Consider the following 115,343-nt stretch of genomic DNA (forward strand, 5'->3'; position numbering starts at 1 on the left):
AGAAAAATCACCCTGCCGCATAGCAACGATTACGTGCGCGATATACACGTCGTAGGGCAAAACGAAATTTGGGTCGCCACAGAATCCTGTCTTGAAATTCTCGATGGGAACATGCAGGAGTCGGCATCATTCCAAGCCGATTATAACATTCCCTATGCTTTGCAAAGCAATGCGCTCTACTGCCTGTGCAAAGACAATGAGGGCGGTATGTGGGTTGGGACCTATTTTACCGGGGTAGCCTACTCACGAGCCGGCAATTCCACCTCCGTACGGCGGTATTATGCGAGCTCCGACGAACGCGGGTTAGGCCGTTACATCCGTGAGATCGTTGCGGACGAAGACGGGGATCTGTGGATAGGGACCGAATCGAGAGGACTTTTCCGCTTCCATCCATCGAACGGAGAGATCGAGTCGATTCCCGGCAGGGAACTCTACGAGCATGGCCTTTACAGCAACGTGCATGGCCTGTGTTGCGACGGAGAGTACATCTGGGCGGGAACGTATGAACAGAGCCGGAGCCTGGTACGGATCCATCGCGGGACCCTTGCTTCGAAAAGTTATCCCAGCGCCGGCAAAGAGATCTACACGATTTGCAAAACCGCAGACGGGAATTTGTGGCTCGGCACGACTTCCGGACTGAAACGTTATGACCTTGCAACGGATCGTTTTATTGCCGATACGGCTGTTCGGAGTCATATCCATCATCTCAAAGAGGATTCGGCCGGGAACCTTTGGGCCGCGACCTATTCCGACGGGCTCTACAAATACGATGCACTGAAAGACAGTTGGCAACATTTCGTTTACAATGAACAGGATACGACCTCTTTGGCCGCTAATAAGGTCTTAAGTGTTTTCGAAGACAGCCGCATGCAACTTTGGATTACGACCGAAGGCGGAGGTCTTTGCCGCTATGTTCCCGACCGCAATGTATTCGTCCGTTACAAAAGGTTCCTGCCGTTCGATACCTGTTACCGCATCGAAGAGGATGCGCAGGGAATGTTTTGGATCACATCGAACAAGGGTTTGATACGTTTCGATGCTGCGAACCGCAGTTATTTTGTTTTCACCACCGACGACGGACTGTTAAACAATCAATTCAATTATTCGTCGCTCTGTAAGAGCTCAGAGGGCCGTATCTATGCCGGCAGCAACGACGGATTCATATCTTTCGCTCCTGCGGAACTGCAACCTCACGACGAGGCTTCTCCCATTGTGTTGACGGACTTTATGCTTTACAATCAGAGCGTCAGTGTAGACAGCGACTCCTCGCCGCTGAAAAGGAGTATTACGCAACTCGACCGTCTTCTTCTTGCTTCGGATGAGAACTCTTTTTCGCTGCGCGTAACAGCCATCAATTATCAGTCGCCTCACGAAGTACGCATGCGTTATCGGCTCGAAGGATTCGACACGGAATGGAATCGGGTACTCAACAATACGATCACCTATTCCAATCTGCCTTATCGTACCTACCGACTTGTCGTTGAAGGGCTTAGTGGCAACGGTGAACCCAACGGTGCGGTGCGCACGCTCGAAATCCGCATACGGCCGCCGTTTTATCTGTCGCGCTTTGCACAAATATGCTATGTCCTGTTCGTACTCGCCGTGATCGTGCTCCTGTACAAGATTGCAGCACGCCGCGCTTTGCGCGAACGCGAACGGGCGATCGAAAAAATCGAACGTCAGAAAGAGCATGAACTTTATGTCTCGAAGTTCGATTTTTTCACGAATGTGGCCCATGAAATACGCACGCCGCTGTCATTGATACGGGGTCCTTTGGAAGATCTTGCAGAACGGACGAAAGACAAACTCGACCCCGAGGCCAAGGAGGATATAGACACGATGGTCCGCAATACCGACCGCCTGGCGACACTCATCAATCAGCTGCTCGACTTCCGCAAGGCCGAGCGGCAGGGATTCAAGCTTCATCCCGTCGAATGCGACGTCCGGGAGGTAATCGAGAATATTTGCATACGGTTTGTAATCATGGCCCGGCAAAAACATATCGCCCTGACTTTCGACCTCCCGGCAGAAAGGCAGCATGCCGCAGTAGACAGAGAGGCGCTTACGAAAATCGTCAGCAATCTGCTTTCCAATGCCTTGAAATACGCGCAGACATATGCACGGCTGGAGATGGTCATAGCCGGGGATCAGGAAAATTTCCGAATCACGGTAACCAACGACGGGACAGTCGTGCCGGAGCAGATGCGGGAGCAGATATTTTTGCCGTTCATGCAGTACCGGGACGGCAAGCATCTGATAGCGGGGACCGGGATCGGCCTGACACTCGCACGTACGCTGGCGACACAGCACGGCGGGACGTTACGTATGGATGACGACTTGTCCGTAAACCGTTTTGTCCTTACGATCCCCATCGAACACATCACGCCCGATATGCAGTCCGAGATTCCCGAGTCCCCGGCCACTGCAGACAGCGCAGAAGAGGGGGAGTTGCAGCAGAATGGTGCTGCAGCAAAGCCTTCGGTCCTGATTGTCGAGGACGACCCGGAAATGCGGACTTTCATTGCACGGCATTTATCCGCCACTTACGAGACTGTTGCCGCAGATAACGGCTGTCAGGCATTGGAAAAACTCGCAAAAAAATCGTTCGACCTGATTCTGAGCGATGTGATGATGCCCGAAATGGACGGATTCGAATTATGCCGCCGTATCAAATCCGACTTGCAGTTCAGCCATATTCCCGTGCTGCTGTTGACCGCCAAAACGGACATGGCGTCGAAAGTCGAAGGACTGGGTACCGGAGCGGACGCCTACATCGAAAAGCCCTTCTCGCTGGAGTATCTGCGAGCCAGTATCTCTACGCTGCTTTCCAACCGGGAGCTGGTACGCCGCCACTTCCTCGAATCGCCGCTGGTCAAATCCGAAACGTTGACTTATTCGAAAACCGACGAGGATTTCATGCGCAAGTTGGATGAATACATCATGCACCGTATGGAACAGGCGGATCTGTCGGTCGATGACATAGCTGACGAAATGTGCATGAGCAGTTCGAACCTGTTTCGGAAACTCAAGGGCATCATCGGGAAGAATCCCAATGAATACCTGCGTATCAAACGGCTGAAAAGGGCTGCGGAGCTGCTTCAGCAGGACAAGTACAGCATTACGGATATCAGCCTGCTGGTGGGTTTCCGCTCTCCGACCTATTTTTCCTCGTGCTTCAAGAAACAATTCGGAATCACCCCTACGGAATTTCTTGAGGGAGGGGGTGGCGCTACAATCCGATGAAGGGTGATCCTTGCGGCATTGCAAGTGTCGATTTGCAAGATTTTTTTAGCTTCTTGCAGGATTTCTTGAAGTCCGCAAAAGTGAAATGGGGTAACTTTGGGCAGAAATTCAAATTCAGTCAAAATGCCGAAACTACTTTTCTCCTTGCTGGGCATCGGATTCCTGTCGATGGCCTCAGCCCAGACCTTTACCGAATGGCAGGATGCCGGCATCAATGCCGTAAACCGCCTGCCGATGCGGGCAACCAAGTTCGCCTATGAATCCGCCGCAACGGCTGCTGCCGGAGATAAAAGCGCTTCCGGGCGCTTCCTCACGCTCGACGGCACATGGAAATTCTGCTGGACACGTCATGCCGACCAGCGTCCTGCGGACTTTTTTTGTATGGACTACGACGACGGACCCTGGAGCACGATGCCCGTACCGGGTCTGTGGGAGTTGAACGGCTACGGCGATCCGCTGTATGTCAATATCGGCTACCCGTGGCGTGAGCAGTTCGTGAACAATCCGCCCGAAGTGCCTGTCGCCGAGAATCACGTGGGTTCCTACCGCCGATGGATCGACATCCCGGCCGAGTGGTCGGGACAGCAAATCGTCGCTCACTTCGGATCGGCCACGTCGAATTTATACCTGTGGGTCAACGGACGGTTCGTCGGATACAGCGAAGATTCGAAACTGGAGTGCGAGTTCGATATTACGAGATTCGTGAAGCCCGGGAAAAACCTCTTTGCCATGCAGGTTTTCCGCTGGTCGGACGGCACCTACCTTGAAGATCAGGATTTCTTCCGGCTCTCGGGCCTGTCCCGCGAATCGTATCTTTACGCACGTGACAAACGGCATGTCGAGGATATAAGATTAACCCCCGCCCTTTCGGAAAACTACACCCGTGGCACACTCGACGTGGATCTGACTTTTTCTACGGCCGCCAAGGGGTGTACGGCCGAGGTAAGGCTGACGGCTCCGGACGGAGTGCCTGCACTTAACGCCGTGCAGAGGACGAAGGTCACGGGCCCGACGGCACGCTTGTCATTTGACGTCGGGCAAGTAGCGCTTTGGTCTGCCGAAACGCCGGAACTTTATGCTGTAACCGTGACCCTGCAGGATTCTGCCGGAGATACTATCGAGGTCATCCCGTTGCATACGGGTTTCCGCGAGGTGAAGATTGAGGAGGGGCAGTTGCTCGTCAACGGAAAACCCATCCTGCTCAAAGGAGTCAATCGTCACGAAATGGACCCCGACGGCGGATATGTTGTATCGTTGGAGCGCATGATCGAGGACATTCGCATTCTGAAAGAGAACAATTTCAACGCCGTGCGCACATGCCATTACCCGGACGATCCGCGCTGGTACGACCTCTGCGACCGCTACGGCATTTACCTCGTGGCCGAAGCGAACATCGAATCGCACGGCATGGGTTTCGACGAAAAGACGCTGGCCAAAGATCCGGCTTACGCCAAGGCACATCTGGAGCGCAACGAGCGCAATGTCAAACGCAATATCAATCATCCCTCCGTCATCGTGTGGTCTTTGGGCAATGAGGCGGGCGATGGCGCGAATTTCGACGCATGCTATGATTGGGTAAAGGCTTACGATCCCACGCGCCCTGTACAGTATGAACGTGCAGAGGGCGGCCGCAATACCGATATAGTCTGCCCGATGTACTGGACTTATGACCAATGTAACACTTATCTCGAAGATCATGTTTACAAAGGCTGGAAGTCCGGCGATACCTCGTTTGGGGAACGACTGACCAAGCCGTTGATACAATGCGAATACGCGCATGCAATGGGAAATTCGATGGGCGGTTTCGGCGTCTATTGGCAGATGATTCGTAAACACCCTCATTATCAAGGCGGATTCATCTGGGATTTCGTGGATCAGTCCCTGCGTAAAACGGGTAGAAACGGGGCTATGATCTACGGCTACGGCGGTGATTGGAATCCCTACGATGCTTCGGATTTGAATTTCTGCGACAATGGTCTGATCTCCCCCGACCGCGTACCCAATCCCCATATGTACGAGGTGCGCTACTGGCAGCAGCCGCTGTGGACGGAACTTGCTGGAGACAACCGCACGCTCTCGGTGTTCAATGAAAATTTCTTTCGCACCGCAGACAACTGCTACCTACGCTGGACAGTGTTGTGCGACGGGGAAGCGGTGCGCAGTGGCATCGTCGCAGACCTGCACGTCGCCCCGCAGCAGAGCACGACCGTCGTACTGCCGTTCGACATTGCGACACTGCCCGCCGACGGGGAACTGCTGCTCAATGTGGAATATCGCCTTAAGGATTCCGAACCGCTCCTCGAACCCGATCACCGCATCGCCTACGAACAATTTGTGCTGCGCGAAAGCGCCCCGGCAGACCTCTCCGTGCAGGAACGCATGGTCGACCGCTGCAACTCGTTCGGCACGCTTACGGTTCGTGACAATGACCGCAACTATCTCATCGTCGAGAGTCCCGTAATGCGTGTCGACTTTCGCAAGGCGGACGGGCTGATGTCCCGTTACGAAGTCAATGGCCGGGCTTTACTGGACAAAGGGGCCGTGTTGGAACCCAATTTCTGGCGCGCTCCGACCGACAATGACTTCGGGGCGAAGCTCAATGAGGAGAACCGCGTATGGGAACATCCGGGACTGCGACTCTTGAAGCTGGAACACGGACTCGAAAAAGGCGTAGCCATTGTCACGGCGCAATACGACATGGAGAAGACCGGAGCTGTACTGACACTCGAATACCGTCTGAACAACGCCGGAGAAATTACCGTCCGTGAGCGGCTGACCGCCGGTGAGCAAACGGATGTCCCCGACATGATGCGTTTCGGCATGCGTATGCGCATGCCTGCCGCATACGACCGTATCGACTATTATGGACGCGGGCCGTGGGAGAATTATGCCGACCGCAAGGACGCAGCCTTGCTGGGCCGTTACCGCCAGACCGTTGGCGAACAGTTTTATCCCTACATCCGTCCGCAGGAGACTGGCACGAAGAGCGACGTGCGCCGCTGGCGGCAGTCGGACATTACGGGGCGGGGTATCGAGATCATCGCTTCGGAGCCGTTTTCCGCTTCGGCGCTCAACTATTCGCGGGAAGCGTTGGACGAAGGTCTGACAAAAAAACAAGGGCACTCGCAGGAGATAGAACCTGACCGTGCGGTATGGCTCACGATAGACAAAAAACAGTATGGATTGGGCTGCATCGACTCTTGGGGACAACTCACGCAGCCCGAGCACCGGCTTCCGTACAAAGATTATACTTTCGAATTCAAAATCACTCCGTGCATACGATGAAACGATACTCTCTTTTAACACTCTTTCTTGTAGTCATCCAGTATAGTCAAGGTCAATCCTCCGGGAAAAGTTATACCAATCCGATATGTGCTGAAGATGGAAAGGCTTTGCACGTCGCCGATCCGTTCATCTATGAACATGAAGGCACATATTACCTCACGGGAACCGCCGACAGCAACGTGGGGTTCGATTACTACACCTCACGCGATCTGGTGACGTGGAAATTCGGAGGGGCGCTATTTCACCGGACGCCCAATTATCCCGGCACGAGTTGCTTCTGGGCTCCGGAAGTCCGGGAGTACAAAGGCCGGTTTTATCTCACATACAGTTGCTGGTTCGATGAATTCAACCGTCTGATGCCGTGTCTGGCCGTGAGCGATCGTCCTGAGGGACCATTCACCCCACTATACAGTCCATGGTTCGATATAGACGGTCAGGCCATAGACAGCCATATTTTCGTAGACGATGATCCCCGACAGACTCCCTATCTGTTTTACAGCCGCAATGGCAGCCGCGACGGATACGCTTACGGCGAGATATGGGTCGTACGGCTTCAGGACGATCTTTCCGGCTTCGACGGTGAACCACGCCTTATCGGACAGGCGGATCAGCCGTGGGAACTCGTCTGCCGCGACAAGAATCGTTGTAATGAAGGTCCTTTTGTCATCAAATATGAAGGAACCTATTACATGACCTATTCAGGCAACGATACGGGACAGTCTCATTACGGGGTAGGCATAGCGACTGCTCCGCATCCGCTCGGACCATGGGCCAAATACGATGACAATCCGCAGATGATCACTGATTTCAGCAGGGGAATCTCCTCTCCCGGACATAATTCGATCATCACCTCTCCCGATGGAAGCGAACTATTCATCGTCTACCACCGTCATGCAGACCCGTGGCAACCGCGTCCGGCTTTCGACCGCATAGTATGTATCGATCGTATACATTTCGATAAGGCCGGGCGAATGCATATCAGCCAGCCCAGTACGACACCGCAACCCATGCCGCGTTAACCGAGATACACAAAACAACCCGATAGAACGGATACTGATACCGAGAGTTCAGAACAGATTATAAAAACTACGGACATAAACACATGTACATGAAGAAATCATTTTTAATACTGGTAATTTGCCTGGTGCAGACTCTGCAAGCACAAAATCTGCAGAAAAATATCGCCTACGAGGATGAACACGTACGGTTTACTGTCATTGCCGATGGGGCTGTGCGGCTGGAATACGCCCCTGACGGAGAGTTCGTCGACGCCAAGTCGTTCGTGGCCGTGGAACGGGAGTATCCTGCTGCGGAGTATAAGGTGAAAAAGGGCGCGTGGATCGAGATCTCAACTCCGAAGATGATCCTGCGCTACAAAAAGAACTCGGGCCCGTTCACGGCCGCGAACCTCTCGATTCGCTCGCCCAAAGGTGCCGCCGTGCCCTTCGTCTGGAAGCCGGGCACGACGCAGAAGGGCAACCTCAAAGGTACCTACCGCACGCTGGACGGTTACGACGGCGACACCTATATTTACGATGAAAACCACCCGAAGATACCTCTCGAAGACGGATTGCTGGCCACTGACGGTTGGACGCTCATCGATGATTCCGTAAATTTCCTTTTCGATGGCAACAGGGAGTGGGAATGGGTGAAAAAACGCCCCGAGAACGACAGCCAGGATTGGTATTTCCTTGCCTATGGACATGACTACAAGTCCGCATTGAGGGACTTCACACTCTTTGCCGGCAAGATTCCTTTGCCGCCGCGCTACGCTTTCGGATACTGGTGGAGCCGTTACTGGACCTACTCGGATAAGGAACTGCGCTCCCTGGTGAACAAATTCCGGGCCTATGACATTCCGTTGGATGTGCTGGTGATCGACATCGACTGGCACTATCTCGAAGGCGACCGCGGCGGCTGGACAGGCTGGACGTGGAACCGCAATCTCTTCCCCGACCCGCAGAAGTTCCTCGCATGGCTCGACGAAGAAGGTCTCCGCTCGACGTTCAATCTCCATCCGGCCGACGGCGTGAGGTGCGGTGAGGACAACTATGCCGCCATAGCGCGGGATATGGGTATCGATCCAGCCTCGAAGCAGACCGTACCGTGGGTTTCGTCCGACAAGAGATTCATCAGCAGTATGTTCCGCAACATCCTCTCGCCCATGGAAAAAGACGGTGTGGATTTCTGGTGGCTCGACTGGCAGCAGTCTCTCTACGACGCAAAACTCGAAGGATTGAGCAATACCTGGTGGCTCAACTATGTATTCTTCAGCAATATGGAACAGAATCGCGCAGTACGTCCGATGCTCTATCACCGCTGGGGCGGACTGGGCAACCACCGCTATCAGATCGGCTTCTCGGGCGACACATCGATCTCGTGGGCTTCGCTCGACTTCCAGCCTTACTTCAACTCCACGGCTTCGAACGTGCTCTACGGCTATTGGAGTCACGACATCGGCGGACACCACATGGCCGACCGGATCGACCCCGAGCTCTACATCCGCTGGATGCAGTTCGGAGCTTTGAGCCCTATTCTGCGTACACACTCCACGAAGAGCGGAGTATTGAAAAAAGAGGTGTGGAACTTCGCTCCCGAATATGCCGACATTCTGCGTCACGTCATTCGGCAACGTTATATGCTTGCACCCTATATCTACACCATGGCCCGCAACGCCTACGAAACGGGACTTTCGCTCTGCAGACCGATGTATTACGACTGGCCCGAAGTCGAAGAGGCTTATGCGTTCCGCAACCAGTACATGTTCGGCGAGGATATTCTCGTCGCGCCGATCACCGCTCCGGGCAAAGACGGTTATGCGGCCTTGAAAGTATGGCTGCCCGAAGGCGAATGGTATGAGTGGCAGACCGGGACATTACTCACGGGAGGCCGCGTCGTAGAGCGTTCGTTCGCACTGGATGAATATCCGGTTTATGTCAGGGCCGGGGCTGTCCTGCCCATGTATAATGATACGGTGAAGAATCTGAATGCGAATGACGAAGAGGTCGTGCTGACGGTTTTCCCCGGCGGCAACGGCGAATTCTCGATGTACGAAGATAATGGCGACGACAAGAATTACGCCACGGAATTTGCCGTTACGCCGCTCCGTTCCATGCGTGAAGGCAACACACTGACGGTCTCCGTCGGGAAACGTACCGGAACGTACAAGGATATGCCTGCAGCGCGGAAATTCTCGGTAAAAGTGCTCGCATCGACGGCTCCGGTTGCGGTAACGGTGAACGGAGCGAAAGCAGACTGGGCGTATGACGGCGATGATTTCTCGCTCATAGTCGACATTCCCGAAACGGATTGTGCCGCAGAAAAGGTCGTATGCATCAAATATGACGATACGGAAGTCGATTTCAACGGTCTGTCTGCAGCAGCCCGCCGTCTGGCGCGTGCGATGGAAGAGTTCAAGTACGCCGTGACGGACAAGCCGTGGGACATTTCGTGGCATTACTCGTACACGGATGAATTCGGTCCGATGGGCGTGTTAGGCGAAGCCGTGCAGTACGCTCCCGAGCGTATTCCGGAGTTGGTCGGAGCTTTCCGCAAGGCTTGGGACGACCTGCCGGGCGTCCTCGAACGTCAGGGCCTCTCCCAGGAAGAGGCAGCGTGGTTTCTTACAAAGATCGGCCAACATAAACAATGAAATACAATTCCCATATGAGCCATAAATATATTCTATGTGCATTCGCACTTCTGCTTGCCGCCTGCGGCAACTCCCGGAAGAGCGGCGGACAGACAGCGACCTATACGAATCCCGTCATCGCAACCGATGCCCCCGATCCTTCGGTCATCCGCGCCGATGACGGCAGCTACTACCTCTATGCTACCGGCCACGGCTACTCGATCTTCCATTCCGAAGACCTTGTCGCCTGGGAACGCGTCGGAGCGGCTTTCACCGACCAGACATGGCCCGCGGCAATCCGTAACGGTCGCCGGGGTGATTTGTGGGCTCCCGAGATTTGTCGCATAAATGACAAATACGTGCTTTTCTATTCGCTCTGGTTCGGAGATGTAAAATACAGCGTCATCGGCTATGCCACAGCCGACAGACCCGAAGGTCCCTTTACGGATCGGGGCGTGCTCATCGACAGCCAGCAGATCGGCGTCGAACAGTCCATCGACCAATATTACTACGAGGAGAACGGCAAGTCCTATCTTTTCTGGGGCAGTTTCCGCAACATCTACGTCCTGGAACTCGACGTAACGGACGATGCGCGCATCGCTCCGAAACCCGAAACCAAACGTCTCTTTGCCGGAACGGCTTTCGAGGGTACGAATATCTACAAGCGGGATGGATGGTACTACTTCTTCGCTTCGACGGGCGATTTCGCCGGCGGCGCTGAAAGTACCTACCAAACCGTAGTGGCACGCTCGCGCAACCTGCTGGGGCCCTATGTGGACAGGCAAGGGCGTACGACACTCGACAACGGCTGCGAAGTGATCCTGCGACGCAATGACAAATTCGCGGGGCCGGGTCACAATGCCGGCCTCATAGAGGATGCAGAGGGCCGGACATGGATGTTTTACCATGCTTACGATTGTTCCTGTCCGGAACAGGGGCGTTTGGGAATGCTCGATGAAGTATGCTGGGACGATGAAGGATGGCCCTGCATCGGGAACGGAAGCCCGTCGTTGCATGCAACGGCTCCGTCCGTCGAACAATAGGCGACAGTTCGGTGAAAGCAGAAAAAATCATTTAAATCCGAATATCAGGCAATGACAAGAACCACCATTTTTTCTCTTTTATCTTTGGGCATGCTGGCATGTTCTGCGCCTCAGACCGAGACCGACCGCCGTGTCGAACAGCTGCTCGACGAGATGACCTTGACCGAAAAGATCGGACAAATGGCCCAACTGACCATCGAACCCTTCGTCATAGCTGACGGAACGGGCGGCTTCACGCTCGACACGGCCCTGCTGCGCGAGGCAATCGTGGAGTACGGCGTCGGGTCGCTGCTCAACGTTCCGCTGAGCGAATCCCAGCCTGCCGAGGTGTGGGGTCCTTTCATCGGGGAGCTCCAGCGGATCGCCACGGACGAAACCCGTCTGGGCATTCCCATCATTTACGGCGTGGATCAGGTCCACGGGGGAACCTACACGCTCGGCTCGACGCTCTTCCCGCAGCAGATAGCCCTCGCGGCGACATGGAATCCCGCGCATGCCCGACGCATGGGCGAGATCACGGCCTACGAGATGCGGGCCTGCAACATCCCGTGGAACTTCGCCCCGATCCTCGACCTCGGGGCCGACCCGCGCTTCCCGCGCCAGTACGAAGGTTTCGGCGAAGATCCCTATCTGGGCTCGGTGCTGGGCTGCGAGTTAGTGAAGGGACAGGAGGGTGAAGCGAACGACGTGGACCATCCGGAGCACGTCGCCACATGCCTGAAACATTTTCTCGGCTATTCGGTACCGGCCAGCGGCAAGGACCGCACACCGGCCAACATTCCGTGGAACGCCCTTATGGAGTATCACCTGCCGGCGTTCCGGAAAGCCCTCGACGCCGGAGCGCACTCCGTGATGGTTAACTCCGGAATCATCGACAACGAGCCGGTGCACGCCAGTCGCAGGATTCTGACCGGACTGCTGCGCGAAGAACTGGGCTTCGAGGGAGTAATCGTCACCGACTACGAGGATCTCGAAAAACTGCATGTTCGCGATCACCTGGCCGCAACCTCCAAGGAGGCCATCCGGCTGGGCATCGATGCCGGAATCGACATGGCGATGATTCCGATCGACTTCCGGGGCTTCTGCCGCGACCTGTGCGAACTCGTGGAGGAAGGGGCCATCTCCGAGACACGCATTGACGAATCGGTCCGGCGCATCCTGAAGCTCAAATTCGAACTCGGACTTTTCGAACGTCCGAACACCCTGCCCACAGACTATCCCCGTTATGGTTGCGAAGAGCACCGACAGGCGTCCTACGCGGCCGCTGCCGAGGCGATCACGCTCCTGAAAAACGACGGCGGCCTGCTGCCGCTCAATCCCACCGAGGGCCGAAAGATACTGGTCTGCGGACCCAATGCGCAGAGCCGCAGGGCGTTGTGCGGCGGATGGACCGTCACGTGGCAGGGACACGGCATCGAACGTCACCCCGAGTTGTGCAAGACCCTCGCCGAAGCCCTCGGCGAGCGGTTCGGACGCCGCAACATCGAGGTCATTCCCGGCGTGAGCTATGATGCGCACGAGAGCCGTTACGACACCGAACACCGCGACCGTTTCGATGAAGCTGTGGAGGCAGCCCGGCGGGCCGATGTCGTCGTGCTATGCCTCGGCGAGAACTCCTACTGCGAGAAACCGGGCGACCTGAACGATCTGGCACTCGATCCCCTGCAAACCGAACTGGCCGAGCGCATCGCTGCAGCCGGGAAACCCGTCGTGCTGGTGCTCTCGGAGGGGCGTCCGCGACTGATCTCGAAATTCTCGGCCAAAATCCCCGCTATCGTGCAGAGCTACCTCCCCGGACCGCAGGGGGCCGACGCCGTGGCCGACGTGATTACGGGAAAGGTCAATCCGAGCGGGAAATTGCCCTATACCTACCCGGCGTTCCCCAACTCGCTGGCTGTCTATTACCACAAGTACGCCGACGAACAAAGCAACACCGACGCTACCTACAAGTATGAGGGCGATTACAACCCTGAATTCGTCTTCGGCCACGGACTGAGCTATACTACGTTCGCATACTCCAGGGCGGAACTGACGTACGAGGGCGATGAGATTGTCATTAAGGCCGACATTACAAACACGGGTGACCGTGCCGGTCAAGAAGTCGTGCAACTCTACTCGCGTGACCTCTACGCCTCGCTCATACCCGACGTCAAACGCCTGCGCAGATTCGAAAAAATCGCATTGCAGCCCGGCCAGACCCGTACCGTGGAGTTCCGGCTCACGAAGGAAGACCTCGCATTCTACAACCTTGAAAACGAACGCATCTTCGAACCCGGCGAGTTCCTCTTCGAAATCGGCGCTTCGTCCGCAGATATTCGGGCAACGCTTTCCTTCTCGATAAAATAGAAGGAATAATGAAAAGACACCTGTTTCTATGAACAATTAGGCAAAAAGGGGCTCCGGACCCGGATGTAATCCCTTCCCTCTCCAGGCGCAGTGGGAGACGAATGCTCGCCGCCAATCTCCTGGAATTACAGCACTTCTGCCACGACGTAGGTGCTTCCTCCGATGAAGATCATGTCTTCGGCAGAGGCGAGTTCCCGGGCGCGAACCAGGGCGTCGGCGACCTGCTCGACGGCTTCACCGTGCAATCCGTAAATGGCGGCCTTGGCAGTGAGATCGGCGGCCGGGAGAGCCCGCTCGGAACGGGCCTGCGTGAAGATGTAGTGTGCGTCGTGGGGCAGCAGCGGGAGGATGTGCGCCAGGTCCTTGTCGCGGACGAATCCGATGATGCAGTAGAGTTCCCGGTGTGGCGTCTCCTTGAGTTGTCGGGCGACCCAGGCGATTCCGTGGGCATTGTGTCCGGTGTCGCAGATGGTGAGGGGAGTGTCGGCCAGCTTCTGCCAGCGGCCCATCAGCGCGGTGTTTGCGGCGGCATTTTTCAAGCCTTCGAGATAGGCGCGGCGGGAGATCGTCAGCGGGGTCTCTTCGTGGAGGAAATCCACGGCGGCGGATGCCGTCACGATATTGCGGCGCTGGTAGTCTCCCTGCAGGTCGAGTTCGACCTCGAAGTCCTGATCGTCGCGGGTCCTGCGGAGGCGGAAGTGCTGGTGTTCCCCTTCGGAATGCTGTTCTTCGCAGAGAAAGGCCTTTTCGGCATAGATTACGCGGGACTTGTTGGCGGCAGCGACCTGTTCGAAGACTTCGTTGTAGCGGTTGTCGGCCTCTCCGACGATCACCGGGATGCTCTTCTTGATGATTCCGGCCTTTTCGGCTGCGATTTTCTGGAGCGTATCGCCCAGCAGGGCGGTGTGTTCGAGCCCGATGTTGGTGACGATGCTGAGGATCGGGACGATGATGTTCGTGGCGTCGAGCCGACCTCCGAGTCCGGTTTCGATAACGGCGACCTCGACATCGCTCTGTGCGAAGTAGTCGAAGGCCATGGCTGCGGTCATTTCGAAGAACGAGAGTTCGAGTTCGACCATCTTGTCGTGGTGCTTGTCGACGAAGTTGACGACCTTCTGTTTGGGGATCATCTCGCCGTCGACGCGGATCCGTTCGCGGAAATCGACGAGGTGGGGCGAGGTGAAGAGTCCGGTTCGATACCCGGCCTGCTGGAGCACCGAGGCGATGATGTGTGCGACGGAGCCTTTTCCGTTTGTTCCGGCGACATGGATCGTGAAGAAGTTTCGCTGGGGGTTTCCGATGTGTCGGCAGAATGCGGAGATGCGCTCCAATCCCGGTTTGTATCCCGTTGCGCCCTGGGTTTCGAAGGCGGGCAGCGACTGGAAGAGGAATTCGAGAGTCTGGTTATAGTTCATGACAGCAAGATGGATTTATTTCACGAGATGGTTCCTTCGTTTGACGCGGTAGGCGATGAAGTAGAGCAGCGAGAGCAGCAGGACATACTCGGCGATTCGGGCCAGATAGTCGCCGTATCGGGTGTAGAAGGTTGTTTCGGAGTTGAGCGGCACGGCGGCGGAGAGGACGCCCCGCTTTTCCCATCCGAGGGTTTCGCCGACCTCGCCGCGTGGGGCTATGAATCCGGATTTTCCGGTATTTGCCGAGCGGGCGATGGCGCGGCGGTGTTCGATGGCGCGCAGGCGTGAGATGGAGAAGAGGTGTTTGTATCCGGGTGTGTCGCCCCACCATCCGTCGTTGGAGATGATGGCCATGAACTGCGCTCCTCGCCGCACGAAATCGCCGTAGAAATCGCCGTAGAGGCCTTCGTAACAGATGGCGGGTCCGACCGTGACACCGTTGTGTTCGAATGCCGTGCCGTGGAGACCTTTTCCGATCTGTCCGACGACGCCTCCGAGGTCGATGACCAGGAAGCGCAGCACGTCGAATACCCACGTGGGGGTATTCTCGACGCCGATAACCAGACGTCCCTTGTGGTGGAGCTGCATTCTCCCTGCGGAGTCGAGCCCGACAGCCGTATTGAAGACGTCGTAATACCCGGTTCCGAAGCGGTCGGGCCGTGCCGTTTCGGTCTGGGCCCCGGCGGGATAGCTTCGGATGGTGTTGGTTCCGGCGATGAGCAGGGCGTTCGGATGACGGCTGCGGAGCGAGTCGGTGAGTTGTTCCCAGAATGTCCCCGGGAGTCCGTCGCTCCACGGGGAGTCGCTCAGGGCCGGTTCGCGGTAGTATCCCGGGACGGCGGTTTCGGGCAGCAGGATGAACTGCGCATCCTGCGGCACCTGTGCGAGCAGGTCGAGGATGTTCTGCTTCTGGCGCTCCGCATCGCCGTGGAACTTGTCGTAACAGTCCACGTTGGGCTGGATGATGCTGACGCGGACCGTTCCCTCGTCGGGTTGGGACCAGCTGCTGCGGATGATAAGCGACGCGATGATCGGCAGCCCGACGGCCAGGGCCGGGGCGATCCATTTCCGGAGGTTGCGGCGCTCTTTCCAGGCCTCGAAGATCAGGATGTTGGCCACCAGCACCCAAAGCGAACCTCCGAACACCCCGGTGTATTCATACCATTGTACGGCCCAGACTTCGTGCGAGAACCCGTTTCCGAGGATGAGCCAGGGCCAGGAGAAGTCGCCGACGGTATACCAGTATTCGGTTGCGATCCATGCCGAGACGAGGGTCACGTAGGCGAGGGCCTTGTGCGCCTTTCTGGAGACGGTATGGAAGAGCATGAAGGCGAAGAGGTTCACGGTCGTGGAGGCGAGGGTCGCGGCCACGGGTCCGACGGGCGTTGCGAACCAGATCCACCATACGGTCAGGATGTTCCAGAGGACGAAGGCGAGCGCCGCCCACCCGAACATGCCCCACCATTCGCGTCGGGAGTCTCCGTATGAGTCGCTGATCCACAGCAGGGGTACGAGCCCGGCGAAGAGCGTCATTCCCGAGATCCCGAGCCACCCGGGCGCGAGGAGAATGGCCGATAGGATTACCGCTGCAAATCTGCGCAACATGGAAGGAGATTTTTATGAGCGCAAAAGTAGTCAAATGCGTCCATATTTCAAAATATTTCCCGTTTTCGGAGGGTCCGGGCCGTGAGGGGATTAACGATCCAGCACCTCACGGAAGCGCCGGGGCAGCGCGATGTTCTCCACGGTTTTGGCCGCTTCGAACAACGGGGCGATCTCTTCGGGGGTAAATCCGGCGATTCCGCAGCCGATCTCCGTGACGAGGAAATTCAGTTGGGGATTCAGCCTTGCGAACTCGATGAATTCATCGACATAGGGTTTGATGGTTTCGATGCCGCCCTGCATGGTGGGTATGGCGTAGCTTTGGCCCTGGAGGCCGACGCCCTGTCCCCAGACGGCTCCGAATTGCATGAGGGCCAGGTGTGCGGCTCCTCCGGCGTGCATTCCGGCGAGGTTGCTTCCGAAAACGAAGATTTCGTCGGGTTGGAGGGCGACGATGTGGTCGGGCGATATTTTCATGGGCGTTTTGTTTTTCCAAAGATAGGGAAAAAGGCGATTCGGGGCAATAGTCCGGATGGAATCACTTTGTTTATTTGGATGGGCGCCCGTCGGTTTTATTTTCCGGGCTACGGCTTGTAATGGAAAAACCGCCAGCAAATGGTTTTGCGGCGGTTTTCTTTTGCGTCCCGGGTGCCTTGCGTCCTTGGATTTTCGAGCCGAATCCGAGATTTGAACTCGGGACCCCTTCATTACGAGTGAAGTGCTCTACCGCTGAGCTAATTCGGCTTTCAACTGAAAATTAGCTTGTTACGGCATGGGAAAAAGAAAATTCGGGCGTAATGTGTAACATTATGTGTAACACGGCGACCTGTGTTGTTTGCGGTTAAACAATAGTGAAATGGTTGACTGCTTGATAGATAAATAGATAAAAAGAAACAGGTCTCGCAAGAGGACTTTATTAGTCTCTTTGCAAAGTCTGTCCTCGGAAAAAATTGATAGCTTTTGTCTCTGTAAACAAAAATCCTCGACTGTATGGCCGAGGATATATCTGTTATAATAGATCATATGTGTCCGGTAAAAATCCGGACTAGTTATTATAAAGTATAACAATTAAAATAAAGTAGGTTCGGTAGAACCATCCGGTTCATTGACAATATTGCAGTTAGGTTTACAGAACAGGGTCTTGAGTTCGACAGTGTCTGTAAGTGAGACACTTACAAGCTGAAGCATCTCGTAGATTGACCGTTGGACATCCATCTTCTTCTGGACAATCGCCATCATGCAGTAGGCGGTTACAGCAGTGTAGATTTGGATCCTTACGGCATTCTCGGTCTGCCCCCAGAATTTTTTAACCTTAAGGTGCTGCTTCAGCCATTTGAAGAACAGCTCTATCTGCCACCTGTTGTGGTACAGTTCGGCCACCTTCAACGGGTTTATATTCAGGGCGTTTGTGAAGAAGATGAAAGTCCTGCCGGACTCCGGATCCAGGTACAGTATCCGTCTGATCTTCTCGGGATATTTGCTCATCGTCAGCTGGCCGTCCATATATCCGACGGCATCGGACATGACACCTGCAGGCAGCCTGCGCTTCCATCTCATGGGCTTGAAGTCGTTGTTCTTCTTGCCCCTGACCACGAAGTATGCACCCACGCCGTCAATGGTGAATAGCCTGCCGAAGTCGTTGTATGCACGGTCGAAGATGTAGAACGAGTTCTCCTCATACGGTATTGCATCCATCGCCCTTGTGTCATGGTTTCTGGCCGGTGTTATATGGAAGAATGTCGGGATCTGCGTCTCAATGTCATACAGGGTATGGAGCTTGATCCCTCCTTTCTTCTTTCTGAACAGGGCCCAGCTAAAGACGCTGAGGCACAGGTCGATCGTGCTTGAGTCGAAGGCATATACCTTGCCTCCGAGCTTGAATATCTCGGTCGCCCTGCACTGCCTTGCCTCTACCATCACTCTGTAGGCGAACTCCTCAAAGATACGGTAATCCCGGTTGGCATTGGCATTGGCATCGGCAAGAGTACTCTTTGAGGCGTGTTTCCCGAAGCCCAGATGAAAGGCCTTGTTCGCGTGCGCATGTGTCGCCAGCACAAGATCCCTGAGGCTTTCCCGGTTGGACAGTTGTCCGAACATCATGACAGCCAGTTGGTTCCAGCAGGAAAAGGTCTTGACATACTTGTCTCCGCCATATTTCTTTGATATTCTGAGAAATACAAACGGATCCAAGAAAGATAAAAGTTGAGAGAACACGTATTTTCCTTTATTCATGTGCCATTCTACGATAGTCTGGCAAAGATAAATTCAAATCGTTGCGCTCGTTTTATCTCTGTAAATTCCTAACCTTCAATATTTTCAAAGAACTTTCATGATTTTTTACCGGACACTAGTGATAATAGATATGAATTATTTGAGGTCTTTGGCTTTTATCCGTACAACCTTACCATCACGTACAATCACCAATTCCCCGCCCTCTTTCTTTGTTTTTTCAATCAGGCGTTTACGGGCAAGTAAAATCCCTGCATTAATCTTTTCCTGCATTTGTTTGATTTCAATCTCGCTCATGGTCTGTAATGATTTTATAAGATAACGTATCTTCAATTTGAATAGTTGCATTTTTCTCTCCCGATGCAATGATTTTAATTTCCGCGTCTGCCGAACTATTGTCGTATATCGACCAAAAATCGCAAACGGGTGTATAAAGCATTGTCAAGTTGCGTAGTCCGTTTGCATAACGACGGCGAATTACATCCGATGGTATATTGTGACCACCCTCGCTTACCCGTGTCGCAACGCGCTCGATAGCTTGTTCGGGTGTTGGCAGCCAAAAGTAAAGCAGGGTTACGAAATAACCTTTTGCGTGTGCCCGTTCGATAAACTTTACATAGGAACGGGTTGCCAATGTCGTTTCAAAAGCAAAATCCGCACCCTCTGAAAGTAAATCATCCATGCGTTGCAGCATCAACCGACCTGCCTCGATCGCCACGCTTTCGGGATTGAACGGTGATAGCCCCTTTGCAATCTCGTCTGCATTGACAAACTCTTTGCAACCGAGCATTTCGGGCAACACGGTGTAGGATGCAGTCGTTTTCCCTGCACCGTTGCAACCAGCTATGATATATAGTTTTGGCATATCGTATGAACAAAGATAGGTAATTTATATGAATTGTTCCAAATATTTCTCATTGAAGCCAGCCAGTGAAAAGCGGAACTCTTTTTTGGTTCCATTTTGTGCCGTATAGTTGAACACAATAGTATCGCTGTGGATATGCGCTTCAAAAAGATTGAGCGTATATCCTATTGGTGGAATGGTAATGACATTCGGAAATTTTACGATGTAGGGTCTTTGATTGGACTCTTGAGGTGGTAGTGTAAAATTGAACCCTATTTGTAGAAGACCTCTTTTTAGGAAGGAGATTGTAACGGCTTGAGTAGGGTCTATATCGAGTTCAAGGAAGTAGTAGAACTCTACGGGCGTGGGATTGTCTTTTCTACGTCCTACAAACAGGCATATTCCATCAAGATCATAGGATATGGATTTGGCAACATAGGAGATTTCAATATCATTCAATATCTCTGTGCCCGTTTGTCAATCTGTTATCGGTGTTTTTCTTTTCATTTTAGCTAAAATTTGTATTGTGATTAAATCTTTGATTATGATGTAAATATACGAAAAATTAATGAAATATGCAAGTACATTAGCGTCCCGTTAAAATGGGACGAGTTAAACAATTAATCAAAAAGCCCCGGAATCAGGGGATCATTTAGATCTTTGACATCATTGAAATTAGTCTTGTCGAACAGGTCACGCAAGTGGGTTTTGTCAGTCAATGATATGCTGAAAATTTGTAAAACTTCATAGGTTGAACGTTTCAACTTCATATCATGTTGGACAATAGCCACAAGACAGTACGTGATAATAGCCACACTGATTTGTATGCGAACAGCGTTCTCTGCTGTGCCCCAGAATTTCTTTATCTTGAGATGCTGCTTGAGCCATTTGAAGAACAGCTCGATTAACCATCTTTTCTTATAAAGATCGGCGACATCCAGTGCAGAAAGTTGTTTTGCATTCGTCAAAAAAGTGAACTCACGGTCATCCTCTTCGTCGTAATATCGGACGAGTCTGAATGACTCAGGATATTTTTTCTCGGAGAGATATCCGGTCAGTTTCACTTCCGCATCTGTCATTATGTTCTTTGGCATTCTTCGCTTCCATCTGACTGTCTTATACTTTAAGTTCGTCTTGGCTCTGACAACAAAGAAAGAGTCTGTAAGATGTATCCTATAGAGTTCTTTAAAGGAGTCATAAGCCCTGTCGAATATATAATAAGCATTTGGTTCATAATGGATTGAAGACATTGCTGTGGAATCATGCTTTGATGCAGTGGTTACAGTATAGAAGGCAGGAACTTGTGCTTCAATGTCGTATAAGACATGAGCTTTCACCCCTCCTTTCTTGCTTCGGAACTTTGCCCATGGGAATGTTGCAAGACACAACGGAATCGTTGTTGAATCAAACGCATATTTCTTTCCGGAAATGTCAAGGATGTTGGTCGTCCGCTTCTCGCAGGCTTCCTTCATCATATAGAATGCAAAGCCTTCGAAGATTCTGTAATCACGGTTCTGGTTCGCTGTCGCAAGAGTTGTCTTGGCTATCGGTTCACGTCCTAAACCAAGATGATATTGCTTGGCCCTATGCGCCTCGAAAGCAACGATTAAGTCTCGCAGACTCTCACGGTTACTCTGTTGTCCAAACATCATCGCGAGCATCTGATTCCAGCAAGTGAAATGTTTCACATATCTGTTGCCATCATACTTGCGAACATAGTTGTTGAACTGAGTCCTGTTCAGAAAAGCGGTTAATTGAGAGAATACGTATTTGTCTTGGAACATAGCAGCCATTTGTATTAGACTGCAAAGTTGCAAAATCAAGTCCGTTTCATTTCAAAAAACCGTGTAATTGACTATATTTCAATAATTTCAAAGAACTATTTATCCACTTTTACGGGACAGTAGTGATCTTCCATATTTTTTAATCCTGTAATAGTACTTATATAGGAAATATCCATTTCGCACTCAAAAAATGTGGAAAGGCAGCGCAAAAGAAAGAGCAGATAATGTCTGCTCTCCATGAATGAACTCAATTTGTATCGAATGGAATGTAGTACCTCGGAATTGCCTTGCAAAGATACAAAAAGTTCAACCAAAAGTCAAGTAATTGACTGATATTTTGAGATAATTTTCAAGAATAAATTCCGACGCAGAATACCATCGAATCGACCGACAAGAACACATAGGCAGACCTCGTTCAAAGCCTCATATAATTGGAATCGCACCTACATTTTGTTCTAAATATCCTATAAAATATGTTTTTTTGATCTAATAGACTTGTAGGATATTGTTTCAGAGGTCAAACAGAACAATTTTACATGCTGTTTTGTTCTGTTATTCCTCTGTTTGCTACTCTTGCAGACTTTCATTATCTTTGAGTAACCGAAAACTTTACGATTATGGGCTATACGATTCCTCAAAATTGGAACGATGAAGCTATGGAATATGTTAATAGACTGACTGACAAAATCAATGTCGGTTGGGATGGCGAGAACTATTACCTCAGCGAATGGAATACTCAATTTCTGGGTCGATTGAAAGACAAGATGATTGCCCCATCATTCAAGTATGAAGCATTCCTCGATAACGAAGATATTATTGCTACAATAGAGGGTTATGAATTGGATGTTGAAAAATTCTGGTTTGCTCTGCTATACATCTACGACATTACGATGGATTTTGGAATAAATGCAGCAGACGCCAGCAAGACGGATTACGATATATTGGTTGAAATTGAAGATTATCTGGAGAATCATCCACAAGCTGTTCTTTACCTGTCGGACGATAAGGAGATTCGCAAAAGCTACCGTTATGAAACCAATAGCCCTGTGATATTGCAAAATCTACGTCGTTTCGTAAGGCAAGAACTGGACAAATACCAAGAACCTCCCCAGTTAAAGGTGTGGACAGAGGATATTTTGCAAAGAAATTACACGGAATCGTTAGGTGCGGCCCAACAGCAGGTGTTGATGTACAAACTATTCAAGGTGTTGTTCGACCTACTCGGCCTGCCCGATTTAAGAGCCAAGAAAGGCGAGACCGTATCGTACAGTAAAATGCTTCTTATCTCCCGCATCATCTATTTCTGTCGATTGACGACCAATGAATCCTTTACGGTGGACAGTTCCTCGCTGAAAGGTATTCTTAAACAGTATGGAAATTTCAATTTCAACCAACGGCATCCCAAGACTTATGCAGGTGGTTTAATTCTCCCCAAAGAGGAGGGTGAGTAAATCGGCCTGTGTTTTACTCTCTAAAATCTGAAAATTTTGCCTGCATCTTTGCAGTGTCAAGCCGAACGGATGACCTGCAACCCCTCGGGCAAGGCAAGCAGCATAACTAACGCCCCTCCGTAACAGGAGTACTTAAAAGATATGGCAAATGCTATCATTCCCGCAGCCGAGGTCGCTGCAAACGTCGAGAACAAGAACAACGCCGTTAAAAACACACTCAAGATGGAACGCCGCCGCGAGTACAACACCAACAAACGGCACGAGATTCCCGCCCTGTGGAAAGTGCTGGGAAAGGCTCGGCCCGTGTTCACGGTGCAGATCAGCAAGACCAACGAGGTAAAGGCCAGCTGTATTCAGCGGTTCATGCCTGCCCTCTATGCCGATGAGAATCTGTTTTGGGTCGAGTTCATGGAGCAGGTAAACATCCTTTTGGATAGCCGACGGTTCTGCCGCGAGTGTAAGGCACTGGGTTACCAACCCGAGAACGTAGCCGAACACGTGGTATTCCTCGGTAGTGCACCCATGAGAAAGGTACTGCGTGAGGGTGTGCAGAACACGCTGGGCGCGTCGATTCAGTTCTACAAGGAACGCTTCTCGCCTGTCGAAGCTGACAATTACCGTGAGGATCCAGATGGGCAAATTGTAGGTCGACCTGTAAAAGACGAGGCAGCGGCATAACATCTGCCTGCCATAGTGAAAGAAATAGGGGCTACGGAACAATCCGTAACCCCTATTTTATTCATAACAAATGTTGCATGGCCTCATCGATTTGCGAGTTCTCGAATGAATCGAGGTAGATTTGCGTGGTCGAGAGGTCGGAGTGTCCCAACGATTCGGAAATCAGAGCCACGCTTACTCCTGACCGTTTCAGGACGGTTGCGTATGTATGGCGCGCGCAATGTGAAAAACACGTCCAGACGGCATTTTGCAGATGGAGGCAATGGAGACGTAACTGGTTTGGAATGAGATGATTTTCCGTTTTCGGGGAAGCAGTCAACCGCACATTGTATCGATCCAACCGTTACCATACCGTTACCCGTATCGTTACCTCGGCGTCCACAGGTAACCGGCAGCAATTGACAGACTTCCGCACGGCGTTTTATTCTCTGAATCACCGGTTTTTGCATAACGATGAACGCCTTTAGTCACGGTATCTTTGCCCAGAGCAGGGAACCCTAAAAACCAGTCGTTATGAAAGAAGTCAGTTGCAAGGTTTTGCTCTACCTGAAAAGGAGCTCCCAGACCGCTTCGGGTCAGGCCCCGATCATGTGCCGCGTGACGGTCGGCCGATCGATGGTGCAGTTCAGCAGCAAGCTCACCTGTACACCCGCGTTGTGGAATGTCCGCGAGCGGCGCCTCAGCGGCAAGAGCCGCGAAGCCGTGGAGACCAACGCTCGGATCGAGAAGCTGCTGCTCGGAATCCATGAGGCCGTCAAGAGCCTCTCGACCCGCCCGGGAGGGTTCGATGCCGAGGCGGTCAAAAACCAGTACCAGGGCAGTCTGGAGACCCGCATGACCCTTCTCCGCCTGCTGGACCGCTACATCGAAGGACTCCGCAGCCGGGTGGGTATCGACTGCGCCCGAACCACGCTGAGCACCTACGTCTACACGCGACGCTCGCTGGAGGCATTTATCCGCCGAAGGTTCGGACTCCCGGACCTTGCCTTCGGACAACTGAACGAACAGTTCATCCGCGAGTATCAGGATTTCACGCAGACGGAGCAGGGTTACGCCCTGCAGACGGTGCGCCACTACCTGGCCGTGGTGAAGAAGATCTGCCGCCTGGCCTTCAAGGAGGGACACTCCGAGAAACTGCATTTCGCCTACTACAAGCTGCCCCGACAGGTGGAGACGACACCCAAAGCGTTGAGCCGCGCCAGCTTCGAAAAGATCCGCGATCTGGACATTCCCGCACAGCGACGGTCGCTCTCGCTGAGCCGCGATCTCTTCCTCTTCGCCTGCTATACGGGCACCTCCTATGCGGACGTTTCGCGCCTGACCGGAGAGAACCTCTACACGGATGAATCGGGCGCCTTGTGGCTCAAATACCGGCGGAAGAAGACCGACTACCAGGCCCGTGTAAAACTGCTTCCCGAGGCGCTGGTCCTGCTCGACAAATACCGCGATGCGGAGCGGGAGACACTCTTCCCGCACCAGTCGGCCGACGTAGTGAAGGCCAACATGAAGGGACTTCGGGGCCTGACCGGTATCCCGGAGGCGCTGACCTACCACGCCGGGCGGCACAGCTTCGCCAGTCTGATCACCCTCGATGAAGGGGTTCCGATCGAGACCATCAGCCGGATGCTGGGCCACAGCAACATCCAGACCACGCAGATCTATGCACGCGTCACGCCCCGGAAACTCTTCGAGGATATGGACCGGCTGATCGCCGCCACAAGCGACCTGAAACTCATCCTGTAAACCCGTTTATTCATCGTTCAAATCCTTTCTACCATGCGAAGTACCTTTCGAGTCTTCTGTTATATCGATCGCCAGAAGGTCCGGGCGGACGGCACGACAGCCGTCTGGTGCCGGTTGAGTATCGACGGCAAGCGTGCCGTACTGACAACGGGCCTCTATTGCCGGCCCGAGATGTGGGATCCCCGCCGCGGGGAGATCCTTTCACCCCGGGAGAACAACCATCTGGAAGCCTTCCGCCAGCGGGTTGTCCGCACCTACGAACAGATGCTGGAGGAGCAGGGCGTGGTGAGCGCCGCAATGCTGAAGGAGCGGCTTGTCGGGCGCCATCCGGTTCCGACGACCTTGCTGGCGACGGGTGAGGCGGAACTCGAGCGGCTGGCGCGCCGTGCCGAACGGATCGGCTCGTCCTCCACGTGGAGGGAGTCGCGCCTCATGCAGGGCAACCTGCGGCGCTTCCTGCAAAGCCGCGGCGAGGAGGATCTCCCGCTGCGGGATCTGACCGAGGCATTCGGGCAGGCCTTCAAACTCTACCTGAAGAGCTCGCAGCAACGCAGCCCCTCCTACGTCAATCGCAGCCTGACCTGGCTCAACCGACTGGCCTATATCGCCGTCGACCGGGAGATCCTGCGATGCAACCCGCTGGAGGATCTCCCGTACGAGAAGAAAATCCCGCCGCGCCATCGGGCCATCAGCCGCGAGGATCTGCAGCGCCTGCTGACACACCCGCAGGCGGATCCGCGGCTGGAGCTGATCCGCCGGATGTTTCTCTTCTCCTGCCTGACGGGACTTGCCTATGCGGACATGCAGTCGCTCTACCCGCACCACATCGGACAGACCGCCGAGGGTCGGAGCTACATCCGCAAGCAGCGGGTCAAGACCCGCATCGAGGCCTTCATCCCGCTGCATCCCATCGCCGAGCAGATCCTCGCGCGCTACAATCGGACGGACGACACGCAGCCGGTCTTCCCGTTGGGACCACGCGACGGAATCTGGCACGACATCCACCAGCTGGGCATCATCGTCGGCATCCGGGAGAATCTTTCATACCACCAGAGCCGCCACAGCTTCGGCACGCTGGCCATCTCCGCCGGGCTTTCCATCGAGAGTATCGCCAAGATGATGGGACATGCGAACATCTCCACCACCCAGGGCTACGCACAGATCACCGAGCAGAAGATCTCCGAGGATATGGACCGCCTAATCCGCCGCCGCGCACGACGGCAGGGCGAATCCCCGGCGAAGATGTAGCGATTTCCCGACGACGACTGACTCCCGGAGATCCCGAGGCCGGCCGTCGTGTTTGTTTCGGCTTCTTTTCATCCGGCAGCAAGGTAATGGACCGGAGCGAAATGCCAACCTCATGCCCGAGGGGTTTTCCCGAGTAGAAGCCTCCGCAGATGGAGATGCACCCCGGGGAAAAAGGTTGTCGTATTCGCTCCGGCCCGTTTTTGGAGATGCTACCGATGAAAAGGAGAAAAACAACGAACAGCTACATTGTGGGAGCTCAGTTGTTCATCTTCCCTTTCCCTTCCCGCCTTCTGTCTGTTCCGTCTTGTTGCCTCCGTCCTGCCTCTCGTCTATCGGAACTCGTTGCGATACCCCTCCTCCAGCATCCGCTCGACATCCGAGGAGCGGTAGAGGATCTTGCCGCCCAGCTTGATGTAGGGAATCCGTCCTTGATTGCGGTAATCCTGTAAACTCCGGCGGCTGATCTTCAGCCGCTGCGAAAGCTCCTCGTCCGTATAAAAACTTTCTCCGTCCAACGAAGACTTGCGCTTCGAAAACAACGCCTCCAACGCCTTGGAAAGACGCTCCAGCGCCTGGAAGTACGAGCGGATCCGCTCGTCATGCTCCGTAATCAATTCATTGCCCATTTTCCGTCTGTTTTAAAAGAGATCCGGCCCGACACCACCACGAGGTCATGATCCGGCTCCCGCTGTTTATACCCTGTTTCTGCGCTTCTGGTCGTGCATGCGCCGTGCTTCCAGCACCGCAAGGAACGACCGCACATCTTCTGCCCGGTAGTAGATCTTGTGGTTGATCTGCGTGTAGGAGAGCGACCCGTTGCCGCGAAGGGTCTGCAACGTCCGTTTGGAGATATTCAGCAGCTGGCAGACCTGCTGGTTGTCCAGCCACGGCTCCGGCTCGCCGATGCGGTGCGCATGGCAGAGTGCGTCCATCCGTCGGGCGAACTCCTCGAACCGCGCGAGCATCCGCTCAAAGGTTCGGGATTCTACATTGACTATTCCCATGTCAGTGTCGTTTTAAGATCCCGGGAAAGCGACTGGATCCGATTGCGGCACCAGACCGTAATCTCCTCGTCAAAGCTTGCGAAGTGATGTTCCAGCACGCGGTCCAGATAGCTGTACATCGAGATCTTGTCGTCGTCGAGGAGTCGCACGATTCGCAGGATCCGTTGGTGAAACTCCGGACGGACATAAATGGCCTTGCCGTGGAGAGCCGCGGTCTTAACCGGCAGTAGGAAGAGGCGTTCGTAGTTGGAGACTTTTCTCGATAAAGTCCCGGAGTCGAGGGATGCCGTTCGGCTGTCGCCCCGAAGTTCATTCTTCTGTTCTTGCATAATGATTGGCTTTTAAGGTTTCGGAAGCGAATATAGGGGCTTCAAAGACGTTTCCTCCACTATCAGCGCTCTATGGCAGTGGTTGGCGTCGCTGTGGCACAGGTTGGCGTCGGGGAGAGTCCAAAATAGCGTATTGGGAGACATTCCTTTGGCGTGCCAAACAGAAAATCTGGCATTCTGCTTTTGGGCGGACTGAAGAAGGAGATTGCCAGTCCGACAAGGGAGGTATTGGCAGCCCTAATACCTCTGTATCCTCAACATAAAGTCCCCTACAGACATCGATAGATCAAAGGAACAAGAGATCCGCAACCCAAGGTATCATGAACTCAGGGAAGCAAGACATCAAGGGCTCTTGAGGCCAAGAGAACATGACGCCAGGAGACCATGAAGCCATGAGTCCAAGACCTCAACAGGGTCTGAGTTCCAGATCTCAGGACTTCATGAGGCCCAGATATCAAGAACTCCAGAGGTCATGAGTTCTTGACCTCTGTAGCTCACGAGTCCAAGAGCTCATGATTTCGGGACATCAGGGGTTCTTGACGTCTGGAGATCAAGACGCCAAGACTTCGAGCTCTGTTGATTTCTTGGGATCACTATTTCATGATGGATTGAGTTCAAGATTTATTCATTCCGTTTTGGTGCAATTTTGTTCCCGATATCGGCTTCGGGAACGGGCGGTTCGCCTCTTCAGACTGGCCGGCGAACAAGCGGGAACGGGACGTGATATTCGACCCGTTTTTGAGTCCCCGGAACATTATATGTTTCGGGACTCGGCAAGCTGTGTTTTCAGTTACGCGAAATATTTTCCGTAACGCAAAACAACTTGCCCGCAAGGGGGTGGAAAACTCCTCCGAAGTCGTCGCTTTTTATAGGGCACCTCGTGTGCCGGGACCGATTCTCAAGGATCAATGGGTCTTCGCCATTTTCACTCGAAATTGGATTCGCAGAGCCTCGTTCTTGAACATTACTGCACGCAAAACCGGGACAAATCTTGCAAGATTTGTCCCGATAAATGATGTCTTTGATTCAAATTATCCCGAATAAAACGCTTAATGGATGGTGCATTTTGACAATTAAGCACCTTTATTAAAAATGTGTCTACACATGATTCTTGGGTTCAACAGGTCCCCTAAAAGAGTTGCTAATCCATACATTCAATTCTGCAAAATAGGTCTCGTATATAATCCGGTATCCGGTCTCTCCTCGCAATCCGCACCTCTACATCAGCCCCATGCGCTTGCGGGCAAAGGGGATGACCCTCGCCGGGGACTGCTGCTTCGACAGCAGGTCGCGCATGTAATCCATGTAGGGTTCCACGTGACGGAAATAGGCCTTCAGACCCTCGCAGAGCGAATTCTTGCGGCAGCCGTCCGAACCCGTCTCGAAGCGGTGTTTCGGACATTCGCCCCGGCACGCGAAGTAGTATTTGCAGCGCAGGCATTCGGCCGGCAGGGCGTTGCGCTTCGCCAGGCCGAAGTCGCGGCGTTTTTTCGAGCGGTAGATCTCCGCCAGGGTCGTCTCGCGGATATTGCCCAGCAGGTATTCCGGGTAGACGAAGTGGTCGCACGAATAGACGTCGCCGTTGTGCTCGACAACCAGCGCGTCGCCGCACGTCTCACCCATCGAGCAGACGCCTGGCTGCACGCCGCACCACTGGGCCAGCGAGGCGTCGAACATCTGCACGAAGGTGCGGCCCACGTCGCTGACGACCCATTCGTCGAAGATGTCGCACAGGAAACGGCCGTAGCCCCCGGCCGTGACGGACCATTCGGCCAGGCGAGCCCCTTCGCGGTCGGGCGAGACGATCAGCGGACGGTGGAAGCCCTCGACATCGACCACGTGCTCCACAGCCGGCAGGAACTGCATGTATTTGCTGTGCACCTCGTCGCGGAAGAAGCGGTAGATCTCCCCACCGCGCCCCTCGCAGAGGCGGTTCACGACACTCAGCGTGTTGTACTCCACGCCGCCGTGCTGGAACATCGAAACCGTCTGCATCACCCGCTCGAAGGTCGGCTTGCCGCCCTTCGTCACGCGGAACGAGTCGTGAATGTCCTGCGGGCCGTCTAGCGAGATGCCCACCAGAAAATTATTGCCCGCAAAAAGGTCGCACCACGCCTCGTCGACCAGCGTGCCGTTGGTCTGCAGCGTGTTCTCGATCCGCTTGCCGTCGGCGTATTTTTGCTGCAGCTCCATCGCCTTGCGGTAGAAGTCGATTCCCAGCAGCAGGGGCTCGCCGCCGTGCCAGCAGAACTGCACGACATCCACCTCGTTGGCTTCGATATACTGGCGGATGTAAAGTTCGAGCAGTTCGTCGCTCATCACCGCCTGCCGGCCGCCGTACTGCACGGCCTTATCCAGATAGTAGCAGTAGTGGTAGTCGAGGTTGCAGGTCGAGCCCGCGGGTTTGAGCATCGTCGAAAAGGCCACCGGACCTACCTGCTTCTCGGCGTCCCGGAAGGTGAAAATGTCCTTGTTTTTCGTTGGAATAATATTGATGTTCAATGTTCAATGTGTCTAAAACCATAGGCTATTTCAATGATAGCTTTTTTATTGTCATTTGGGTAGACTGTTTGGTATGCCTAATTCCTTTTCTCTTTTGACTTTCAATCCGAGATAAATCAGATCCCGGGAACAAGACTGTGTTAGGAATGCTTATCCTTGACCATTATACCTATATCAATTGTAGTCCCGGATTTCCGTTGAACATGATTCCTTATATGCGGTCTTATTAAATATCACCCTGTTCAAAACATTCTCCGAGAGTTTATCAAAACTCCACAATACATCACAACATTTGTCATCACACACAGCAGCACTTCATAATTAAAAGAGGGGCGGTTTACGTACTTCGTATATGCGGATTTTCATGTAACTGCAATCGATAAAGATAATATGGTATTTTCTTTGTCTTGCAAATAGGTTTTAAAGTCCATTGATTTGTTTGATGAAACATTCGGGAGACAAGGGGGTAATGCCGAACACAAATGTGGCTCCTTCTTCGAATGGCTCGATAATCTCGAAATTTTCATAGGAGACTCCCCCTGGAATGGGAAGTTTACATCCCCAATAACAGCAACGTCCATTGACCAATCCCTTTAAATCGGGAGAGGGTTCTTCCCGATACCAGTATTGGGTGGCTCGGATCCCAGTATATCGCCAATGAATAGGGGTCCGTGGAACATATGCTGCATCAACTGGATATTTCTCGTCAGGGGCAGCAATAAAATATGCTGTACCTTTGTCGTTGTGAATCATCTCTTCCAAAGGTGTGAAATCGTGGAGTGTAAAATCCTTGCCTTTATAATCGGGCCATAAAGATCCAGATCGTTTGATTGTATTTTTGAGATGTAATTCCCGCAGCCGAGCATGATTCCCCATGGTCGCCGTTACAATGCAATGTGCTAATGGGATAGAGCCTTCATAAGAGAATGTAGACAGTTCGACCTGATAGGGATGATCTTCTCGAATCCGGAGTCGTACATATACTTTTGCACCATTATCGAAGGCTTCAGAGAAAATAAAGAATGTCATGACCTGATGCCCTTTTTCTCCGGAAATAACTCCCCGTGCCGGGAAACGAATATCTCCGGGATGCATTGCAAGCGAATCATCGGTGCTCCAGAATCGTTTGCCATTTGCCTGATCCAGACGACTCGGTTCCAGTTCGGAATATCCTCGGGTCAAACTTCCGGCCGGAATAGGCTCAATAGCGATAAAATTCATCACGTCAGTAGCGCTGCGCCCCAGGTAGGGTGTATAGATACGGATTAAACCTCGAGGACCTTTTAGAGGAAACAGTCCTACCCGTATCCCGTCTACAAGACCCCACATGGGAATTGCAGGACGTCCTTGGACCGGTCGTATCCATGTGCCATCGCATTCCGGAGCAGCCAGTCCTGCTAACAGGTTTGGTCCCGCAATCCCCGGAATGGACAAAAAGAGGGACAGGACCCAGAATAAAAAACGTCTCATAATATATATATTCTCGAAGAATGTAACTCCGACGGCTTTGTATAGCCGCCGGAGTTGTCGGGAAATTATTTTTTATAGATCTTGGCGGGGCGGATATTAGCACGCAGATCTTTTTCGAAGTCCATCAGCATTTTTTCCAAGCTATCAGCCTTCTCAGGGAATTCAGCAATGCGATTTCGTGTCTCTCCAATATCTTCACGCAGATTGTATAGAGCACGTTCTGCTGTACGTAGCTCTTGTTGACCACGTTTCCCATCCATTCCTGGCTCCGTGACAAAATTATATGGATGCTCAAGAACGAATTTCCAGTCTCCTACGCGGATCGCTTCCGGCGTTTCAAGGTAGTAATAATAGAAAGCTTCGTGCGGTGACTTGGCATTTGGTTGGCCAGAAATGAGAGGAAAAATATCCTCACCGTCGATTTTATGATTAGGCAGTGGAATCCCCAGATATTTGGCCGCTGTAGGCAACAGATCGAAATTGGCCACGATTTCATCGCATTGGCTGCCAGCAGGAATTACCTCAGGCCATGTCATCAAACAGAAGACACGTTGTCCGCCATCGAATGACGTGGTTTTGCCTTCACGCAGGTTTCCATGACTACCACCGTGATTGCCAAAGAGAAGCCATGGTCCATTATCGGACATGTAAATTACCCAGGTATTCTTATCGATGCCATTTTCTTCGAGGGTTTTGTAAATTTCCCCGATCGACCAGTCAATTTCCATGATTACATCACCATAAAGTCCACGGCCAGATTTACCCTTGAATTTATCGGAAACCGCCAGTGGAACGTGTGGCATAGAGTGGGCTAAATAGAGGAAAAACGGTTTGTCTTTATTCTCTTTGATGAAAGAGGTCGCGTATTCGGTATATCGAGTGGTAAGTTGACTTTGGTCTGGGTTATATTCGATTATACTATTGTTGTTGTACAAGGGCAAATCGGGATCCGTGGGTGGTCTCATATCGTTGGAATAGGGTAGGCCAAAAAATTGGTCGAAGCCTTGTTGCAGAGGCAAAGCTCCAGGTTGATGTCCGAGATGCCATTTCCCTACGGCAGCCGTTGAGTAGCCAGCTTGATGGAACATTTCAGCTAGAGTTAGTTCTTCGGGGCTGATCCCACGCAAATGTTTGGGAAATAGAACGAACGGAATACCTACTCGTTGTGGATAACAACCTGTCATGATGGATGCCCGAGAAGGAGAAGAAACGGAAGACCCGGCATAGAAATCATTGAATTTCATTCCATTTACAGCCATGCGGTCAATGTTTGGCGTATGAATGTCCCGAGCTCCAAAACAACCAATATCGGCATAACCTTGATCGTCGGTCAAAATAACGATGACATTGGGCTTGGAGTTGTGGTCGGGGGACACTTTCTTCTCTTTTGCGGCGCAGGCACTCGTACAAGCGAGTGAACCTGCCAATAAAACTAGATTTCTGTTCATAATGGTGATTTAAAATGTTTTTAGATTGGGACTACCACCCTGGATTTTGATCGATGGTCGGGTCGATAGCTTTGTTGTAATAATATTCGTCGGTGGGAATGGGGAATAGGGTAAATTGTTTTTTATTGGTTGCGGCAAAAACAGTTTCCAATGCAGGGCCGTAGATACTTCCTGCCTCCGGAGTCCATGCATTGTTCTCTTTGTTGTAGGTGGGAAGTTTGAGCCGGTTATTCGGTGTGGTAGGCAGATTCTGCAGGATATCATACATCACGTATTCGTAACGAGTCTTTCCCGCAATTCCGTCGGGACTCTGCATGCGTACTAGATCGAACCAACGCTGCCCTTCTCCTACGAACTCGAGGCCTCGTTCGTTGAAAATCAAATTGAGGAATGTTTGTTTGTCGGGCGTAGTTTCCAGCAATTTGGGGTAAGAACGGGATATTCCATCTGCTTTTCGGGCCCGATCCCGGATCTCGTTGAATGCGTCTACTGCGTCTTGGGTGACACCTTTTGATTCGCAGAGTGCTTCTGCCTTGATCAGATAGATTTCAGCGAGTCGTAATAGGAACAAATCATTTTCATTCGTCCGTTGGTCTTTACCCATTGGATCGCGATATTTGTTGACAAAAGGTGTGGTAGCGACATTTCCTTTCTGATTGTCGTCATTGACGAATAACGGCCAACCGTTGAAGGTATAGGGCCAGGCAATGAGGTATTTGTTCGTTTTCGTGTTGTGCCAGTAATTGAGAATGGATTTCTCCAGGCGGTAATCGATGGCCGGAATTCCATTTTCGACTTTGACATTTTTTTGATATACGGCACAATAGTCGGTCTCAGTATCAGCCGCAGTACTGTTGTCATTGTAGTAAATACCATAGAAATAGGGATGCATGCGGACATGTTCGCCCCCGTTTCCGTCTGGAGAATTCCCGGTGACGCCGTAGAGTGTGAGAGGCAACATGCGCCATGCCCATTCGGAGCCAGCAGAGGCCACCCCCGAATTATTCATGTCGCGGGTGAACCCAATGCCAAAGATTACCTCTGAAGCATAGGCGTCTGTCTCTTTGTTGACATCCCAAAGATCCATGAAATCCTCAGCCAGGCTATATTCGCCGGAATTGAGTACGGAATCCGCAAAGATAACGGCCTGGTCAAAGATGGCGACAGCCTCGCTCGAACGATCTTGTAGATTCAAGTAGTTCGCATAGGTAAGATAGGCTTTCGACATGAACCCTTGTGCGGCTCCTTTGGTCGCACGCCCCCGTTCGCCGGCGGTTAGCGCCGATCGGAGCGGCAGGTTGTTCGATGCCGTTTGGAAGTCGGTAAAAATCCGTTCATAGACTTCATCGATGCTGGCACGGGGCATATCGAACTTTGATAAACTGGTTGTCGGTTCCAGCCGAAGCGGCACACCTCCGTAAAGGCGAACCAGATAAAAGTAGCTGAATGCGCGCAGAAAAGAGGCTTCTCCGATAATCCGTTTCCGATAATCCGGCGAGACATAGCTTTTGTCGGAATAGGTTAGCAGCTCATTGCTGATGTTGATTACTTTGTAAAGTGTATTCCAAAAAGGTCCTACCAGCGACTGGTTGTAATTTTTTTTGCCGAACGTGGTATATTCGTTGTTGACCCCTTGCCCATTGAGTCCGTTTTCGGCGTAGAGGTCATCGGCTGCCATCATTAACATCAAGGCACCCTGAAGTTTGAATCCGGCTCCGTCATTCATGAGGGCATACGCGCCGGTGATGAGCAATTCGATATCGGCTTCCGATTTGATGGTGCTTTTAGTGTAGGTGTCACGCAACTCTTCGTTGAGGCTGCAGCTGCTTATCAGAATGCTAGCGAGCCAAAGCGGCAGTGCCAGGAAAATGGCCGTATGATTGATCTTTTTCATAATTCTTCAGAAGTCAGAAGGTTAGATTAACACCGAAAGAGTATGTGGCCGGGAGCGGATAACTGCCGAAGTCTACGCCCGGTTCCATGGGACGGTCTCCGAAGGGATTGACGGCAGGGTCGTATCCCGAATATCCTGTAATGGTGAATAGATTGCTCCCGGTTATAAATATTTTGATAGAGGAAATGCCCAGTTTCTTGGGAAGTTTCCGGAATTGATAAGAGAGTGTGACAGTCTGCAGACGCAGATAGGAGGCATCTTCGACATACCAGTCTTTGCATCGCATATCAGTAGCCCGATTTGTCGGTGCCGTGTATTTATTGCTTGTCCCCTCGCCATGCCAACGATTTACCCAGGCATCGTGAGCGATATTGGTCCCGGTAGCAGTCCTCAGCGAGCTCATGAAGGCGTGATTGAGGTTCAACATTTGGTTGCCGTAGCTGCCCATGAATTGGAAGTTGAGCCCGAAACCTTTGTAAGTGAGGTCGGACCCGAATCCGTAGGTCAGTTTGGGATAAGCATTGCCAATGTTCGTACGGTCTTCGTCCGAGATTTTTCCGTCGTGATTTGTGTCTACATATTTTGTATCACCCGGACGTGCCGTGGGTTGTATCATGACGGTCTCTCCCGTATTGGGATCTGTATATGTATAATTATTTATCTCGTCCTGATTCTGAAATACTCCATCAGTTTTATATCCCCAGAAAACTCCGACCGGAAGCCCTGGAGTGGAAACATGAACAGAATTGCGAATACCGTAGGACTGATTATAAAGGTATTGACTTCCGTAAATTGTACCTGCATCGCCCACAGAGATTACCTTATTTCGGTTGATTGAAAGATTACCAGTCAATCTCCAACTGAAATTCTGTTTGACGAAAACATCTCCTTGCAATTCAATGTCTACGCCTTTATTCTGAATCTCGCCTATGTTCATAACATTGGCACCATAACCCGAAGAGGTTGGTAGTTTAAAGTTCAACAATAAATCGGTTGTCTTCTTGAAATAAAATTCTGCAGTTAAAGAGAATCGGTTGAACAATCCAAGATCGAAGCCGGCATTGGCCTGCATGGTCCGTTCCCATTTGAGCAGAGGACTTTCAAGAGTCGACGGAACGAATCCGGTAACAATGCTTCCGCCAATAACGGCAGAGTTCATTCCCAATTGCGCTTGTGTCGCACCTATGGCAATGTTGTCATTGCCCGAATATCCGAAACTGCCTCGAATACGCAAGTTCGAAATCGTAGAAAGGTGCGCGGACATAAACGGCTCATTATATATGTTCCATGCTCCACCTATTGATGGAAAAAAGCTCCATTTATGTCCCGATGCAAGACGACTTGAACCATCATAACGACCTGTAAGAACTAAAACGTATCGATCTTTGTATGAGTAATTTGCTCGTCCGATAAATGATGATAGTGCGCGTTGTTTGTAAGTAGTATAGAGTTTTTGTGGATATGTGGCATTGCCCATATTTGTACCGCCGAGTTGATCGTTGGGAAAATCGGTGCTAACCTGACTCGAGGCTCGTATAGTCCATTGTTGCCAAGAGTAGCCCAAAACTACATTTACATTATGTACCTGTCGGAATTTACGATTGAAAGTCAGTAAATTATCGATAGTATAAGAGAAGTTCTTGTTGTCAGCTCTTGTTGCGGAACCGTTGTTGGTATTTCCCTGAAAGGTTCCGCGAGGCCAGTAAGCCTCCCGTAGTGTATAAACGTTGTTTACCCCCCCCCTAATTTGATAAGTGAGACCTGGCAGAATATCATAATTTAGGTCAAGGTTGGCAACAAGGGTATTCATCGATGTCTCGTCTTTAACCCGATCTACCAACAAAACAGGATTATTGGCATAGTCATTACTTGTTACATCGAACTCACTCATTTCACTATCATAGAGCTTTTCAATTGGACGAAAAGCTAATGCAGAAAGAATGACCGAAGTACTAAGGTTCCCATGCGTATTAGATTGAGGAAGTTGATTCTTTTTACTCATCGACATATAGGACCGCACAGACATCTTTAATTTCGGGGTGATTTTTTGATCGAGATTAACACGAAATCCGCCTCGCGTGAAATAAGAATTACGAATAATACTGTTTTGATCTGTATAATTTCCAGAAACTAAATATTTGGTTGCTTTGGTTCCTCCCGAAACGGATAATTGGTGATCCTGAGTGTAGCCTGTGCGGAAAATCATATCTTGCCAAAAACGATTGGGGGATACGGTAATGGTGTCGGCAAGTGCTTGATCATTTGGGAAACGACGTTGTTCCTCTGGTATACCATCATTGATATCGGCTTCATTTAGATAATGAAAATATTCAGAAGTTGAAGCCATCTTAATCTTCTTGGGAACGATATTAAAGTCAGAACGATGGGTATAAGAAATCTTTACTTTCCCTGTTTCTCCAGATTTGGTGGTAATAAGTACCACACCATTTGCCCCTCGGGAACCATAGATGGCAATTGCAGAAGCATCTTTCAAAATCTGAATGGAAGCAATATCGGCTGCATTGAGATTGGACAATGCGTCGGATGCCGGTCGTTGATTCATCCAGTCTTGGTTAATACCGGCTTGCGTAGATCCGAAACTACTTTCAATAGGTACGCCATCGATGACAACCAGAGGCTGGCTGCTTCCAGTTATGGACGATACCCCCCGAATATTGAATGTCATACCCGAACCTGGCTCTCCGGTGTTTTGCAGAATTTGTACGCCGGCAATTCGCCCTTGAAGAGCAGAAGCGGCTGAGATGACAGGTTGTTCGCTTATATCGTCCATCTTGACGACGGATACGGCACCGGTCAGATCGCTTTTCTTTACTGTACCGTAACCCAAAACGACTAATTCCTCCATTTCAATATTACCGACTTCCAGAATGACGGGAATGTCTGTTTGTCCGATGAACATGATCTCCTGTGCTTTATATCCCAGAGAGCTGAAAACGAGCGTAGACTGTAATGATACCTTGGGAAGATAGAAGTTCCCTTTGGCATCAGTAACAGTTCCCTGTTGAGTTCCTTTGATCACGACGGTAACTCCCGCCAAAGGGTTCTGGTTCTTGTCCATAACTATGCCTTTTGCCACTTTTTGGGCAAAGCCAATTTGGACAATGCAACATAAAACAGCAAGTAATAGAATTTTTTTCATTTTCGGTTTGGTTTAATATTGGTGATGGTCGTCTATTGGGTAATATCCCAGTTCTTGGGCGGAAGAAAGGTTTTGGGGTGTCCTTTGGGAATTTGGGGCGGGACAATGGTATCGTATTGTTGTACAACACGCTGTAACGAGTGGGAAAGTGTGGAATTCTTTTTGTTTTTACTCTTTTGCTCGCCTGGATCGGTGAAAACATTCGTGAGCAGAACGCCATTTAAGTCTGTCATCAACGGATTGTGTCCCGGAGAAAGGTATTTGTTGCCGTCACTATCAATGGCAGCCCCTCTTCCAAGATACATGGTTCGTTCGATTTTTACATCGGGTTCTCGCAATGCAGCGAGGACACTGATGCCGTCGAGCGGCCGTTGAGGTGCCGTCGTAACACCCAGCAGGTCCCGAATTGTCGGAACAATATCCACATATCCCGTTAATTGGGTGATTTTACGTCCATCGCCGGAAAAAGCTGGATAGTGAATGAATGCCGGAGCTCGTACACCTCCTTCCCATTCCGTATTTTTCTGGCCCCGCAGAATGCCGGACGAACCACCTCCTGAGTTGACATCGGCTCCGTTATCACTAAAGAAGATAAACAACGTGTTGTCGGAAACGCCGGATTGTTGAAGAGCCTTATAAATTTGTCCGATCCCCCGGTCCATACATGTCACCATTGCCGAGTAGATCAGCCGTTTGGCTGTAGCAGAATCGAAATCCGAGATATTGCGATCTCCTGTGTAAATTTGGAGGTCTTCGGGTTGTGCTTCCAGCGGAACGTGCGGGGCATTATAGGTCACACACAGGAAGAATGGAGTCTTTTGTTTTGAATAGTCTTCGATGCAGCGCACGGCTTCGGACGTAATAAGTTCCGTCGAATAGCCCTTGTCATGACAAACCTCAAAATCACGATGCCAGTCAGGCTCCCCGTTCCGTTTTTTATTAAAATAATCGATTGCCCCATTCAAACAACCGTAAAAATGAGTAAATCCATTATTGAGTGGATGATACTTCAAATCGAGGTGTCCCAAATGCCATTTTCCGATGATAGCGCGGTTGTCGTATCCGTTCTGACTCAAAATTTTGGGTAAGGTCTCTTCCGTCGGATCGAGTCCATAGTTGAGCCATGGACGGATGACGATGTTCCGAATTCCGAAACGGTCCGGATATCTTCCTGTAAGGAATCCAGCTCGTGTGGGCGAACTGAGGGCTGCCGTATAGAAACGGTCCATCTCAAGTCCTTCAGATGCCAGTCGGTCGATGTTGGGAGTGCGGATCGTGCTGCCATGATAACCGACATCTCCCCATCCCAGATCGTCGGCAATGACAATGACGATATTGGGCCGTGCTTTCGGTTGGCAGAGAGTATACCCCGGTATAGCAAGAGCCCCGGCACCAGCTATGCAGATAGCCATCTGTCTCATGATAGGTTCCTAATAGGGTTTGACAATCTCCAGGTCGTCTTTGGATGGGAGTTCGGGGAATGTGGCATGAGGTTCCATCTGATACCAGAATGCCACGGAAGAGATGTCGGAATGTTGCGGATAGTAGCGCATGTCATTGCGCCATCCCAGATCTTGGATCGTTACTCGAAGATCCTGGCGGAAACGTATGGGGTCGAGAATGTGCCAGCGGTACATTCCGAATCGTTGTTGAGATCGGTATACGCCGTCAGGTCGTACGACCTGATGCAGGCCGGCATAAGGCGTACTGAATTCCTGATATTTTTTTGTGGATTTGTTTTCGAAATTATAAGAGCCGCAAATGTAATCTTCTGTTCCGGTTCCGCAAATGGTAGGAAATTGTTTGTCTCCGTCCATGTAAAATTTGATTTCACCCTCGCCCCACCAGCCATTGTTGCTGACTTGCCAGGCAAGATAGGTTCCGACATATTGGCCTTGTCCCTTGACACCGTCGAGGATCGTATGTACGGAGGTCAGGTTGGGGTTTGAACGGCGGAATTGGGCATGGAAGTAGGCAGCGTCTTCGGGAACATCGGTTAAGGTATAGTTGATTTGATAATAGAGCCGCATTGGATTCTTATTGTCGAGGTTTTCCATCGTAATGCGACAGGACCTGCGGAAAGGCATCTGCCAATAGCAGTTGAATGCACTCCCGGGGTTGACACATACAGCTAAAGAAGATAGTGGTGCTACCTGTTCGCCCATTCCACCTCCGCCCCATGCGGAGCAAAAGAAGTCTCCGATCGGACACTCTACAGAAGGCTCGGCCTCGCCATCCCAGTAAAAACGAATAATGGACGATCTCCAGTCTCCGGTAGGGGTCATCCATATTTGCTGGATGGCTCCGGGACCTTCGATTTCGGCAATAGTGAATGTCTCACCCGGTCCAATATTGATATAGGGATTTACTTTCCATCCCACGCCGAGATCTTGGGCTGCATGATGAGCATTGGCTTGATTGGGTTTATCTTTGTCTCGTATGGGGTCGGCCATGCCGCCCTTGCCTTTTTCTCCTGAAAAGTTTTCAGGACTAATCGATCGGGTTTCCGCATTCGAAATCCGATAAAGGTTGCCCATATTCATATCAAGCCCATTGAATCCGGGATTTTGGGCATGACCATGTGCCAGGAATGCACATGCAAGGCCAATCATCAGTAGTTTACGTTTCATATTTTTTTGCTTTTTGAGGGGTTTGAACGTTTTTATATTAATTATGCTCCGGATCGGTAAATTTTGCCAGAGCCAAATATTGCCGATATAGCTTATCGTATATTTTTGTCCGGGCAGGGTCCGGTTTATATTCTGCCGTATATCCTGAACCCATGGCTGCCTGAGCCTCTGGAATGTTGGAGTATATGCCCGCAGCGACTGCGGCGAACATTGCGGCTCCTAATGCACATGCCTGTTCGGAACGCACGACGCGGATTGGCATATCGAGCACGTCAGCAAGAGTTTGCATGACGAACGGTGACTTTTGACTGATGCCGCCGATCGCGTTGATTGCATCGATTCCGATTCCCTCCTGTTTCATGTGCTCGATGATAGCCCGCGATCCGAAAGCGGTTGCCTCCACCAACGCCCGGAAAATCATGGGGGCGCTACTTCCTAAAGTCAATCCAGTAAGAGCACCGCGAAGCGTTTGGTTGGCAAAGGGGGTGCGTCGTCCGTTGAACCAGTCCAAAGCGACGATGCCGCTTTTGCCCGGGGAAATTTTTTCCGCCTCGGCAGTAAGCCGTGGAAGGATCTGCCCGATGGCGGTATCCACGATTTCGGGAGAGCAAAGGTTCCGAAGAGGCCAGGCCAGTACATCCCGGAACCAGGCATAAATATCTCCGAAAGCAGATTGCCCCGCTTCGATTCCAATGTAACCAGGCAGAACCGAACCGTCTACTTGCCCGCAAATGCCGCTTACACAGTGATCACCAAGAAGAACAGGATCAATCACCATAATATCACAGGTTGATGTGCCCATGATACGCGTAAGTACATGGGGCGCAATACCTGCTCCCACTGCGCCCATGTGAGCATCGATCGCCCCTACAGCCACTGAGATGCCAGCCGTAAGTCCGAGTCGCTTTGCCCACTCCACAGTCAGTGTCCCGGCTTTGGTGTCGCTCGTGTCGGTTTTTGAAAAGAGATGCGGACGCATGGCGGCGAGCAACGGGTCGAGTCTTTCAAGAAATGTTTCGGACGGAAGTCCCCAAGAGGCGTGCCACATGGCTTTGTGTCCGGCGGCGCAACGGCTGCGCTTCATGGTTTCCGGGGAGGTGTTGCCGGTGATTAGGCCGGTAATCCAGTCACAATGTTCACTCCAGGCCCAGGCCGCTTTGGCCACTGCGGAATTTGTTCGTAGTATATGGAGGACTTTGGACCATACCCATTCACTGGAATAAATACCACCTTCGTAGCGGATATAATTCTCCGACCAAGAAGTTGCAAGTGCGTTGATTTCTTCGGCTTCAATTACCGAGGTATGGTCTTTCCAAAGAATAAACATGGCATCGGGATCTCCGGCAAAGGCTGGTGTTAACGCCAAAGGAATGCCGTTACGGTCGGTAAGCACAGGTGTACTACCTGTCGTGTCAAAACAAAGCCCTACAACGTTTTCTGCGGTACCAGGCGCGGCATTTTTCAATGCACAAGCTACTGCCCCCTCTAACGCTTCGATATAATCAAGCGGATGTTGACGATAGCGATTTGACGTGAGATCACAATAGAGTCCTTGGGCCCATCGAGGATACTCCATGACGCCTGAGGCGATCTCTCGTCCTGTTGAGCAATCCACTATGAGTGCTCGACATGAATCGGTCCCGTAATCGATGCCGATAGTATAACAATTTGTACTTCTCATTCGATTTTAGATTTTTACTTTCCTAGCCACAAAAATGCTGTAAAAGGCAATGATCATGAAAGCAATGGCCGGAACCCAATAGGCTAATTCGATACTGCCAACTTGGTCTGAAACGATGCCTTGGATCTGTGTCAGCAGAGCAGCCCCCGCAATGGCCATAACCATTCCTGAACCGCCGATTTTCGTATCTTCACCTAGACCTGAAATGCCGATGCCATAGATTGTCGGGAACATTAGAGACATACAACCCGTGATACCCATCAGCGCATAGACTCCCAGAGCTCCATCTGCATAAATGGTGATCAAACAGCAAATAACGGCTAACACGGCAAGGACCGTGAGAATTTTCCACGGTTTGAAGAACCGCATGAGTCCGGTGCATATGAAACGTGCTGTCACGAACAGTATCAAGGACATTATGTAGTAAGTTGCAGCAGCTTGTTCTGGTGTGCATGGTAATAGCGCATTGAGCCCGATCCATTCGCAGAATGAATAGAAACCTGCGGCAACAGGTTCTACGTTCCGAAGAGCTTCGATCACTTGTGCACCCGAGGGATTGTCGCCTAATGTAGCAATGACATTGTCAAAGCCGAGTTGTTGTATGGCATAACGGATAACGAATGACCATACGGCGATTTGCGCTCCTACATAGAAAAACTGTGCGATAACCCCCCAAACATAATTTTTGTTGCGAATAAGTCGTTTGAAAGTGCCTTTGAAATCGAGCTCTTTATCGTCTTCTTTCAGATTGGGCATTCTGGTAAAGCGAATTGCCAACAAGAGGGCTATCATAACCAGTCCAAGCACCATGTAAGTCATTGTAACAGCATTCAACTCTTGTCCCTGTATGCGGGTCAACTCTTCAACGGGCAATGCGGCACGTTCTGCAGCACTCATTGTGTTGAGCTGCGAGAGAATGAATACCTGACTGATAACTACGCCCGTAATGGCTCCAAACGGATTGAACGACTGTGCAAAATTGAGTCGCTGTGTGGCTGTACTTTCGGGGCCGATGGCACATACATAGGAGTTAGTGGATGTTTCGAGAATCGAAAGTCCGGCGAATAAAATGAAGATAGCCAGTAGGAACATGTAGAACCCAATTTCGATCGTACTTTCGGAGATAAGCATTGCCGGATAGAACAGGAATGTGCCGAGCGCATAGAGCCCCAATCCGAGCATGACTCCCGATTTATAGGTGAATCGTTTGATGAATAGTGCGCCGGGAATTGCAAAGCAGCCATAACCGAGCAGGTAGCAGACCACCTGAATCCAAGCGGTTTTCGAGTCCGAGAGACTCATGATTCGCTTGAACGCAGCTAGCATTGTGTCCGTGAGGTTGTTCGGAACGGCCCAAGCGAAGAAGAGCGTGGTCAGCAGAATAAATGGCCAAATAATTCCTTTGGGTATGATGCGTTGTTTTTCCATAGTTTGGTTGAGTTTTGGGTTGGAAATTCAGAATGATTAGAAACAATCCGCAATTTTCTGCAACTCGACACCAAAAAGATCTTGTACGATCCTGGCGATTTGCGTCTCTTCTCCCTGTATATGCATGACATACTGTGTATGTGAGGCCGATTCACCGGAGGCTAGTTCTGCACCGGGCGAAGAGGTTTCGATTTCATAGAAAGGTCCCATGACAGTACCGTCGTCTGTGGGACCGTCGTTATAGGCATTGATCACGTCGCCGGCAAATGGATCTTCTTGCGGGCCCCACTGCCCGTTCACGTAGCTTACACGGCCCCTGGGGACGGTGTATTTCACCAGTGTGAGTACTTTCTTGTCCGAATCATAACTACCGCAGATGTCTTTGGCTCGTCCCGCCGGGAGCCCAATCTTTGAACGATAGGTTCCATCGATCTTGAAATAAAGCATACCGTCCTCTACCTTCAGCCGATCGGATGGCACCTTGCCGAAATATTCATCGTTGACGATGCGTCCCGTACCGGATGTGTCATAGGGAATGAAAACCGTCGTGGTCGGCGTTGGATTGAACATTCCCAATAACCATATGGAGGGCAGTCCGGTTTGCTTGGTCCAGGTATTTTCTCCTTGATTGGTGATGATGTTCTCCGTACCGTAGGCAATCATTTTCAACGTTGAGGGAATCTCCGTGCCGAGCAGTTCCGCTGCGGTTTTGCGATCCAACAAGGAAATTGTACGTTCAATCCCGATTTTGAGTTCCGAATCTGCCGCGTTTATGAGTGTAGTTTCTTTGGTAAATTTCACACTTGAGGAGGTTTGTTCTGCTATGTTATAAGTTTCGGTGTCTATGACTGCAGGAACGCGCCAATTTTCATAAACCTGTTCCTGTCCGTTTTTGAAGTACAGGGAGAAAGGGCCTCCTTCCGGTCCTAACCAGAAACGCTCTTCTCCGCCAACGGGATTGAATTGAGGATTGATTTCTCCGGATTCAATCAGTTTGTAATTGATCCATCCGAAACTATTCCCAGCATCACCATCGGCAGTAGATGTCATTACACGGCCTTGGTATGCGGGAATAATCATAATTTTTGAAAGTCCGTCAGAACTGGAGAGTTCAAGGAAAGAGATTTTATGCTGCTTGAAAAATGCAGCGTCATATCCGTAAGAGCCCATTTCATATGTTGTTTTATCGCAGCAGGCAGTCAACATGATGGATGCTGTTGCGAGAGTTAGAATGGAATGAATGCGTTTCAAATGAATGCGTTTCATGAAAATATTTTTTGTTATTTGTATATGGGGCCGAAGGTGCTGCAAGCCCGGAAATCTGCATCCTCGGAATTAGAGCCGAAAGCATTCCAGACAGATGGTCTGAATATTAGTTTTTCGTCGATGTTGTGCATGCATACAGGGATTCTGAGCATGGCCGCTAGGGTGATAATGTCGGCTCCGATGTGCCCGAAAGAGATGGCTCCATGATTGGCGCCCCAGTGGCTCATGACAGAATATACGTCTCTAAAAGGCCCATGTCCGGTAAGGCGGGGTGCGAACCAAGTCGTGGGCCATGTTTTGTCGGTCCTTTCATTGATGATGCGATAGATTTCTGGGTCGACATTTACGGCCCAACCCTCTGCGATTTGGAGCGAGGGCCCAAGTCCCTTAACAAGGTTAATCCGGCACATGGTGACGGGCATCTCTCCACGAGTTAGGAATGTGGAAGAAAAACCTCCCCCTCGCATGTATTCCCGACTTGCAGGATGCCAGGTAGTGGCATCGAGGCAGGACTCAACCTCCTGTTGAGAAATTTCCCAGAAGGGTTTCATAACAGGATTGCCGTTTTCAGTTTGTTGCCCGGTGGCATCGAGACAGCAGGAACCGGAGTTAATCAAGTGTATGATGCCGTTGGCCGCGGTTCCTTGAAGTTCTTTTCCTGTTACTCGTTTTACGGCTTCGGGACTCCAGAATGTTCGAACGTCGGCGAACATCTGTGCTCGGTTGGTGAGCAGATGCATGAGCAACATGCTAACACCGTTGAGGGTGTCATTTTCGGTGGCAAAAGTGTAAGCCTGCCGGATTCCGTTCCAGTCGAAGGAGGAGTTGAGTATGGCTTCGGAGAAATCTCCATCGGGCTTAAAGTCAGTCCACTGCCGCTGTCCCTGAAAGCCTCCGACGATGGCATTGTGCCCCATAGCCTCTTCCTCAAATCCGGATTCGGCAAGCTTCGGATTTCCTATCATCAGATCTCTGAAGATGAGAGTCATCTTTACAACGTATTCCCAGATGGCGTCTTTTTCTTGCCGGGAATATATCAGGTGTTCTGGGTTATAGTCTTTGCCTTCATTTTTTTTGCAATACTTTTCGGTCCACGCCATTGCTCGATGAAACTCCTCTGGGTCATAAATTCCCAATTGGATACGACGTTCGATCTCACTGGCATCTACGGCTTCGTTGCGCATGCCGAGATACTCTTGGAAGAAATCGGGATTAGGCATGGACCCGGCGATTCCCATGGATACGGAACCGACAGACAAATAGGATTTTCCTCTCATCTGCATGACAGCCAAGGCTGCACGGCCAAAACGAAGGAGCTTTTCGTGGACATCGTTGGGAATGGCACGATCGGTGATATCCTGGACGTCGTGGCCGTAGATTCCGAAGGCAGGAAGCCCTTTTTGATTGTGTCCAGCCAATGCAGAAGCTAGGTATACGGCCCCCGGACGTTCGGTGCCATTAAATCCCCAAATCGCTTTAGGCGTAAGGGGATCCATGTCGATGGTCTCTGCACCATAGCACCAGCAAGGGGTGACAGAAATGACAGCACCTACTTTATTATTGCGGAATTTATCGGCAGCCATGGCTGCTTCGGTTACGCCTCCAATGGTTCGGTCTGCGATCACACACTCCACAGGTGCGCCGTCTGCATAGCGCAGATTCTTTTCATAAAGTTCTGCCACATTGTGTGCCATGGCCATTGTCATCTCTTCAAGGGATTCACGGATGCCTCCGCGGCGTCCGTCTATGATCGGCCGTATTCCGATCCGAGGATGATTTGTCATATTCATAAAATTTAATGTTAGTGTTTTTTTTGCTATATCGTTTTAGCGCAATATCAAAAAAATATCAACAAGAAGATGAGGCATTAACAATTAATTCACCATCAATCTGAACACATTGAATAGCTCGATTTTCTTCTTCCAACATGTTTACCAATATCTCGACTGCTTTTTTCGATAACTTCTCTACGGGTTGCTTGATGTAGGATAAAGGAATCGAACATAATTCAAAAGCATCGCTTCCATCAAAACCGACTAATCCGAGTTCTCTGGGAATGGCTATTTTTTGTTCACTAATTGCATAAAGACCAGCTACGGAGATGGTGTTGGTTGCAAAAAATAGAGCATCAATCCCCTTTTCTTTCATCTTTGCAATTACTTTGGCGGTTGATTTACGGAGGTTGTCTGATTTGGCAAAACCTATACATATCTCAGATTTGAGCCCGTGATCCTCCATGGCTGCCTTATATCCTTCGATTCGTTCTTGCATATGAGATAAAGAGATGTCGTATGCAACCATACCTATGCGGCAAAACCCTGCTTCAATCAAATGGCTGGTAGCTAAATATGCTGCTTTATGATTATTAAGTGTAACATAGCTACTTTCAATATTTTTATAGGGACGGTCGAATTGTACAATGGGTATGTTGCTGTTAACTAATTGATGTATAAACTTTTCCGAGCGTTCGCATGGCGCAATGATAAATCCATCTACGCCGCGATTTATAAGGCTTTCGACAAGATCTTGCAGTTTTTGGGCATATTCATCGGAACTTCCAAAAAAAACCGTGTAACCCAGTCGAGCCGCCACATCCTCCATACTCCGAACAATTTGGGCGAAAAAAATGTTGGAGATATCCGGAATAACCACGCCAATAACGCCTGATTTTCCGCTACGCAGATTTTTCGCTGCAATATTGGGCTTATAATTGAGATCTTTAGCGATTTGTATAATGTGACGAACTGTTTCTTCGCTAATCCGGTGCTCTTTGCCTTTGCCGTTAAGAGCAAAAGAGGTAAGGCTCGTCGAAACACCGGCTTGTCGTGCGATGTCTTTCAATGAAACTTTTTTTGTCTTCCGGTCAGTCATGTGGGCGTTACTCTTTTATATTCGTAACAATTTGCCATAAAGCGACACTGGCAAAGATAAATATTAATTTGCAATATTCAAACATTTTTAGCAAAAACGTTATAGCAAAAAGAGGAAATGTCCTCAAAAAGAGTGTCTGGGAAGGAACTCTCAGTTCTTTCAGATATGCAATATAGCAGGTCAACACGTCGCGGCGTGTTGATCTAAGTTTTGTACTATATAGTCTACTCTCGAGGAATAATTCCCGATCCAGGTCGATCCGCGGCACCAGCGTCAGGTACGATTTCTTATCCCTGGCCGTTTTGCCCATTAGCCGCAGGAACAACTCCTCATTGAGGTTGGTTCTCTGTGGCCGTATTATGAATTTGGAGAAAATAGTTTTATTCTCTATTTTTATATTTAAGAAGCGTTTTTTGACTATGCAGAATCGAGCAATCCAGAGAATCTCGCTCGTCTCCAAATCGTTATCTATTAACTGTTAGACGCCTATAAGTGCCTGTCATTCAATAGATGTTCTCATTAGTGTCCCGTTAAAATGGGACGAGTTAAACAATTAATCAAAAAGCCCCGGAATCAGGGGATCATTTAGATCTTTGACATCATTGAAATTAGTCTTGTCGAACAGGTCACGCAAGTGGGTTTTGTCAGTCAATGATATGCTGAGAATTTGCAAAACTTCATAGGTTGAACGTTTCAACTTCATATCATGTTGGACAATAGCCACAAGACAGTACGTGATAATAGCCACACTGATTTGTATGCGAACAGCGTTCTCTGCTGTGCCCCAGAATTTCTTTATCTTGAGATGCTGCTTGAGCCATTTGAAGAACAGCTCGATTAACCATCTTTTCTTATAAAGATTGGCGACATCCAGTGCAGAAAGTTGTTTTGCATTCGTCAAGAAAGTGAACTCACGGTCATCCTCTTCGTCGTAATATCGGACGAGTCTGAATGACTCAGGATATTTTTTCTCGGAGAGATATCCGGTCAGTTTCACTTCCGCATCTGTCATTATGTTCTTTGGCATTCTTCGCTTCCATTTGACTGTCTTATACTTTAAGTTTGTCTTGGCTCTGACAACAAAGAAAGAGTCTGTAAGATGTATCCTATAGAGTTCTTTAAAGGAGTCATAAGCCCTGTCGAATATATAATAAGCATTTGGTTCATAATGGATTGAAGACATTGCTGTGGAATCATGCTTTGAAGCAGTGGTTACGGTATAGAAAGCAGGAACTTGTGCTTCAATGTCGTATAAGACATGAGCTTTCACCCCTCCTTTCTTGCTTCGGAACTTTGCCCATGGGAATGTTGCAAGACACAACGGAATCGTTGTTGAATCAAACGCATATTTCTTTCCGGAAATGTCAAGGATGTTGGTCGTCCGCTTCTCGCAGGCTTCCTTCATCATATAGAATGCAAAGTCTTCGAAGATTCTGTAATCACGGTTCTGGTTGGCTGTCGCAAGAGTTGTTTTGGCTATCGGTTCACGACCTAAACCAAGATGATATTGCTTGGCCCTATGCGCCTCGAAAGCAACGATTAAGTCTCGCAGGCTTTCACGGTTACTCAGTTGTCCAAACATCATCGCGAGCATCTGATTCCAGCAAGTAAAATGTTTCACATATCTGTTGCCATCATACTTGCGAACATAGTTGTTGAACTGAGTCCTGTTCAGAAAAGCGGTTAATTGAGAGAATACGTATTTGTCTTGGAACATAGCAGCCATTTGTATTAGACTGCAAAGTTGCAAAATCAAGTCCGTTTCATTTCAAAAAACCGTGTAATTGACTATATTTCAATAATTTCAAAGAACTATTTATCCACTTTTACGGGACAGTAGTGAGATGTTCTAAATAGTAATGCCTTGCGCAATAGGTCGTCAATGGAACCTCCAATCCGATCTGTTCTCCCAGCACTTTCAATTCCCGATTGATCTTTGCCAGCACCTTATGGATGCGGTTGAAAATCTGCTGTGCGGTCTTGTGTTCCGCTCGGTCGAGAATCGGGAAGATATAATCTTCTTGTGCGTGGTTGTCCCTGCTGTATTTCCCGATAATCTGCAAGGCGTTCGGCACGAGCTGAAAGGATAGCAGTTTCTGGGTTTTGTGACGGGAGTAATAGATTCTGCCTTTTATGAGGTCCTTGTAACGTAGCCGTGCCATGTCTCCGAAATTCATTCCTGCCGTAAAGTAGGAGAACAGGAATAAATCCTTGGCAAGTTGTCGGTACTCCGTTGTATGTCCCTCTGTAATTTCGAGATCAATCAACCGTTGGATGTCCTCTTTGTCGATGGCTCGTTTGCGGGTCTTGGCCCACAAACTGCCCACTTGGTAAAGGCTGAACGGATTTTGTTTGGTCTCGATCCGCCCCTCTTTGACCGCCTTGTTGTAGATGGCCTTGAAGATGGCGAACCGTGTGGCGATGCTGTTGTCCTTGTTGCCGCGTTTCCGCAGGTATAGTTCCAGCCCTTTCAGATAGTCGAGGTCGATGGCTTCCATGGCCATGCTGGTCGGTTTGTAGCCTTCCAACACTTGCAGGGCATATCGGTGTTTGGTCGCCGAATGAATCTTGCCGAGCGATTCCAACCGTTCGATCTCCTCGTTGAATCCTTGTTCGATGGTGATTCCTGCGATATGGGCGGTTTTTACCTCAAACAGCGTATCGAAGTTTACAGGAATATCCAACGCCTCCAGCCTTTTGATCTTCTTCTGAAATCCTGTTAATGTGCCGTCGATCTTGCTTTGCAGGGCGGCACGATCGGGACAATCCGCCGTCAGCATTTCGGCTTCTTTGTCCCAGTAATGCGGCTCTACGGAGATGCCGAGCGAGACGAGTTTGTGGGCTCGTTGGTGGGTGAAGCGGATCGCCAAAGGGGATTTGCCGTTTTTGTAAATGATCTCGCTTCGACAGATTGTTTTGATTTTCATGTGTTTGCGTATTAGGCAAACAACACGGGGCGTCTGAATTTTATGTGTAACATTTGCGCTCGGAAGCCCTTTTTTGCCCCTTTTTCACTCTCGAAACGGCACAAAAAAAGAGGCTACTTAAATCGTAACCTCTTGATTTTGAGAGCCGAATCCGAGATTTGAACTCGGGACCCCTTCATTACGAGTGAAGTGCTCTACCGCTGAGCTAATTCGGCTTTCAACAGCCCGGAGGAACTTCGGTTCTATGCCCTACCGTTCGCTTCGGGACTGCAAATATCAGAAAAAAATTTTTTTCTCGCAACAATTTTGTAAAAATTCTCTCAAATCTTGTTATATTCGCATTCACACAGACCCTGATAGCTGTTTATGATTACTTTTTTGATTTGTCTGGCTCTTTTGATCGGGGCCTATTTCACTTATGGACGCTATTTGGAGCGTTTGGTCGGAATCGACCCTTCGGCGGAGACTCCGTGCAATCGGCTTTACGACGGTGTGGACTACGTACCGCTTCCCCGTTGGCGTATTTTTCTGATTCAACTGCTCAATATTGCAGGTCTCGGCCCGATTTTCGGTGCGGTTCTCGGTGCCGCCTATGGACCTGTGGCCTTTCTGTGGATCACCCTGGGAGGTATTTTCATGGGCGCGATGCACGATTTCATTTCGGGCGTGATCTCGTTGCGCCATGACGGTGCGAGCCTTCCGGAAATCACGGGGCGTTACCTCGGGGACAAGGTTAAAATCATCATGCGCCTTTTTTCTGCGGGACTGATGGTTCTTGTGGGTGCGGTTTTTCTTTCGCAGCCTGCGGAGCTGATCGCCAACCGGCTTGACATTCCGTCGCTGGAGGTCACGGCCTTCGGGGATTTTTCGTGGCTGCTGCTGATCATCCTGGGGGTTATTCTGCTCTATTACATAGCCGCGACGCTGCTTCCCGTGGACAAGATCATCGGGCGAATCTACCCGATTTTCGGATTTGCGCTGCTGTTCATGGCCCTGAGTATCCTTTTCGTGCTTTTGTTCAGCGGGGATTATACGATTCCGGAACTGACCTCCCTGCGGAACTGCATCTCCGACGCCAAGAATTTCCCGATTGTGCCGATGCTCTTCACGACGATTGCCTGCGGGGCGATTTCGGGTTTCCATGCTACGCAGTCGCCGTTGATGGCGCGCTGTATGCGCAACGAACGGGAGAGCCGTTCGGTATTCTACGGGGCGATGATCTCCGAATCGGTCATCGCCCTGATCTGGGCAGCCGTCGGCATGGCCTTCTGGGGAGGCGTTGAGGGACTGAATGCCGCCATTGCCGAATACAAGGGTTCTGCGGCGATCCTGGTTGACATCATCGCCACGAAGACCCTGGGCCCGGTCCTGGCGGGCTTTGTGATTTTCGGTGTCGTGGCCTGCGCCATCACTTCGGGAGATACGGCATTCCGGTCGGCACGTCTGATCGTGGCGGATTTCATGGGTATTGAACAGCGTTCGTTGCGCAAGCGTATCTATATCAGCATTCCGTTGTTCGCCATAGGGTTGCTGATCATCTTCGGGTTGCCGTTCCAGGCGATGTGGAGCTATTTTGCGTGGATGAACCAGACGCTTGCCGCCGTCACGTTGTGGATGATCGTCGTGTATCTGTGCCGTCGCGGCCGCGGTGTCTGGGTGGGTTTGCTCCCGGCGCTGATCATGACCTATGTCTGTGGGAGCTATGTGTTTGTCTCGCCGTTGATGTTCGGCATGACGGGTCGTCCGCTGGCCTACCTGCTGGGCGGGGTCCTCACGCTGGCAGTTTTTATTGTGATGATCGTCAAAATCCGTTGTGAATATGCAAAAGGCAAGGCTTGAACCCACGGCCGACCAGACTTTCGAGGTGGTGGGGAGCGGTCCCTACGATTTCGGACAGGTGCTGGACCAGACGCGCCGGATGCAGGAGGAGGGGGATGTCGAAGGTGCCTGTAATGCCCGTTTCCAGGCTTTCCAGCGCCTTGCGGAGCTCATTCCCGAGGATGAGGAGGTGAATCTCGAATGGAGCCACCGCAATTCGCGTGCGGCTCTGGAGTTGATCCGCGCCACGGCAATCGACCATTTTCTGATCAATGACTTCGAGATGTCGGCGGCCCTGTTGGAGATGTTGCTGGATCTCGATCCGGAAGATCACCTGGAGGGGAGCCAGCTGCTGGCCTTCGACTATCTGGCCATGGGCGAGGATGAACTTTTCGACGAGGTGATCAACGATGTTTCGGACAAGTCTCCGGCCCGGGAGATCCTGTTGCTGTGGTCGGCCTACCGGCGGGACGGCCTGCTGCCGGCCGGGGAGTTGCAACGTTTCCGGACCCACTTTGCGCCGTGGTTTGCGGAGTTTACGGCTGCGGAGCATCCGGCCGACGCGGAGTACCTGCGGGACATCGAGAGCGAACACCCTACGGCCGCGGCGCAGGCCCGGGAGTTGTGGCTTCAGACCGAGAATCTGTGGTCGCTGTGGCCGGTCTTTATCGAAGCGCTGCGGGCCTCCCGTTGAGGCCGTGCCGAGAGAAATATGGGAGAGTGCCGAGGCGTGAGGGTGGAAGGGTGTTGTGTGTCGCTGGAGCCCGGTTTTGAGGACAGAAGGTTTGGATATCGAGCATGAAGAGCCCCGATGTCGGGCCGGGAGGTGTGTTGGACGAGGCGGGAGAGATCCGAACCTGTACAACGAGTGCATCCTGTCGGTCAGCCGGAGCGCTCCGAATCTCCGATGGAGAGAATGTGAACAAACCTTAATACTTAAGAAATTATGAAAACCAGAAACTGCTGTCTGTTGGCTGTCCTGCCGACTGCGGCCCTTGTTCAGGGCTGCGGGGACGCGCCGCATACGTCGCCGAGCCGTCCGAACGTGATTTTTATCTACGCCGACGACCTGGGGATCGGAGACCTGAGTTGCTATGGAGCGACGAAGATCTCGACCCCGAATCTCGACCGTCTGGCCTCCCAGGGCCAGCGTTTCACGAACGCATACGCCACCTCTGCGACGAGTACACCGTCCCGTTTCGGGCTGCTGACGGGCATGTACCCGTGGCGCCAGCAGAATACGGGCATTGCCCCGGGAAACTCGGAACTGATCATCGATACGGCCTGCTATACGCTGGCCGATGCCCTGCATGATGCGGGTTATGCGACCGGGGCCGTAGGGAAATGGCATCTGGGTCTGGGACCGGTCGGGGGTACGGATTTCAATACGGAGATCCGCCCGGGCGCCCGCGACATCGGTTTCGACTATGAGTTTCTGATTCCGGCGACGGTGGACCGTGTCCCGTGCGTCTTTGTCGAGAACGGCCATGTGGTGGGGCTGGATCCAGAGGATCCGATCACGGTTAGCTACGACCACAAGGTGGGCGACTGGCCGACGGGCGAGGAGAACCCCGAGCTGGTGAAGCTGAAACCGAGCCAGGGGCATAACAATACGATCATCAACGGCATTCCGCGTATCGGCTGGATGACGGGCGGGAAGTCTGCGTTGTGGGTTGACGAGAACATTGCCGACACGATTACGGCGAAGGCCACGCGCTTCATCGCCCGGCACAAGGACGAACCCTTCTTCCTCTATATGGGTACGCAGGACGTGCATGTCCCGCGAGTTCCGCATCCTCGTTTTGCGGGCAAAAGCGGCCTGGGGACGCGTGGTGACGTGATTCTGCAACTGGACTGGACGATCGGCGAGGTGATGCGGACGCTGGACAGCCTGGGGATTGCCGACAATACGTTGTTCATCTTCACGTCGGACAACGGGGCGGTGATCGACGACGGCTACCAGGATCAGGCGCTCGAACTGCTGAACGGGCACACCCCGATGGGGATCTACCGGGGCGGGAAATACAGTCTCTACGAGGCGGGGACGCGCATTCCGTTCATTGTCCGGTGGCCGGCGCGCGTGCAGCCGGGCGTACAACCCGCCCTGTTCTCACAGATCGACGTCTACCGCTCGCTGGCTTCGCTGACTGGGGTGGATCTCCCCGCGGCGGCAGCCCCGGACAGCCGTGACCGCCTGCCGGAACTGCTGGGCGAGGGACAAAGCGACCGGGAGTACGTCGTGCAGCAGAACCTGAACAATACGCTTGCGATCATTTCGGGGCCGTGGAAGTACCTGGAGCCGAGCGACGGCCCGGCGCTGGAGTTCTGGACGAAGACCGAGCTCGGAAACTCTCCGGAGGCGCAGCTTTACGATCTGACCGGGGATCCGCGCGAACAGCATAACGTGGCTGCGGAGCATCCGGAAGTGGTTGCCGAACTGGCAGCCCGTTTGGCGGAGGTCCGCGGTGCGGTGGCTTCGACGGTAAAATAGCCGGTCGCTGGGTCTCGGCCCCGGAGTACTGGGGGCTGCGGCCCGAGATCTGCAGGAAAAATCCCTGACGTAATCATACGTCAGGGATTTTTTCGATGGGCGGGTGGCTCTTCCGATTTCGGTGCGGAATTACTCCCGACACTTCTCTTCAGCGAGGCGCAGTTCCCGAAAACAGTGGCGGCAAATGGGCTCGTAACTGTCCTGCGCACCGAGCAGGACCTGCTTTTCGTCGGCCGTGAGGCGGTGCGAATGGTGTGCGAGGTTCCCGCAACGGACACAGATGGCATGGACCTTGGTGACGTATTCTGCCGTGGCCATGAGTGCGGGCATGGGCCCGAATGGCTTGCCGGTGTAATCCATGTCGAGCCCCGCGACGATGACGCGGACGCCGCTGTCGGCCAACTGCCGACAGACCTCCACGATGCTGTCGTCGAAGAACTGGGCCTCGTCAATTCCGACGACATCGACGTCGGCGGTCATCAGCAGGATGTTCTGGGGCGATTCGACGGGCGTTGAACGGATGGCGTTTGCGTCGTGCGAGACGACCTCCTCCTCGGAGTAGCGGACATCGATCCGGGGTTTGAAGATTTCGACCTTGAGGTGGGCGAACTGCGCCCTTTTCAGGCGGCGGATCAGCTCTTCGGTCTTTCCGGAGAACATCGATCCGCAGACGACTTCGATCCAACCCTTTCGGCTGGCATTTTCGAGGAACATACGAGTATTGAGAGCGTTTTTAACGTTTGTTTTTCGGTATCCGGATTTTGTCCGGGCGGATGGTCCGGGTTACTATCGGACGGCGCATTCGTCGACCCGCTCGATTCGGGCGCCGAGGGCGTTGAGCCGCAGGTCTATATCCTTGTATCCGCGGTCGATCTGGTCGATATTTTGAATGGTGGAGACCCCGTCGGCGGACATGGCGGCGATGAGCAGGGCGACTCCGGCGCGAATATCGGGGGATGTCATGCGTGTGGCTCGGAGGTTGATGCGGTGGTCGTGTCCGATGACCGTAGCGCGGTGTGGGTCACAGAGGATGATCTGCGCCCCCATGTCGATGAGTTTGTCGACGAAGAAGAGACGGCTTTCGAACATCTTTTGGTGGATCAGCACGGCGCCCTTTGCCTGTGTGGCGACGACGAGGAAGATCGACAGCAGGTCGGGGGTCAACCCGGGCCAGGTGGCATCGGCGATGGTCATGATCGATCCGTCGAGGAAGGTTTCGATGCTGTAGTGGTCCTGCTGGGGGATGTAGATGTCGTCTCCGCGCTGTTCGAACTGAATTCCCATGCGTGCGAACTGGGCGGGTATGATGCCGAGGTTCTCGTAGGAGACGTTTCGGATGGTGAGCTCCGAGCGGTTCATGGCGGCCATTCCGATGAAGCTTCCGACCTCGATCATGTCGGGCAGGAGGGTGTGTTCCGTGCCTCCGAGGGCGTCGACGCCCTCGATGGTCAGCAGGTTCGATGCGATTCCGGATATTTTCGCGCCCATGCGGTTGAGCATCCTGCAGAGCTGCTGTACGTAGGGTTCGCAGGCTGCGTTGTAGATGGTGGTGACGCCGGGGGTCATGACGGCGGCCATGACGATGTTGGCGGTACCGGTCACGGACGCCTCGTCGAGGAGCATGTAGGTGCCCTTTAGTTCCCGGCCCTCGACCATGAAGAACTCGTCTGCGATGTCGAAATTGAACCTGGCTCCGAGTTTCTGGAATCCGAGGAAATGGGTATCGAGACGCCGTCGGCCGATCTTGTCTCCACCGGGTTTGGGAATGTACCCGACCCCGAACCGAGCGAGCATGGGTCCGATGAGCATGACGGATCCGCGCAGCCGGGAGCAGCGTTGGCGGTAGTCGTCGGTCTGGAGGTATTCGAAATCGATGTCGCGTGCCTGGAAGGCGTATGTATCGTCAGCGAGTTGTTCGACGATGACGCCCATTCGGCGGAGGAGTTCGATGAGTTGGAGGACGTCGAGGATGCGGGGGATGTTCCGGATGACGACGCGCTCGGGTGTTAGCAGCGTCGCGCAAAGGATCTGGAGGGCTTCGTTTTTGGCGCCCTGAGGGGTTATGGCCCCGTGGAGACGGTGGCCTCCTTCGACCTTGAATATAGCCATTTCGGATCTCGGTTAATGGGTTTTGAAGCCACGGGTTCCGGGAGCGGCGGCCGGATTGCCGACGGTTTCCGGAACTGTTGCTTTTTCTACAAAGGTAATAGGATTTCGGGCTTTTTGCCTGTCCGGATGAAATATTTTCGTGAAAAATTTTTGCGGATCATTTTTTTGTTGTACTTTTGCAATCCGTAAAAATGTCAGAAACAACAAAAAACAGATAGCTATGGCAATGAAGAGAACTTACCAGCCTTCGCGTCGGAAGCGGATCAACAAGCACGGTTTCCGTGCTCGTATGGCTACGGCCAACGGACGCAAGGTGCTGGCAGCGCGCCGCGCAAAGGGCCGCAAGAAGCTGACGGTATCGGACGAGTCGACGTTCAAGTACGCATAGTTTGTTGCAGGCAGAGAGCGACAGGCCGGTTCCGCGGGGAGCCGGCTTTTTTGATTTTTCCGAATTTTGCAGGGAATCCGAATCATGAAGATTGAGTTTTCGACCGAACGACTTGTTTTGCGCCCGTGGCGGGCGGAGGATGCCGCGGCGCTTTTTGCCGTGGCCCGGGATCCGCAGGTGGGTCCTGCCGCGGGATGGCCTCCGCACCGGAGTGAGGCGGAGAGTGGCGAGGTGATCCGGACGGTCTTTTCGGCTCCGGAGACCTATGCCGTGGCTCTGCGCGGGACGGATTGTCCGATCGGATGCGTGGGTCTGCTCTTCCCGGCATCGGCCCATTTCCCGATCGGAGCATCCGAAGCCGAAGTCGGCTACTGGCTCGGAAGCGTCTGGTGGGGCCGGGGATTGATCCCCGAAGCGTTGAGCGAACTGATGCGCCATGCCTTCGGGACGCTGGGCCTTACGGGATTGTGGGGCAGCTGCTTTCCCGACAACCGTGCTTCGCGGCGGGTGCTGGAGAAGTGCGGTTTCGGTTACGTACGGACCGAAGCGGCGTTGCCGGTCTGCTCCGACGGATCGCAACACACCGGAGAGCTTTGGCACCTGACGCGCGAGGCGTGGCGGGCCTCGCAGGGCATTACCCTGCGCCGGGCCGCCGAATCCGACATTCCGCTGATCCGGCAGGTTGCCGGAGTTGCCTTCCCGGCGACCTATCGGGAGATCCTGACTCCGGCGCAGCTCGACTACATGATGGCGTGGATGTACTCCGAGGAGAGTCTTCGGGAGCAGTTCCGCGAGGGGCATTGCTTCTACCTGGCTTTTGAGGGCGGCGATCCGGTGGGCTACGTATCGGTCGAACGGGAAGGCGAGCGCCTTTTCCACCTGCAGAAGATCTACGTGCTGCCCCGCTGTCAGGGTTCCGGTATCGGGCGACGGCTTTTCCAGCGGGCCGTGGAGCATGTCCGGACGAACTGTCCGGGTCCCTGCCGCATGGAGTTGAACGTCAACCGCCACAACCGGGCGCTGCATTTCTACGAACGGATGGGGATGCGCCGCCTGCGTGAAGGGGATTTCCCGATCGGCGAGGGTTTTTATATGAATGACTACATTATGGGGCTGGATCTCGAATAACCGATGGGCATACTTGTCGGTCGACATCTCCCCGGCATACGAAAAAGCGGAACGGTCTGACCGTTCCGCTTTTTCGTATATTCCTCCCGGGGTTGCGTCTCCTCCCGGGACTGTGCTCCTTCCTCGGGCTTTGCCTCTCCCTGGCCTCTCCCTGGTCCCTCCCTGGCTCCTCCCTTCTCGGGTTACGGCCTCTTCTCGGATTGTGCCTCTCTCCACCCCCCCCCGGTTATGCCTCGGGGTCGTTTTTGAAGAGGTCGATTTCACCCCGCTCGACCTTTCCGTAGAGATCGGCCAACTCGGCAATCACCGGCGAGATGAATTCCAACGTGTCTGTGACGGCGGATTTGTTGCCTTCACCCTTGATGCGGTAGAGCATGGCGGCGTAGAGGGCCCGGAAACAGAGTTCGGTATCGCTCATGCCGGGATTCCCGATTACGGCGCGCAGGCGCGGCAATTCGGGTTCGAGCCGTGCGAACGTGTGTCGGTAATGCTCCCCGACGGGTAGTTTCATCAATTGGAGATGGAGGTCGTGCAGGTCCTGAATCAGATGCAGCGTGTGTTCGAGATGTCCCTTCTCCTCCTTGCCTTCCTGTTGGAGGAGGTTTGCCAGGTCGAGGTACCAGAGCAGGAAGATGTGTTTCTGCTCTTCGGCAATATCCTTGCGGGGCGCGATCAGGGTCGAGAAGATAGCCTCGGGACTGAACTGCAGGGCCCGCAACAGGTCCTCCAGCTGCCAGAGGTAGAGGATGTATTCAGCGATATTCTCGCGCCGTTTGGCTTTGGCAATATCCATGTTGTTTATTTTTTACCCATTTCTTTCGTTTCCCGCCTTCCGCCTTCCGCCTTCCGCCTCTCGTCTTCCGCCTCCCGTCTCCCGCTTCTTTCCTCTCTTTTCCCCTCTTTCCTGTCGCCACTCGTCTCTCTCCACGCTACCCCCCCCCGCACTCTATTTGATCCAGGTTTTGGGTCCCGAGAGGTGTTTGAGAAAGTATTGCTGGGACTTGAGCAGGTTGCGCGACTGGAGCACCATGTTCTTGGTCTCGGTCAGGATCGTGAGGTAGAGCATCGAGGCTTTGGTATTGGACTTGGCCTCGTTGATTCGGGTGAGTTCGGACTTGATGGCCTCGGCGATCGACTCGAAGAGCTGGTCGCGCATCGTGAGTACGGTTTCGATTTCGGAGAAGTCGCCCTCGCGCAGCATCTGGTTGATGCGTCGGTAGATCGATTCCACGTCGTCGTTGATCGACATCAGGTCTCGGGTCTGTTCCATCGACATGCCTTCGTGGTTGTTGTCGATGTGCTCGAATGCCGGGCGGGTGATGTGCATCAGGGCTTTGGTCATTTCGTTGAGGTAGTCGACGACCTGGACGTAGTAGTGGGCGGTATTGACATCCTCGCCCTGGAGCTTCTTGAGGGTGGGGAGGAGCGAATATTTGCGTTCGCGGGAGTGGTAGAAGAGGTCGTTGGACTCCTTGACCATGTCGCGGAGGACCTTTCTGTTCTCCTTGAATACGGCGATGAGCGTGCGGTCGTAGATCTTCGTGGCGGACTCCATCGTGGCACAGACTTCGTCGCGGAGGTCTGTGATGATGTCCTCGTTGGTTCGGATCTGCTGGCGGACAGCGGTACTTTCCTTGTCTTTCTTGAGGAAGTTGCTGTGGATAAGCATCCATCCGCAGAGGATCGTGATGATGATTAACACGGGTGTTCCGCCGTAGATGAGCGCAAAACCGACGACCAGTGCGATGAGGAATCCTCCGAGCGCGGTGATGAACCAACCTGCGACGACGGTCATGACGCCTGAGATGCGGTACACGGCGCTTTCGCGCCCCCAGGCCCGGTCAGCGAGCGAGGAACCCATGGCGACCATGAAGCATACGTAGGTGGTCGAAAGGGGGAGTTTCAGCGAGGTGGCCATGGCGATCAGAAGGGCTGACGTAGTTAGGTTTACCGTGGCTCGGATCATGTCGTAGGGGGCCCCGCTGTGCTCGACATCCTCGAATTCGAAACGGCGGGAGATTGCCTCCCGGGCTTTCGGGGGGATGACCCGTTCGATTCCCGCATTGATGTTGAGAGCAGCGCGTACGATCGTGCGGGAGAAGAGCGACGAACCGTATTGTTCCTGTCCTTCATCGCCCTGCGCCGAGAGCGAGATCTCGGTTTCAGTGACGTGCATGGCCTTCTTGGAGGTCCAGAGCGTGAGGATCATCATGGCTCCGGCCGCGAGCAGGATGAGGAAATTTGCGGGCACGTTTTCGTTGAGAGCCTCCATGAGCATTCCGGCGTCTCCGGAGTGTCGGGCGATGGAGTATGCGTCGAATCCGGCTACGGGTACGCCGATGAAGTTGACGAGGTCGTTACCTGCGAATGCAAGGGCCAGGGCGAAGGTTCCGCAGAGGATCGTGATGCGGAGGATGTTGATCTTGAGGCGCTGGATGAAGAAGAGCGTCATGGAGCATATGACCCAGCAGATGAAGATGGCGAGGAGCAGGTGGCTGTCGATCCACTGGATGAAGGCGTGCCCTGCGAGGATGGACTTCAGACCCTTGAACACGGCGAAGTAGATGATTGCCGTGAGCGAGGCTCCGCACCAGAGGGACCCGTACCGATGGAATACCGCGGTGTACCGGAATGAGAAGATGAGCCGCGAGATGTACATGACGATGGTTCCGCAGGTGAATGCGATGACCACGGATAGGAGGATCGCGGAGACGATACCCATCGCTCGGGAGGTGTTAATGTACTGTCCGAGGGATGTGATGCCTTGTGCGGGGTCGTTCGAGATCTTGTAGATGGATACGGCGATGGCGGATCCCAGGAGACAGAAAATGAGCGACACGGTCGTGGATGTGGGGAGTCCCCAGGAGTTGTACAGGTCGAGGAGGATGACGTTTGCGAACATGACGCCGAGGTAGAGCATCATCACCTCGTGGAAGGTGAATAGTCCGGGGTTGAACATGCCGCTTCGTGCGACCTCCATCATTCCGCTGGAGGTTACGACTCCGATGATGATGCCGAAGGATGCGACGGCAAGGATGATCTTCATGTGAGCGGCTTTCGAACCGATTGCGGAGTTCAGGAAGTTTACGGCGTCGTTTGTCACGCCGACAAAGAGTCCGGAAACTGCGAGAATACCCAGAATCCCGACGATGAAGGTGTAGATGTCACTCATGCTGAAATTCAGTGCAAATGCTGAGCAAATTTACTTGAAATTTCCCGATGAAACGGAATTGACACTGAATGTTAACATTAATTTAACGTGGGATTGTTCGAAATCTCCTTTGGAGCGGCTTTTGGGGCCTTTGGTTCCGGGAGCTCCGACCCGCGAAAACGAAGCGGGGGCTTGAAAAACGGACCGTGCTGCCCGAAAAACGGGCGAGCCGTTCAGAAGAGAGGACCGTTCAAGAACGAAGCGGACCCTTCAAAAGCGAGACGGGCCGCCTGAAAGGGGCCCGTCTCTGTGGGTTCAGTCCGATTCGGGGAATTACTCCTCGTCGGTGTCGGTGTATGCCTTGAGCAGTTTGTCCTGCACGTCCGCGGGCACCTGCTCGTAGGAGGAGAACTTCATGGTGTAGGTGGCCGATCCGGAGGTCAGCGACGAGAGGGTCGTCGAATAGCGGTAGAGCTCGGCCAGCGGCACGAGGGCGTTCAGGCGGTCGAATCCCTTGTCCGACTCCATGCCTGCGATCATGGCGCGGCGGTTCTGGAGGTCGGACATCACGGCGCCCATGTACTCGCTCGGGACGAGGACCTCGACGTTGTAGATCGGCTCCATGATCTTGGGACCTGCGTTGCGGAACGCCTCCTTGAATGCGTTTCGAGCGGCGAGTTTGAAGGAGATTTCGTTCGAATCCACGGGGTGCATCTTGCCGTCGTAGATCACCACGCGGATGTCGCGGGCGTAGGACCCGGTGAGCGGGCCTTCGTCCATCTTCTCCATGATGCCTTTGAGGATGGCGGGCATGAACCGGGCGTCGATGGCGCCGCCGACGATGGCCGAGTAGAACTGGAGTTTTCCGCCCCATGCGAGGTCATACTCCTCCTTGGTCTTGACATTGACCGCCATGTCTCCCTTTCCGGGCACCTTGTAGTTCTTCGGTTCGGGAATCCCTTCGTAATAGGGCTCGATGATCATGTGGACCTCACCGAACTGCCCGGCGCCACCCGACTGTTTCTTGTGACGGTAGTCGGCCTGTGCGACCTTGGTGATGGTTTCGCGGTAGGGGATCTTCGGAGCGATGTACTCGTAGGGGAGTTTGTTCTCCTTTTCGATGCGCGAACGGAGGATGTTCAGGTGGTGTTCGCCCTGGCCCTGGATGATGGTCTGCTTCAGCTCCTTGGAGTATTCGACCAGAATCGTCGGGTCTTCGAACTTGGCGTCGTTGAGGAGTTTGCCGAGTTTCTCCTCGTCGCTCTGCTCCTTGCACTTGACGGCGGCACGGTAGCGCGGTTCGGGGAAGACGATGGGTTCGATCGTCACGGGCGCGGCGGCAGCCGAGAGGGTGTCGTTCGTCCGGGTACCCTTGAGTTTGACGGTGCATCCGATGTCGCCAGCGGAGAGTTCGGTGACCTTGATGCGGTTCTTTCCGGCGACGGCGAAGAGCTGCGAGAGCTTCTCCTTGTTTCCGGTGCGGGTGTTGACGAGTTCGGTACCCTCGGTGATCTTGCCGCGGATGACGCGGAAGTAGGAGATTTCACCGATGTGCTGCTCGACCTGGCTCTTGAATACGAAGGCCACGGCGGGAGCCGCTTCGTCGGCGGTGATCTCCTCGCCCTCGGTGGAGAGGAATGCGGGGGCCTTCAGCGGTCCGGGAGCGACGTTGATAATGAATTCCATGAGACGTTTGGTTCCGATGTCTCGTTTCCCGCTGGTGCAGAAGATGGGCATCACCTCACGCTTCGAGAGGCCGATCTTGAGTCCGGCGCGGATGTCGTCCTGGGTCAGCGTTCCCTTGTCGAAATAGAGCTCCATGAGTGCCTCGTCGTGTTCGGCAGCCATTTCGACGAGCTCCTTGTTGAGTTCCTGGGCCTTTCCCATCTCTTCGGCGGGGATTTCGAGCTCTTCGCGGTGACCGTCGTTATCCTTGAAGCGGTACATCTTCATGAGCAGGACGTCGATGAAGGCGTTGAATTCGGGGCCCTGGTTGACGGGATACTGCACGATGACGGGTTTCACGCGCGAGGCGGCCTTGATGGAGTCGAACGTGGCTTCGAAACTGGCCTTGTCGGCATCGAGCTGGTTGATGACTCCGATGACGGGTTTCTGGAGCAGGCGGGCGTAACGGGCCTGAATCTCGCTTCCGACCTCCCATCCGTTCTGGGCATTGAAGAGGAATACGCCGACGTCGCTGACCTTGAAGGCGGAGAAGAGGCTTCCGCAGAAGTCGTCGGAACCGGGGCAGTCGATGATATTGAGTTTTCGGTCCATGAATTCGGTGAAGAGGATCGTGGAATAGATCGAGCGTTTGTATTCGTGCTCGATATCCGTATTGTCCGAGAGCGTGTTGTTGGTCTCGATACTACCCCTGCGGTCGATGACTTTCCCCTCGTAGGCCATCGCTTCGGCAAGGGTAGTTTTACCCGTGCCGGGGGCACCGATGAGGACGATGTTCTTGATCTCTTTGGCTGAATAGTTTTTCATATTCCGAATAGTTTTAGGTATTTTGTTTCGTTTTGGGCGGCATTTGGACGGGCGGGCTCCTCTCCCGTTTTTTGCGCGACTATAAATATACGAAATAATCGGGAAAAACAACCCCCGGGACGAAAAAATCGCCCTCAGGAGGCGATTTTTCGATTCAGGAAGGGAATATCGAGCCAGGTCAGGCGTTTCCAGATCCACTCCACGGGACCGTGAGAGAATCTCCGGAGCCAGAGCCGCGAGAACTGATACTGGACGATGACGATCCCCGCGCCGATGAGCAGTCCGTAAACCATTCCGACCTTGCAGTAGAGGCCGGCGCCCCAGTGGTAGAAGATCGCCGTTCCGAGGATGGATTGCAGGAGGTAGTTCGTCAGGCTCATGCGGCCGATGGCCGAGAGGGGGCCGATGGCCTTCCGGACGCGGGCCGAGGCGTACCACAGCAGGACGACCGCGGAGACGAGCACCATCGTCTGGGCGAGGTTGTACCATGCGGCGGTCATTACGCGCAATGGGCTGCCCGCTGCGCCGTACCCGGGGAAGAGCACGGCGGCGATGAGGAGTCCTGCGACGAGGATCCGGCCCCAGATGCGGCGGTTTCCGGGTTCGTCGTAGAAGAGCCTCCGGCGTCCCAGCAGCAGCCCGAGGAGGAACATGGCGAGGGTCTGCGTGATGCGTCCGTTGTCGAGATACCAGGCCAGGGTGACGGGTTGTCCGTACCGGAGGCTTGCGAGCAGGGCTTCGGGCAGGTTTCCGCCGGTGTAGGCCGGGTTTGCGGCTGCGCTCCATGCTCCGGGGTCGACATAGAGGTTCCCGCCGCCGCAGAGCTGGAAGAGTTCGAGGGGTTGCAGGACGAAGAGTCCGAATGCGCCCCACAGCCAGCGGTTGGAGAGCCGGGCGAAGAGCGGGAGCGTGAGCCCCAGCAGGGCGTAGAGGACCAGCACGTCGCCGTTGTAGAAGGCCGTGTTGACGAACCCGATGGCCAGCAGCAGGAGCATGCGCCAGCGGAACCGGCGGGAGAAGTCATATCCGCGCTGGGCCTGGTTGTCGTTCTGGATGTAGAAACTCAACCCGAAGAGCAGGGCGAAGATGGTGTACATTTTCCCGGCGAGGAGCCACCATACGAAGCGTTCGACGGGCTCCTCCCAACCGTCGACGAGGGCCCGGTCGAACGGGATTCCGGACCAGTAGAGGTTGAAATGCTCGCAGGTGTGGATGAGGATGATGCCGGCCACGGCGATTCCCCGCAGGGTGTCGGCCACCTGAATCCGGGAGTTCGGCAATCCGGTTGTCCGATACATCGTCTACCGGGTTTCGCTCCGGTACGGAGCCAGTGCGGGCAGGATGATCTGCTCCATGACGTCGTATCCGGCCCGAGTGGGATGCACGCCGTCGTTCGTGTACTCGGGGCGCAGCGAGCCGTCTTCGGCCTGCATGACGGTGTGGTAGTCCACCCATTCGATGCCGCGTTCCACGGCATATTCGTGGAGCCGTTCGTTGAGTTCGCGGATCTTTTCGGGGACCTCCGTCACCTCGGGGCGCCAGGGGTAGGCGCCGGCGGGAAGCACCGAGCAGAGAATCGGACGGATTCCGGCGGCGAGGGCCAGCTCGGCCATCGAGACGATGTTCTCGACGATGTGTTCCATCCCGATCGGGCCGTTGTTGAGCGCCAGGTCGTTCGTTCCGGCCAGGATGGCCACGGCCTTCGGGCGGAGGTTGATGACGTCGGCGCGGAAGCGGCAGAGCATCTGCGAGGTGACCTGCCCGCTGATTCCGCGGCAGGCGAAGTTGTTGTCGGAGAAGAACTCCGGATGGGCGTTGTCCCACCCGTCGGTGATCGAATTGCCCATGAATACGACGTCGGGGGCCTTGGCGAGTTGTGCGTTGGCTTCGGCATAACGCCCGTAGTTGGCCCAGTCGCGGGGCTGCGCGGCGGCCAGCAGCGGCACGGCCGCGAGAAGAACGGCGAGGATTCTTTTCATCTTCGGCAGTCGGGTTGTTTCGTGTTGCGGGAACGGTGCGGGCTATTGTCCGACGACGGCTTCGAGCTCCTCGACCGTCACGGGGATCCGGCGGTCGCCGAGGATGCAGCTGCCGGTCTCGGTGACCAGGATGTCGTCCTCGATGCGGATACCGCCGAAATCACGGTAGGCGTCGAGTGCGTCGTAGTCGACAATACCCCGGTAGAGGCCTTCAGCGCGGCACTTGTCGATCAGCGCGGGGATGAAATAGAGCCCCGGCTCATCGGTCAGAATGGTCCCGGGCTCGAGCCTCCAGGCGGCGCGGTAGATGCAGGTTCCGGACTGTGCGGCGCGTTCGGCAATCGTCGAGAAGTCGAACGACCGCTCGCCCATGGCCTCGCAGTCGTGTACGTCCATTCCCAATCCGTGCCCGAGTCCGTGGGGCATGAGCATGGTCATGGCTCCGGCGGCCACGGCATCGGCGGGCGAACCCCTGAGGATGCCCAATCCGACCAATCCTTCGGCGAGGACCATGTAGGCGGCGTTGTGCACCTCGGTGTACATCATGTGGGGCCTGACGATGCGTGCCACGTGGTCGTGGGCGGCGAGTACGATGTTGTAAATCTCCTTTTGTCTCTGGGTGAAACGTCCGCTGACGGGATAGGTGCGGGTGTGGTCCGAGCAATACCCTTCGACGCTTTCGCCTCCGGCGTCGCACAGCAGCAGCCGGCCCTCCTCCAGCACGCCTTCGGCGTTAAGGTTGTGGAGCGTCTCGCCGTGCTGCGAGACGATCGAGGGGAACGAGACGCCCTGTCCGCACGACTTGGCCACCCCTTCGATGGCCCCGGCGATTTCGCGCTCGATAATCCCCGGGCGGCACATCTTCATGGCCAGCAGGTGCATGTCGTATCCGATGCGGAAGGCTCGCTCCATGGCTTCGATCTCCTCGGGGCTCTTCTTCTCGCGCATTTCGGCCACGGCGAACATCAGGTCGACGGACTTGTAGTCGTGCAGGGCGGCGGGCTTGATGCCGAGGAGTTCCGAGAGCAGGAGTTTGGTTTCGCCGCGATAGGGCGGGAGGTAGTGGATCTTGCGTCCGAGGGCGATGGCCTTGCGGATGCGTGCGGCGAGTTCGGCCATCGGGAAGGTCTTCGTCACGCCGACCTCGGCTCCCATGTCGCGGAGGGTGGGTTGCGGACCGGTCCAGATGATGTCCTCGACGGTGAAGTCGTCGCCGTAGAGGGCCTCTTCGCCTGAATCGGCGTCGATCACCCCGACAATATCGGGGACGTTCAGCCCGAAATAGTATCGGAACGAGGAGTCCTGGCGGAAATAGTAGGCGTTGTTGGGATAATTGTTGGGCGAGAGGGGATTTCCGGGCAGGAGGATAATGCCCTCTTTGATTTTGGTGCGCAGCTCGCGGCGGCGTGCGGTATAGGTTTTGGCGGAAAACATAGTGCGTAGTGTTTTTCACAAATATACGTAAAAATCGGGGAACCCCGTCACTCTGCGGTAAGGAAATCGATCGAGGCGCCGGTTTGGTCGACCCGGACGGTGACTTCGCGGCCCATGTAGAGGGCGAAGTTGGGCTCTTCGTGCCCGGCCGGGAATCCGAATACGACGGGAATCTCCAGATCCCGGAGATACCGTGCGATGATGGCCTCGGCGTTGGGAACCCCGAACCCGTTACAGTCACTCGTTCTGGTGAAGTGTCCTACAAGCACGGCCCGGACGTTCCGCAGGACGCCGCAGCGTTCGAGACTCTGCATCATGCGGTCGATGCGGTAGGCGGCTTCGCCGACCTCTTCGATCAGCAGAACGGTCGGGGTGTCGGTTTTCAGGGCTTCGGGCGTTCCATTCGCGGCGCAGATCATCGTAAGGTTGCCGCCGGCCAGTCGTCCTCGGGCCACGCCGTGCCGGTTCAGCGGATGCGGCTTGGTGTGGATGCGGGACATCTCGCCGAAGAGGGCCTTGCGGAGCGATTCGACCGAAGAGCTCTCCTGCTGCTGGTCAAAGTGGAATCCGGTGAGCATCGGCCCGTGAATGGATTCGATGCCGAGCCGTCGCATCACGAGATGCAGGGTTGTAATATCGCTGAATCCGATGATCCATTTCGGGTTTTTACGCAGTGACGAGAAATCCACGAGAGGAAGCAGCCGCACCGATCCATACCCGCCGCGTCCGGCCAGAATCGCCTTGACCGAAGGGTCGTCGATCATGCGTTGGAGATCTTCGGCACGCTGCCGGTCCGTGGCTGCGAAGTAGGGCTCTTTGCGGCAGTCCCAGAATTGTCCGAATTTCGGATGGAGCCCCCAGGCCTCGAACCGCGCACGGATCTTGGCCGTGTCGATCTTTTGGGGGAGTTTTCCGGCCGGGGAGACGATCCCCACGGTGTCGCCGTGGTGGAGATAGGGCGGGCGGATGAAGCGTGTGGTGTTGTTTTGGGCTGCGGTGCCGAACGGAAGGAGGCACAGCAGCAACGGAATCAGGTGTTTCATGCTTTTCGGAGGTGTTTGCGTTCGAGGACTTCGGGCAGGGGCAGGGAGATGCGCGCGAAACTGACGGCGGCGGCAGCCAGGGCGAAGCCTCCGGCGGTCATCAGCGCCGCATGGGTGCTGTTCTGCGGAAGGAGATGAAAGAGCAGGGCCATCAGCGCGGCTCCTGTGGTTTGTCCGACGAGCCGGGCCGTGGCGAGCATTCCGCTTGCGGAGCCGCTTCGGGAGGGCGGAGCGGACGCGATCAGGACGCTGTTGTTCGGGGACTGGAAGAGCCCGAATCCGGCGCCGCAGAGAACCAGTCTCCAGATAAGCCCGAAGGCGGAGGAATTTTCGGGGATCCAGGCCAGGAGGAAGAGTCCGGTTGCCATGGCCGTAAGACCGATTCCTCCGAGCAGTCCGGCATGGGCCCGCTCGACGAGCATTCCGGCCACGGGGGCCACGACGATGATGACGGCCGGCCAGGCCGTAAGGATGAGTCCGGTCTGCACGTCGCTGTAGCCGCAGACGTGCTGCAGGTAGAAGGGCAGGGCGACCAGGGCGAGCATCTGGGCGACGAACGAGCAGATGGAGGTGAGTATCGAGACCGAGAAGATCGGGATGCGGAGCAGGTCGAATGGCAGAATGGGGTATGTTTCGCGGAGTTGGGAGCGGATGAAGAAGAATCCGATGACGAGCAGGGCTGCGATGCCGAAGGAGAGGAGCGTTGGGTTGATTCCGTGGGAGAATCCCTCGACCGAAGCCATGAGGAGGCCGAAGGTGAGCGCGTTCATCACGGCATCGCGCCAGCTGACCCGGTGTGCGGCATCCCGGATGGGGTTCTGTGGAAGGAACCGGTGGCTGAGGCTGAGGGCTGCCAGTCCGATGGGGATGTTGACGGCGAACAGCCAGGGCCAGTCGGCTATGGCGAGGATTCCGGCGGCGATGGTGGGTCCTGCGACGGACGAGACGGCGACGACCGTGGCATTGATTCCCATGCCGCGTCCGAGCCGGGTCTTTGGGTAGATGAATCGGATGAGCGTGGTGTTGACGGAGGTGATGGCTGCGGCGCCGAACCCCTGCATGACGCGGGCGAGGACGAGGGACTGGAAGGATCCGGCGAGCGAGCACCCGACGGAAGCCACGGTGAAGAGCATCAGTCCTCCGATATAGACTTTTCGGTATCCGATCACGTCTCCGAGGGCCGAAAAGGAGAGCAGGGAGACCATGATGGCCAGCTGGTATGCGTTGACGACCCAGATGGAGTCTGCGGCAGAGATACCGAGTTGGGCGCCGATGGTGGGGAGCGCGACGTTTGCGATGGAGCCGTCGATGACCGAGAGGGATACGCCGAAAGCGACGGCAAGGATGGCTCCCAGCCGTCGGGGCATCGGGATTCCGTCCGTGGGCCCTGCTATGTGGGGTGTGGCATACATCTTTTCCTATCCGACCGTCGGTTCTGCATCGACGAACTTGTAGAGTTGGTCTCCGCGTCGGATCAGTTGCGGGGTGCGGATGGCGCAGAGTTCACCTTGAGCGACGGTTTCGCAGGGTTTCCCGTCGGGGCCGTGGAGTTCGGTGAGGGTCTGTTCGGCCACGCCTGTCGTGGCGCCGAGGAAGAAGATCGCATCTCCGACGCTGACCGGCGACGCCTCGACGGCGACCTCCGCGACGGATAGTTTTTTGTAGAAGTTCACGACCTTGCCGACATAGACCTTGCGCTTGGTGGCCGACGATCCGTAGGCGGGGCTGTACTCGACGACGGGGCGCCCGGCGTAATAACCCTCCCAGAATCCGCGGTTGAAGACCTCGCGGAGCCGCTCCTTGAGTCCGGCGGCCAGTTCCGGGGTGTACGTTCCGGCCTCTATTGCCTTCAGGGCCTCGTCGTAGCACGACACGACGCGCTTCACGTATTCGGCGCCGCGGGCGCGCCCCTCGATCTTCAGGACCCGGACCCCGGCAGCCACCATCTTGTCCAGGAAGTCAACCGTGCAGAGATCCTTGGGCGAGAGGACGTAACGCCCGTCAATATCGAGCTGTGCGCCGGTCTCCCTGTCGGAGACGGTGTATTTGCGGCGGCACAGCTGGCGGCAGGCGCCGCGGTTTGCCGAGCAGCCGGTTTCATAGAGCGAGAGGTAGCATTTTCCGGAGATCGACATGCAGAGGGCTCCGTGTGCGAACATCTCGATCTGGACCCGTTTGCCGCGCGGTCCGCAGATCTCCTCTTCGACGATCCGGCGGTGGATTCGGGCGACCTGTTCGAGCGACAACTCGCGGGCCAGCACCACCGTGTCGGCCCACTGGGCGTAGAAACGCACGGCCTCGGAGTTGGAGATGTTGCACTGGGTGGAGATGTGCACCTCCAGCCCGATCTGCCGGGCGTAGCGGATGGCGGCCATGTCGGAGACGATCACGGCGTCGACTCCGGCGCGTTTGGCACGGTCGAGGACGGCGTGGAGGTCATCGATCTCCTCCTCGTAGACGATCGTATTGACCGTCAGATAGGTTTTGACCCGGGCCTTGCGGGCCTTTTCAACGATTTGTTCGAGATCGTCGAGGGAAAAGTTCGCGGCGGATGCCGCACGCATGTTGAGTTTTCCGACCCCGAAGTAGACGGCATCGGCCCCGGCCTGGATGGCCGCGGCCAGGGATTCGTAGGACCCCACGGGGGCCATGATTTCGATTTCCGAGCGCTTCATGCCGTGGTCATTGTTTGCGGCCCATCAGGCTGGCGGCGTAGTCGCGCATCCGTTTGGTGCGATCGGGCTCCACGGAGAGGGTGTCGAGGATCGCCAGTGCACGCTCGAATCGCAGGGAGATCTGCTGTTCGGTCAGGCGTGGAATATCGAGCCGGTCGTAGATGGCCTTGACGGTGGTGATTTTCTCTTCGTCGGAGAGTCCGGGATTGCGGTAGGTGGTGCGTAGCACCTCTCGGGTGGCCTCGTCGGCACGGCTCATGGCCGTGATCATCAGATAGGTTTTCTTTCCTTCGAGAATATCGCCGCCGATGGCCTTTCCGAGGCGTTCGTCTCCATAGCTGTCGAGCAGGTCGTCCTGAAGCTGGAAGGCGAGTCCGAGTTCGATGGCGAACCGGCGGAGTTTGCGGCAGTCCTCGTCGGAGGCGCCGCCGAGTGTGGCGCCGATGACGACGGCCCCGGCCAGGAGGACGGAGGTCTTGAGTTCGATCATGTGCATGTACTCGACGACGGAGACTTTGGGTTTGTGTTCGAAATCCATGTCGTACTGCTGTCCTTCGCAGACTTCGAGTGCCATGGTATTGAACGTGGCGAGCACTTGGGGCAGGAGTTGTGGGGGTATTGCGCTCAGCAGGCGGTATGCGCAGATGAGCATGGCGTCTCCGGACAATATGGCGACATTCTGTCCCCATTTGGCGAATACCGAAGGTTTCCCGCGGCGCATGGCGGCATTGTCCATGATGTCGTCGTGCAGGAGCGTGAAGTTGTGGAACACCTCGACGGCGGCGGCGGCGGGCATGGCGCGCTGCAGGTTGTCGGAGAAGATTCCGCAGGCGAGGGCGAGGAGCATGGGCCGGAGCCGTTTTCCGCCGCCAGCCAGCGAGTAGCCGATCGGGGCATATAGGAGTTCGGGCTCGGCCGGGAGTTCGGTTTGAGCCAGGTAATTTTCGATGGCTTGCAGCAGTTGCTCGTTGTTTTGCATGGCAGGGGAGGTATTTTTCGGGTCAAAATCGATCCAAAATTACGAAAAAACTTTGGAGTGGCCGAATTTTCACTTAACTTTGAAAGGATGAAATCAACTTTTAAATAGTTAGAGCCATGAAAAAACTCGCTATCGGCGTGGACATCGGCGGAATCAATACCGCATTCGGTCTCGTGGATGAGAACGGCGATCTGTATGCCGAATCGGTCATTTCGACCAAGAAGTATCCCTATGTAGACGACTATCCGGCTTATGTCGAGGAGTTGTGCGATTCGTTGCGGGCCTTGTCGCAGAGCCTGTCGTTCGAGTACGAACTGGCAGGTATCGGCATCGGGGCTCCGAATGCCAATTTCCACAAGGGGACGATCGAGACCCCGGCGAATCTGTGGAAGTTCCGTGACGGGGAGGCCAATCCGGACGAATCCCGCCGGGTTTTCCCGCTGGCGGAGGACATTTCGAGACGTTTCAATGGCGCGAAGACGCTGGTTACGAACGATGCCAATGCGGCGACGATCGGCGAGATGATCTACGGCAATGCCAAGGGGATGAAGGATTTCGTGATGATCACGCTCGGCACGGGTCTCGGTTCGGGCTTTGTGGCCAACGGGGAGATGATCTACGGGCATGACGGATTTGCGGGCGAGTTCGGCCACATCATCGTCGAGCGCAACGGCCGGGAGTGCGGTTGCGGACGGCGGGGATGCCTGGAGACGTACGTTTCGGCGACGGGTATCAAGCGCACGGCCTTCGAACTGATGGCGAAGATGAATGCGCCGAGCAAACTGCGGAGCATTGCGTTCGACGATTTCGACGCCTCGATGATCTCGGCGGCGGCCGAGCAGGGAGACCCCATCGCCAAGGAGGCCTTCCGCTTCACGGGAGAGATGCTGGGGCGGGCTTTGGCCGACGTGGTTACGGTGACCTCTCCGGAGGCGATTTTCCTCTTCGGAGGGCTTTCGAAGGCGGGGAAACTGCTTTTCGAGCCGACGCAGTGGTACATGGAGGAGAACATGCTGTTCGTCTTCAAGAACAAGGTGAAGCTGCTTCCGAGCGGCATTCAGGGCAAGAATGCGGCGATCCTCGGGGCTTCGGCGCTGATCTGGCAGGAGCAGGAACACGGCAAGTGACCCTCTGCCGGACGGCAGTTGCGGGCGGAGTCCGAAGACTTCGCCCTTTTTGAGAGAATTTTCAACAAATAACCCATGTAAAGAGTCATGAAGAAACTGTTATTGGGAATTTTCGTATTGTTGACGGGTGGTTTTGCCGGGGCTCAAGTCCGGTTTGTGGATGCCGGGGAGTTGACGCTGATCGGCAAGGCCCTTCCCACCACGCATCCCTACCACCGGATCGACACGGCGGTCTACAAGGGATTTACCCCCAAGGAGAACCAACAGGTCCGCTGTTCGGCGGGTCTGGCCCTGGTTTTCCGGACCAACTCCACGCGGATCGACCTGAAGCCCGTCTACTCGTCGTTCGTCTACAACGGAACCAGCACGCCGCGGGTTGCCTCGGAGGGCTTCGACCTCTATGTCCGCCACAACGGCGAGTGGCTCTATACGGCCTCGCAGGCTGCCGGGAAACGGGGCTCCAAGTTTACGCTGATCTCCGGGATGGACACCTCGGAGAAGGAGTGCCTGTTGTACCTTCCGAACTATAGCGAGCTGCTGTCTCTGCAGATCGGGGTGGACGAGGGGGCCTCGATCACCCCGCTGGAGAATCCCTTCCGGCACAAGATCGTGATTTTCGGGTCGAGTTTCACGCACGGGGTCAGCACGAGCCGGGCGGGGATGAGCTATCCGATGCAGATCGAGCGTAATACGGGTCTCTATTTCTGCAGTATTGCCTGCAGCGGGAATTGCAAGCTCCAGCCCTACTTTGCCGATTACCTGGGGGATGTGAAGGATGCCGACGCGATGGTTTTCGACGGATTTTCGAATCCGGATGCGAAGATGATCCGCGAGCGCCTGATCCCCTTCATCGCGCGAATCCGCGAGAAACTGCCGACGACTCCGTTGATTTTCGTGCAGACGATCTATCGGGAGAGTTGCAACTTCAACCTTGCGGTCCGGGCGCGGGAGGAGGCCAAGCAGGCTGCGGCGCGCGAGATGATGGCGCAGGCCATGCGGGAGTTCGACGGGGTCTATTTCATCGACAAGGCGAATCTGACGGGTACCGACCATGCCACTTCGGCCGACGGCACCCATCCGTCGGACCTGGGTTACTGGCGCTGGGCGCAGAATCTCCAGCCGGAGCTGTTGAAGGTGCTGCGGAAGTGCGGCATCCGCTGATCCGGGGAGCCTTTGGCCCGGGACGAAAAATCCCTGCCACCTTCAGGTGGCAGGGATTTTTCGTCGGCAGCCGCCGGATGATTCCGGCGGGCTGCTCCCGGATCAGCACGTCGTAGTCGCCGGCGGGTTCGTATCCGAGCAGCAGGGGGGCTGGGGCGGGCATTGTCGAAGCGGTCGTTGACGAGGCTGCGCGTGGGGTCGTACCGCGAACTGCGGATTCCGGCCAGATCCGGCAGCAGATGGGGCCGGTCATCCGAGGAGAAGCGGCGGTTGACGGCATAGGGGATGTCGGGGAACGCGGGAACGATTGCTGCGAAGAGGAAGGATCCGGGGATGTTCGCCGATGGGTTTCAGCAGTCGTAAAAAAGTGCTACCGGCCATTTCGGGCCGATAGCACCGGCGTTTGAGGGATTCCGTGCCGACCGTGGGGTTACTTCATTACCACCTGGGTCTGGCCGATCAGCCGTCCTTCGCAGTAGAGTTCGATCGAGTAGGTTCCGGGTGCGAATCCCGAGGAGTTGAAGTAGATGCCGACTTCGAGGTCCTGATTCTGGTAATCGACCTCACGCATGGCGGAATAGCTCAGGCGTTCACCCTCGAATTCGAAGGTCGGCATCTGTTCTGTCGTGAGCACATATCCGTCCGGGGATGTGATCCGCACGTAGATGGCCTTGTTTCCCGGGGTGGCCAGTTCGTTGGCCGAGAGTACGAAGTCGACCCGGAGCCGGGATGCGTTTTTGATTCTCGATACGGGATTCCCGCGGTCGTTGAGCCCGGCGAGTCGGATGTCGCGGGCGCGGAGCACGGCACCGACCTTGACCTTGTTGTCGAGTTCGGCGGCTTTTTCTTCGGCCATTTCGGCCCGCAGCTTGGCCGAGGAGATCTCCTTGCGGTATCCTACGTTCTCCTTGATGAGCTGTTTGTTGAGCGTATTGAGGGAGTCGATCTGCCGGACATATCCCTTCATGATGGATCTCAGGGTTCCGACCTCCTTTTCATACTGTTTGATTTTCGCGAGGTTCCAGGAGCGCTCCTTTTTGAGCCGGGTCATGAGCGAATCGGCGCGTTCGCGCTCGATGTCGAGCCCGCGCGAGATGGAGTCGTTGGAGATCTGGAGGTTGTCGTAATCGGTCATGAGGCGTCCGAGATCGTTTTGAATCGAGTCCCGGTCGGCCTTCAGGAGTTCGTTGTCGAGCATCTGCTGGCGGTGGATGCTGAAGTAGAGGGCGGAGATGGCCACGAGGATGACCGAAAGGATGATGATGACGATTCGGTATCCGCGGATGGATTTTCCGGCATCGGGCTGCGAGGCCGAGAAGTCGTCGTCTTCGAATTCCGAAGGATCGTATCCCTGTTTGTTTTCCATAAGAGGTCTGTTTTTTCGGCTCGAAAGGCTTTCGGAACCGGGTGCTCGGGACATGGCGGTGTCTCCGGACCGGTTCCGGCTCTTCGAGCCGGGATGTTATCTTGCGCAAAGATAGGAAAAAAACCGGAATTTCGAAGCCGTATGCGCCACATAGTTTCCGGGAGACCGGGCTTCGGACGTTCGGGCTCCGGCTTGGGTTCCTATTTGATCCGGCTGTCGAGGGGGTATTTCAGCCCCTTGTACCCGGAAATATAGGCCTGGATGCTTCCGATCTTGACGGGCGATTCGATGTAGAGGGGAATTTTGTTGTCGTCGTCGGAGACCCAGAGCGTGAAGATGGTGCCGTCGGTGAACGAATATCCTTCGGTGGTTCCCAGCTGGCATTCGAACTTCAGGGTTCGGAACCGTCCTATGTTTCTGATTTTCTTGTTTTCGCGTCCGAGGTATCGGTATCTGATGAGTTTGATGGTGTCCTGCAGGACCATATGGAGGGTTCCGGGTTCACCGACGATGAAATCCTCGGCTTCGGCGGATCTGAGCGTGAAGAAGAGCGAGATGGGATCCATGCTTTCGGCCGTCAGGTGCATCTGTTTCTCCTGGAAGGGTCTTTGTCGGCTTCGCCAGCGGGTATGGATCGTTGAGTCGGGCCAGATGTATGAGTAGGTGCTTTCGAAGGTGTATTCCCCTTCGCGGATATCGCTTGCGAAGCGGACGGGGCGCAGGGTTTGGGGATCGATCCAGACGCGGTATATGTCTTCGAGATTGTAGAACCAGCGATAGGTGGGCAGGGTGCGTCCGATTCCTTCGACGCGGTACCGGGTTTTTCCATCGATTTGCTCCTCGTAGGTGCAGACTTCGACGGCTCCGACCTCGGTGTTTGGGAACATCTTGGCCTTGTAGCTGACGCGGTAGAAGAGCTGTTCGCCCGGATGGTAGAGTTGTGCGGCGGCGGGAGCCGCTGCAGCGAGGAGGAGTATGGCGAGAAGAATCCGTTTCATCGGGAAAGTTCTGTTTTTCAGGGTTAACGATTTTTTGGGGTTTTATATTACGAAATACGGGAAAAATCGATCTCTTCGCGTCCCGAGTAGCGTCTCCGGAGCATTTCCAGCCCGAGGTTCTGGGGTTGGGCGAGTGCGGGGTCCTCGGCGAGGATCTCGGAGGCGGCATCTCGCGAGACGGTGAGGATCTGCACGTCGGCCGTAGGGCTTGCGATCTTCAAATCGAATGCCATACCGCTCTGGAGCGTTCCGTTGATGTCTCCGGCACCGCGCAGCCTGAGGTCGAGTTCTGCGAGTCGGAATCCGTCGTTCGTTTCGCACATGGCGTCGAGCCGGGCGCGGGATTCGCGGGATAGTTTTTCGCCGGACATGAGGATGCAGTAGGACTGTTCTCCGCCTCGTCCGACGCGCCCGCGCAGCTGATGGAGCTGGGAGAGTCCGAACCGTTCGGCGGATTCGATGACCATGACGGTGGCGTTGGGGACGTCGACGCCGACCTCGATGACGGAAGTTGCGACGAGGATCTGCGCTTCGCCCTGCTTGAACTGGCGCATGGACTCCTCCTTGTCGGCGGGTTTCATCTTGCCGTGGCAGATGGCCGTGACGTACTGCGGCAGGGGGAAGTCTCGTGAAATGGCCTCGTAACCGTCCGTCAGGTCCTTGTAGTCCATGGCTTCGGACTCTTTGATGAGCGGGTAGACGACATAGACCTGCCGGCCCTTGGCGATCTCCTGGCGCATGAACCCGAAGAGTTTCAGCCGTGCGGCATCCGTATAGTGGTAGGTCTTGATCGGGCGGCGTCCGGGCGGGAGTTCGTCGATGACCGAGACGTCGAGGTCGCCGTAGAGGGTCATGGCCAGCGTGCGGGGGATGGGCGTGGCGGTCATGACGAGGATGTGGGGCGGCTGCGCGTTTTTGGTCCAGAGTCGGGCGCGCTGCTCGACGCCGAAACGGTGCTGTTCGTCGATGACGACAAACCCGAGGTTCGCAAACTGCACGCGGTCCTCGATCAGCGCATGGGTGCCGATCAGGATGTCGACTTCGCCCGAGGCGATTCCATCGAGGGCTTCTCGGCGCTCGCGGGTTTTCGAGGCGCCGGTAAGGATGGCGACCCGGACCTCCATGCCGTCGAGCATCCTGCGGATGGTCGCAAAGTGCTGGCGGGCGAGGATCTCGGTGGGGGCCATCATGCAGGCCTGGTATCCGTTGTCGACGGCCAGCAGCATGGACATCAGGGCCACGAGGGTTTTCCCGCTTCCGACGTCACCCTGCAGCAGGCGGTTCATCTGGAATCCCGAGACGGTATCCTTGCGGATCTCGCGGATCACGCGCTTCTGGGCGCCGGTCAGGGGGAAGGGGAGTTTTTCGTGGTAGAAGGTGTTGAAGACGCCTCCGACCTTGGGGAAGAGGAATCCGTCGCTTTTCGAGAGCCGGGCCGATCTCCGCTGCTGGATGTTGAGCTGGACGCCTAACAGCTCTTCGAATTTGAGCCGGTACTGGGCCTGCCGGAGGGCCTCCTGCGACTGCGGGAAGTGGATGTTGTAGAGCGCCTCGCGCCGTGAAACCAACCCGTACCGGGCGCGCAGGGCCTCCGGCAGCGGATCGGAGATGCGGTCGCGGGCCAGGGCCCAGGCGTTACAGACGATCTGGTACATGCCCTTGGTCCCGAGGACGTTGCTCAGTTTTTCGGTCGAGGGGTATATTCCCTGCATACCGCTTTCGGGTTTGCGGGAGAGGGCCTGTTCGACGGTTTCCAGTTCGGGGTGGGCGATCGAGAGTTCGCCGCGGAAGAAGTTCGGGCGGCCGAAGACGAGGTATTCGCGTCCGACCTCGACTTTTTTCTCGATCCACTTGATCCCCTGGAACCAGATGAGTTCCGCGGATCCCGAGGGGTCCTGGACCTGGACCGTAAACCGGCGTTTGCGGCCGGTCCCGGCGTAGGCGACCCCCATGACCCGGGCCCGGAACTGGACATAGGCGAGCCCGGCCGTATCGGTGATCTCCGCGATGCGGTAGATGCGCGTTCGGTCGATGTACCGGAAGGGGTAGTGGGAGAGCAGATCCCCCACGGTTCGAATCCCGAGTTCGCGGTCGAGGAGCCGGGCCCGGGCCTCCCCGACCCCGGCGACGTACTTTATGTCATTGTCGAGTATCTCCACGGAGACAAAGATAGTGAAAGGTGAGTGCAGAGGCAAACGAAAACGAAGTTTTCAAGTTTGACTATGCCGAACCGCATCCTATGTTCTGCAAAGATAGTTAAATTTGTACTATCTTTGTCGAAAACTACGCAGGAAATGGATTTGACGACATTCAGGCGACGTCCGACGTGCGAGGTGCGGATCGGGCGTGTGACGATTGGCGGCGACCGCCCGGTGGCCGTGCAGTCGATGACCAATACGGATACGAACGACACGTCGGCGAGCGTTGCCCAGATCGAGCGCATCGATCGGGCCGGGGGGAAGATCGTGCGCCTGACGGCCCAGGGCCGGCGCGAGGGCGAGAACCTGGCGAATATCGTCCGGGCGCTGCGGTCCGACGGTTTTGCGACGGCCGTGGTGGCCGACATCCACTTTGTCCCCGAAGTGGCCTCGATTGCCGCGAAACATGTCGACAAGGTGCGGATCAACCCCGGCAACTACCGCAACGACCACGGGGAGTTCGAGGCGCTGATCGAGCAGTGCCGCGAGCGGGGTGTTGCGCTGCGCATCGGGGTGAACCACGGGTCGCTTGCGAAGCGTGTTTTCGACCGTTGGGGTGATACGCCCGAAGGGATGGTCGTCTCGGCGATGGAGTTTTTGCGGATCTGCCGGGATCGGGATTTCGACCAGGTGGTCGTCTCGATGAAGTCGAGCAACACGCGCGTGATGGTGGCGGCCTACCGGCTGCTGGCCGAGGCGATGGATGCCGAGGGAATGCACTACCCGATCCACCTCGGGGTTACCGAAGCCGGAAACGGCCTCGAAGGGCGCGTGAAGAGCGCCGTGGGCATCGGTGCGCTGCTGGCCGACGGCATCGGCGATACGATCCGCGTATCGCTCACCGAAGCCCCTGAAAATGAGATTCCCGTAGCGCAGATGCTGGTCGCGCACTTCGCTTCGCGGCCCGGGAAGTTCGAGGTCCTTCACCCCGAACGCTACTCCCCGACCGCCTGTCGGCGCCGTTCGCACGTCACCGTGCCGTTGACGCACGACGAACCGCACGACGGATTCCTCGTTCTGGAATCCGCTTCGGGGAATCCGACAGCCGAACTGCGCGCCGCGATCCTGAACCTCGACACGCCCGATTGCCCGGTGATTGTGAAACGCCGCTACGAGGATCCGACGCTGGAGGCCGTGGCCGTAAAGGCGGCCGCCGACCTGGGTCCGCTGCTGCTGGACGGGCTGGCCGACGGGCTTTGGATCGACGCTCCGGGCCACTCCGCGGCGGCGATCCGCGACGTGGAACTGATGATCCTGCAGGCTGCGCGCGTGCGTTTTTCGCATACCGAATACATCGCCTGCCCCTCGTGCGGGCGGACGCTCTACGACATCGAAAAGACGCTGGCCGACATCAAGGCGCGTACGTCGCACCTGAAAAACCTCCGCATCGGGGTGATGGGCTGCATCGTGAACGGCCCTGGGGAGATGGCTGATGCCGACTACGGTTACGTAGGCGCGGCCCCGGGGCGCATTACGCTTTACAAGGGACGCGAGGTCGTTGCGCGCAACATTCCGCAGGAGGAGGCGCTCGACCGGCTCATCGCGCTGATCCGCGAGAACGGCGACTGGACCGATGCCCCGGCCGACGGTCGATAAGCGGCTCCGTCCACGAGCCGGCCTCGCCCCTCTCCTCCGGAAGCCGGATCCGCCTTGCCGCCCGCTTCCGCCTTTTGAGGGACCGGGATACCCTCTGACGCATGAGATCCCGCTCCTTCCTGCTTGAAAAAAATTCCCGGATATGACCATTCTTCCCCTTGCCTACCTTCCGTCGGTGTCGTACTTCACCTGCCTGCTGCACGACGAGTGCGTCGTGGATCTGGGTGAGCACTTCGTGAAGCGCTCCGAGCGCAATCGGGCCCGGATCCTGGCCACCGGCGGCGTGATGGAACTCACGGCGCACGTCTGCCACGCAAACCGACCCCGGCAGCCCATGCGCACCGTCCGCCTCGACTACTCGAAACGCTGGCAGCACCAGCATTGGGGGGCGCTGGTCGCCTCCTACCGTTCGTCGCCCTATTTCGAACACTATGCCTCCCGTTTCGAACCCTTCTACCGCCGGGAGTACGGGTTCCTTGTCGACTACGACCTTGAACTGCTGGAGACGCTTTGCACGCTGGCCCGGATTCCGTTTCCGCGTCTCTGCGAGACCTACGTCGAGGCCCGGCCGGGCGATCTGGACATGAGGTCCCGATACGCGAAGGACCCGGCTTTTGCTGCCGAGTCCTATTTCCAGGTCTTTTCCGACAGGATGCCTTTTGCGCCTAATTTGTCGTTTGCGGACCTGTTGTTCGCCGAGGGGCCTGCATCCGTTTCGGTTTTAGAACATTGCCGACGAGGATAGTCACGCTGTCGCGCAGATTCCCCGCCGCCGCCTTCACTTCGACGACACCCCGCAACGCCACCGAATCGGTCCGGTACTGACAGGGTGCGTATTCGTTCATGACGAGCGTATCGGTTCCGGCCGTGAGCAGGGGCATTCCGAGCGACGAATAGACCCTGAACACCTGTTTGTTCCCGTCGCGCAGCTTGCGCCGTTTGTCGACGATGTGCAGCGTGGGGACCTGCCGGTTCCACATCGCCCTGTAGAGATAGAAGGCATCCTTGTATTCGCGGCGGTTGAGGGTGACGAGTCCCGATCCGTTCACGCCGTAGGGCCGACGTGCGGAGCCGTAGTCGAAGAGGCTTTCGATCCAGACGCCCCAGAAGAGCGAATCGTTCTGGAGGTTGCGGGCATACTCTTCATGGAATCGGGTCTGTTTCTCTTCGGGGAGCCAGTTCGAACGGGGTTCGTCCTGTGTCGTGTAGCTTTTGTGCCCGAGGAATCCCTGCCCGCCGTAGCAGACCCCCGACTTCAGGTACGACCAGTTTTTCTGCAGGAGGTCACGCCAGACGATCACGTCGTCGGTCGAACCTCGTCTCCATCCCACGGACTGTTTCCAGACGATCAGGTCGGTGATGAAGTTCAGTGCTCCGTCCTGATCGCTGCACGCGACGGTCGGACGTGACGGATCCATCGTCCGGGCGGTGTCGTTCAGCCGTCGCAGATAGGGTGTCACGTCATCCCCGCGCATCCAGAGTTGGGAGAAGATGCCCCACATGACAACCGAGGGGTGGTTGATATTTTGGGCGATGATCTCCTGGAGCTGCTGCATTCCGTTCTCCTCGAATTCGGGCGTTGCGAAATAGGACATGTCGCCCAGGAAGGGGGCGCGGTGGAACGGCATGTCGATCCAGACGAGCAGTCCTTGTTCGTCGCAGCGGTCGTAGAGGTACTGCGCATGGGGGAATACGGCCGAGCGGATGGCATTGGCTCCGATGTCATGGATCTGCCTGAGGTCTGCATTGTAGTCTTCGGGGACGAGTGTTCCGCCGGAGAGCGTGTTGTCGTGGTGGAACTCCACGCCGTGGATGGGGATGCGCGCGCCGTTTATCGTGAAACCGCCTTCTGTGGAGACGCTGATAGCCCGGAATCCGGTCCGGACAACGACCCGGTCTGCGATACTGTCCTCTCCGATGGCGGCCGTGACGGTGTAGAGCGCCGGGTGTTCGGGGCTCCAGAGTTCGGGTTTTTCGATCGTAAAGGGTATGGCGACGGGTTTTTCGTCGATTTTGGCTTTCTGACGTTTTGCGAAGACCTGTCGGCCGTCGGGGGCGTTGATTTCGATGTTGAGCGTGCAGGCATTTTGGCCTTTCGAGGTGAGGTGCACTTCGATTTCGCCTTCGGCGCGTTCAGCCGAGACCTCCCGGGAGTGAACGATCACGCCGTCCGATCCGAGGTAGAGGGGAGAGATGGCGGTAGCTTCGGTGACGATAAGTTCGGCTTCGCGGTAAATTCCGCCGTACAGGTTCATGTCGGTGGATGTGGGGAGCACGTCGTTCCGGGAACTGTTGTTGACCATAACGAGCAGTGCGTTGTCGGCTCCGAAGCGGATTTTGTCCGTGACTTCGAAGGTGAAAGCCGTTCCTCCGCCCCGATGTGTTCCGACGTGGTGTCCGTTCACGAAAACGTCTGCGACGCTCTGCACGCCGTAGAATTTTACGAAGAGGCGTTTTGCGGCCCATTCCGTAGGGATATACATGCCGTTCTGATAGTTTCCTGTGGTTTCGAGCCAGTATCCCTGGGCGAGGGGGTCGGTATTCCAGCTGTGCGGGAGTGTGACATGGCGTGCGTTGTCGGAGGTCCGTTCGGACTTGAAGAAGAACCGCCACCCTTCGTTGATGGGGAGGACCTCCCGGGCCTGGACCGATGTGGCGGCAAGTCCGGCGAGCAGGAGCAGCGTTATGTATCGTTTCATGTCAGAAAACGTTTAGGGGTGATAGGGACGTTCCGGAAGCTGTATTTCCGATTGAGGAGATTTTCATGTCGTGCGGGCTGCCGGGCTCCAACTGCAAAGATAATACAACGCGGGTTAAAAACAAACACGGGAGGTCATGGATACGCTTCGGCATCGGGGGGTAAGAATCGGGACCGGCCTGTTGAAAAAAAAGACCGGGCGCAGAATCCTTTCGATTCCGCGCCCGGCGACACCGGCTGACAGTCTCTCTAACTAACGTTGTGTTCCTCTCATTTCTCCGGTGGGGGTATAAGTCCTTTTCCGGGCTTTACGGCTTTCGCCGTATCAGTACTGAACTGTTTGCAGGTTCATACCGCGTTAGTTTGCGGCGGTGAACGTTACCGGGATCTCGAATACGTGAGCCTTCTTCTGGTATACGGTCACTGTGCCGGCCTTTTCAATCGGTTCCCAGTCGTAGTTGTAGGTGAACGTTACCTTGACGGTAGCCGTGACATCGTGTGCCAGCGTCTCGTTGGACTGCGGGACGGTCAGCACGCCGGTTTCCGGATCAATTGTTACACCCGAGATCATGCCTTCGTTCTCGATATCGGTCCATTCGACCTCCTCGGCGAAGGTAATCTCGACTCCGTAACCGTTGGCCGCAGCGGCCAGACCCGTCAGGGCGTAATCCGATTCGTTTTCGTTTAGGACGAAGAGTGCGGAGCCCTTGGTATCGATTGCTACGGCCGGGTTGGAGGCGCTGGGCGTCTTGCCGTCGCTGGTGAGAGCCAGTACGCTGTTGATCAGGTTCAGCGTACCTTCTTTGCTGGAGGATACTTCCACTTTGGCACCGGTGTAGAATGCCTTCCATGCGCTGAATTGGATCGGAACGTTCACTCTCACTTCGAACTCCTTCGAATCGAGCAGCTCGCCTCTCGAATTCTTCAGTTCGGCAACGACGGGAACCGTGTTCAGGATGCAGCCGTTCCACTCCATATTATTGCCGGTGATTGCGGGGAGCGTGTTGTCGCCATAACCCGGCAGGTCCTCCTTGTCGATTGCCAGTCTGAACGAAAGTGTTGCACCGGCCTCCGTTGCCTCGTCGCTTACGAGGTATGCGTTTCCGAGGATAATATCCTTCAGCGTAAATTCAGTTCCGCTGATGGTGCCGTCGAGATCCATATACTGCGTACTGCCGTCCGTCTTCAGATACGACGGGTTCGGTTGGAGCGAGTAGATCGTGTTGGTCAGCGTGTACGAACCGGTCATGTTGAGCTTGAAGACAACCTTGCCGTCGCTGTTGGTTCCTGCGATGTAACCGTTTTGCGGTACATTGTAGACATACGACGGCTGCTTCTGCCAGTCGATACCCTCGCTGTCGAATGCGATGGTCAGCGTACCCTGATTGATTTCGGGCGTTACACCCAGTACGATCGGAGCAGCATCGAGTTTGGCGGTCTGTGCGACCTTGGAGTAGTCGAGCGTCAGCGCCGAGATGAATTTGGCAACTTCGTTCTCATCGGCGAAGTAGCTGCCGACCTGAGCATAGAGATGTTTGTTGAGGTTGGTGGAGAGCGTAACCTTGTAGTCGGCATCTACGCTTGCGCCTTCATTCGAGACGGCGTAGGTCATGTCGGGCAGCCCCTCGAAGCTTACCGTACCCTTGAATTTCACGTAGGTCTCGATCTTGTCGATTTCGTTTTCGGCGAGGAGATGAACATCCTCTTCATAGGAGATCGTGCCATCGCCCGTCAGGTAGTTCTTCATCGTTACGACGAACTGCTGGGCCGATTCTTCGTTGAGCATCTCCTTGCGGAAGAATGTCAGCTCGATGTCGGAACCGTTGGTGACGATCTTGCTGCCCTGCGGCAGAGCCAGCGTTACGGCGAACTCTTTGGGCAGCTGGTTGAACTTCTCCCAATTGACCTGGTCGCTTGCCGGGATCGTGATTTCAGCCTCATAAGCACCGGCGGTGTACTTGGTGTACTTGCTGTAGGACCACTTGAAGTCGAGGTTGATGTTCATGGTCTTGAGCAGGTCGCCGAGGATCGTTACCGTCGAGTAGACCTCCTCCTGAGCCATGGCGATCTTGGTCGAACCGTTCGAGATCGAAGCCTTGTCGGTCAGTTTCAGAACGTTGCCGACTTCGGCGATCGAAGCCGCGCTGCTGTTCTCCACCGTAACGTCCTTGGTTTCATTGCCTTTGGCGGTCGGGTCGGCGGGGGTTACAACCAGTTGTTTTTGGGTTTCGTAACCGGTCGTGTACTCGATGTGGGTATGCGAGTACACGAAGGCGAGTTTCTCGGCCACATCGGCATCCCAGAGATAGGCCTCGGCAGCCTTCTTCATCGAAAGCAGCTTGTCGCCCTCTTTGTAAGCCAGTCCATATTGATCCAGCAGGGTGATGACCGTATTCATGTCGTTCCAAACGAGGTCATACGCGACGCCTTTGGCCGGGTCGTAAGCCGAAACGGGCTCTCCTTCGTCATCCAGACGTGCGAGCACGAAGTTGTCGCGGACGTTCTTCGATCCGCCGTTGGTCGTAAAGTACGGCGAGGTGATTTCGAATCCGTAGGTCTGATTCTCCACGTTCTCGTCGCCCATCGTGCTCTTCTGCGAGAGGCTCAGCGCCACGGCGTAGGCTTCGTTGGCCTTGAGTTCGCCGTAGATTTCTTCGTCGGCCACAGCGGTGAAGATGATCTTGCCGTCATCCCACGTAACGCTTTCGTAGGTCAGCGGTTCCTGGTCGGCACGGGTAATCTTCTCGGGGATGAACTTGGCGGTCACGATTCCGTCGGTGATCTTCTGGGCAAGCGCCTCGGCCAGCGTGGCGGGAGCCACGCGGAATGCGATCTTGACCTTGGGATTGGCGGCAAGTTCGATGCGGGTGGCGTCTCCGTCTTTTGCGGCGATGTAGTAGCCGCCGAGGTTCACGTCGAACTCCTGGTTCATGGCCGTCGGCACGAAGACGATCGACTGGATGCGGCCGGAGAGGTCATCGATAGCGCTCCAGATCTCCGCGATCTTGGCATCGTATGCTGCGAAGACATCCGACAGCTTGTTTTCCTGCAGGTAGGTGGCATTATCACCGAGGTCGGGAACTTCAGGCATGTTTTCCTGAATCAGGGCGAGGATGTTGTTGCGGAGGGCATTTCCCTCCTTCTTGACCTGTGCAGCCATAACCTCCGTCATGGCACCGATAAGCATCTCTTGATTCTCAACGAAATAGTTCATCAGGTAGGTGCCCAAGTCGTCGCCCAGGATGCCGGCGACGATTTCCGAGACCTTTTCCTCATCCATCTGTTCGCCGAGGGCAGCCAGTACGGCGGTCGTGACCTGCTGTACCTGTGCGTCGGTGAGCTGTTTGTCGGCAAAAGCCTCGTCGAAGGCTGCGTCGAAATCCAATTTACCGAGTTCGGTCTGGATTGCCTCCTGCACTTTGGGAAGCAGGCTCTGCCACGTTTCTCCGGCAGCCATCTGCTCCTGGAAGATTGCTGCCACATCCTCCTTGTCGAGCATCATTTGGGAGACGATCGCCTCGATTTCGGCCTGGGTTTTGTATCCTTGAGCCTTGACGATCTCCTCTACCTTGCTGTTGAAATCGTTGCTCTTGAGCAGATCGGCCAGTTCCGTTCCGAGTTTGTCTTCGGTGACGTAATTTGCCAGGTCTGAAGCCGTGAGGAACTTGCTGAAGTCGATGCCGTCGATCTTTTCCTGCAGCGACTTCAGCGCCGAGGCATCAGCTTTCAACGCGATCTCTCCTTTCAGACCGTCGATTTCTTTTTGCAGGTTGTCGATGTCGTCGTCGTAGTCCTTGCACCCGACACCTGCCAGCATTGTTCCGCTGAGGAGCAATGCCGTGAAATTCCTGAATAAATTGTTTTTCATAGTGAAATGATTGAAATAAATGAGTGTGTTCGATCTTTGACTTTCAATGCGTTAAAGTTTCAGCATCAGTTTTGTTGGTATCATATATGATACGCATGGTGCAAATATAAAGATAAAAATTTGCACAGCAAAATTTTTGTCAAGATTTTTGAGATGGGAATGGATTATCAGGAGGAGATACGATATATCTCCGAGAGAATCAAGTGTTTGAGAAAGGAGAGCCGGTTGACTGTTCAGGAGCTGGCCTATCGGTGTGACATGGAAAGATCCAATCTGAGTCGAATCGAAGCAGGCCGTACAAACCTGACGGTGAAAACGCTCTGTATTATTTGTAATGCCTTGGGGGTCAAACTTCGGGATGTGATCCGCTGAGAGACAGACTGGATCGATACCTCTGTATATATATCGGAGGCCGGGATGATGCTTTTTGGCACGTTCAGGTAATTTTTGTATCTTGCGGAGCCAATTTGAAGCGGAAGTTTGAATAGTATCGATCTGATCGTATGCCTGGTGGTGGTGCTGGCCGTCTGGAACGGCTGGCGCCAGGGTTTCATCGTGCAGATCTGTTCCCTGGCGGGCATTGTCGCGGGGATCTGGCTGGCGGCGCGGTTCGGGACAGAGGTGGGCGGTTGGCTCCGCTTCGATCCGGAGATTGCCGCCGCGGGCGGTTTTGTCGTCGTGCTGGTGGTTGTGGTGCTTGGCGTGGCCGTTGCGGCGCGTCTGGCGCGCAAGCTCTTCCGGTTTGCAGGCTTCGGGGTTGCGGACATCGTGCTGGGCATCGTGGTTTCGCTGCTGAAGTTCCTGTTGGTACTGAGCGTGCTCTTCTCGGCTTTCGACCGTTTGAACGTGGATTACAGCCTGGTCGGGCCCCGGACGATCGAGCGTTCCCGAACCTATAAGCCGGTCATGCGGCTCTCCGAATCGCTTTTCCCGTTCCTGGAATGGGTCGGCGAACGGGTCCCGGGTTCGGAATCGCGGGAGGACGAGCCAGTGCGGTCTGCCGATACGGAAAAGGAGGAATTCGATGTATAAACGGTTTACGGGGACGGTGGTCCGTGCGACGGGGAGTTGGTACGACGTCGTGACGGAGTCGGGTGCGGCGGTTCACTGCCGGATCCGGGGGCGGCTGCGCCTGAAAGGGGTGCGTTCGACCAATCCGGTAGTCGTGGGCGACGTGGTGTCGTGCGAGGCGGAAGAACCGGAGGACGAGGGTGTCATCGTCGATATTTTCCCTCGCCGCAACTACGTGATCCGCCGGGCCTCGAACCTCTCGAAGGAGTCGCACATCATCGCCGCAAATATCGACCGGGCGCTGCTGATGGTGACGCTGCGTTCTCCGGAGACGCCTCCGGAGTTCGTGGACCGTTTTCTGGTGACGTGCGAGGCCTACAAGGTCCCGGTTACGATCCTGCTTTCGAAGATCGACCTGCAGGATGCGGAGGCCGTAGCCGCGTTCCGCGCGGTCTATGAAGGGGCGGGTTACGGGGTGCTGGAGGTCTCGGCCCCCGAGGGGCGCGGCGTGGAGGAGGTCCGCCGCCTGCTGAGCGGAGTGACGACCCTCGTTTCGGGAAACTCCGGGGTCGGGAAGTCGACCCTGATCCAGACGATCGACCCGTCGTTGGAGATCCGCACGGGCGAGATCTCCGAGAGCCACCACAAGGGCCGCCATACGACGACCTTCTCGACGATGTATCCGCTGCAGGGGGGCGGCGCGGTGATCGACACGCCGGGGATCAAGGGTTTCGGGCTGATCGACATCGACGATGCCGAACTGTGGCACTACTTCCCGGAGATGATGCGCACGGCCCCCGGCTGCCGGTTCTACAACTGTACGCACACCCACGAACCGGGCTGTGCGGTGATCGACGCCGTGAAGCGGGGGGAGATCTCCCTGGCGCGCTACGAGAGCTATCTGAAAATCCTCGATGAAGATGAGAAGTACCGCAAGTAACGATACGACACCGCGCAGCGATGCGCTGTTCGGCCCCGAAGCGGGCCCTGCTGCCGGGCGGATTGCCTGCCTGGCGGAGTTCATGACGGCGGAGCGCTACGGTGTGCTGCGGGGGAGCGTATCGATGCGCACGCGCTACATGACGGTGCTGGCCGAGAACCTGTACCACGGGCAGAATGCGGCGGCGCTGATCCGCCATTGCGACGCCTTCGGGGTGCAGGAACTGCATACGGTGGAGACGCTGTGCCGTTTCGAGCCGAATCCGGTGATTGCGCGGGGTTCGGAGCAGTGGGTCGACGTACGGCGCCACGCCTCGACGGCGGAGGCGATTGCGGCGCTGCGGCGCGAAGGGTACCGCATCGTGGCCACGACGCCTCACCGCGAGGATGTCACCCCCGAGACCTTCGATGTTGCGAAGGGCCCCTTTGCGCTGGTGTTCGGCACGGAGCACGCCGGCATTTCGGACGATGCCATCGCTGCGGCAGACGAATTCCTGCGGATTCCGATGTGCGGACTGGTCGAGAGCCTGAACGTCTCGGCTTCGGCGGCGATCCTGATCTACCAACTCTCCGAACGGGTGCGGCATACGGTTCCGAATTGGGCGCTTCCGCTCCCGGAGCAGGCGGCGCTGATGGAGCGCTGGATGCGTCGCAGCGTGAAGGATGCCGATGCGATCCTGCAGCGGCGCTTCGGCGGGACGGAATAAACCCGGCAAAACGGAAAAAATCCATGAATACGATTCTTCGAAAACAGTTTCTGGCCCATGTGGCCCAGACATCGCCTTCGCCGATGCTGGTGGAGGTGGCCCGGGGAGAGGGCTCCTTTTTCTATACGCCCGAAGGGAAACGCTATTACGACCTGGTGGCGGGGGTTTCGGTGAGCAACGTCGGGCACGCGAATCCGGCGGTGGTGCGGGCCGTTCAGGAGCAGGCGGCGCGCTACATGCACGTGATGGTCTACGGCGAACTGGTCGAGACGCCGCAGGTAGCCTATGCCACGAAGATCGCCTCGCTGCTGCCCGGCGATCTGGAGAGCGTCTATTTCGTCAATTCGGGAGCCGAGGCGGTCGAGGGGGCATTGAAACTGGCCAAGCGCTTCACGGGCCGCACGGAGATGATCTCCATGCGGCGGGCCTACCACGGTTCGACGCACGGCGCGATGAGCATGATGGGAGCTCCGGAGGGCGAGGAGTGGAAGGGCGCGTTCCGGCCGCTGCTGCCCGACGTGCAGGCGATCGAGTTCAACGACTTTGCGCAACTGGAGCGCATCACGCGCCGCACGGCATGCGTGCTGACCGAGCCGGTGCAGGGCGAGGCGGGGGTGCGGCCTCCGCACGCGGGTTACCTCGAAGCGCTGCGGAAACGGTGCGACGAGACGGGTGCGCTGCTGATCTTCGACGAGATACAGACCGGCCTGGGGCGTACGGGCGAGCTCTTTGCGATGCAGAAATACGGCGTTACGCCCGACATCGTCTGCCTGGCGAAAGCCTTCGGCGGGGGGATGCCGCTCGGCGCCTTCATTTCGCGCCACGAGGTGATGGATACGCTGCAGCGCGACCCGGTGCTGGGACACATTACCACCTTCGGCGGCCATCCGGTCTGCTGCGCGGCGGGCCTGGCGGCGCTCGGCTACCTGCTGGACAACGGCGTGGTCGAAACGGTCGAAGCGAAGGGCGCCCTTTACGAGTGCCTGCTGCGGGACCATCCGGCCGTGCATGAGATCCGCCGCAGCGGTCTGCTGCTGGCCGTGGAGCTGGGCTCTTCGGAGCGGCTCTACCGCATCATGGAACTCTTCAAGGAGGCGGGGATCCTGAGCGACTGGTTCCTGTTCTGCGACACGGCCTTCCGGATTTCGCCACCGCTGACGATCTCCGAGGAGGAGGTGCGCGACAGCGCGGCGCTGATCCGGGCGTGCCTCGACCGGCTTTGATCCGGGCCCGGGGGATGCTTCCGGCTCTCCTTCGGGTGTGGAAAGTGTGGAAAAAATCCCGGGTATGGACCCGGGAGTGAAAAAAGGGAGGCCCGTCGATGGGGCCTCTTTTTTGTTTTGCGGTCTTCTCTTTTGGTTGCCGCAGGATGGCGGAATCCACAGACCCTCTTGCCGGTTTGCCGCCTAACCTGGCTTTTGTCTCCTGCTTGCCAGCCGCTCTGTCTCCAGTCGGCCTCTCCTGCTTGCCGGTTTGGCTCTTGCTGCCGGGATCTTCCCCCCCCCTCCTGCCTGAGCCTTTTTCCTACGCCTCCTCGGCGAAGGCCTTGAGCCGGGCAATCTCCTCGGGCCAGCGGGCCTCGTCGGGGGTTTCGAGGATCAGCGGGATGGCGTCGAAGCGCGGGTCTCGGGCGATGTAACGGAAACACTCCATCCCGATCATCCCTTCGCCCAGCGGGGTGTGGCGGTCGACCCGGCTCCCGAGGATCTTCATCGCATCGTTCAGGTGCATTCCCTTCAGGTATTGGAATCCGACGACACGCTCCAGTTCGGCGAAGGTGGCGTCGCACGCCTCGGCGGTCCTCAGGTCGTACCCGGCTGCGAAGGCATGGCAGGTGTCGATGCAGACTCCGACGCGGGACTTGTCCTCCACGCGGTCGATCAGGTAGCGGAGGTGTTCGAAGCGGAATCCGAGGTTGGACCCCTGCCCGGCGGTATTTTCGATCACGGCCGTGACGCCGTGGGTCTGTTCGAGTGCGAGATTGATCGATTCGGCGATACGGTCGAGGCTCTCCTCCTCGGAGATCTGCTTCAGGTGACTCCCGGGGTGGAAGTTCAGTCGGTCGAGCCCGAGGAGTTCGCACCGCTTCATCTCGTCGATGAAGGCTTCGCGCGACTTCTCCAGCGCTTCGGGATCGGGATGCCCGAGGTTGATCAGATAGGAGTCGTGAGGCAGGATCTGTGCGGCCGTGTACCCGCACTCGTCGCAGGCGCGGCGGAAAGCGTCGATCTCGGCGGCGGTCAGGGGTTTGGCCATCCATTGCCGCTGGTTTTTGGTGAAGAGCGCGAATCCCGAGGCGCCGATTGCGAGGGCGTTGCGGGGGGCGTTGTCAACCCCGCCGGATGCGCTGACGTGAGCTCCGAAATATTTCATGGCGAACGTTTTTCTGGTGAGTTAAGCTTCGGACAAAGTTAAGGATTTTGTAAATAAATTCATAACTTTGCAAATTGGAAATCTAATGTCAATGCTTCGGATATGAAAAGTCTTCATGCGCTGTTTGCAGGGATGTTTCTTTTGGTTGGGGGACTTCCGGCCGCGGCCCAGATCTCGATCGACGAGGTCAAGGCTGAGCCTCAGGACGTGAAGTTCCACGACGAACTGAAATCCACCTCCGTGGATGTGGACTATTTCAGCCTGGCACGCTACAAGGCTGAGCGTGCTGCGATCCGCAAGGAGCGCAACTATCTGGAGATCAGTTCGGGACTTCAGGGATCGCTGTCGTCCTACAACGATCCGTGGATTGCCGTCTCGGGTGGTGACAACTCCATTGCGCTGGTTGCGACGTTCAACCTGCGTCATCAGTTCAAGAAGAACCTCTTCTCGATCGAGACGAAATTCTCGGCCAAAATCGGCTACAACCGCATGAAGGTCGAGACGACGGACGACAACGGCGAGACGGTGAGCAACGGGGTGTGGTTCAAGAACCAGGACGAGTTTCTTTTCTGGGTGAACCCGGCCTTCACGCTGGCGAAGAACTGGACCTACGGTTCGACGTTCCAGTTCCGGAGCCAGTTCGTCAACGGTTACAAGTCGCGTACCGAACAGGAGCGCGAGCATATGAAGAGTACGTTCCTCTCTCCGGGTTACCTCGATATTTCGCTGGGTTTGACCTACAAGAGTCCGAAGCCGAAGTTCCCGATCGCCGTGAACATTTCGCCTGTGGCCCTGAGTGCGGTGTTTGTGGAGAACGAGACGATCCGCAACAACGTCTGGGACAACAAACCGGGCTGGGAGGCTTACGGTCTGGCCTCCGAGAATGAGACTTCGAAATACGAGGGCGGATCATCGGTGGAGATCAACTTCGACCGGACGTTCGGCAAGACGGGCTACCTGCGCTACCGGACGACGATCTACTCCTTCTACGGATGGATTACGGACATCAGCCAGCAGAACCGGATCCGCGACTATACCGAATACCGCCACGCCTACGAGGCGTGGGAGCAGGAGGGCAAGGATCCGGCGACGAAACCGCGCCTGGCGATCCACCCGACGGTCCGCTGGACGAATACGGTCGACATCAAGGCCACGAAGTTCCTTACGACGACGCTGAGTTTCCAGCTCTACTATAACCGGGCTCAGAATACCGAAGTACAGACCCAGACGCTGCTGAGCGTGGGCCTTACGTATACCTTCAAGAACAAGTAATGTATCGCAATTCGAAACAGACGATTCTTTTTCCGCTGCTGCTGGCGGCGGGCGTAGTCGCGGGGCTGCTGCTCGGGCAGTATCTGGGCCGCAACACCACGGCTTCGCAGCTCAAGGGGGTGCTCGACCGCATGACGCTTCCCACAAACAAACTCACCTACACGCTCTCGCTGATCGAGAACGAATATGTCGACTCGGTATCGATGGATTCGCTTTCGGAGCATGTCATTCCGCTGCTGGTGCGCGAGCTCGATCCGCATTCGGTCTACATTCCGGCGTCGGAGATGGCCGAGTTGAACGAACCGCTCGAAGGGGAGTTCGACGGCATCGGCGTGGTTTTCAACATGGCCACCGATACGGTGATCGTGCTGAACGTCATCCCGCAGGGTCCGAGCGACAAGGCGGGCGTAAAGGCCGGAGACCGGATCATCGAGATCGACGATTCGCTGGTTGCCGGGCGCCGGATTCCGCAGAACCGGATCGTCAAACTCCTGCGCGGGCCTCGGGGATCGAAGGTCCACCTGGGGCTCGAACGGCAGGGGATCTCCGATCTGGTGCGGGTCGAGGTCGAGCGGGGCGTGATTCCGATCAAGAGTGTCGAGTCGGCCTTCCGGATCGCCGACAGCATCGGTTATATCAAACTGGGTCAATTCGCACGGACGACCCACGAGGAGATCCGTCAGTCGCTGGCGAAGCTGCGCGAAGAGGGTGTCACGAAACTGATCTTCGACCTGCGTGGCAATTCGGGCGGTTTCCTCGACCAGGCAATCGGCGTCGCCAACGAGTTTCTGCACGAAGGCCAGCTGATCGTCTATACGGAGGACCGCCGCCACCGCCAGTTGCGGGAGTACGCCGACGGGACGGGTACGGCCCAGGAGATGGAGGTTGCGGTGCTGATCGACGAAGGGAGCGCCTCTTCGAGTGAGATCCTGGCCGGGGCGTTGCAGGACAACGACCGGGGTACGATCATCGGCCGACGGTCGTTCGGCAAGGGGCTCGTGCAGCGGCAAATCCCCTACAGCGACGGCTCGGCGCTGCGTCTGACGACGGCGCGCTACTATACGCCGACGGGTCGCTCGATCCAGAAACCCTACACGATCGGCGACGACGCGAGCTACGAGGAGGACCTGGTGAACCGCTACCGGAACAACGAGTTCTTCTCGGCGGACAGCATCCATTTCGTCGACTCGCTCAAGCGGGTGACGCCGGGCGGGAAGGTGGTCTACGGCGGCGGGGGCATCATGCCGGACGTCTTCGTTCCGGCCGATACGACCGACGTGACGAAATACTTCATCGAGGTGGTGGGACGGAACATCCTCTACCGCTATACGATCGAGTATGCGGACCGCCACCGCGAGGCCTTGAATGCCGTGCAGACGCTCGACGACCTGGAGACGCTGCTCGACAGCGACCGGACGCTGGTGGATGATTTCATCGGCTATGCGGCCCGGAAGGGCGTTGCGCCGCGCTATGGCGACATCGCCCGCTCCCGGCGACTGATCGAGGCGCAGCTCCGGGCCTATATCGGCCGGAATACGCAGCTTGAGGACAACGGATTCTATGCGAACATCTATCCCGTGGATAACGTGATCGTGCGTGCCATCGGGATTCTGAAAGGAGAGGAGGACGAACGATGATCAAGCGACTGATCGGCCGTCTGGTGACCGTAGCGGTCCTTGCCGTGGTGGTGATGGCGTTCCTGCACCGCGACCGTTTCCGGACGCTGTTGCCCTTCGGTGAACCGGCGGAACAGTCCGTTCCGGTTCGGGAGCCCCGGCCTGTTCCCGTTGAGCCCGCTTCCGGCGGGCCCGCTGCGACCGTCGATTCGCTTTCCGGGGTGCCTGAACTCCCGGATTCGCTCCGGGAGTAGCGGCCGCAATCGGACGGAGTTCCGTTTCCCGCTTATTTTACAAGCTACCACCGATTGCTCCTTGTATCTCCCATCGAAAAAGGCAGCCCCGCAAGGGCTGCCTTTTTGTCTGTCCGAACAGACCGACTGCCGGATATACTTAATAATACTTGACGCTTTTCCCTTCGATTGCCGAGAGGATGTTGTTCGCGGCGGATGAAGCCCCGATGCGGAAGAGATCCGTCGTGAGCCACTCCTTGCCGAGAATCTCCTCGACAATCGTGTAGTAGAGGGCTGCATCTTCGGGGGTGCGAACTCTTCCTGCGGCCTTGAATCCCACCTTGCGTCCGGTCTGCTGGTAATAGTCGCGGATGGCCTGGCACATCACTACGGCAGCCTCGGGCGTTGCGGCGACATCGATCTTTCCGGTGGATGTCTTGACGAAATCGGCCCCGGCAAACATCGACAGCAGCGACGCCTTGCGGATGAGTTCAGGGGTTTTGAGTGCTCCGGACTCGATGATGACCTTCAATACGATGTCGCTGTCCATCTCCGATCGGATCACCTCGACTTCGTTGGCCGCTTCATCGTATTCACCCGTGAGCATCCGTCCGACGTTCATTACGATGTCGATTTCATCGGCCCCGTTTTCCACGGCCATGGCCACTTCGAGTGCCTTCACTTCAAGGAATGTCTGTGCTGCGGGAAAACCACCGGCTACACTCGTAATGCGCATCGGGGTCCCGTCTACGGCCAATCCTACGGTATCGACGAATGCGGGATAGACGCAGATCGATGCGACATTGGGGATGTGCGGGTATTTCTCGTAGAATTCGGCCGCCTTTCGTGCGAATTCCGTAACTGAGGTGGTCGAGTCGTTGCACGACAGGGTTGTAAGGTCAATGGCCGAATAGCAGAATTTGTATACTTCGGTGTTGTGGTTGCGGGATTCCGCGATTTTGCGGATGCGTTCTACCTCCTCGTCTACCTGTGCAGGACTCCAGGCCGGGGCGTACTCTTTCAGATGGTTGGCGTATTCCATACTTTCCTTGGTGGTTTTGTACAAAAATAGGAAAATAATTCGAACCCGCAAAAAAAGCCCGGATCATTTGATCCGGGCTTTTCGGTATTGTGAAGGATCCTTATTTGTTCAGCGCCTTCAGGTTGACATCCTTTGCCGCCTTCTGAGCGAGTTCGGGATTCTTGGAGACAGCGCTCTTGAGCTGAGCCTCTGCGGTCTTCAGATCGCCTTCCTTGGCAGCGATCACGGCACGCAGGTAGTCAGCCTCTGCGGAGTTGTCCTTGGCGATGGCCTTCTTGGCTCCGGCCAGGTCGTTGGCCTGAACCAGGGCGATAGCCTCATTGTATCCCTTCAAGCCCTTTGCAGCAGCCTTGTAGTCACCTTCGGCAGCAGCCATGGCAGCCTTCGACTCGGCGTCGGCGGCAGCAGCGTACTTCTTGGCCTCTGCGGTCTTACCGTTGGCGAGGTTTGCGAGCAGGAGGTTCTTGTTGAGTTCCTTCGAGGAGTCGAGTTTGGCAGCCTTTTCGAAGGACTTCAGCGCCTCAGCCTTGTCGCCAACCTGGGTCTGGGCAACACCGAGGTTGTTCCAGATGCGAGCATCGTTGTACTTCTTCGATGCGGCGGTGAGGATCTCTACCTGCTCGGCAGGATTCTTTGCAAGAACCTGAGCCGCATAGAGGTAGTGCTCTGCGGTGAGTTCGCCGCCGTTGCGGTAAGCCTCCATGATCTCGGCATCGGTCAGACCCTGGAGATCGGTGCTGTTGACGATCTGCGAACGACGGAGTTCGGGAAGGATCTCCTTCTTCAGCTCCTCGAATACGGAGGACATGTTCTTGATTTCGGCCTCGCGCTCTGCGGGGGAGTTGTAGAGGCTGAGAACCTGGAGAATGAGGTTCTTGTCCTGAATATCGGATTTTTCAACGAGTTCCTTGAAACCGTCCCAGTCTTCACCGTAAGCTGCGGCGTCGATCTCCAGACCGGCATCCTTGAGGAGTTTGGCCACGACCTTCTGTCCGGACTCGCTGCGGGCCTTGGAGAGCTTGTCGTTGAACTTCACCGGTCCATCGGGAGAAGCATAGCCCTTCACGGCAATGTTCTGGGTTGCGCGATCGTTTTCGAGGTTCTTGTCGACGTTGGCCTTGAATGCGTCGAGGTTTGCGTTCTGCTCGTTCTTCTTCGTTACGACGGAGGAGTTGATAGCATAGAGCAGGTCCGTTTTGTCAACGACGGTGGTAACCTTCTTGTAGTCGTTGTTCATCTGCTCCATCAGGTCTCCGTACTTGAGGTCCTTCTGGAGGGTGTTGAGTCCGTAGGCGACGGTCAGACCGAACTCCTTGGCGATAGCGGCCTTTGCTGCGGCATCATTACCTGCGAGTACAGCAGCCTGCTCCTTGGTGGGGATTGCGCCGTTGTTGAGGTTCACGAGCGTGAACTCCTTGCACTTGCCCTTGGGGCATTTGATTTCGGCACGGAGCTGGAGCTCGCACTGATCCATGCGGGGATCGTATGCGAATTCCACGTGCTGGGAGAAGTTCCCGCCGTTGGTCTGATCTACGACCGCGTAGTTTTCATCGACTTTCGAACCCTGATAGTATTTGGTCGTTCCGGCCACCTCTCCGCCTTCGAACACGATCACGGGGGTTACCTTGATGACGGCCTTTTTGTTGAAATACTCCTGCGGGAAGGTGACATTGATGTCTGCGGCCACGACGCCGTTGTTCAGTGTCAGGATCTCGGGGGTCACCGTCAACTTGATGTCGTCCCGATTCTGGGCCATCTTCTTGAAGCAGTTACAGCTCGAAAATGCCAAAGCGGCAGCCACGAGCACAACGCTCAATTTCATGATGTTTTTCATAATTAGGTAAAAGTTAAAGTTGTTTATTTAATTGTTTGCCTTATTTGTCAGCTTCTGTCGTTTTTTTCTGTCCGTCTCGCTTACTCTCTGCTACCGTCTCATTTTTCCGCGTTGGTCGGCCTCCGCTTCCGTTTCTTTCCGCTTCCGCCTTTCCGCTTCGGTCTCTCTCAGTCTCTGTCCCTCTCATTCTCACACACACTCTCTCTCTTCCTCTCTTCTCTCTTCTCTCTTCTCTCCCTCTTCTCCCCTGCCCCCCCCCACTCCCTTTGTGTTAGGGGACACTGGAACATCGCAAATATAGAAAACTCTGACAATATATGCAATATTTCGGACGGAATTCGTTGATAAAATTCCGGTCCGAAATATCACAAAAACAGAAGCTTTTTATTCCTCCTTGTGCTCATGCCGTTCGCGGCGTTCACGACGCTCCCCGCGTTCGGGCCTGGGGCGCCGCTCCCGCTCGACATAACCTTCGGGTTTCGGCAGCAGGGCCTTGCGCGAAAGTTTGAGCTTGTTGGTCTTGGGATCGAGTCCGATGAGTTTGACATCGATCTCGTCACCCTCCTTCAAGCCGGTCTCCTCCATGGTTTCGAACCGCTTGTAGTCGATCTCGGAGATGTGGAGCAGGGCATCCTTTCCGGGCATGATCTCGACGAATGCGCCGAATGCCACGATCGAGCGGATCTTTCCGTGATAGGTCTCGCCGACCTCGGGGATGGCCACGATGGCCTTGATGCGGGCCAGAGCACCGTCGAGGGCCTCCTTGTCGACACCGAAAATATCGACGATACCCTTGTTGTCGACCTCGGTGATGGTGATGGTGGTGTTGGTTGTCTTCTGAATATCCTGAATGACCTTTCCGCCGGGGCCGATCACCGGACCGATCATATCCTGCGGGATGGTGATCTGAACGATGCGCGGTACGCAGGGCTTGTAGTCGGCACGCGGTTCGGCGATGCACTCGGTGATCTTGCCGAGGATGTGCATGCGGCCCTGACGTGCCTGCTCCAATGCAGCTGCGAGCACCTCGTAGGAGAGTCCGTCGACCTTGATGTCCATCTGCGTGGCGGTGATGCCGTCCTTCGTGCCGGTCACCTTGAAGTCCATGTCTCCGAGGTGGTCCTCATCTCCGAGGATGTCGGAGAGCACGGCCCACTTGCCGGTTGCGGAGTCGGAGATCAGCCCCATGGCGATACCCGATACGGGTTTCTTGATCTTCACGCCGGCGTCCATCAGGGCGAGGGTTCCGGCGCAGACGGTTGCCATCGACGAGGAGCCGTTGGATTCGAGGATGTCCGACACGACGCGTACGGCGTAGGGGTTCTCTTCGCCCAGCGGGATCATGGGTTTCAGGGCGCGCCATGCGAGGTGCCCGTGTCCGATCTCACGGCGCGAGAGACCGCGTGCGGCCTTAGCCTCGCCGGTGGAGAAGGGCGGGAAGTTGTAGTGGAGCACGAACTGCTCGGTGCCCTGTACGAGCACTTCGTCCTTGACCTTCTCGTCGAGTTTCGTGCCGAGGGTTACGGTAGCCAGGGCCTGCGTTTCACCGCGGGTGAAGATGGCCGAGCCGTGAGCGGCGGGCAGGTATCCGACCTCGCACCAGATGGGGCGGATCTCATCGGTGCGGCGTCCGTCGAGACGCTTCCCTTCGTTGAGGATCATGTTGCGCATGGCCTTCTTCTGGACGTCGTCGTGGAAATACTTGTGGATGAGCGGAGCCTTTTCGACGAGCTCCTCCTCGGTGTAGCGCGAAGCGAACTCGGTTTCGAGTGCGTTGAAGAGATCCTCGCGCTCGTGCTTCATCGTACCGCTCGTGGCGATGGCGTAGGCCTTGTCGTAGAGCTCGCGGATGATCGTCTGGCGGAGCTCCTCGTCGTTGACCTCGTGGCAGTAGGTGCGTTTCACATCCTTGCCGAGCTCCTTGGAGAGTTCGATCTGTACGGCGCAGTGCTTCTTGATCTCCTCGTGGGCGAACTTGATGGCCCCGAGCATGACCTCTTCGGATACCTCCTTCATCTCACCCTCGACCATGAGGATGTTGTCGATGGTACCTCCGACCATGATGTCGAGGTCGCATTCGGGCATTTCGGAGAAGTTGGGGTTGATGGCGTATTGCCCGTTCCGGCGTACGACGCGGACTTCGGAGATGGGGCCTCCGAAGGGGATGTCCGACACGGCGAGTGCAGCCGATGCGGCCAGACCGGCCAGGGCATCGGGCTGGATGTCCTTGTCCGCGGAGATGAGGTTTACGGTGACGTATACCTCGGCGTGGTAGTCGGCAGGGAACAGGGGACGGAGGGCGCGGTCGATGAGGCGGGCGACGAGGATCTCACTGTCGTTCGCCTTTCCTTCGCGCTTCATGAAGCCTCCGGGGTAGCGGCCGCAGGCGGCGTATTTCTCCTTGTACTCGACCTGGAGGGGCATGAAATCGGTGTCGGGTTTTGCATCCTTTGCGGCCACTACGGTAGCGAGGAGCATGGTGTCGCCCATCTTGACGACGACAGCTCCGTCAGCCTGTTTGGCCAGCTTGCCCGTTTCGATCTCGATCTGGCGACCGTCGGCCAGGGTGATGATCTTGCGGACTGCGTTGTACAGCTTCTTTTCTTCCATAAAAATTTAAACCTATGATGTTTCGATTGTTTGTCGCAAGAAAATGAAGGCAATCCCACGCGGGAATTGCCCTCATTTTTACCTCGGGATTACTTGCGGAGATTGAGCGTCTTGACGATTGCGCGGTAGCGCTCGATGTCTACCTCCTTGAGATACTCCAGCAACTGGCGACGCTTGCCGACCAGACGCAGCAGTGCGCGCTGGGTACCGAAGTCGTGCTTGTTGCTTTTGAGGTGTTCAGTAAGGTGGTTGATACGGTACGAAAACAACGCGATCTGGCTCTCGGGGGAACCGGTGTCGGTGTTAGACTTGCCGTACTGGCCAAAAAGCTCCTGCTTTTTTTCAGCTGTTAAATAAGCCATTTTGAAAAAGTTTATTTAAGTTCCACTCTACGACGCATCCCCCTTACCGTGGATAACGCCAGAGCGTTCGGCAAAGGTACGAATATAATTAGGATTTAGGAATGAAAAGTTAAAAATTCTTCGCCTTTTGGGCGGAAAAATGAAAAGTTAGCGGGGAAAATCGTATTTTTGTGGCTAAACGTGTGAAAATTATGGGATACAAGGGAGTTTTCGGAGTGCTGGTTCTGCTGCTGTCGGGTCTTTTTGCGGGGTGCGGGAGCGGCCGGCACTATACGACGGTCGACGGGGTGATGCTGGGCACGACGCTGCACGTTGTTGCCGACGTGCGGAATACGACATCGCAGGAGCTCTACCGGGCGGTCATGGATCTGGACCGTGAGGCGAAGGCTTCGATGTCGATTTTCGACGCGGGGTCCCTGCTGAGCCGCCTGAACCGCAACGAGACGGATACGGTCGACCGCCATATCGCCTTCAATCTGCGCCTTGCGGACAGTATCGGGGCGCTGAGCGACGGCCGCTACGACGTGACGGTCAAGCCGCTGGTCGAAGCGTGGGGTTTTGCCGGGAAGCAGGCTGTGGCGCATCCGAACATCGATTCGATCCTCGCCTTCGTGGGCCGCGACAAGGTGCGCCTGGAGGGCAACCGTCTGGTGAAGTCCGACCCGCGCGTGCAACTGGACTTCAACTCCGTGGCCAAGGGCTATACGGTTGACCTGCTGGCCGAGCTGGTCGAGGGGTTCGGGGCCGAGAACTACATCGTCGATATCGGGGGAGAGGTGCGGTGCCGGGGCGTGAACCGTCAGGGTCAGCCGTGGCGCATCGGGGTCGAGACCCCCTTCGACGGGAACATGACCGACGGAGAGTACCTGCAGCGCCGGATCCGGCTTTCGGAGGGGGGCTTGGCCACGTCGGGCAACTACCGCCGATATTACCTCGATGCCGACGGCAACAAGGTGGCCCATACGCTCGATCCCCGTACGGGCCGCAGCGTGGTGTCACGGCTCTTGTCGGTGACGGTTGTCGCTCCGACGTGCGCCGAGGCCGATGCCCTGGGGACGATGTTCCTGGCCCTGGGGGCCGATGATGCCCTGGCGACCGCCGGGCGGTTGCCCGACGTGAAAGTCTATTTTATCCTGGCCGGAGACGGCGACTCCTACGAGGAGTATGTCTCCCCGGCGATGAAACCCCTGATCATGGAGTAATCCACAACGAGCCGAATTGTTCTATGAAGACAGCCGTTTTTCTCTATAATCCCGAGTCGGGGCGAGGCCGGGTCGCCCGCGAGGCCGAACAGATCGACGAGATTTTTCGGACCAACGGATACAGGGTAGTCCCGCAGCCGATCGATTTCGGCGTGAATCCCTTCGACGGTCACGAGACGATCGACCTGATGGTCGTGGCCGGGGGCGACGGGACGGTCAACTTTGCGGTCAATGCGATGAAAAGCAAGGGCCTGGATATTCCGCTGGGGGTGATTCCGGCCGGCACGGCGAATGATTTTGCCGGGGCGCTCGGCATGTCGAACGAACTGTTGGAGGCGGCCCGTCAGATTGCTGCGGGAAGCATCGACCGGGTCGATGTCGGGCGGGTCAACGACCTGTGGTTCGTCAATATCTTTTCGTTCGGGATCTTCACGACCACCTCGCAGCGGACGCCCAATTCGCGGAAACACCTCATGGGCAAGCTGGCCTACATCATCGAGGGGGTGAAGGAGTTCCGGACGATCCATGCCGTACCGCTGGAGATCGTGGCCGATGGCGAGCATTTCGATCTTCGGTCGCTGATGGCGCTGATCTTCAACGGCGAGACGGCCGGCGGCTTCCGTCTGGCGCGCACGTCGTCGATCCGCGACGGCCTGTTCGACTGCATTCTGCTGGAGAAGAAGGATTTTTTCCGCTCGACGCTGGCCATGGGCCGTTACCTGCTCGGTGGGAATCCGAAGATCGTGCGTCACTTCCGGGCGCGTCGGATCGACATCCGGTCGACGGTCAACGAACCGACGGATGTCGACGGACAGCCGGGCGCCGAATTCCCGTTGCATATCGAGTGTATGGCGGGGGGGCTTCGGGTGATTGTCCCGAATCGGGCGGATTCCTGATTCCGTTTCAACGGAAGTTTGGGGCTCTCACTTCGGCTTCGCTTTGTGAGGGCTTCGTTTTTTGCATCCCGGTTTGCGATTTTACGGGGTAAATGTTATTTTTGTCAAAAAACAGGGCGCTATGGCTGAAACCGGCAAAACGACGTGCGACGGGCGGGACGGCCTGCACAAAGTCTCCATCTCCCGCATCAAGAAGGAGATGAACGATGTCTTTTACCTTTCGGATGATTTGGTTATCACGACGTTGACTGCCGACAAGAATACGACGGCGGACTATCCGACGTCGGTAGACGGTTTTACGGCGATCATCATGATGACGGGGGAGGCCGTCGTGTCGATCGACATGCAGAATTACGCGGTGCGTCCCAACTCGATCGTCTTTTTCAATCCGGATTCGGTCATCCGGACGGTGAAGTGTTCGTCGAATGCCGCGGCCTACCTGCTGGCCTTTTCGAAATCGTTCGTGAACGAGATCCAGATTGACCTGTCGACGTCGCTGCCGGTCTACATGCGTTTCGGCAAGGCTCCGGTGCTGAAGGCGAGCCAGCAGGACGTGGATGAGATCCGTCAGCTGTTCCAGCTGATCAAGACGATGCTGCGCAGCGACAAGGAGCGCTACCGTCACGAAATCATCCGGACGCTTTTCACGACGGCCTTCTATATCATTACGGAGATCAACCAGCGGGACCAGCCCGGGGAGATGAAACAGGGCCGATGCGAGGTTCTGTTCGACCAGTTCATCTCGCTGCTGCAGCAGTATAACAAGCGGGAGCGGAACGTAAGTTTCTACGCGCGCCAGATGAACATCACGCCCAAATACCTGTCGTCGGTAGTGAAGGAGGTGAGCGGGAAGACGGCGGCGCGGTGGATCGACGAGTCGGTGATTCTCGAAGCGAAGACCCTGCTGAAGTATTCGGGGATGAGCATCCAGGAGATCGCCTACCATCTGAACTTTTCGACGCAATCGTTTTTCGGGAAATACTTCAAGCAGCATACGGGCACCTCGCCATCGCGTTACAAACGCAAGGGGTGACCGATACCGGCGTCCTGATCTCCCGACCGGTCTATGCCGAGGTCCCGCCTCGTGCCGGGTATCGTCTTACGGATCTGGGTGCGAGCCTGTTACCGCCTATTTATGGGGCTGGAGTAGTGGACCTGAAAGGCAAGCCTAAACTCGCACTTGCCATCAGCGGGCTGCTGATTGGCGAATGGTTCAAGGAGCCGTTCGACAGGTTGTTCCCATCCATCAGAGGGACAGTTGCACCGCACAGAAAGGCAAAGGGTTGGGATTGTAAACAAAGCCAACGGGAGGGTAGCCAGTTTGTGTTTTGGGCAGACCAAGACCGATTGCTCTCCTTACTATAATCGTGCTATTCCTTATTGGCTTTTCTTCTATCTTTAATAATCGCATCTATATTCTCCAATGCCCACCCTATCAGTGCATTGATGTGTGGTAACAAAGAGCGCGCCCGTTCCGTCAGCGCATACTCGACCCTTGGAGGGACTTCGGGATATACGGTGCGGGTAACATAACCGTCATCTTCCAATGTCCTCAAGGTAACCGTCAGCATCTTCTGCGATATGTCAGGGATTTCACGCTGCAACTCCTTGAACCGCACCGTTTCCTTGCCGGCCTTGTCCAGTGTGTATATGACCAGAAGCGACCATTTGTCACAGATTCTGGCTAAGATATTCCGTATCGGGCAATCCGGAAACACCGCATCTTCTATCGTTGTTCTATCCATAATATTGTGTATTTCAAATCGCTCTACAAAGGTAATCAAATTCCTTTCACGCTGCAACAAACTTTTTTCAAAAATATTTTTGTCTGTAACCGGCTCATACACAATAATGGTTACCTGTTGGTAAGTATGTGACATTCAAGTGCCTACTTGCAGGATTAAAAAACTCTTTCTTACTTTGCAGCATAAAAGAAACAAAGATACTTTTAGTAAGCAAGGCGATTAAAAACCCATTAAAACAAAAAAACAATGAAGAAGGTATTATTCATTTTGTTGAATCTTTTAACAATCACAGCTATGGCACAGACTAAAGGACGTTTCGAGGTACATGACCTCGGCAATTACAGACTGCATGTTTATTACACCAACGATGCTCTCGGCGACGCAAGCTACATCATCGAGGGCAAGGATGCACTTGTCACGATGGAGCAGCCGCTGTTCAAGGACAATGTGGCAGAGTTCGACACTTATCTCTCCAAACTGTCCAAGCCCGTGGAGAAACGTATCACGGACTATCATGTGGGAGGAACCGGAAGCCACGATGTGGTGATGGCCGAGGGTATGCCCGAATTTACCAAAGGCGAGATCTATGGCGGCATGATGAAAGGCTTTGCCCAGGCATTCGGTGACACTCTGACAGACATGCCTACGGGCAAGGCAACTGAGGTGGCATTCGGCACTACTCAGACATGGGCAGGGGTTACCTTCGAGTTCCGCCCCGGTGCAAGTTCCGATTTTCCCGGTGCCAGCATCCTGATTGGAGGTAAGGCATATTACACCCACTGGACTCCTGCAAAGGCCCATGTCAGCCACCTGCAAATCTCTTCCTCTGCCGCTATCGATGCAGAAATCGCGGAAGCTGAAAACTCATTGGCTTCGGGTGCGGCGCTGTTCATCGGCGGGCACGGCGGTGCGGCTGCACGCGATGCCGTAGAGTTCAAGATCGCCTATCTGAAAAAGATGAAGGAGCTGCGTGCAGCCAACAATACGGCACAGGCTTTTGTGGATGCCATGAAACAAGCCTATCCAGGACTGCCCGGAGAAGCCGGATTGGAAGATTTGGGCAAGGCACTCTATAAATAAGTGCAAGGCATACCGGACAATAACGCTTCGGACGGTACCTGAATGTCGTACCGTCCGAAGCCATTTTTTGGCGTATCGGACGATGTAGCCCGTGAAATCTACGCGGATAATCCGGTTCTGCCCCTGTATAAGCAATATGCCGAATGGGCTTATTTTCGTCTGCCTGTCGACTGTGCCTCAGAGGGTTCCGAGCCGGTGGCCCGATGTCCGGATCGTGAACCGTTCCGATCGAAAAACGGGCCCTTCCATCAGGGAAGGGCCCGTTTCGGCTTGCTTGGGTTGGCAGATGTCCTTTGTTTTATTTGCGGGCGTTTTTGGCAGCTACGGCCTTGTCCAACTCGATGATGAAGTCCGAGAGGACGTTCATGTAGTTGATGAAGGCGTCATAAGCCGAGTCGTAGGGGTTGAAGTAGGAGTGTACGTCCCCGTCGGACAGCCACTTGGTCGCCATGTAATAGAAGTGGTCGGAGGTCTGCATGAAGCTCCATACGTAGTCGAAGTCGGGATTTTTCAGGGCCTTCACCTTCTCCTTCTGGGCATAGAGCTTCGAGAACGCCTCGTTCTGGAGTTCGTTTCCGAGCCAGGCGGTGATGTCACGCTCCTCGTCGGCCCAGGACATCACGTGCGGGCAGTGGAGCACGGCAACGGGCTGATACTTCTTGGCGGCTTCGGTTACGGTGGCGAACTCCAGCCCGTTCTTCTTGGCGAGAATGGCTTTGGGCAGGGCGCGCATGAACTCGAAGATTCCGGTATTGGCAGCCTGGTGTTCCCCGAAAGTTTCGTAATCCATAAAGAGGTTGATGACCTCTCCGGGGGTTTCGTCCGATGCGAGCCACTGTACGTACTTGTCGGCGGTCAGGGGCCACTGATCCCAGCTTTGGTTGGAGAATCGGAATGCGATGTCATCCGAGAGCTTGTAGTTGCGCAGCAGGAGCCGGAGTTTCTGATCGATGGCGTTTGCGTAGACGTAGTTGGGCGATTTCCAACCGAGGATATGCTTGGCACCCTCGGCGAGCATCGTGCGGAATCCCATTCCGGCGACCATGGCTCCGATTTCGTCGGAGTAGATCAGCTCGGTATTCCGGAATGCGGTGGGTTTCACGCCGAACTCCTTCTTGATGAGGTTCGTGTGGAGTTTCACCTGCTCTTCGAAATCCTCCTTGGAGGCGAGCGCTGCGAGGGAGTGCGAGTAGGTTTCGGCGAGGAATTCCACACATCCCGTAGCTGCGAGTTCCTTGAACGAATCGAGGACTTCGGGAGCGAAGGCTTTCATCTGTTCGATGGCGATGCCTGTGATCGAGAACGAGCAGCGGAACTTTCCTTTGTTCTCCTTGATGAGCTTGAGCAGCAAGGCGTTCATCGGGAGGTAACACAGGCGGGCGACCTTCTGCATGATAGCGCGGTTCTGGAGGTCGTCCAGGTAGTTATGGTCCTTGCCCATGTTGAAAAAGCGGTACTTTTTCAGACGCCAGGGCTGATGTACCTGAAAGTAGAGGCAAACGGTTTTCATGGTGGTGTATTTCTATTTGGATTGATTCTTACTCTCTTCGATCACGTCTTCGTAGACCTTTTTGATTTTGGCTGCTGCGTCGTTCCACTTGAGGTTGGTGACCTCTGCGAGGCCTTTCGAGGCGAACATTTTGGCCAGGGCCGGATACTCGATCAGGCCGTAGATGGCATCGGCCAGGGCATCGACATCCCAGTAGTCGACCTTGACGGCATAGTCGAGGACCTCGGCGACGCCGCTCTGTTTGGAGATGATGACGGGGACGTTCGAGCGCATGGCCTCCAGAGGCGAGATTCCGAAGGGCTCGGATACCGACGGCATGACATACACGTCGGAGAGCTGGAACATCTTGTGGACATCTTCTCCGCGGAGGAATCCTGTGAAGTGGAAACGGTCGGCGATTCCGAGCCGTGCGACCCGGCGGATGACGTGGTTCATCATGTCTCCGGATCCGGCCATGACGAATCGGACGTTGGGGAGGCGCTTGAGGACCTTGGCCGCGGCCTCGACGAAGTAGTCGGGTCCTTTCTGATAGGTGATACGGCCCAGGAAGGTGACGATCTTGTCCGAGACGCCGCGTTCGGGGACGGCGGTATCATTTTCCGCGAATCGCACGGCGTTGTGTACGGTGACGACCTTCTCCGCGGGGATTCCGTAACGGTTGATAACGATATTGCGGGTCAGGTTGGAGACTGCGATCACGCGGTCTGCAGCGCGCATTCCGTTCAACTCGATTGCGTGGACCTGGGTATTCACGTTTTCTCCGCTTCGGTCATACTCCGTTGCGTGCATGTGCACGACGAGGGGTTTTCCGGAGACACGTTTGGCGGCGATCCCGGCGTAGTAGGTGAGCCAGTCGTGAGCGTGGATTACATCGAACTGTCCTTCGAGGTCCTTCGCCACCTGTGCCGCCACGACGGCATAACGGGCGACCTCCTCCATCAGGTTGGCCCCGTACTTTCCCGAGAAGGTGTAGCGTTGCTTCCATGCGTCGGTCGTGGACCAGACGCGCTGTCCCGATTTGACGTATTTCTCGTGGTAGGATTCATACTCTTCGGGGGAGATGTAGGGGACCATGTTTGAGTCGATGTGTATGAACGACATCTTTTCGAGGATGTCATCGGCGCCGCTTCCGGTAGAGCCGTAGAGGGCCTCGACCTCGCTGGCATTGAGGACATGCGTGAACCGCTGGTCCTCATCGCCGTATGCGTGGGGTACGACAAAGGTTACGTCCACGCCGTTTCGCGCCAGTCCCCGGGTCATTCCGTAGCAGGCTGTTCCCAAACCACCCGCGATATGGGGAGGGAACTCCCATCCAAACATCAATACTTTCATGTCTTATTTAAATTTTGTCTTGTGTATCTTGTGTTTCGTCACATTGTCGTTCAACATCCTGTGCGGTCGTTGCTCCCGGCATCTCTTTTCACTTCAGCCTTCTCTCACGTGTCTGTTGCGCGTCTCCACGCCTTCCCCCCCCCTCTTTCTTGCGCCTCTTGCTGGCTCCTTTTGGCCCGTCCTCCCCAAGTGCTTAGCCTGGGGAGGAACGGGCCCGGGGTGTTGAACCGAGTTTTTGCTCTTATTTTGTTGCGGCCTTTTTCGCCGTGGCCTTTTTCGCCGTGGTTTTGGTCGCGGTTTTCTTTACGGCTTTTGTTTCGGCCTTCTTTTCGCTTTTGGCTTCCGCCTTTGCGGCTGTTTTGGCGGCTGGTTTCCGGGTCGATTTCTTCTTCGGGGTTTCGGCCTTGTCCGCCTTGCGCGCCTGGATCATGGCGTGGATGTCCAGTACGGAAGCGACGCTCCATGCCTGCGAGATAGCTCCGCGGGGCGCATAGGGGGGATCCGCATCGAAGAGTTCACCGATGGACCCGATTCCATAGGACTGGATGTCCTCTTCAAATCCTTCGAGGATCTCCTCGGCCTGGGGCAGGAAGGCATCTCCGTTGATGTCGAAGCAGGCCTGGACGTAGAACTCCAGGAGCCAGGGCCAAACGGAACCGTTCTTTCCTGCGAAATCGCGCTCTTCGGGCGTACCCTCCTGCGAACCCTTGTAGAGGGGGTTGCGGGGTGATAGGGTCCGTAGTCCCTTGGGGGTGAGGAGGTGCTGGCGGACGGTCTGGATGACTTCGAGCTGCGCCTGTTCGTCGAGCATCTTGTAGGGGAGCCCGCAGGCGATGATCATGTTGGGTCGGATCTCCTTGACGGGGCCTTCGAATCCCACGGAGTCGGCCAGATAACCTTCGGCGAGGTGGAAGAGCTCGTTGAAGGAGGCCTTTGTCTTTTCGGGGAGTTTCTCCCAGGCCTTGACGAACTTCTTGTCTCCGTTTTCAGCCGCGAGTTTCAGGGTGTAGCATACGGCATTGTACCAGAGCGCATTGACCTCCACCTGGTATCCGTTTCTCGGGGTTACGGGGAATCCTGCGATCACGGAGTTCATCCACGTCAGTGGCGTCCGTTCCGCGGAAGCCCAGATCAGTCCGTTGTCATTGAGGATGACCCGTCCTGCGACTCCCTGCTTGTATGATTCGAGGATCTGCTTCATGGCCTCGCCGTATCGTTCCCAGATGGCCTGGGCTCCGATCTGCGCTTCGAGCTGCTGGAGGGTCCAGAAGAACCAGAGGGGCGTATCCGCGGCCGCGGCCGCGGAGAAGTCTCCGCAGAACATGCCGTTGCACATGTTGCGGACCTGGGTGTCGAGGGCATCGATGCAGTCCTCTTTGTGGTTCTGGCGGAGCGTGATTCCGGGCAGCGCGACAAAGGTCTGTCGTCCGGAAACCCCGTGCCAGGGGTATCCTGCGATCACCTCGGTACGGTTTCCGGGGCGGCGGATCAGGAACTGGCGGGCGGAGTGTTCGAGACAGCTGATGAAGTCGATCTTGTGCGTGCGTCGGGCGATGGAGCCCTGGAAGAGCTCCTCGATGGTCTTTGCGGATCCCATTTCGTCAAGCGACGCGGAGAAGATGATGCTTTCCCCCTTCTTGAGTTCGGTCTCGAAATATCCGGTCGTCATCAGGTCCTCGTATCCGTCATATCCGCGTGCGATGTCCTGGAGGTACTCGAAGTTGTAGTACCAGTCGGGAGCGGGCACGAACTCCGTATCGGGCTTGTTGGTCTGGAGATAGAGCCAGGGGAATGAGCTGTAGAGTCTGCATTTCACACCGTTTACGGCGGGATAGGAGTGGCCGTCGGCCTCCATGTTGGCATGGGTCAGGGCATGTTTGTCGCGGAACGCGAGGAACGGCCGGAGCCTGAGCCGGGTTTCGGAGTGAGCATCGACAAGCGTGTAACGAATCATGAGCTGGGTCCGCTTGTGGATCCAGAGCATCTCCTTTTTGAGGATTACGCCTCCCACGCGATAGGTAATGGTGGGGGTGGGGGTGTACTCGAAGTCGGTGATGTACTTGTGCCCCCGGGGTTCGTAAGTCCCCTTGAAGCGGTGGAGCGCCAGGTTGAATGTCTGGTCGTGCTGGATGATGGTTTCGTCGAGCGCCGACAGGAGGACATAGGTCCGGTCTGAGGTATCGATCGGGGATACGATCAATCCGTGATATCGGCGCGTATTGCAGCAGACGATAGTCGTGCTCATGTATCCGCCGATTCGGTCGGTAGCGAGCATTTCGCGCTGGAGGGAGTACTCCAGGTTCCCGAGTTCGCTTTTGTCGAAGGTTAATGCTGACATATGCTTAAAAAAATGCTATTCGACATTAAAGATATTCAAAAAATCGAAAAACAACAATAGGGTTGCTGAAAATCGATCATTTTTTTTCTCCCGTTTTTTGGTCGCAAAAAGAGTTTAAGCCCATTTTACAAGCGCGAAATCCATCCGGTGCGGGAGGTTCGGGTTTGAGGGATATATTCTCAATGCGACATCGAACGTTCCGGCCTCATCGGGGGTATAGTCGAGAGCGTAGGTCACCAGGCTTCCTTCGGTCTTTACCCGTTCGAGCTGAATGGTTTTCGTTACGTTGACGGACTGCCCTCCGACGATCTGGCGAGCGAGGACCATTTCGACTCCGATATCTTCGGGCCGGAGGTTTGCGATGTCCACGGTCACGGAGAATCGATACTTTTCACCGACGTATACGGCCTCCTTGTCGATCTTGACGCGCTGTACATCCACGGCGCGGACCTGATCCCATGCTGCGGAGACCTTTCGTTTCCAGGCCGCGATTTCGCGGGCCATCCGGTAGGCGTTGTCGGCCATCCGGCGTTTCCGTGCCGCGAGTTTGTTGTAGAAGCGCTCCTCGTAGTCGATCAGCATCCGGTTCGTGGTGAAGTTGGATGCGATGTCAGCGATACACCTCTTGATGGAAGCGATCCACTCGTGGGGGATGCTGTCCGTATCGCGGGCGTAATATTTCGGGGCGATCTGCTCCTCGATGGTATTGTAGATCATCTCGGCGTCGAGTTCGTCCTGGAAGTGCTGGTCCGTGAAGGTCCGTTCCATGGGGAGTGCCCAGCCGGCTCCCTCCTTGTATCCTTCGACCCACCATCCGTCGAGGACGGAGAACTGCATGACGCCGTTCATGACGCACTTTTCGCCCGAGGTGCCCGAAGCCTCCAGGGGCCGGGTGGGGGTATTGAGCCAGACGTCGACACCCTGTACCATGCGGCGGGCGAGTTCCATGTCGTAGTTCTGGAGGAAGAGGATCTTTCCCACGAACTGCGGCATGGCGGCCACTTCGACGATGCGTTTGATGAGGTCCTGGCCGGGCTTGTCGTTGGGGTGGGCCTTGCCCGCGAAGATGAACTGTACGGGGCGCTCCTTGTTGTTGACGATGGCGGCGAGGCGGTCGAGGTTCGTGAAGAGGAGGTATGCGCGCTTGTAGGTTGCGAACCGCCGTGCGAATCCGATGGTCAGGACGTCGGGGCGCAGCCCCTCGATGACCTGGAGCATCTGCTTCGGGGAGTCGAGGCGCACCTGTTTGGGGTCGCTGTAGCGTTTGCGGATGTGCTTGATGAGTCGGTTCTTAAGCTTCATGCGCTCCTCCCAGAGTTCGGCATCGGGGATATTGTGGACCTTCTGCCAGGCGGGAATATCATAGGTATGTCCTTCGAATCCGTCGGCAAAGTAGCGGGCGTAGAGCCGGCGCAGGGAGGTTGCGATCCAGGTTGGGAAGTGCACGCCGTTGGTGACGTACCCGATGTGGAGTTCGTTCTTGAAATATCCGGGCCACATGTTGCCGAGAATATCCTTCGAGACCTCTCCGTGGAGCCACGACACGCCGTTTACCTCCTGGGAGAGGTTGCAGGCGAGCACCGACATGGAGAATTTCTCGTTCGGGTCGTTGGGGTTCGTCTTTCCGAGGTTGATGTACTGTTCCCAGGTGATTCCGAGCACGTCGGGGTAGTGGGACATGTATTGGCGGATCATCGACTCGGGGAATGCGTCGTGTCCGGCCGGAACGGGGGTGTGGGTGGTGAAGAGCGACGACGAGCGGACGACCTCCAGGGCCTCCGAGAAGGAGAGCTTGCGGTGGTTGACCAGGTCGCGGATTCGCTCGATGCCGATGAATGCGGCATGGCCCTCGTTGCAGTGGTACACGTCGTGCTTGATTCCGAGTTTCCGGAGGGCACGGATACCGCCGATACCGAGCAGGATCTCCTGCTTGAGCCGGTTCTCCCAGTCGCCGCCGTAGAGGTAGTGGGTCACCTGACGGTCCTCTTCGAGATTGTCCTCGATGTCGGCGTCGAGCAGGTAGAGGTCGGTACGGCCGACCTGGCATTTCCAGATGCGGGCCAGGAGCGTACGTCCGGGGAATGCGATGGATACGGTCATCCAGTTTCCGGCCTCGTCGCGCACGGGCGAGATGGGGAGTTTGTAGAAGTTCTGGGCTTCGTAGGTTGCCTCCTGTGCGCCCTGCGAGGAGAGCCGCTGGGTGAAGTATCCGTAGCGGTAGAGCAGTCCTACGGCAACCATCGGGACGTTGCGGTCCGAGGCCTCCTTGAGGTAGTCACCGGCGAGGATTCCGAGGCCTCCGGAGTAGATTTTCAGCGAGGAGTGCAGTCCGTACTCCATCGAGAAGTAGGAGATCGTGGTGGCCTTGGGGTCGGGCTTCTCGTTCATGTAGTCGCGGAACTGGGTGTGTACGGCATCCAGTATGGCGAGGAAGTTCGTATCCTTTTCGAGTTCGCGCATCCGCTCGACGCTGAGTTTGTCGAGGAATGCGATGGGGTTGCTTTCGCATTCGGCCCAGAGCGCGGGGTCGATGCCCTCGAAGAGGTCGCGGGCTCCGGGGTTCCAGCACCACCAGAGGTTTCGGGAGAGCTCCTCCAGGGCGTGGAGGCGTTTGGGGAGGGTCTTGTCGACCATCATGCGGCTCCAGTTCGGTTTTTCGACGAAGAGCTGCTGGCGGACGAAGTTGATCTGTTCGGTTTTGGCGCCTCCGTCGTCGAGTATGGCGCGGTTGGTGCGGACGATCGAGCTTTCGACGGCTTCGGAGTATGCCTGCTCGTAGGCTGCGAAGAGGTGTTCCCAGAGAGCGGTCATCGAGATTTCGAAGGCCGAGGTCCGGATTTCGTTGACGTGCTTCTCATCCAGGAGGCTGAAGTGCAGGAGGAATTCTGCGATTTTATTCTCGACTTCGGAGTCGTTGTAGTCGTCGCGGCGGATGACCTCGACCCCGGCGTGTTCGCGCTGCTTGTCGACCCAGAGGCCGAATCCGGCGAGGGTTGTGGTGACGGTCGGGACGGAGAAGGCCACGGACTCCAGCGGGGTGTATCCCCAGGGTTCGTAGTAGGAGGGGTATACCGTGAGGTCCATGCCGACGAGGAGCTCGTAGTAATCCTTGTTGAAGATCCCGTCTGCGCGGTTGAGGTACGTGGGGACGAAGATGACCTTTACTTTCGAACCGGGCTGTGTGAGGGGGCTCTCCTTGAGGGCGTTCACGATGGGGTCCCAGGTCTGGTTTTCCAGATAGTGGGTCGAGTATTTGTACTGTTTTTCGTCGATGGGGTTCGCGGGGTTTGCCAGGTGGGCCTGGAGGTCGACGCGGGGGCCGCGGTTCCCGGCCGGGACGGTGATGTACGCGAGGATTTCACGCTGGAGCTTGTCCGACTGGGCGAGGAGCT

General features: G+C 55.3%; 83 protein-coding genes, 2 tRNA genes and 2 pseudogenes (2 of these 87 running past the window's edge). 32 read left to right on the forward strand and 55 right to left on the reverse strand.

Going from position 1 to position 115,343, the window contains the following annotated elements; genetic code table 11:
- From ABGT65_RS05815 to ABGT65_RS05840, 6 genes are all read left to right on the forward strand, one after another.
- Positions 1-3,243, forward strand: partial view of a two-component regulator propeller domain-containing protein gene (locus ABGT65_RS05815; protein WP_346700490.1) — the 3' portion only. The gene continues 747 nt to the left of window position 1, outside the view; the window shows 3,243 of its 3,990 coding nt (coding positions 748-3,990); the start codon falls outside the window, past its left edge; it ends in the stop codon at positions 3,241-3,243.
- A gap of 123 nt (positions 3,244-3,366) precedes the next feature.
- Positions 3,367-6,528, forward strand: coding sequence for a glycoside hydrolase family 2 TIM barrel-domain containing protein (locus tag ABGT65_RS05820; RefSeq protein ID WP_346700492.1), 3,162 nt, complete (start codon positions 3,367-3,369; stop codon positions 6,526-6,528).
- Positions 6,525-7,547, forward strand: coding sequence for a glycoside hydrolase family 43 protein (locus tag ABGT65_RS05825; RefSeq protein ID WP_346700494.1), 1,023 nt, complete (start codon positions 6,525-6,527; stop codon positions 7,545-7,547). Before ABGT65_RS05820 ends, ABGT65_RS05825 begins: the two co-directional genes overlap by 4 nt.
- An 89-nt stretch (positions 7,548-7,636) precedes the next feature.
- Complete coding sequence (locus ABGT65_RS05830; protein WP_346700496.1) at positions 7,637-10,180, forward strand: TIM-barrel domain-containing protein; 2,544 nt, start codon at positions 7,637-7,639, stop codon at positions 10,178-10,180.
- 14 nt (positions 10,181-10,194) lie between these two features.
- Entirely contained in the window at positions 10,195-11,202 is a 1,008-nt protein-coding gene (locus ABGT65_RS05835) for a family 43 glycosylhydrolase (protein ID WP_346700498.1), read from the forward strand.
- A gap of 90 nt (positions 11,203-11,292) precedes the next feature.
- Complete coding sequence (locus ABGT65_RS05840) at positions 11,293-13,548, forward strand: glycoside hydrolase family 3 N-terminal domain-containing protein (RefSeq protein WP_346700500.1); 2,256 nt, start codon at positions 11,293-11,295, stop codon at positions 13,546-13,548.
- 125 nt (positions 13,549-13,673) lie between these two features.
- On the opposite strand, the gene ABGT65_RS05845 is transcribed toward ABGT65_RS05840, so the two are convergent.
- The 9 genes from ABGT65_RS05845 to ABGT65_RS05885 all read right to left on the reverse strand — a co-directional run bounded on the left by ABGT65_RS05845 (position 13,674) and on the right by ABGT65_RS05885 (position 21,422).
- Complete coding sequence (locus ABGT65_RS05845; RefSeq protein WP_346700501.1) at positions 13,674-14,963, reverse strand: folylpolyglutamate synthase/dihydrofolate synthase family protein; 1,290 nt, start codon at positions 14,961-14,963, stop codon at positions 13,674-13,676.
- Positions 14,964-14,978: 15 nt separating this feature from the next.
- Positions 14,979-16,568, reverse strand: a complete 1,590-nt coding sequence (gene lnt, locus ABGT65_RS05850; protein ID WP_346700503.1) for an apolipoprotein N-acyltransferase — start codon at positions 16,566-16,568, stop codon at positions 14,979-14,981.
- Between the two features lie 90 nt (positions 16,569-16,658).
- The gene (locus ABGT65_RS05855; RefSeq protein ID WP_346700505.1) at positions 16,659-17,042 is read right to left on the reverse strand and encodes a hypothetical protein; all 384 of its coding nucleotides are present in this window, start codon (positions 17,040-17,042) and stop codon (positions 16,659-16,661) included.
- A gap of 195 nt (positions 17,043-17,237) precedes the next feature.
- Positions 17,238-17,309: transfer RNA gene (locus tag ABGT65_RS05860), tRNA-Thr, on the reverse strand.
- A 324-nt stretch (positions 17,310-17,633) separates the two neighbouring features.
- On the reverse strand, positions 17,634-18,797 hold the full coding sequence (locus ABGT65_RS05865) for an IS4 family transposase (protein ID WP_346700507.1): 1,164 nt from the start codon (positions 18,795-18,797) through the stop codon (positions 17,634-17,636).
- A 135-nt stretch (positions 18,798-18,932) separates the two neighbouring features.
- Positions 18,933-19,091 carry a hypothetical protein gene (locus ABGT65_RS05870; RefSeq protein WP_346700508.1) on the reverse strand — a complete coding sequence of 53 codons (159 nt, stop codon included), beginning with the start codon at positions 19,089-19,091 and terminating at the stop codon, positions 18,933-18,935.
- Entirely contained in the window at positions 19,078-19,659 is a 582-nt protein-coding gene (locus tag ABGT65_RS05875) for a zeta toxin family protein (RefSeq protein ID WP_346700510.1), read from the reverse strand. Before ABGT65_RS05875 ends, ABGT65_RS05870 begins: the two co-directional genes overlap by 14 nt.
- Positions 19,660-19,683: 24 nt before the next feature.
- Positions 19,684-20,097, reverse strand: a complete 414-nt coding sequence (locus tag ABGT65_RS05880) for a hypothetical protein (RefSeq protein WP_346700511.1) — start codon at positions 20,095-20,097, stop codon at positions 19,684-19,686.
- A 161-nt stretch (positions 20,098-20,258) separates the two neighbouring features.
- The gene (locus ABGT65_RS05885; protein WP_346703061.1) at positions 20,259-21,422 is read right to left on the reverse strand and encodes an IS4 family transposase; all 1,164 of its coding nucleotides are present in this window, start codon (positions 21,420-21,422) and stop codon (positions 20,259-20,261) included.
- Between the two features lie 617 nt (positions 21,423-22,039).
- Here ABGT65_RS05885 and ABGT65_RS05890 point away from each other — a divergent pair.
- Both ABGT65_RS05890 and ABGT65_RS05895 read left to right on the forward strand, forming a co-directional pair.
- Positions 22,040-22,873, forward strand: coding sequence for a hypothetical protein (locus tag ABGT65_RS05890; protein ID WP_346700513.1), 834 nt, complete (start codon positions 22,040-22,042; stop codon positions 22,871-22,873).
- 141 nt (positions 22,874-23,014) lie between these two features.
- Entirely contained in the window at positions 23,015-23,551 is a 537-nt protein-coding gene (locus ABGT65_RS05895; protein WP_346700515.1) for a hypothetical protein, read from the forward strand.
- Positions 23,552-23,612: 61 nt separating this feature from the next.
- Here ABGT65_RS05895 and ABGT65_RS05900 read toward each other — a convergent pair.
- A pseudogene (locus tag ABGT65_RS05900) lies at positions 23,613-23,777 on the reverse strand (tyrosine-type recombinase/integrase); the annotation flags it as partial.
- Between the two features lie 287 nt (positions 23,778-24,064).
- Between ABGT65_RS05900 and ABGT65_RS05905 the strand changes: the two are divergent.
- Both ABGT65_RS05905 and ABGT65_RS05910 read left to right on the forward strand, forming a co-directional pair.
- The gene (locus ABGT65_RS05905) at positions 24,065-25,294 is read left to right on the forward strand and encodes a site-specific integrase (RefSeq protein WP_346700517.1); all 1,230 of its coding nucleotides are present in this window, start codon (positions 24,065-24,067) and stop codon (positions 25,292-25,294) included.
- A 33-nt stretch (positions 25,295-25,327) separates the two neighbouring features.
- Complete coding sequence (locus ABGT65_RS05910) at positions 25,328-26,542, forward strand: tyrosine-type recombinase/integrase (protein ID WP_346700519.1); 1,215 nt, start codon at positions 25,328-25,330, stop codon at positions 26,540-26,542.
- Between the two features lie 329 nt (positions 26,543-26,871).
- On the opposite strand, the gene ABGT65_RS05915 is transcribed toward ABGT65_RS05910, so the two are convergent.
- The 18 genes from ABGT65_RS05915 to ABGT65_RS06000 form a co-directional block, all read right to left on the reverse strand.
- Positions 26,872-27,168 (reverse strand): helix-turn-helix domain-containing protein, encoded by a 297-nt coding sequence (locus ABGT65_RS05915; RefSeq protein WP_346700521.1) that lies wholly within the window; start codon positions 27,166-27,168, stop codon positions 26,872-26,874.
- Positions 27,169-27,234: 66 nt separating this feature from the next.
- Positions 27,235-27,546, reverse strand: a complete 312-nt coding sequence (locus ABGT65_RS05920; protein ID WP_346700522.1) for a helix-turn-helix domain-containing protein — start codon at positions 27,544-27,546, stop codon at positions 27,235-27,237.
- Positions 27,537-27,875 (reverse strand): DUF3408 domain-containing protein, encoded by a 339-nt coding sequence (locus ABGT65_RS05925; RefSeq protein WP_346700524.1) that lies wholly within the window; start codon positions 27,873-27,875, stop codon positions 27,537-27,539. The genes ABGT65_RS05920 and ABGT65_RS05925 overlap by 10 nt, the downstream gene beginning before the upstream one ends.
- A gap of 1,218 nt (positions 27,876-29,093) precedes the next feature.
- A complete protein-coding gene (locus ABGT65_RS05930; RefSeq protein WP_346703062.1) occupies positions 29,094-30,287 on the reverse strand; it encodes an anaerobic sulfatase-maturation protein in 1,194 nt (397 codons plus the stop codon).
- A 510-nt stretch (positions 30,288-30,797) separates the two neighbouring features.
- Positions 30,798-31,847 carry a hypothetical protein gene (locus ABGT65_RS05935; RefSeq protein ID WP_346700526.1) on the reverse strand — a complete coding sequence of 350 codons (1,050 nt, stop codon included), beginning with the start codon at positions 31,845-31,847 and terminating at the stop codon, positions 30,798-30,800.
- A 65-nt stretch (positions 31,848-31,912) separates the two neighbouring features.
- Entirely contained in the window at positions 31,913-33,295 is a 1,383-nt protein-coding gene (locus ABGT65_RS05940; RefSeq protein WP_346700527.1) for a sulfatase, read from the reverse strand.
- Between the two features lie 31 nt (positions 33,296-33,326).
- Positions 33,327-35,189: a RagB/SusD family nutrient uptake outer membrane protein gene (locus ABGT65_RS05945; RefSeq protein ID WP_346700529.1), complete on the reverse strand. Its 1,863-nt coding sequence runs from the start codon at positions 35,187-35,189 to the stop codon at positions 33,327-33,329.
- 13 nt (positions 35,190-35,202) lie between these two features.
- Complete coding sequence (locus ABGT65_RS05950) at positions 35,203-38,349, reverse strand: TonB-dependent receptor (RefSeq protein ID WP_346700531.1); 3,147 nt, start codon at positions 38,347-38,349, stop codon at positions 35,203-35,205.
- A 32-nt stretch (positions 38,350-38,381) separates the two neighbouring features.
- On the reverse strand, positions 38,382-39,761 hold the full coding sequence (locus ABGT65_RS05955; protein ID WP_346700532.1) for an arylsulfatase: 1,380 nt from the start codon (positions 39,759-39,761) through the stop codon (positions 38,382-38,384).
- An 18-nt stretch (positions 39,762-39,779) separates the two neighbouring features.
- On the reverse strand, positions 39,780-40,979 hold the full coding sequence (locus ABGT65_RS05960) for a glycoside hydrolase family 172 protein (RefSeq protein ID WP_346700534.1): 1,200 nt from the start codon (positions 40,977-40,979) through the stop codon (positions 39,780-39,782).
- Between the two features lie 37 nt (positions 40,980-41,016).
- On the reverse strand, positions 41,017-42,660 hold the full coding sequence (locus ABGT65_RS05965; protein WP_346700536.1) for a ribulokinase: 1,644 nt from the start codon (positions 42,658-42,660) through the stop codon (positions 41,017-41,019).
- Positions 42,661-42,666: 6 nt separating this feature from the next.
- A complete protein-coding gene (gene fucP, locus ABGT65_RS05970) occupies positions 42,667-44,088 on the reverse strand; it encodes an L-fucose:H+ symporter permease (RefSeq protein ID WP_346700537.1) in 1,422 nt (473 codons plus the stop codon).
- A 36-nt stretch (positions 44,089-44,124) separates the two neighbouring features.
- Complete coding sequence (locus ABGT65_RS05975; RefSeq protein WP_346700539.1) at positions 44,125-45,354, reverse strand: DUF6786 family protein; 1,230 nt, start codon at positions 45,352-45,354, stop codon at positions 44,125-44,127.
- 14 nt (positions 45,355-45,368) lie between these two features.
- Positions 45,369-47,138, reverse strand: a complete 1,770-nt coding sequence (locus tag ABGT65_RS05980; protein ID WP_346703063.1) for an L-fucose isomerase — start codon at positions 47,136-47,138, stop codon at positions 45,369-45,371.
- Between the two features lie 64 nt (positions 47,139-47,202).
- Positions 47,203-48,195 carry a LacI family DNA-binding transcriptional regulator gene (locus ABGT65_RS05985; RefSeq protein WP_346700541.1) on the reverse strand — a complete coding sequence of 331 codons (993 nt, stop codon included), beginning with the start codon at positions 48,193-48,195 and terminating at the stop codon, positions 47,203-47,205.
- Between the two features lie 583 nt (positions 48,196-48,778).
- Positions 48,779-49,942, reverse strand: a complete 1,164-nt coding sequence (locus ABGT65_RS05990) for an IS4 family transposase (RefSeq protein ID WP_278964211.1) — start codon at positions 49,940-49,942, stop codon at positions 48,779-48,781.
- 109 nt (positions 49,943-50,051) lie between these two features.
- Positions 50,052-51,152 (reverse strand): site-specific integrase, encoded by a 1,101-nt coding sequence (locus ABGT65_RS05995; protein ID WP_346700542.1) that lies wholly within the window; start codon positions 51,150-51,152, stop codon positions 50,052-50,054.
- Between the two features lie 143 nt (positions 51,153-51,295).
- Positions 51,296-51,367: transfer RNA gene (locus ABGT65_RS06000), tRNA-Thr, on the reverse strand.
- A 151-nt stretch (positions 51,368-51,518) separates the two neighbouring features.
- Between ABGT65_RS06000 and ABGT65_RS06005 the strand changes: the two genes are divergently transcribed.
- From ABGT65_RS06005 to ABGT65_RS06015, 3 genes are all read left to right on the forward strand, one after another.
- Entirely contained in the window at positions 51,519-52,991 is a 1,473-nt protein-coding gene (locus tag ABGT65_RS06005) for a carbon starvation CstA family protein (protein WP_346700544.1), read from the forward strand.
- Positions 52,972-53,664: a tetratricopeptide repeat protein gene (locus ABGT65_RS06010; protein WP_346700546.1), complete on the forward strand. Its 693-nt coding sequence runs from the start codon at positions 52,972-52,974 to the stop codon at positions 53,662-53,664. Before ABGT65_RS06005 ends, ABGT65_RS06010 begins: the two co-directional genes overlap by 20 nt.
- Before the next feature lie 252 nt (positions 53,665-53,916).
- On the forward strand, positions 53,917-55,461 hold the full coding sequence (locus ABGT65_RS06015; RefSeq protein ID WP_346700548.1) for a sulfatase-like hydrolase/transferase: 1,545 nt from the start codon (positions 53,917-53,919) through the stop codon (positions 55,459-55,461).
- Between the two features lie 129 nt (positions 55,462-55,590).
- On the opposite strand, the gene ABGT65_RS06020 is transcribed toward ABGT65_RS06015, so the two are convergent.
- Positions 55,591-56,175, reverse strand: coding sequence for a thymidine kinase (locus tag ABGT65_RS06020; RefSeq protein ID WP_346700549.1), 585 nt, complete (start codon positions 56,173-56,175; stop codon positions 55,591-55,593).
- Positions 56,176-56,247: 72 nt separating this feature from the next.
- On the reverse strand, positions 56,248-57,570 hold the full coding sequence (murA, locus tag ABGT65_RS06025) for a UDP-N-acetylglucosamine 1-carboxyvinyltransferase (protein ID WP_346700551.1): 1,323 nt from the start codon (positions 57,568-57,570) through the stop codon (positions 56,248-56,250).
- Between the two features lie 226 nt (positions 57,571-57,796).
- Here murA and rpmH point away from each other — a divergent pair, with 226 nt between their 5' ends.
- The 3 genes and pseudogenes from rpmH (at position 57,797) to ABGT65_RS06040 (ending at position 59,086) form a co-directional block, all read left to right on the forward strand.
- Complete coding sequence (rpmH, locus tag ABGT65_RS06030) at positions 57,797-57,958, forward strand: 50S ribosomal protein L34 (RefSeq protein WP_010261331.1); 162 nt, start codon at positions 57,797-57,799, stop codon at positions 57,956-57,958.
- Positions 57,959-58,042: 84 nt separating this feature from the next.
- A pseudogene (locus tag ABGT65_RS06035) lies at positions 58,043-58,474 on the forward strand (GNAT family N-acetyltransferase); the annotation flags it as partial.
- A 117-nt stretch (positions 58,475-58,591) separates the two neighbouring features.
- Entirely contained in the window at positions 58,592-59,086 is a 495-nt protein-coding gene (locus tag ABGT65_RS06040; protein ID WP_346703064.1) for a GNAT family N-acetyltransferase, read from the forward strand.
- Positions 59,087-59,312: 226 nt separating this feature from the next.
- Here the strand turns inward: ABGT65_RS06040 and ABGT65_RS06045 are convergent, their stop codons facing one another.
- The 10 genes from ABGT65_RS06045 to ABGT65_RS06090 form a co-directional block, all read right to left on the reverse strand.
- Entirely contained in the window at positions 59,313-59,879 is a 567-nt protein-coding gene (locus ABGT65_RS06045; protein WP_346700553.1) for a DUF4924 family protein, read from the reverse strand.
- Positions 59,880-60,032: 153 nt separating this feature from the next.
- A complete protein-coding gene (locus ABGT65_RS06050) occupies positions 60,033-62,258 on the reverse strand; it encodes an inorganic phosphate transporter (protein WP_346700555.1) in 2,226 nt (741 codons plus the stop codon).
- A 312-nt stretch (positions 62,259-62,570) separates the two neighbouring features.
- Positions 62,571-64,727 carry an elongation factor G gene (locus ABGT65_RS06055; RefSeq protein ID WP_346700557.1) on the reverse strand — a complete coding sequence of 719 codons (2,157 nt, stop codon included), beginning with the start codon at positions 64,725-64,727 and terminating at the stop codon, positions 62,571-62,573.
- Between the two features lie 134 nt (positions 64,728-64,861).
- The gene (locus ABGT65_RS06060) at positions 64,862-66,025 is read right to left on the reverse strand and encodes a DUF418 domain-containing protein (RefSeq protein WP_346700559.1); all 1,164 of its coding nucleotides are present in this window, start codon (positions 66,023-66,025) and stop codon (positions 64,862-64,864) included.
- Between the two features lie 3 nt (positions 66,026-66,028).
- On the reverse strand, positions 66,029-66,706 hold the full coding sequence (locus tag ABGT65_RS06065; protein ID WP_346700561.1) for an SGNH/GDSL hydrolase family protein: 678 nt from the start codon (positions 66,704-66,706) through the stop codon (positions 66,029-66,031).
- Between the two features lie 42 nt (positions 66,707-66,748).
- Positions 66,749-68,140, reverse strand: a complete 1,392-nt coding sequence (locus ABGT65_RS06070; RefSeq protein ID WP_346700563.1) for an aminopeptidase P family protein — start codon at positions 68,138-68,140, stop codon at positions 66,749-66,751.
- 47 nt (positions 68,141-68,187) lie between these two features.
- Complete coding sequence (locus tag ABGT65_RS06075) at positions 68,188-69,183, reverse strand: LD-carboxypeptidase (protein WP_346700565.1); 996 nt, start codon at positions 69,181-69,183, stop codon at positions 68,188-68,190.
- On the reverse strand, positions 69,180-70,550 hold the full coding sequence (locus ABGT65_RS06080) for an MFS transporter (RefSeq protein ID WP_346703065.1): 1,371 nt from the start codon (positions 70,548-70,550) through the stop codon (positions 69,180-69,182). Before ABGT65_RS06080 ends, ABGT65_RS06075 begins: the two co-directional genes overlap by 4 nt.
- Positions 70,551-70,601: 51 nt before the next feature.
- The gene (locus ABGT65_RS06085; RefSeq protein WP_346700567.1) at positions 70,602-71,858 is read right to left on the reverse strand and encodes a peptidase U32 family protein; all 1,257 of its coding nucleotides are present in this window, start codon (positions 71,856-71,858) and stop codon (positions 70,602-70,604) included.
- 7 nt (positions 71,859-71,865) lie between these two features.
- Complete coding sequence (locus ABGT65_RS06090) at positions 71,866-72,837, reverse strand: polyprenyl synthetase family protein (RefSeq protein ID WP_346700569.1); 972 nt, start codon at positions 72,835-72,837, stop codon at positions 71,866-71,868.
- A 116-nt stretch (positions 72,838-72,953) separates the two neighbouring features.
- Between ABGT65_RS06090 and ABGT65_RS06095 the strand changes: the two genes are divergently transcribed.
- Both ABGT65_RS06095 and ABGT65_RS06100 read left to right on the forward strand, forming a co-directional pair.
- Positions 72,954-73,964 carry an ROK family protein gene (locus tag ABGT65_RS06095; RefSeq protein WP_346700571.1) on the forward strand — a complete coding sequence of 337 codons (1,011 nt, stop codon included), beginning with the start codon at positions 72,954-72,956 and terminating at the stop codon, positions 73,962-73,964.
- An 87-nt stretch (positions 73,965-74,051) separates the two neighbouring features.
- The gene (locus ABGT65_RS06100) at positions 74,052-75,125 is read left to right on the forward strand and encodes an SGNH/GDSL hydrolase family protein (RefSeq protein WP_346700573.1); all 1,074 of its coding nucleotides are present in this window, start codon (positions 74,052-74,054) and stop codon (positions 75,123-75,125) included.
- A gap of 430 nt (positions 75,126-75,555) precedes the next feature.
- Here the strand turns inward: ABGT65_RS06100 and ABGT65_RS06105 are convergent, their stop codons facing one another.
- From ABGT65_RS06105 to recG, 3 genes are all read right to left on the reverse strand, one after another.
- A complete protein-coding gene (locus tag ABGT65_RS06105; RefSeq protein ID WP_346700575.1) occupies positions 75,556-76,491 on the reverse strand; it encodes a hypothetical protein in 936 nt (311 codons plus the stop codon).
- Between the two features lie 200 nt (positions 76,492-76,691).
- Positions 76,692-77,489 carry a DUF3108 domain-containing protein gene (locus ABGT65_RS06110; protein ID WP_346700577.1) on the reverse strand — a complete coding sequence of 266 codons (798 nt, stop codon included), beginning with the start codon at positions 77,487-77,489 and terminating at the stop codon, positions 76,692-76,694.
- A 47-nt stretch (positions 77,490-77,536) separates the two neighbouring features.
- A complete protein-coding gene (gene recG / locus ABGT65_RS06115; RefSeq protein ID WP_346700579.1) occupies positions 77,537-79,648 on the reverse strand; it encodes an ATP-dependent DNA helicase RecG in 2,112 nt (703 codons plus the stop codon).
- A gap of 135 nt (positions 79,649-79,783) precedes the next feature.
- On the opposite strand from recG, the gene ispG reads away from it, so the two are divergent.
- Positions 79,784-81,283, forward strand: coding sequence for a (E)-4-hydroxy-3-methylbut-2-enyl-diphosphate synthase (ispG, locus tag ABGT65_RS06120; RefSeq protein ID WP_346700581.1), 1,500 nt, complete (start codon positions 79,784-79,786; stop codon positions 81,281-81,283).
- 142 nt (positions 81,284-81,425) lie between these two features.
- Entirely contained in the window at positions 81,426-82,028 is a 603-nt protein-coding gene (locus tag ABGT65_RS06125) for a WbqC family protein (RefSeq protein ID WP_346700582.1), read from the forward strand.
- Here the strand turns inward: ABGT65_RS06125 and ABGT65_RS06130 are convergent.
- On the reverse strand, positions 81,949-83,982 hold the full coding sequence (locus ABGT65_RS06130) for a glycoside hydrolase family 2 TIM barrel-domain containing protein (protein ID WP_346700583.1): 2,034 nt from the start codon (positions 83,980-83,982) through the stop codon (positions 81,949-81,951). The genes ABGT65_RS06125 and ABGT65_RS06130 overlap by 80 nt on opposite strands.
- Positions 83,983-84,339: 357 nt before the next feature.
- The gene (locus ABGT65_RS06135; protein ID WP_346700585.1) at positions 84,340-87,849 is read right to left on the reverse strand and encodes a hypothetical protein; all 3,510 of its coding nucleotides are present in this window, start codon (positions 87,847-87,849) and stop codon (positions 84,340-84,342) included.
- 159 nt (positions 87,850-88,008) lie between these two features.
- On the opposite strand from ABGT65_RS06135, the gene ABGT65_RS06140 reads away from it, so the two are divergent.
- From ABGT65_RS06140 to ABGT65_RS06160, 5 genes are all read left to right on the forward strand, one after another.
- Positions 88,009-88,221: a helix-turn-helix transcriptional regulator gene (locus ABGT65_RS06140; RefSeq protein ID WP_346703066.1), complete on the forward strand. Its 213-nt coding sequence runs from the start codon at positions 88,009-88,011 to the stop codon at positions 88,219-88,221.
- Between the two features lie 108 nt (positions 88,222-88,329).
- Entirely contained in the window at positions 88,330-88,881 is a 552-nt protein-coding gene (locus ABGT65_RS06145) for a CvpA family protein (RefSeq protein ID WP_346700587.1), read from the forward strand.
- Positions 88,874-89,800, forward strand: a complete 927-nt coding sequence (gene rsgA / locus ABGT65_RS06150) for a ribosome small subunit-dependent GTPase A (protein ID WP_346700588.1) — start codon at positions 88,874-88,876, stop codon at positions 89,798-89,800. The genes ABGT65_RS06145 and rsgA overlap by 8 nt, the downstream gene beginning before the upstream one ends.
- Positions 89,775-90,506, forward strand: a complete 732-nt coding sequence (locus tag ABGT65_RS06155; protein WP_346700589.1) for an RNA methyltransferase — start codon at positions 89,775-89,777, stop codon at positions 90,504-90,506. Before rsgA ends, ABGT65_RS06155 begins: the two co-directional genes overlap by 26 nt.
- 23 nt (positions 90,507-90,529) lie before the next feature.
- Complete coding sequence (locus ABGT65_RS06160) at positions 90,530-91,729, forward strand: aspartate aminotransferase family protein (RefSeq protein WP_346700591.1); 1,200 nt, start codon at positions 90,530-90,532, stop codon at positions 91,727-91,729.
- A 301-nt stretch (positions 91,730-92,030) separates the two neighbouring features.
- On the opposite strand, the gene nfo is transcribed toward ABGT65_RS06160, so the two are convergent.
- Positions 92,031-92,879: a deoxyribonuclease IV gene (gene nfo, locus ABGT65_RS06165; protein ID WP_346700592.1), complete on the reverse strand. Its 849-nt coding sequence runs from the start codon at positions 92,877-92,879 to the stop codon at positions 92,031-92,033.
- Positions 92,880-92,981: 102 nt separating this feature from the next.
- Here nfo and ABGT65_RS06170 point away from each other — a divergent pair, with 102 nt between their 5' ends.
- Genes ABGT65_RS06170 through ABGT65_RS06180 form a run of 3 tightly spaced genes read left to right on the forward strand, consistent with a single transcriptional unit; the run spans position 92,982 to position 96,021 of the window.
- Complete coding sequence (locus tag ABGT65_RS06170; protein WP_346700593.1) at positions 92,982-94,151, forward strand: DUF3078 domain-containing protein; 1,170 nt, start codon at positions 92,982-92,984, stop codon at positions 94,149-94,151.
- Positions 94,151-95,788, forward strand: a complete 1,638-nt coding sequence (locus ABGT65_RS06175; RefSeq protein ID WP_346700595.1) for a S41 family peptidase — start codon at positions 94,151-94,153, stop codon at positions 95,786-95,788. Before ABGT65_RS06170 ends, ABGT65_RS06175 begins: the two co-directional genes overlap by 1 nt.
- On the forward strand, positions 95,785-96,021 hold the full coding sequence (locus tag ABGT65_RS06180; protein WP_346700597.1) for a hypothetical protein: 237 nt from the start codon (positions 95,785-95,787) through the stop codon (positions 96,019-96,021). Before ABGT65_RS06175 ends, ABGT65_RS06180 begins: the two co-directional genes overlap by 4 nt.
- A 139-nt stretch (positions 96,022-96,160) precedes the next feature.
- On the opposite strand, the gene deoC is transcribed toward ABGT65_RS06180, so the two are convergent.
- The 4 genes from deoC to rpsO all read right to left on the reverse strand — a co-directional run bounded on the left by deoC (position 96,161) and on the right by rpsO (position 101,848).
- Complete coding sequence (gene deoC / locus ABGT65_RS06185; RefSeq protein WP_346700598.1) at positions 96,161-97,042, reverse strand: deoxyribose-phosphate aldolase; 882 nt, start codon at positions 97,040-97,042, stop codon at positions 96,161-96,163.
- Positions 97,043-97,142: 100 nt separating this feature from the next.
- Complete coding sequence (locus ABGT65_RS06190; RefSeq protein WP_346700600.1) at positions 97,143-98,864, reverse strand: hypothetical protein; 1,722 nt, start codon at positions 98,862-98,864, stop codon at positions 97,143-97,145.
- A 396-nt stretch (positions 98,865-99,260) separates the two neighbouring features.
- Complete coding sequence (pnp, locus tag ABGT65_RS06195; protein WP_346700602.1) at positions 99,261-101,486, reverse strand: polyribonucleotide nucleotidyltransferase; 2,226 nt, start codon at positions 101,484-101,486, stop codon at positions 99,261-99,263.
- An 89-nt stretch (positions 101,487-101,575) separates the two neighbouring features.
- Positions 101,576-101,848 carry a 30S ribosomal protein S15 gene (rpsO, locus tag ABGT65_RS06200; RefSeq protein WP_087260384.1) on the reverse strand — a complete coding sequence of 91 codons (273 nt, stop codon included), beginning with the start codon at positions 101,846-101,848 and terminating at the stop codon, positions 101,576-101,578.
- 191 nt (positions 101,849-102,039) lie between these two features.
- On the opposite strand from rpsO, the gene ABGT65_RS06205 reads away from it, so the two are divergent.
- The 3 genes from ABGT65_RS06205 (at position 102,040) to ABGT65_RS06215 (ending at position 104,979) form a co-directional block, all read left to right on the forward strand.
- Entirely contained in the window at positions 102,040-103,050 is a 1,011-nt protein-coding gene (locus tag ABGT65_RS06205; protein ID WP_346700603.1) for an FAD:protein FMN transferase, read from the forward strand.
- A gap of 23 nt (positions 103,051-103,073) precedes the next feature.
- Positions 103,074-103,946, forward strand: a complete 873-nt coding sequence (locus tag ABGT65_RS06210) for a YegS/Rv2252/BmrU family lipid kinase (RefSeq protein WP_346700605.1) — start codon at positions 103,074-103,076, stop codon at positions 103,944-103,946.
- Between the two features lie 121 nt (positions 103,947-104,067).
- Positions 104,068-104,979, forward strand: a complete 912-nt coding sequence (locus ABGT65_RS06215) for a helix-turn-helix domain-containing protein (RefSeq protein WP_346700606.1) — start codon at positions 104,068-104,070, stop codon at positions 104,977-104,979.
- Positions 104,980-105,316: 337 nt separating this feature from the next.
- On the opposite strand, the gene ABGT65_RS06220 is transcribed toward ABGT65_RS06215, so the two are convergent.
- Positions 105,317-105,691 (reverse strand): helix-turn-helix domain-containing protein, encoded by a 375-nt coding sequence (locus ABGT65_RS06220; protein WP_346703067.1) that lies wholly within the window; start codon positions 105,689-105,691, stop codon positions 105,317-105,319.
- A 246-nt stretch (positions 105,692-105,937) separates the two neighbouring features.
- Here ABGT65_RS06220 and ABGT65_RS06225 point away from each other — a divergent pair, with 246 nt between their 5' ends.
- Positions 105,938-106,771 carry a hypothetical protein gene (locus ABGT65_RS06225; RefSeq protein WP_346700608.1) on the forward strand — a complete coding sequence of 278 codons (834 nt, stop codon included), beginning with the start codon at positions 105,938-105,940 and terminating at the stop codon, positions 106,769-106,771.
- Between the two features lie 298 nt (positions 106,772-107,069).
- On the opposite strand, the gene ABGT65_RS06230 is transcribed toward ABGT65_RS06225, so the two are convergent.
- From ABGT65_RS06230 to glgP, 4 genes are all read right to left on the reverse strand, one after another.
- Positions 107,070-108,281, reverse strand: a complete 1,212-nt coding sequence (locus tag ABGT65_RS06230; protein WP_346700610.1) for a glycoside hydrolase family 57 protein — start codon at positions 108,279-108,281, stop codon at positions 107,070-107,072.
- 12 nt (positions 108,282-108,293) lie between these two features.
- A complete protein-coding gene (locus tag ABGT65_RS06235) occupies positions 108,294-109,613 on the reverse strand; it encodes a glycosyltransferase family 4 protein (protein ID WP_346700612.1) in 1,320 nt (439 codons plus the stop codon).
- 241 nt (positions 109,614-109,854) lie between these two features.
- Positions 109,855-111,951 carry a glycogen debranching enzyme N-terminal domain-containing protein gene (locus tag ABGT65_RS06240; protein WP_346700614.1) on the reverse strand — a complete coding sequence of 699 codons (2,097 nt, stop codon included), beginning with the start codon at positions 111,949-111,951 and terminating at the stop codon, positions 109,855-109,857.
- A 114-nt stretch (positions 111,952-112,065) separates the two neighbouring features.
- Positions 112,066-115,343, reverse strand: partial view of an alpha-glucan family phosphorylase gene (gene glgP / locus ABGT65_RS06245; protein ID WP_346700616.1) — the 3' portion only. The gene runs 973 nt beyond the window's last position; 3,278 of the gene's 4,251 nt are visible here — the last part of the coding sequence; the start codon falls outside the window, past its right edge; its stop codon occupies positions 112,066-112,068.

The organism is uncultured Alistipes sp., assembly GCF_963931675.1.
In the GTDB taxonomy this organism is placed as follows: domain Bacteria; phylum Bacteroidota; class Bacteroidia; order Bacteroidales; family Rikenellaceae; genus Alistipes.

What these genes read in the sequence shown, in the direction of transcription:
- ABGT65_RS05820 (WP_346700492.1), top strand. Translation starts at nt 3,367, where the DNA reads ATGCCGAAACTACTTTTCTCCTTGCTGGGCATCGGATTCCTGTCGATG.
- ABGT65_RS05825 (WP_346700494.1), top strand. Translation starts at nt 6,525, where the DNA reads ATGAAACGATACTCTCTTTTAACACTCTTTCTTGTAGTCATCCAGTAT.
- ABGT65_RS05830 (WP_346700496.1), top strand. Translation starts at nt 7,637, where the DNA reads ATGAAGAAATCATTTTTAATACTGGTAATTTGCCTGGTGCAGACTCTG.
- ABGT65_RS05835 (WP_346700498.1), top strand. Translation starts at nt 10,195, where the DNA reads ATGAGCCATAAATATATTCTATGTGCATTCGCACTTCTGCTTGCCGCC.
- ABGT65_RS05840 (WP_346700500.1), top strand. Translation starts at nt 11,293, where the DNA reads ATGCTGGCATGTTCTGCGCCTCAGACCGAGACCGACCGCCGTGTCGAA.
- ABGT65_RS05845 (WP_346700501.1), bottom strand. Translation starts at nt 14,963, where the DNA reads ATGAACTATAACCAGACTCTCGAATTCCTCTTCCAGTCGCTGCCCGCC.
- lnt (WP_346700503.1), bottom strand. Translation starts at nt 16,568, where the DNA reads ATGTTGCGCAGATTTGCAGCGGTAATCCTATCGGCCATTCTCCTCGCG.
- ABGT65_RS05855 (WP_346700505.1), bottom strand. Translation starts at nt 17,042, where the DNA reads ATGAAAATATCGCCCGACCACATCGTCGCCCTCCAACCCGACGAAATC.
- ABGT65_RS05865 (WP_346700507.1), bottom strand. Translation starts at nt 18,797, where the DNA reads ATGAATAAAGGAAAATACGTGTTCTCTCAACTTTTATCTTTCTTGGAT.
- ABGT65_RS05870 (WP_346700508.1), bottom strand. Translation starts at nt 19,091, where the DNA reads ATGAGCGAGATTGAAATCAAACAAATGCAGGAAAAGATTAATGCAGGG.
- ABGT65_RS05875 (WP_346700510.1), bottom strand. Translation starts at nt 19,659, where the DNA reads ATGCCAAAACTATATATCATAGCTGGTTGCAACGGTGCAGGGAAAACG.
- ABGT65_RS05885 (WP_346703061.1), bottom strand. Translation starts at nt 21,422, where the DNA reads ATGTTCCAAGACAAATACGTATTCTCTCAATTAACCGCTTTTCTGAAC.
- ABGT65_RS05890 (WP_346700513.1), top strand. Translation starts at nt 22,040, where the DNA reads ATGGGCTATACGATTCCTCAAAATTGGAACGATGAAGCTATGGAATAT.
- ABGT65_RS05895 (WP_346700515.1), top strand. Translation starts at nt 23,015, where the DNA reads ATGGCAAATGCTATCATTCCCGCAGCCGAGGTCGCTGCAAACGTCGAG.
- ABGT65_RS05905 (WP_346700517.1), top strand. Translation starts at nt 24,065, where the DNA reads ATGAAAGAAGTCAGTTGCAAGGTTTTGCTCTACCTGAAAAGGAGCTCC.
- ABGT65_RS05910 (WP_346700519.1), top strand. Translation starts at nt 25,328, where the DNA reads ATGCGAAGTACCTTTCGAGTCTTCTGTTATATCGATCGCCAGAAGGTC.
- ABGT65_RS05915 (WP_346700521.1), bottom strand. Translation starts at nt 27,168, where the DNA reads ATGGGCAATGAATTGATTACGGAGCATGACGAGCGGATCCGCTCGTAC.
- ABGT65_RS05920 (WP_346700522.1), bottom strand. Translation starts at nt 27,546, where the DNA reads ATGGGAATAGTCAATGTAGAATCCCGAACCTTTGAGCGGATGCTCGCG.
- ABGT65_RS05925 (WP_346700524.1), bottom strand. Translation starts at nt 27,875, where the DNA reads ATGCAAGAACAGAAGAATGAACTTCGGGGCGACAGCCGAACGGCATCC.
- ABGT65_RS05930 (WP_346703062.1), bottom strand. Translation starts at nt 30,287, where the DNA reads ATGCTCAAACCCGCGGGCTCGACCTGCAACCTCGACTACCACTACTGC.
- ABGT65_RS05935 (WP_346700526.1), bottom strand. Translation starts at nt 31,847, where the DNA reads ATGAGACGTTTTTTATTCTGGGTCCTGTCCCTCTTTTTGTCCATTCCG.
- ABGT65_RS05940 (WP_346700527.1), bottom strand. Translation starts at nt 33,295, where the DNA reads ATGAACAGAAATCTAGTTTTATTGGCAGGTTCACTCGCTTGTACGAGT.
- ABGT65_RS05945 (WP_346700529.1), bottom strand. Translation starts at nt 35,189, where the DNA reads ATGAAAAAGATCAATCATACGGCCATTTTCCTGGCACTGCCGCTTTGG.
- ABGT65_RS05950 (WP_346700531.1), bottom strand. Translation starts at nt 38,349, where the DNA reads ATGAAAAAAATTCTATTACTTGCTGTTTTATGTTGCATTGTCCAAATT.
- ABGT65_RS05955 (WP_346700532.1), bottom strand. Translation starts at nt 39,761, where the DNA reads ATGGCTATCTGCATAGCTGGTGCCGGGGCTCTTGCTATACCGGGGTAT.
- ABGT65_RS05960 (WP_346700534.1), bottom strand. Translation starts at nt 40,979, where the DNA reads ATGAAACGTAAACTACTGATGATTGGCCTTGCATGTGCATTCCTGGCA.
- ABGT65_RS05965 (WP_346700536.1), bottom strand. Translation starts at nt 42,660, where the DNA reads ATGAGAAGTACAAATTGTTATACTATCGGCATCGATTACGGGACCGAT.
- fucP (WP_346700537.1), bottom strand. Translation starts at nt 44,088, where the DNA reads ATGGAAAAACAACGCATCATACCCAAAGGAATTATTTGGCCATTTATT.
- ABGT65_RS05975 (WP_346700539.1), bottom strand. Translation starts at nt 45,354, where the DNA reads ATGAAACGCATTCATTTGAAACGCATTCATTCCATTCTAACTCTCGCA.
- ABGT65_RS05980 (WP_346703063.1), bottom strand. Translation starts at nt 47,138, where the DNA reads ATGACAAATCATCCTCGGATCGGAATACGGCCGATCATAGACGGACGC.
- ABGT65_RS05990 (WP_278964211.1), bottom strand. Translation starts at nt 49,942, where the DNA reads ATGTTCCAAGACAAATACGTATTCTCTCAATTAACCGCTTTTCTGAAC.
- ABGT65_RS05995 (WP_346700542.1), bottom strand. Translation starts at nt 51,152, where the DNA reads ATGAAAATCAAAACAATCTGTCGAAGCGAGATCATTTACAAAAACGGC.
- ABGT65_RS06005 (WP_346700544.1), top strand. Translation starts at nt 51,519, where the DNA reads ATGATTACTTTTTTGATTTGTCTGGCTCTTTTGATCGGGGCCTATTTC.
- ABGT65_RS06010 (WP_346700546.1), top strand. Translation starts at nt 52,972, where the DNA reads ATGCAAAAGGCAAGGCTTGAACCCACGGCCGACCAGACTTTCGAGGTG.
- ABGT65_RS06015 (WP_346700548.1), top strand. Translation starts at nt 53,917, where the DNA reads ATGAAAACCAGAAACTGCTGTCTGTTGGCTGTCCTGCCGACTGCGGCC.
- ABGT65_RS06020 (WP_346700549.1), bottom strand. Translation starts at nt 56,175, where the DNA reads ATGTTCCTCGAAAATGCCAGCCGAAAGGGTTGGATCGAAGTCGTCTGC.
- murA (WP_346700551.1), bottom strand. Translation starts at nt 57,570, where the DNA reads ATGGCTATATTCAAGGTCGAAGGAGGCCACCGTCTCCACGGGGCCATA.
- rpmH (WP_010261331.1), top strand. Translation starts at nt 57,797, where the DNA reads ATGAAGAGAACTTACCAGCCTTCGCGTCGGAAGCGGATCAACAAGCAC.
- ABGT65_RS06045 (WP_346700553.1), bottom strand. Translation starts at nt 59,879, where the DNA reads ATGGATATTGCCAAAGCCAAACGGCGCGAGAATATCGCTGAATACATC.
- ABGT65_RS06050 (WP_346700555.1), bottom strand. Translation starts at nt 62,258, where the DNA reads ATGAGTGACATCTACACCTTCATCGTCGGGATTCTGGGTATTCTCGCA.
- ABGT65_RS06055 (WP_346700557.1), bottom strand. Translation starts at nt 64,727, where the DNA reads ATGAAAAACTATTCAGCCAAAGAGATCAAGAACATCGTCCTCATCGGT.
- ABGT65_RS06060 (WP_346700559.1), bottom strand. Translation starts at nt 66,025, where the DNA reads ATGTATCGGACAACCGGATTGCCGAACTCCCGGATTCAGGTGGCCGAC.
- ABGT65_RS06065 (WP_346700561.1), bottom strand. Translation starts at nt 66,706, where the DNA reads ATGAAAAGAATCCTCGCCGTTCTTCTCGCGGCCGTGCCGCTGCTGGCC.
- ABGT65_RS06070 (WP_346700563.1), bottom strand. Translation starts at nt 68,140, where the DNA reads ATGTTTTCCGCCAAAACCTATACCGCACGCCGCCGCGAGCTGCGCACC.
- ABGT65_RS06075 (WP_346700565.1), bottom strand. Translation starts at nt 69,183, where the DNA reads ATGAAACACCTGATTCCGTTGCTGCTGTGCCTCCTTCCGTTCGGCACC.
- ABGT65_RS06080 (WP_346703065.1), bottom strand. Translation starts at nt 70,550, where the DNA reads ATGCCCCGACGGCTGGGAGCCATCCTTGCCGTCGCTTTCGGCGTATCC.
- ABGT65_RS06085 (WP_346700567.1), bottom strand. Translation starts at nt 71,858, where the DNA reads ATGAAGCGCTCGGAAATCGAAATCATGGCCCCCGTGGGGTCCTACGAA.
- ABGT65_RS06090 (WP_346700569.1), bottom strand. Translation starts at nt 72,837, where the DNA reads ATGCAAAACAACGAGCAACTGCTGCAAGCCATCGAAAATTACCTGGCT.
- ABGT65_RS06095 (WP_346700571.1), top strand. Translation starts at nt 72,954, where the DNA reads ATGAAAAAACTCGCTATCGGCGTGGACATCGGCGGAATCAATACCGCA.
- ABGT65_RS06100 (WP_346700573.1), top strand. Translation starts at nt 74,052, where the DNA reads ATGAAGAAACTGTTATTGGGAATTTTCGTATTGTTGACGGGTGGTTTT.
- ABGT65_RS06105 (WP_346700575.1), bottom strand. Translation starts at nt 76,491, where the DNA reads ATGGAAAACAAACAGGGATACGATCCTTCGGAATTCGAAGACGACGAC.
- ABGT65_RS06110 (WP_346700577.1), bottom strand. Translation starts at nt 77,489, where the DNA reads ATGAAACGGATTCTTCTCGCCATACTCCTCCTCGCTGCAGCGGCTCCC.
- ispG (WP_346700581.1), top strand. Translation starts at nt 79,784, where the DNA reads ATGGATTTGACGACATTCAGGCGACGTCCGACGTGCGAGGTGCGGATC.
- ABGT65_RS06125 (WP_346700582.1), top strand. Translation starts at nt 81,426, where the DNA reads ATGACCATTCTTCCCCTTGCCTACCTTCCGTCGGTGTCGTACTTCACC.
- ABGT65_RS06130 (WP_346700583.1), bottom strand. Translation starts at nt 83,982, where the DNA reads ATGAAACGATACATAACGCTGCTCCTGCTCGCCGGACTTGCCGCCACA.
- ABGT65_RS06135 (WP_346700585.1), bottom strand. Translation starts at nt 87,849, where the DNA reads ATGAAAAACAATTTATTCAGGAATTTCACGGCATTGCTCCTCAGCGGA.
- ABGT65_RS06140 (WP_346703066.1), top strand. Translation starts at nt 88,009, where the DNA reads ATGGATTATCAGGAGGAGATACGATATATCTCCGAGAGAATCAAGTGT.
- rsgA (WP_346700588.1), top strand. Translation starts at nt 88,874, where the DNA reads ATGTATAAACGGTTTACGGGGACGGTGGTCCGTGCGACGGGGAGTTGG.
- ABGT65_RS06155 (WP_346700589.1), top strand. Translation starts at nt 89,775, where the DNA reads ATGAAGATGAGAAGTACCGCAAGTAACGATACGACACCGCGCAGCGAT.
- ABGT65_RS06160 (WP_346700591.1), top strand. Translation starts at nt 90,530, where the DNA reads ATGAATACGATTCTTCGAAAACAGTTTCTGGCCCATGTGGCCCAGACA.
- nfo (WP_346700592.1), bottom strand. Translation starts at nt 92,879, where the DNA reads ATGAAATATTTCGGAGCTCACGTCAGCGCATCCGGCGGGGTTGACAAC.
- ABGT65_RS06170 (WP_346700593.1), top strand. Translation starts at nt 92,982, where the DNA reads ATGAAAAGTCTTCATGCGCTGTTTGCAGGGATGTTTCTTTTGGTTGGG.
- ABGT65_RS06175 (WP_346700595.1), top strand. Translation starts at nt 94,151, where the DNA reads ATGTATCGCAATTCGAAACAGACGATTCTTTTTCCGCTGCTGCTGGCG.
- ABGT65_RS06180 (WP_346700597.1), top strand. Translation starts at nt 95,785, where the DNA reads ATGATCAAGCGACTGATCGGCCGTCTGGTGACCGTAGCGGTCCTTGCC.
- deoC (WP_346700598.1), bottom strand. Translation starts at nt 97,042, where the DNA reads ATGGAATACGCCAACCATCTGAAAGAGTACGCCCCGGCCTGGAGTCCT.
- ABGT65_RS06190 (WP_346700600.1), bottom strand. Translation starts at nt 98,864, where the DNA reads ATGAAATTGAGCGTTGTGCTCGTGGCTGCCGCTTTGGCATTTTCGAGC.
- pnp (WP_346700602.1), bottom strand. Translation starts at nt 101,486, where the DNA reads ATGGAAGAAAAGAAGCTGTACAACGCAGTCCGCAAGATCATCACCCTG.
- rpsO (WP_087260384.1), bottom strand. Translation starts at nt 101,848, where the DNA reads ATGGCTTATTTAACAGCTGAAAAAAAGCAGGAGCTTTTTGGCCAGTAC.
- ABGT65_RS06205 (WP_346700603.1), top strand. Translation starts at nt 102,040, where the DNA reads ATGGGATACAAGGGAGTTTTCGGAGTGCTGGTTCTGCTGCTGTCGGGT.
- ABGT65_RS06210 (WP_346700605.1), top strand. Translation starts at nt 103,074, where the DNA reads ATGAAGACAGCCGTTTTTCTCTATAATCCCGAGTCGGGGCGAGGCCGG.
- ABGT65_RS06215 (WP_346700606.1), top strand. Translation starts at nt 104,068, where the DNA reads ATGGCTGAAACCGGCAAAACGACGTGCGACGGGCGGGACGGCCTGCAC.
- ABGT65_RS06220 (WP_346703067.1), bottom strand. Translation starts at nt 105,691, where the DNA reads ATGGATAGAACAACGATAGAAGATGCGGTGTTTCCGGATTGCCCGATA.
- ABGT65_RS06225 (WP_346700608.1), top strand. Translation starts at nt 105,938, where the DNA reads ATGAAGAAGGTATTATTCATTTTGTTGAATCTTTTAACAATCACAGCT.
- ABGT65_RS06230 (WP_346700610.1), bottom strand. Translation starts at nt 108,281, where the DNA reads ATGAAAACCGTTTGCCTCTACTTTCAGGTACATCAGCCCTGGCGTCTG.
- ABGT65_RS06235 (WP_346700612.1), bottom strand. Translation starts at nt 109,613, where the DNA reads ATGAAAGTATTGATGTTTGGATGGGAGTTCCCTCCCCATATCGCGGGT.
- ABGT65_RS06240 (WP_346700614.1), bottom strand. Translation starts at nt 111,951, where the DNA reads ATGTCAGCATTAACCTTCGACAAAAGCGAACTCGGGAACCTGGAGTAC.